We start from the raw sequence: 112,641 nt of genomic DNA, 5'->3' as shown, positions 1-112,641 counted from the left end.
CTTAAAATCTATTGTTGCAACGCCATTTCATTATGCTAGGTTATTGGTGAAAGCACTCAGTGCAGTCCTACCGTCTTCAACAAAAACAAGGTATCGACGATGTCCCGTACCCTTCTGCTGACAGGTCCGGCGCTGGCCGACGACGCGATGCGCCTGGCCGATCAACACGCCATCCGCGTCATCCCCACCACGCCCTATCTGCCCGAGCATGAGCTCGAAGCGATCATCCGCGCAGAGCAACCCGATGCCATCATCGTGCGACAAGGCAGCCTGACCCGCGCCATGATCGACGCATCCAACGCGTTGAAGGTGGTCGCCAAGCATGGGGTCGGCTACAACACCATCGACATCCAGGCCGCCGCCGACCGGGGTATTCCTGTCTCCATCGCCGTTGGGGCCAACGCCCAGTCAGTGGCCGAGCACGCCTTTGCGTTGATGTTCAGCGTTGCGCGCCAAACCGCCTTGCTTGATGCACGCATGCGCGAAGGCCACTGGGACAAGGCCACTGCCAACGGCATGGAGTTGGCGGGCAAGACACTGGGCCTGGTCGGCCTTGGCTCGATCGGCGCGATCCTGATGGACCTGGTGGCGCCGCTGCGCATGAAGGTCAAGGTTTACGACCCTTACTTGCAGCAGTTACCCGTGCGTGATCACCTCGAGCGCGAAGAGGATTTCGATCGCTTGCTGGCCGATAGCGATATCATCAGCCTGCATTGCCCCCTCACAGACACCAATCGCAATCTCATCGGCGCCCAGCAGCTTGAGCGCATGCGTTCAGGTGCCATCTTGATCAACACCGCACGTGGCGAGCTGATCGATACCGATGCCTTGGTGCTTGCGTTGAGCGAGCGGCGCATCGGGGGTGCCGGCCTGGACACTTTCCACCCCGAACCGCCTCCGGCCGACAGCCCGCTGTGGGGCCTGCCAACCCTGGTCGCCACACCTCACATCGGGGCCAACACCAGCGAAGCCCGGGACCGCGTAGGCCTGGTTGCCCTGCAGCAAATCCTCGATGCCTGGGACGGCAAGGCGCTGGACCCGCGCTGTGTGGTGAACCGTCACCTGATCGATAACTGATTGCCCTTGCGCCGGCTTGTCCGGCCGCACAGACCCCTGCGTAACTCCAGAAAAAAAACAATTGGAGAGCACCATGAAAGCAGCCTCAACCCCGCCTAGCGAGCTCGAACGCGCCACCATGCGCCGTGTTGCCTGGCGTCTACTGCCCTTTCTTATCATCTGCTACCTGATCGCGATCATCGATCGCGGCAACATCGGCATGGCATCGTTGCAGATGAACCAGGACCTGGAGTTGTCAGCCAAGGTCTTCGGTTTCGCCAGCAGCTTGTTCTTCTTCGCCTACTTCCTGGTGGAAGTCCCCAGCAACCTGGCCATGCAGCGTTACGGTGCGCGCATCTGGATCGCGCGCATCATGATCACCTGGGGGCTGATCTCCGCCGGTACCGCCTTCGTGCAAGGGGCCAACTCACTGTATGTGATGCGCTTTCTGCTGGGCGCTGCCGAGGCCGGGTTCTTCCCAGGGGTGTTGCTGTACCTCACCTACTGGCTGCCGTCGGCGTATCGCGCGCGCATGGTGGCGCTATTCATGGTCGCCATTCCCGCCGCCAACTTCATCGGCTCGCCGATTTCAGGGCTGCTGTTGAGCCTGGACGGCTGGTTGGGCATGCGTGGGTGGCATTGGCTGTTCATCCTCGAAGGCATCCCGGCGGTGCTGCTGGGGATCGCCTGTCTGTTCGTACTAACCGATCGGCCTGAGCAGGCCAAATGGCTGAATGACGATCAACGCGGCTGGCTCACCGGGCGGTTGGCCGAGGAACGAGCACAGAAAACCACCATCGGTCATATCTCGCTGTGGAAACTGCTGCGCCACAAGGACATCTGGGTGCTCGCGCTGATTTACTCGGGCGCCTCGGCGGCTGGCAGCACCATGAGCGTCTGGGCGCCACAACTGCTCAAGACCTTCGGCCTGAGCTCCATGGAGATCGGGCTGGTGAACGCGATTCCTTATGGCGTTGCCTCGATCCTGATGGTCATCTGGGGCCGCAGTTCCGACCGCACCGGTGAACGTCGCTGGCACACCGCAATGACCATGTTGCTGATTGCGGCCGGCCTGCTGATGACCCTGTTCACCTCGTCACTGCCGGCCACGGTGGTGATGCTGACCATGGTGCTGGTGGGGGCCTACTCCATGAAAGGCCCGTTCTGGGCATTGGTGTCGGGCTGGTTGTCCTCCTCCACTGCAGCAGCTGGGCTGGCTGCGGTTGGCGCCATGGCCAACCTGATCGGGGGTGGCTTGATGGTCAACGTGTACGGCGCCATCCATGACGCCACCGGCAGCTACGCACTGGCACTGATGCCACTGGCGGCGTTGTGCACGCTGGCTGGGGTCATGGTGCTGGTCATTGGCCGCAAGCGCCAGCTTGAACAGGCGCAGGCCGCAGGAACGCTGGCTGCCAAGTAGAATCCGCTTGGCGCTCGGTTGGCGTCCATGGCTCACAAGCGTGCCATGGAGCCGGCGAAGCCGGCGCCAAGTCAAACCACAACACTAAAAATCAGGCGGTGATGGCTTTACCACGTCGAAGGTTTATTCAAACGACCGGTAGCCTCAGACTTCGTACTTGGCGCCGCCGCTGCTCGGGCGACGGCGCCAGCGAACCTAGAGCGATTCGCCGTCGTCCTCGATGTCCATCTCAGCCTCCGCCGCCTCCGTGGCATCCGCGTCATTGAGCGCAGGGGAAGTCGGTTTTAACGGATCGTTGATATAAGGCACATCGCTTGGGCCTTTCTCTTCAGTGCCCGCGGTTTCTGGTTGCATGGCGTACTCTCCTCGACTTACAGGCTCGGCCCTTTAGGACCGGGCTCATGGATTGGGCACCCATTGTGCTGCCCACGAAAATTGGCCGACATTTCATAGGCCGGCTTGCGCACCCGCATCACGCCACCCAAGGGCCTGTGCGCCGCCAGACCGTGCCAGGGGCTGAACGCCATGCCGTCGTCGATACGGCGCACATTCTCTTCACTCCATGCCGCTTGAGGCTTGACCTCCAACGTGGCCACGGTCACATAGGGGCTGAGCGTCTCGGGCCACTGACTGGATGCATCTTCGATCGGCATTTGATCAAGGTCGGTGGCCAACTGGACCTGAAGCTCCCAGACGCCGCCCTCGCTTGCAAAAAACGCTTCCATGGCGTGACGTAGCCCGTCTGGATCGTCTTTGAGGTCAACAACCTGATCGGTCAGCGCAGTCAAGGCCGCCGACACGGGCACTACCGCAAGCTTTGCGTAGTAAGGGCCATAGAGTACAGGTACGACGGTGCTGAAGCTTTCGCCAAGAATGTGGGTTTGAGGGTGCCCACCAAGGCTTTTGAGCGTGCCGCTCTCACCGCCAAACGCTTCGACCACTTTTTCTGCACCGCGCAGCACGGCCGACACTACCTTTTTCGTACCCGGCGCTTTGTCAGTGGTTTTGGCAAGCAACTTCAACGTCTTGAGAAACGCCTTGGGGTCTGGCGCGGTGAAGGCTTTGGCATTTTGCATGACAAAGTCCTGCGTGACTTGCCCTTCACTGCCTGGCAACCGCGGGCCTTGTACGCCAACGATCTTGAGCGCCAGCCCCCGTGGGGTGGAAACCTTGTCATCGAGGATGTCACCCGGGTTGGTGGAAAACCGCAGGTAAGCATCGAACTCACCCGGTGTGGCGAACGCCCCCTGAGCGAGCTGCGCCGGCAACCCTGGCGCCACTTTCAGTGTGCCGCGCAACAATCCATGTGCTTTTGCATGAACGCTGCGGTTGGCATGGCCATTGTCCTTGAAGGTGGTCTCCATGATTTCGCGCAGCGTATCCTGCAACGCCTGGCTGGTCTGTGCTTCATCTTCGGGAATCTGTTCAAACCCATGCTCAAAAGGTAATGGCACTACCAAGGCGGGGGCATCGGGCAGCTTATTCATTACTACGCTCCTGTCGTCTCGAGACGAACAATGGGATGGTTACCAGCACACAGCCTTCACGATTCTGCATGGTCCAGCACCCCTCACGCTCAATTGATCTGATCGTGCGCAGGCACTGCCTTGCTGAGGTCGCTTGCACGGGGCTCGACCTTCTGCAGCGTCACCGGCACGCACTTGGCGGCAGGCACCTTGCTGCGTTCAGCGTGGTGCCACAGCGGGATCAGCGGATTGCACTCAGGGTAATAGGCGCCCGCACAGCCTTCGGGAATGTCATAGGCGATGATCTGCAAAGGACCGACTTCTCGCACGACCTGGGGCTCGACAGCAGTGCGTAGCAGCACCCAGTCCCCTGCAGCCAAACCCAACCGAACCACATCGCTGCGATTGAGGAACACGACGCTGCGGGTGCCTTTTACCCCACGAAAACGGTCGTCGTAGCCATAGACAGTAGTGTTGAACTGGTCATTGCTGCGCAGCGTCATCAATTGCAGCACATCATGCGCCAAGACAGCGGGCTGCAAGTCGTCGTCCTCATCAAGCCGCTGGGGCGCCACGAACTGGGCTTTGCCAGACGGGGTCTGCCACTCCCGTTTAGCCGCCGGCAGGGGCCTATGGAAACCGCCGTGCTCCCACATGCGTGTTTCCATGTTGTGAAATATCTCGGGGTAGACCTGGCTGATCGCTTCGCGGATCAATGCATAGTCGTGGCGCCAAGCATCCCAGTCGACAGTCGTTCGCTGATCCAGGGTCGCTTCGGCCAACCCGGCAATAATCGCCACTTCGGAGCGGAGGTGTTCACTGGCTGGCTCATTGCGGCCCTGCCAGGCGCGGATGCAGCCGGTACTGTCCTCGGTGGTATAGACCTGCTCTACACCCTCCTGACGATCAGCTTCTATGTGCCCAAGACAGGGCAACAACCAGCCATGTCGCCCCGGGAACAGATGCGTGCGATTAAGCTTGGTCGCCACCTGGACGTTCAGCGTAAGCGTCTGCCAGGCCGCCTCCATGCACTGGGTGTCGGGAATCGCCCGCAGGAAGTTGCCACCCAGGCCGATGAAAGCCTTGACCTTGCCCTCGACGAGCGCTTGGCAGCAGTCCACCGTGGCCATGCCCTTGTTCGGTGGAACCTGCACGCCAAACAGTGCTTGCAGTTTTTCACCCGGAACCTTTGCCGGGTCCTCCGTGATACCGACCGTGCGCTGGCCTTGCACATTGGAGTGCCCGCGCACGGGACAGATGCCTGCGCCGGGCTTGCCGATGTTGCCGCGCAATAGCAGCAGGTTGACCAGCATCTGCACGTTGTCGACACCGCGTCGGTGCTGGGTCATGCCCATCCCGTAGATGATCATGACCTTGCTGCTACGGGCATAGACGGTAGCTGCAGCTTCCATCGCAGCACGCTCGAGGCCGGACTGACGCTCCAGGGTCGCCCACTCATGGCGCTGAACTTCTTCTCGCAGCGCGTTCAACCCATCGGTATGTGCCTGGATGAACGCATGGTCGAGCACAGCCGGCTTGCCCTCGTCACTTGCCTGTTGTTCCATCGCAAGCAGGGCCTTGATGATCCCCATCACTGCTGCCAGGTCGCCCCCTACCTTGACCTGATGATACTGGGTACTGATCACAGTCGATTCAGGCCCCAGCATTTCACTGGGGGATTGAGGGTTGACGAAGCGCTCAAGCCCTCGCTCGCGCAGTGGATTGAAGGTGATGATGGGCACATTGCGCTTGCGCGCTTCCTGCAGCGGGTGAAGCATTCGCGGGCTGTTGCTGCCTACGTTCTGGCCGAAGAAGAAAATGCAGTCGGTGTGTTCAAAATCTTCCAGCGTGACGGTGCCGACGGGTACACCAATACTCTCCTGCAGTCCGACCGACGTGCTCTCATGACACATGTTCGAGCTGTCGGGGAGGTTGTTCGTGCCGTAGGCGCGGGCGAACAGCTGGTACATGAACGAGGCTTCCAGCGATGCCCTGCCCGAGGCATAGAACACCGTTTCGTCCGGGCTCAGGGCTTGCAACTGTTGGCCGATCTGCTGGTACGCCTCTGCCCAGGTGGTAACTTGGTAACGGTCGCTAGCCGGGTCGTAGCGCATGGGGTGGGTCAGCCGGCCTTGCTGCTCCAAGGCGTAATCGGTCCATGTGCGCAGCGCTGAGAGGGTATGGGTGGCAAAAAAATCCGGGCCGGTGCGGTGGCGGGTAAGTTCCCAGGCGGTGGCCTTGGCGCCGTTCTCGCAGAACTCTAGCGCGTGTGGGTTGCCTGGCTTGGCCCAGGCACAGCTGACGCAGGCGAAGCCTTTGGGTTTGTTTTGCCTGACCAGCGCCATGGGTGCTGTTGTAATGGCCTGTTCCCGCCAGAGTATGGTCATGACAGAGCGCGCCGACCCCCAACCGCCTGCTGCATCTTCATAGGGCTTGTATCGCGCTTGAGGGTAGATGAGCGACATGGCCGCCTCGCTGTAGTTATGTCTGAATATTTCGAGGTGGGATGGGAGAGGGAAGTTCAAGCGAGCATGGTGTTTGCTGGCTGAGTGGGCGTGGGGTGGGAGCGTCTTCTCAAAGGGGTCGCTGCAAATTGGTCTTTTCTGAGATCGATCCGATAACGCCAGGGGCCGCTGTGCGGCCCATCGCGGCACGCTCCCACATGGGGGATAAGGGTACCTAGGGGCGATATTCAATTCTTAGTTATTCGATATGGACACGCTTACAAACTACTTCCAACATAGTTGTCATCGTCGTCACCGCTGTCGCTGTGGATCTTGATCTTGATCTTGATCTTGATCTTGATCTTGATCTTGATCTTGATCTTGATCTTGATCTTGATCTTGATCTTGATCTTGATCTTGATCTTGATCTTGATCTTGATCTTGATCTTCGCGACTTCAGAAGGCCGAACGCAGGTCTTGCGGAGGGAGGTGACAGGCATGGATGCCTGTCAAGCGCTGGGCCCCAGGATGGGGCCTACAGCGCGGTCCTCCCGGGAGCAAGACCGGAGTGAGGGAACCCCGAAGCGCAGCGTAGGGGCCGTATGAACGGAGCGCAGCCTTTTTTGGTTACTTTTTGTGGCGTTTGACAAAAAGTAACTCGCCGTAAGGGCGAAAAGGTGATTAAGCGTCGCCATCGCAAATGGACTATGCGCTCTATCAATACCCACACCAACCCAATCAAACTTCAAACTTCAAACTTCAAAGCGTTGGCGCATATATCGAGTTGGTATTCATTGGCGCGAGTGGCGCACAGTCACCCTTCCGCCCTTACGGCGGCTCACTTTTTGTCTTGGCAAAAAGTAAGCAAAAACCGCCTGCTCCTATCATCCGGCCCCTACGCTACGCTCCGGGGTCCCCTCGCTCCGGGCTTGCTCCCGGGAGGACCGCGCTGCAGGCCCCATCCTGGGGCCCAGCGCTTGACAGGCATCCATGCCTGTCACCTCCCTCCGCAAGCCCTGCGCTCGGCCTCCTGAAGTCGCGATCTGCGGCGCCTGGGCTACCGCGCGCTTAGAAGCAAGAGCAAAAGCAAGAGCAACTGCAACTGCAACTGCAACTGCAACTGCAACTGCAACTGCAACTGCAAGCCGCGCGCCCTGCAAGATGTATTGCAACTGAAATTAGTCTTGTAGGGCCATAGAATATCACCCTAGCCAAGGCTCATCCCCAACAACCCTGGTGAATCATCGTGCTCGTTCGTTCATATAAAAAAGCGGCGGAATAACCCGCGATCACGCCTAGGACGAACGGACACGCCATGACACTTCGCACCCAATCACTTTCACGTACCCAGATATTGCGCCTAACCTTGCTAGCCGTTGCCCTCTCACCGCTTGACCACCTACCCGCCCTGGCAGCTGATCAGGTGAAGACCATCAGCCACGATATCGCCCCCGGCCCCCTCGACAGCGTACTGAACGCATACGCCCAGCGCGCCGCCCTTTCGGTGTCGTTCGATCGTAACGCCCTCGCCGACCTGCGCTCGAGCGGCCTGCAAGGACGCTACGGCGAATGGGAAGGGCTTAATCACCTGTTGCAAGGCACTGGCCTGCGCCTTAGTCGCGACACCAATGGTGGCTACCTAGTGCTCCCCCCCGCCCCGAGCAACAGCGGGGCGATGGAACTGACCGCCCTGAGCATTTCCGGCAAGGCCCCCGGCGCACTCACCGAAGGTTCAGGCGCCTACACGACCGAATCGTCCAGCAGCTCCACGCGCCTGAACCTGTCACTCAAGCAAACCCCACAATCGATCACGGTCCTGACGCGCCAGCGCCTGGACGACCAGAAGCTCGATACCCTCACCGACGCACTGGACGCAACCACCGGCATCACCGTCATTCGCGAAAGTCTGGGCGCCGACAGTACGGCGTACCTGTCACGGGGCTTTGCCATCCGCAACTTCGAGATCGACGGCGTCCCCACGTCGGCGAACATGGACAACTACACCCAGAACACGGCCATGTACGACCGCGTGGAAATCGTGCGCGGCGCCACGGGCCTGATCAGCGGCATGGGCAACCCATCGGCCACCATCAACCTGATTCGCAAACGCCCCACCGTTGATCCTCACGTGCAACTGAGCGCCGAGGCTGGTAGCTGGGATCGCTATGGCCTGGGTGTTGACGTGAGCGGCGCGCTCGATGAAAGCGGCAGGCTGCGCGGCCGCCTGGTGGCCGATCACAAGGACCAGCACGCCTGGATCGACCGCTTTAGCCAAGCAATCTCGACCCTATATGGCATTACCGAACTGGACCTGAGCGACACGACCCTGCTGACGTTGGGCCTCAGCCATCAGGTCACCCACAGTACCGCCCCCATTCGCACCGGCTTCCCGCTGTTCACCACGGACGGGGCACGCACACATTTCTCCCGCTCGTTCAATACCGCGCCAAACTGGAGCTACTATGATCGGCAGCAAAGTACTCTCTTCACCTCGCTTGAACATCAGTTCGCCAACGGGTGGAGCGGCAAGGTGGAGTACACCCACGCGCGCAACGACTACGACACCGTGATCGCCTACGTCGATGGCGAAATCGACCCAGCAACCGGTGCCGGTGCAACGATCAACCCGACACGCTGGAAGGCAGCGCCCATCCAGGACAGCCTGGACGCCTATCTCACCGGCACCTTCGACGCCCTGGGGCGCGAGCACGAATTGATCGGCGGCGTGACCCTGTCGCGGACCGAGGAAAGAGGCACCTCCAACTTCGGCGGCTGGCAGAGCGCTCGAACAGGCTACGACGACACCATCGACAACATCTTCAACTGGAACGGGTCGTCCCCCAAGCCAGTGTTCACCCAAATCGGTACCACCGACATGACCGAAACCCAGTACGCCGGCTACTTGACCTCGCGGCTGCACCTGAGCGACGCCGCCAGGCTGATCCTCGGGGCGCGCGTGGTCGACTGGAACAGAGTGAACAAGAGCGCGCTCTATAGTGGCTCGCGTCAACGCACCGAGCGCACCGAAAATGGTGTGGTCATCCCCTATGCTGGGCTGGTCTATGACCTGAACGATACTTGGGCTGCCTACGCCAGCTATACCCAAATCTTCAACCCGCAAGGTAACCAGATCCGCGACGTCAAGGGCTCGCCCCTCGACCCACAGGAAGGCACAGGCTACGAAGTAGGATTGAAAGCCGACCTGCTCGACGAACGCCTGACCGCGAGCCTGGCCCTGTTCCGAGTAGAGCAGGACAACCTGGCAATCGCCGATGGGCGCCTGCTCCAGCCCAACGGGTTTCAGGCGTATCGCGCCGAGAGCGGCACCACGAGCGAAGGTGTGGAGCTTGAGGTCAACGGTGAGCTGGCTGAAGGCTGGCAGGTCACGGCGGGCTATTCCTACAACGTCAGCTTCGATACCAACGACGAGCGCATCGTCACCGAGATTCCGCGCAACAGCGTGAAGCTGTTCACCACTTACCGCCTGCCGGGTGGGCTGGATAAATGGACTGTCGGCGGCGGGTTCAACTGGCAAAGTGAAACGGGCTACGCCTTGAGCTACGCCACCACCCAGAGCAGTTATGCGCTGGTCAACCTGATGACTCGCTACCAGGTCACTCCACAGCTTTCAGCCAGTGTGAACGTCAGTAACCTGTTCGACAGGCACTACCTGACGACCACGGCGGGTGGCATCTACGGCGCCCCACGCAACGTCATGACAACGCTGCGCTACAACTTCTGAGGCCCACACCCGCCAGCGGATAAGCGGGCCCATCAATGACGGGCCCGGTAGTCACGCCAGTTCTCCCTCCCAGGGATGCTCCAGCAGCAGCCGCAAGGTCAATGACAGGGTCAGCTGGCGCTCGGCCGCGCTGCGCTCATCGGCAAGTTTACCCACGGCCTCGATGATCTGCTGCTCGGTCATACCTTCCTGGCCCTGCAAAAGTGCCTCGAGCTGGACGTGGTAGGGCTGGTTCAATGTCTCGTATTCGTTTGCATACGAAGTGCGCACAAAATCCATCCAAAACGTGCGCTGCAGTAGCGAATCGGCAATCCGCGCGTTGCTTTCAGCCAGCAGAATACTGCGTGCGGCTTCACGCAGACGCACATCGTCGACGTCGGAAAATACCCGGTGATACATGTAGCGTGATTGAGCCGGCAGTCCCAACGGCCGGACCAACCCTGCCCGATATGCCAGGTGTATCTCCACTTCATCGATCAGGCCGTAGGGGTTGCTGGCCCGCTCGCTGGCAATGTGCTGGGCTGCGACACGATCCACCTCGTCCAGGCGATACAGCTCGCGGCCAATGCGCACGAGAGCAGGCGCCGTGTCTGCGGCGGCAAGCCCTGCGGTGCGGGTCGCGACCAAGGCACGCACCTCGAACAGGCTAAGCATCAGCAGCATCTGATCAGCACAGGTGCGCGGGCCCGCTGCCTGCTGGAAGACAGCTTCACGGACCTGCGAATGCTCGACACACACCTCGATCAACGCCCAGATGCGCCTGCGCAGATCGATGCCTTGAAAGTCATAGTCGTTCGAGCGCCCAAGGTCGTTGAAGAACCGCATCAGGTCATCGCTGCCAGGCTCGTCGGTCAGCGCCGCCCAATGCTCGGAGCGAATCCCACGCTCCTCAGGGCTGGAGTCCGCCAACCAGCGCTCAAGGGATTCTTGCCCGCCAGGGCCATGACGGCGCACAGGCAAGGCCGTTGCCCCGACTTCGCCCAGCGTGCTGCGTAGCGCGGTCTGGGTGGGTTCGGGCACAGGGTTATCGTGCAGGCTTAGCCCAGCCAGACGCCGGTGGGAGTGAGCAAGGGTCGGGCTCATGCCCGCGATATGGTTGTCGCGAAGGTCGATGTCTTCCAACGCGGGGTGCATGTATACCTCTATCGGCAACTCGTTCAAGCCCGTGCCACGCAAGTGCAGCCGTTGTAGATCCAGCAACCGTCCCAGCGGTGGCAGCCGATCGATAGGGTTATGCGACAGGTCAAGGATGCGCAACCTGGTCAATGCACTGAGCCTGGCCAGGCCTGCGTCGTCGATCACGATCTGGTTGCGCGTCAGGCGCAGCTCGGTGAGCTGGGTCAGTGCCTGCAAGCCTTCTGGAACACTGCTTAGCAAGTTGTGGCTCAAGTCCAGGGTGCGTACATTGGGGAATCGCTGGAGAAACCCCTCGGTGATGCCCGACAAGTAGGCGCGGCGAATTGTCAGGTGGGTGACGTGATCGAACGACGCTTGCTCAGGCAACAGCGGAAGACTTTCGATGCGCTCGCTGTCGATGACCAGGCGGTACTCGCCATCGGCATCGGGTCGCTTACGCCGCCAGCATTGGCGGATGCGACGAGCAATCTGTCGACGGCGCTCAGGCAAAGGCGCAGTGGTTGCTTCTCGGCGCCAGGCTGCCAGGTTTTCACCCAGATCGACAAGGCACTGCTGCAATTGGCGCAGGTGATCCCACGGTTGCTCGCCCTGCAACCGCACCCGCTCAAGATACACTTCGATTTCCATCTCGTTCAGCGTCGGGAAGATCTGCTGGTAGCCGCGAAGCATGGCTTGCCGCGACCCTTCCGGACGGCCACTCAGCCTATAGCCGATACGTCCATCGCCAAGGCGCATCGCGGGCCTTGGCTTGCCCACCGGCACCATGCCCAAGAGCCGCGCAGCCTGTGTCCGGTCAGCAAAAGCACGGTCTGCCAGCGCGCTGGCAAGATCGGCCGGGGCCCCCGAGGCCGCCCCCATGGCAACGCGCTGCTTGGGGTCAAGGGTGCGCAGCAATGCCTGGAAAAAATCATCACTGGCCACAGCACCGTGCAGGGGACGTCCTGCATGATCGGTTATCAGGTACCCCTGTGCCTTATGAATCAGGCAGCGGGTCTCGGGTGCCGTGTCAGCGCCTACGCTGGCTCGCATATCGCCCCCGAATTGCGCCTCGTGCACTTCTATCTTGACTGCCGCAGCCCAAGGCCAGTCGCGGTGCAGCAATGCCAAAGCCAACCGCTCGGTATCCCTGTTAACGGCGTTGGCCTGCTCGAAACCGGCACACGCACGATCCAGGCGTGCGTCATGCAACGCCCATCGTGCCCGCTCGGCCAGCGCAAGCGGCACTTTGCGTTGCTCCAGCAACTGCCTGAGCTCGGTATCGCCCGCGGCCGTGAGCAACTCCCGGCCAGCGCGCGTGGAAAGTGCTGGAAAATCGCGATGCAGCGGCTCGGCCGCCAGCGCGGGCACTTCCTGTGCCTCATGCCAATGCGCTTCGAAGGCTTGTCCACGCAGGCGGGGGAACGCTCGATGCAGCTCGTATCTGTGCACGGCATCACACAACCGCGCAGGTGCAGGTGCGTTTTCAAGATGCAAGCGACGCAACGCGGCTTCGTCCAGCCCTACACTGCGCAGCACCGCGCGCACCGCTGCTGGGCTAACCGAACTCAGGTTCGAGCCCAGACGCGCCACCAGCATGCCGACGTCGGACCACTCCTGAGGGCGCTCCAGTGCATGGCGCATCCCGCCCGCCTCATTGTCTTCCAGGCTAACTGCAGGGGCTTGGACACGCTGCGGATGCTCAATCGTCGCGCGATACTCACTAGGCCCCAACCTGTAGGCACTGCCCTCTACGGCCACGTGTAAACGCCCATTGAGCAAACCCCGCTGCCCGGCCATCAGGTGCGAGTCGGGAACCGCATAACCTGGCAGGTCGACCCGGGCCAGGCGCTGCTCGCCCGCAGGCGTCAGCACAGGTGCCAGTTCATCGATGACGCCCTCTCGCGCCAGCATCCGGCCCGTGGCTGCACCAACAGCGGCGCCTACCCCAATCATGACGACGTTTTGCGCCACCGACATCAGATGACCGAGCGCTGCCTCTCGATCGCCAAGCGCCCACTCGTGGTAGCCATCGATCACGTCATCGGTAACCTGGCGCGCCGCCAGTGCGAGCAAGGGCAACCCGAGCTCGGGTACGAAGAAACTGGCCAAGCCCAGCAGGTCCAGCCCAAGACCCTTGAGTAAGTGGTTACGCCGGTCGCGCGCTTGACTGTCCACCGCCGTGCTGGGCACAGCCAGGGACTGCGCGTCCTCGAGCAGGGTATCGACCTGGACGCTGCGCAGGTGCGCGATCAGTGCACCGTGGATGACTTGGTGGCGACCGTCCAGTTCGATGGGGTCCTCAGCCGCTGCGCTGCCCAGCGCATGCTGGAAGCGCTGGCTGAAATGCAGGCGATCATGCTCCTTGATGAAGCGCTGGAAGAACTGCCGGTACGCAGGGTCGCGCAAACGCGTGCCAAGGCTGCGAAACAACTGCGACCACGAAGGGTAAGCGCCAATGGCGCCATGGGGATCGTCAGGTATCCACACGATCAGGTTCTGTGGCGCGGATGAGCCGTGCTCAGACGCAGGTTCGAACACCGTAACACCGGTCACCACTCGGCCAAACAGCCGAATTTCGCTGAACGCGCCTGGCAGTGGCTCGACAGCGCCGGCTACAGCACTGACCAGGCGATCAAGCTCCGCACCCTTCACGACGCCCTGTAGCCGCGCGAGCTCTACAGCGGCCAGTAGGCTGCGGCGCCACCCCTCTTCAAGGTCCGCGTTGACTTCGCGTCGGCGCTTGTCGTCGGCAAACAGCACCTGCTTGAGGTGCTGCTGGTAAGCAGCGCCCAGGTCCAAGGACCGACAGACCCCCGCGAAAGCCCGCGGACGCAAGGGGAGCACCGTCCCATCCGCATCCAGCACGTTCGACTGTGGCAACCAGGCTACCTCGGCGGTCTCTCGCCGATCAAAATTGTGCAACGCACAGGCCAGCAAGGGTTGCTCCAGCGTCTTGGGAACCACGCGATCAGGAATGGCGGTTACACCGGACGGGTAACGTACATGCACCACGCGATGAAGCCTGGCAGCTCGGACGTCCACCGGCCGGTGCAAGAGCCTTTGCAATGCCGCCTCAAGTAATGTGCTGGCGAAGTCGTCCAGAGGCTGCACTTGGGCGAAAACGGCCTGAACCTGCTCACGCGCCCGTTGCTGGTCAAGCAGCGCCTGATGCAGGACTTGGAGCTGCTCGACCGTGGCATCAGTCAACCAGGGCGGCAGTCGGTCGGCGATGAATGCATCCACGGAATCATCGGAGAACGGCGAGTTTGTCATGAAGCACCTGTGAGTCGCAAAAGCGTCACTCAGCCAGCTTCGAGACCTGTCTTTGAGGTAGTTGTCTAACGCCACCCACATGCAGCGCGGTGCTTAGCCCGGCGTCACCAACCTCAGTCTCCCCACACGTGGCCAGTTGCGCTACAATCGCGCCCGGGTGCTAGCTGCTTGGGGCAGTGAAGCAGGTTAAACAAGCTACGCAGGTCGGGCCGCCATGCGAGAGTTATTGCGCCTATGCAAAACACGATAGTCCCCAAAGCACAGCAACTGGCCGAGCGCGCGCTGGCCAGCCTCGAACGTTTCCTGCACATCGAAGCCGTCAGTGGTGTGGTACTGCTGATCGCCGCCATCGCCGCCCTGATCTGGGCCAACTCCCCGGCCGCCGCCAGTTACGACGCCCTCTGGCATACGCCAATCACGCTGGGCATCGGCTCGCTGGTCTATTCCCAGTCCCTGCATTTCTGGATCAACGACGGCCTGATGACGATCTTCTTCCTCGTGGTCGGCATGGAGATTCGCCGCGAGATTCATGAAGGCGCCCTTTCCAGCCTGCGCCAGGCGTCCTTGCCCATGGTGGCAGCCATGGGCGGCGTCGCCGTGCCTGCCATGGTCTACCTGGGCTTCGGCCATGCGCCCAGCGAACAGCAAGGCTGGGCCGTGCCGACAGCCACCGATATCGCCTTTGCGGTCGGCGTATTGGCGTTGCTGGGCAAGTCGATCCCGTCGAATATTCGCGTCTTTCTGCTGGCCCTGGCGATCATCGACGACATCATCGCCGTGCTGATCATCGCCGTGTTCTATTCCGGTGGCCTGGACTACCTAGGCTTCGCTGTCGCGGCAGTGGGCGTGCTGCTGGTCCTGCTCATGCAGCGCATTGGCGTCGGCTCGGCCTTCGCCTACGTCATCCCAGGCGCGATCACATGGGTGGGTGTGCTGATGACCGGCGCCCACCCTACCCTGGCAGGCGTCGTACTCGGCCTGATGACCCCTGTCACCAGCCGACCCATGTGGGAGCGCCCCGTAGAAGCCGTGTCGCGCCTGAGCGATGAGGTAGTCGGCCGCGCCAAAGCCGCGGCCCAAGACGCAAGCGAACTGCTGACGCCCCTCAAGCAGCTGCGCGTGGCCCAACGTGAAGTGCTGCCGCCGGTGGTGCGTGTGCAAAGCGCGCTGCACCCTTGGGTGGCATTCGGGATCATGCCGCTGTTTGCCTTGGCGAATGCCGGGGTGAGCCTGTCGGGCGTCAACCTGGACAGCGAGACGCCGCGCTGGGTGATGGAGTCGGTGATGGCGGCGCTGGTCATCGGCAAACCAGTGGGCATCGTCGGCATCAGCTGGCTGATGGTGCGCCTGGGCGTGTGCTCGCTGCCGCCAGGGGTCAACTGGAGCGGCATCACCTTGATCGGGCTGCTGGCCGGCATTGGCTTCACCATGTCCATCTTCATCGCCAACCTGGCGTTCGCCAGCCCAGCGGCGCTGGGTGCGGCCAAGTTGGGCGTGCTGGCAGGCTCGGTGGTTGCGGCCACGCTGGGCCTGGCATGGGGCGCGTGGCGCGTGCGCGGTAAACACAGGTAGCGCCGACGCTGTTTCCCCATGCTCACGCGCATGGGGAAACACGCTTAAGGCTTGCCAACGGCCGCTCGTCGTCCCAATCATCGATCCGAGTCAACCCAGGGCAACGGGACCTTTCGAACAGGTACGAGCATTCTCAACTGCAGGAGCTTTTACCATGCGCGACTACCCTACCCCGCCCTTCCCCTCCCAACCCCAGACAGTGCCCGGCTCCCAGCCGAAAATGGACCCGATACCGGACTGCGGCGAGCAGACCTACGTCGGCCATGGCCGGCTCGAGGGCAAGAAAGCGCTGATTACTGGCGGCGACAGCGGCATTGGCCGCGCAGTGGCCATCGCCTATGCCCGTGAAGGCGCCGATGTCGCTATCTCCTACCTGGACGAACACGAAGACGCCAAGGAGACCGCGCGCTGGGTCGAGGCAGCCGGGCGCAAGTGCCTACTGCTGCCAGGCGATCTGGCGCAGAAGCAGCAATGCCATGCGATCGTGGAAAAAACCGTGTCCGAGTTCGGCCGCATCGACATCCTGGTCAACAACGCCGCCTTCCAGATGGCCCACGAAACGTTCGAGGAAATCGAAGACGACGAATGGGTGAAAACCTTCGACACCAACATCACGGCGATCTTCCGCATCTGCAAGGCCGCCTTGCCGTCCATGCCCAAAGGCAGCTCGATCATCAACACAAGCTCGGTCAACTCCGATGATCCGTCTTCCTCGCTGTTGGCCTATGCGGCGACCAAAGGCGCCATCGCCAACTTCTCCGCCGGGCTTGCGCAACTGCTGGCCAAAAAAGGGGTACGCGTCAACAGCGTAGCGCCAGGCCCGATCTGGACGCCGTTGATCCCCGCGACCATGCCCGACGAAGCAGTCAAGAATTTCGGCTCCAGCTACCCCATGGGCCGCCCGGGCCAACCGGTGGAAGTAGCCCCGATCTACGTGCTGCTGGGTTCGGACGAAGCGAGCTACATCAGCGGCTCGCGCTATGCAGTGACAGGCGGCAAGCCCATTCTCTGACTGACGCAGGGCTCTGCACCCGCAGAGCCCTCCACCACCTCACGGCATCAGAATCGCCTGAGCGTGGTCAATGCAAGGCACCGGCATGCTGTCCCTGCTCACCATGAGCCACTGGCGCATGCGAGCAGTGTCGAATATCTGGCCTTCTTCCATCATCGTCAGAATCAATGCCTGGGACATTCGGTAACACCCACACTGGGCGCACTGGCGCTGCTCCCACCCGCCGGCACATTCGACGGACTCTGCTTGTCCTGCGCATATCAGACAGCTCATGTAAGCCCCCTTGTTGTTCTTGTTCACCAACGCGTGGTCGCATGACCCACCCGACCCGGGCATGGCCAACTTCCATGAGATATCCGTGCCAACGCTTAAATTCCGTGAAATACGCTGCCCGATTGTCGGTCAGGTCAGCAGTTGACTGAGCACCGCGCGCAGTTTCCCGGGTTTTACCGGCTTGTTCAGTACCGGCATGCCCAGCGCCTGGAACGCCCGCCTGCCTTCGTCGCTGCGGTCTGCGGTAATGATGACCGCAGGGATCGTGCACCCGAATTGCTCACGCAACCGCTCAACCACGTCGCACCCCAAAACGCCATGATCCAGGTGATAGTCGGCCAAAATCAATTCTGGCGGCCGCCCCTGCAGCGCGATACAGGCCGCGTGCTGATCCAAAGCCGTGACGACCTCGCACCCCCATTGGCTCAACAAGGCGCCCATGCTGTGCAAGATACTCGACTCGTTATCCAGCACCAGCAGCCGCCGCCCCGGCAGTGGGTCCCCCATACTCGGCTGCAGGAGGACCACTGGGGTAGCAGCCGGCAGGCAACTTGCCATTGGCACCTCAATCGTGAACACCGACCCTCGTCCGGGCTGCGACCGCACCCGTACCGGATGCTCGAGTATCTTGGCGATGCGCTCGACGATCGCCAGGCCCAGGCCAACCCCCTTGCGCTCGGCTGCACGGCCCACATCCAACTGGTTGAACTCGAGGAAGATCGACTCCAGGCGATCTTCCGGGATACCGCGCCCGGTATCCCATACCTGCAGCGCCAGGTAATGGCCACGCCGCTGCGCCGCCAACAGCACGCCGCCCGTTGACGTGTAGCGGCAGGCATTGCTGAGAAAATTGCGCAGGATACGGGTCATCAGCCGCAGATCGGTGCCCACGGCAACGTCGGGAATGCGCGCCCTGAGCTTGAGCCCTGCGGCGTCGGCCACTGGTTCGAACTCCGACACCAGCGGCGCGAACACGGTGCTCAGGTGGTACACGCCCATGTCCGGCTTCACGGCGGCCTGATCAAGTCGCGAGATGTCCAACAGGTCAGTCAGCAGGTCTTCGGCCCCTTCCAAGGCCTGGTGAGTGCGCTCCACCAGCAGTTGTTCGGCCTGCGCAAGCGGCCGCTCGCGCAGGGTCGAGATCAGCAAGCGGGCGGCATTGAGCGGCTGCAGCAGGTCATGGCTGGCCGCCGCCAGGTACTTGTCTTTGCTGCGATTGGCCAGTTGTGCGGCGTCCCGGGCGTCGCGCAGGGCCCGGGCGATCTGCTTGCGTTCGGTGATCTGCTGGTGCAGGTTGCGATTGGCTTCGAGCAGTTGGTCGGTCCGGTCGGCCACCCGCTGCTCAAGCTCATCGTTGAGTTGCTGCAAGTGCTGCTGCGCCAGCTTGCGCTCGGTAATATCGGCCACGAACCCTTCCACCAAGCCCTCATGCCCGGGTTTGCGCAACAGGTTCATGAGCACGTCGATGTGGCTGCCATCACGGCGCCGCAGGCGGGTTTCGTAACCGTGCAGGCTATGCTCGCGCGCCAAGGTCGTGGTGATGGCGTGCAGTTCCTGAGCACCCCCGACGAAGAGGTTGGCGCCAAGGTCGGTCAACGAGAACAGTACGGCCTGAGGGTCGTCGTAGCCCAGCATCCGCGCCAGGGCCGGGTTGGCAGCACGCATGCCGTCCTGCAGGCTGGCCTGGAAGATGCCGTGAACGGCATTTTCGAACAACCACTTGTAGCGGTTGCGCTCAGCTTCCAGTTCCTCCAGCCGCGCGGCCAGCTCCGGGTAATGACTCTTGCGCGCGGACTGGTCGCCCAGCCCGAGCAGCCCGGCCAGTGCTCGCTGCTGCGCTTCAGAGGGCTTCGCCATAAACGACCTCGACGTCTCGCTGACTGGAGGCACGTGGGTTGGTCAGGATGCACGGATCGTCCATTGCGTGCTGCGACAGGAATGGAATATCGCTGGTGCGCACACCGTGCAGCCCGAGTGTTTCATGGAAGCCCATGGCGTATTTCAAGGCGATCAGGTGGTCGACCAGACGCGCGCAGATCTGCCGGTGGTTCAGGCCCCGGCAATCGATGCCCATCACCTCGGCAATCACCTTGAAACGCTCTGGCGCCGAGCTGTAGTTGAACGCCACCACATGCTCGACCAGCACCGCGTTGCACAGCCCGTGGGGCAGATCCAGGAAGCCGCCCAGGCTGTGGGACATCGCGTGCACGGCGCCGAGGATGGCATTGGAAAAGGCAAGCCCCGCCTGCATGCTGCCCAGCATGACTTTTTCGCGCAGGCCGATGTCGGTCGGATTGGCGATCATCTGCACCAGGTTGCCGTTGATCAGCCGCATGGCTTCAAGGGCATGGGGGTCGGTCAAGGGGCCGTGGCCGGTGGAGACGAACGCCTCGATCGCATGCACCAGGGCATCGATCCCGGTACAGGCCGACAGAAACGGGTCCATGCTCAGGGTGGTCTGCGGATCGATCAACGACACGTCGGGCACCACCGCCTTGCTGACGATGGAGAACTTCATGCGCTCCTGTTGGTTGGAGATGATCACGAACTGCGACACATCCGCCGAGGTGCCGGCCGTGGTCGGGATCAGGATCAGCGGGGGGCTGGGCACGCGGATCATATCCACACCCTCGAACTCGAGGATGCTGCGTCCGTGCGCCACCACGATGCCGATGGCCTTGCCGCAGTCCATCGGGCTGCCCCCGCCGACTGCGACGATGACATCGCAATGGTTTTGCCGGTAGATCTCGGCGCCGAGCATCACCTCCTCGACCCGGGGGTTGGGCGACACTGCGCTGTAGAGGCAATAGTCGATGCCCTGAGCTTGCAGGCTGGCCTCGACATCGGCCACCCACCCGGCAGCGATCACCCCGGGGTCGCTGACCACCAGCACCTTGCGGGCCCCGAAGGTCTTGGCGTAGTTGGCCACGTTATGCCGGCAGCCGGCACCGAAGATGATTTCAGGCGAAACGAATTTGCGTAGCGGGCTGAAACTCTGGCTCATGGGCAAGCCTGATCTTATTGTTCTGGAAGGTGAGTGCCAGCGTAATGCATCCATCCACGAAAGCAACCAGACCTAGGTGGCATCGTCGCTCACTCGACCCAGGCCCTGACCCTGGCGAGCTCGAGAAAGCCCAGCACATCCTCCTCAAGGCCTCGCACGTCCCCATAGCGCTGACGCAAGTGCTCGATCACAACGGCCACGCTGCGCTGCCCGTCCAGCAGTTCCAGCACCCAACCGGCACTGCTGGTCAGTTCGATGACCATGCCCGGGCATTGGAGCACATGCATGCCGGTACTCGGCTCCCAGCGCAAGCGTGCCCGCCGGTGCACTTGCAAGGCCTGCTGACGGCTGATCGGCTCCACGGCTCAACATGTTCCTGGCGGGTAGAAAGACGCCGGCCACCGCGAGGGTGGCCGGCGTGCGGATCAACGGTTAGCGAAGTACATCGTCACTTCAAAGCCAATGCGCAAGTCGGTGAAGGTGGGTTTGGTCCACATGGCGTGTCCTCTTCTTGGGCCGGACGATTCCGGTACAGCCATTAATGCACGGGCAGCCGCGGGGCCAAATGCTACTTTGGAACGAACTCACGGCGCCCATGGACGAGGGTGCCTGAGCCTTAGAAGAAGCCCAGTGGATTGATGTCATAACTCACCAGCAGGTTCTTGGTCTGCTGGTAGTGGTCGAGCATCATCTTGTGGGTTTCGCGGCCCACGCCCGACTTCTTGTAGCCCCCGAACGCAGCGTGCGCCGGGTACAAGTGGTAGCAGTTGGTCCAGACGCGCCCGGCCTTGATGCCGCGGCCCATGCGGTAGGCACGGTTGATATCGCGGGTCCACACGCCAGCGCCCAGGCCGAATTCACTGTCGTTGGCGATGGCCAGCGCCTCGGCTTCGTCCTTGAAGGTGGTCACACCCACCACGGGCCCGAAGATTTCCTCCTGAAACACGCGCATCTTGTTGTCGCCCTTGAGCAGCGTGGGCTGGATGTAATAGCCGCTGGCAAGGTCGCCCTGCAGGCGCTCGGCAGCGCCGCCGGTCAGCAATTGCGCGCCTTCGTCCTGGGCGATCTGCAGGTAGGACAGGATTTTGTCGTACTGCTGCTCGGAGGCTTGCGCGCCGACCATGGTGTCGGTATCGAGCGGGTTGCCACGGCTGATCTTGGCGATCTTCTTCATCACCTCGGCCATGAACGGCTCGTAGATCGATTCCTGGATCAGCGCCCGCGACGGGCAGGTGCACACCTCGCCCTGGTTGAAGAAGGCCAGGACCAGCCCTTCTGCCGCCTTCTCGATGAAGGCGGGCTCGGCCTGCATGATGTCCTCGAAGAACACGTTCGGCGATTTACCGCCCAGCTCTACCGTCGAGGGGATGATGTTGTCCGCAGCGCACTTCATGATGTGCGCGCCCACCGGCGTGGAACCTGTAAAGGCGATCTTGGCAATGCGCTTGCTGGTGGCCAGGGCCTCTCCGGCTTCACGGCCAAAGCCCTGGACGATATTGAGCACGCCAGCGGGCAGCAGGTCGGCGATGAGTTCGGCAAACACGGTAATCGACAGCGGCGTCTGCTCGGCGGGCTTGAGCACCACGCAGTTGCCAGCGGCCAGTGCCGGGGCAAGCTTCCAGGCGGCCATCAGCAAAGGGAAGTTCCAAGGGATGATCTGCCCCACCACACCCAGCGGTTCATGGAAATGGTACGCGACGGTGCCCTCGTTGATCTCGGCGGCGCCGCCCTCTTGGGCTCGGATGCAGCCGGCGAAATAGCGGAAATGATCCGCCGCCAGCGGCACGTCGGCATTGAGCGTTTCACGAACGGCCTTGCCGTTGTCCCAAGTTTCGGTGATCGCCAGCACCTCCAGGTTCTGCTCGATGCGATCGGCGATGCGCAGCAGCATCAGCGCGCGGTCCTGCACCGAGGTTCTGCCCCAGGCATCGGCCGCGGCGTGGGCGGCGTCCAGGGCCTTGTCCACATCCTGGGCGGTGGACCGCGGAAATTCGGCGATCGGCTGGCCGTTGACCGGCGAGCTGTTGGTGAAATATTGCCCCGCCACTGGCGGTACGAACTGGCCGTTGATGAAGTTGCCATAGCGTGGCTTGAAGGACACGACGGCGCCTGGGGTTCCGGGTTGTGCGTAGATCATGCTGAGCCTCTGCGGGTCGATGCCTGCCTGCGACAGGCGATACGACGATGGTAAAAAGCCTCGCTTGCCAGGCGAATGCATCGTTGGCAGCGGGGCGCTCGTCATTTGGTAGTAGGGTTCAGCGCTGCGCGGTTGCGCTGGCGCCCTGCAATTGCTTGGGCAGCTTGAAGGTCCAGAGCATGCCGCCCTGGTTGAAGTCCTTGACCCGCTTGGCCACCTCCCCGCCCCACAGCGGTACAGCCCCGCCCCAGCCGGAGACCACCGACACGTACTGCTCGCCATCCATTTCCCAGGTCACCGGTGAGCCAAGGACACCGGAGCCGGTCTGGAACTCCCACACTTTCTCGCCGGTCTTGGCATCGAAGGCCTGGAGGAACCCCTCGGGGGTGCCGGTGAAGACCAGGTTGCCCTTGGTGGTCAGCACCCCACCCCACAGCGGGGCGTAGTTCTTGTGGCGCCAGACTTCCTTGCCGCTGACCGGGTCGATGGCACGCAGTACGCCGATGTAGTCTTCGTTCAGGGGCTTGATGGTGAAGCCTGCGCCCAGAAACGCTGCGCCTTTCTTGTAGGCGATGCCCTCGTTCCAGATGTCCATGCCCCATTCGTTCGAAGGCACGTAGAACAGCCCGGTGTCACGGTTGTAGGCCATGGGCATCCAGTTCTTGGCGCCCAGGAAGGCCGGCGCGACGAACACCGAGCTGCCCTTGGCCTCGCTGCCCGGTGCGCCCGGGCGACTGGCGTCGTTGTAGAGCGGGCGACCGTCCTTGTCCAGGCCCGTGGCCCAGGTGATCTTGTCGACGAAGGGGAAGCCGCGGATGAACGTGCCGTTGGTGCGGTCTAGCACGTAGAAAAAGCCGTTGCGGTCAGCCGTGGCGGCGGCCTTCACCTCCTTGCCCCCGTCCTTGTAGTTGAACGCTATCAGCTCGTTGACGCCGTCGAAGTCCCAGCCGTCGTGGGGCGTGCTTTGGAAGTGCCACTTGATCGTTCCATCGTCCGGGTTCAATGCCAGACGCGAGGACGAATACAGGTTGTCGCCGGGACGCAGGTGCGAGTTCCAGGGGGCGGGGTTACCGGTGCCGAACAGGATCAGATTGGTTTCCGGGTCATAGTAGCCGCCCAGCCAGGGAGCCGCGCCGCCGGTCTTCCACAGATCGCCCGGCCAGGTCTTGCCGGCTTCACCGCCCGAGATGCCGTTCTCGATGGCTTTGCCGTCCTTGTAGACATAGCCCATGTGGCCCTCGACCGTGGGCCGCATCCAGAGCAACTCGCCATTCTCCGGGTTGTAGGCCTGGATCTTGCCCACCACCCCGAATTCGCCCCCGGCAACGCCGGTGATGAGCTTGCCGTTAACGATCATGGGCGCCGCGCTGATGGAGTAGCCTTCCTTGTGGTCGGCCACTTTTTTGCTCCAGACCACTTTGCCGGTGTCCTTGTTCAGGGCCACCAGTTTGGCATCCAGGGTGCCGAAGAAGACCAGGTTGCCGTACAGCGCAACCCCTCGGTTGATGACATCGCAGCAAGGGCGGATATCGTCGGGCAGGCGGGCATCGTACTGCCACAGCTTCTTGCCGGTGCGTGCGTCGACGGCGAATACCCGTGAGTAGGAACCTGTGAGGTACATGACCCCATCCTTGATCAACGGCTGCGCCTGCTGGCCGCGCTGCTTCTCGCCGCCAAACGAGAATGCCCAAACCGGCCGCAACTCCTTGACGTTGCGGGTGTTGAGCATGTCCAGCGGACTGTAGCGCTGGCCCTGCACACCCAGCCCGTTGGTCACGATCTGCTGGGGGTTCTTGGGGTCTTGCAGGATCTCGGCATCGGTGACGCCGGCGTGGGCTGCGCCGGCAAGCAGCAAGGCGCTGAACACAAGGCTCAAGGCAAACACGGGACGGCATGGAGTACGGGTCATGGCAGCTACCTTTGGCTTTTTGTTATGCCGGGAAATTTTCCCGGTGTGGCGGGAATTCTTGTTCCCGCCCTGGCTGCCAGCAATTGACCGCAATGCGCAAAACCCTAGTTCCTTGGTACAAGGGAACAGGGCCTGGCCGTTATCAGGGCCTCACATCCACCCGTTGCATCACCTGCTTTTCATAGCGTGGGTACAGGTGACTGACACTTCGAATCAGCTCATAGCGCGTCAGGCTGATCGCGGCAAACCGCTCGGGCACAGGGCTGCGGATCATCTCGACCATGTCGGCGCCCTGCTCGGCGCCTTCGCGCATCAGGCCATCCAGCCAACGCAGGTAATCGTGCATCTGGGCAAAGGGCCTGCTATCGCTTGCGACAGGGCCATGGCCCGGTACCAGTTGCTGCCAGGGCAAGGCCTGCAACGTGTCCAGGTCACGTTGCCAGACGTCAAGCCCCGGGCTGTTGGGCGTGGTCAGGGCACGCTCGTAGAACACCAGGTCGCCCGCGAACAGCACGCCGGTCGTTTCATCGAAAATGGCCAGGTCAGCGCCGGTATGCCCTGCCAAGCCCAACAGGCGCAGTCGATGCCCGCCCACTTCACGCCTGCCGGGTTGTACCACCTCGGTCGGCAAGACCACTTCGGTGCCTCGCATCCAGTCACCGACCAGACGGTACATGTTCTCGGCCATGGCATCGCCCTGCTGACGCAACAGCTCGGTCGTACCGGCCAGCGCAGCGATCGGCACCTCGGCGAATGCCTGGTTACCCAGCACATGATCCGGGTGGTGATGGGTCAACAGGACTTCGATGACGGGCTTGTCCGTGACCCCGGCGATTGCCTGGCGCATGGCCTCCCCATAGCGCTTGGACGGCCCACTGTCGATCACCACCACACCGGCGTCGGTCACGATGAACGCCGTGTTCACGACATTACCGCCGTTGGCCTTCTGGAAATTGTCGGTACTGCCTTCAATTACCCAGGTGCCCTGGGCGATCTGTCGCGGCCCCAGCCGGTAGTCGAAGTCGGCCAGCGCCGGCAGGCCCACGCCCAGCAGCAAGAGCATCATCCATCGCATCAGATACCTCCCATGGGCATGAAACCACGCCGGCCACGTTCAAGGCACGGCGGCTTCGAACCGATTGCCGCTGTTGTCCTGAAGCACCAGGCGGTTAGGCCCCGGTGCGCGTACATCGAACCCAAGGCTTGGGTTTTCACTGACCGCCGGATAAAGCACCAAGGTCGCGATCTGCTGCCCGTGTTCATCCAGCAACTCAGCTTGGTTGATGAAGAACTCGGGAATCCCGCTGACCAGGCCATTGTCCATGGGGTGAGCGATCTGCAGGCGCAAGCGGCTGCCATCCTGGCGCCGATAGCGCCCCCCGAGCACTTCACCCAAGTGCTCCTCCCATCCAGGCTGGGTGCGCACCACGCTGGGTGCGGTGCACCCCCCACCCGCTGCGTCGACCAGGGCCGATCCCACATGCCAGGTGCCGTCGCGGGTCAGCGCCGCTGCGCGTAACGGCGTAGCCTGCTCGACCCGGATGCGCACCGACAACCAGGGCATGACCTGTTCCCCAGGTTCGAAGTCGACGATGCGCGGCAACGGATTGAGCTCGGCCCAGGCCAGAATCCGCACCACGTCAGGCAAGGCCCGAGCATCGATCTCCAGCGGGACCAGGCGAGCATCCTCGGCAAAAGGCGGCGCCAGCACCTTGACCCGATCATCGAAGACGAACGGCGCCTGGTTCAAGATCTGCTTGTGGTAGAACGCCCACATCACCGAAGGGACAGGGTCGGCATTGCTGGCAGGTGTACCGCCCAGCCCATGAGCCGACCCGCTCAGGATGCACACCAGCCCCAATCCCGCTCGCCAGTTCATCGTCCGCTCCTATTGGTACATCTCCGGGACTTCGTAGCGCAGCCCGTAGTGCGCGTAGAGCGCCTGCATGCGCCCCTCGCGGATCATCGTTTCCAGGGTTTCTTCCAGGGCATAGGCCAGCTGCCGGTTGCTTTCGTGCACCGCCATTCCGATTTCCCAAACCTGCTTGCCCAGGCTGGGGTAGGCGTTTTCAGCCACCTGCAGGTGCCGATCCCGGGCCTGGTGCAGTTGCCAATCCACTTCACCGCGCATGGCCATCACCGCATCCACCTCGCCCTTGCCCATGGCCGCGAACGCTCGCTGCACGCTGGGGTAGTGGCGCGCGCTGGCACGCAGTAGCCCGTCGAACACCGATGTCAGGTAGAACGAAGGCACGCTGTCCACCTCGACCCCGACCGGGTGACCCTCTAGCGCCGCGATACTACTGACCGCAGGCAGGCGCCTGCGATCGAACGCCACCTGCCAGCGCTCCTGCTGGTAAGGGCCGAACATCACCACCTGGCCGTTTTCCAGCTCGCCCAATTCGTTGCGCTTCTGGGTATAGGCCTGGTCGTAGGGCACGCGCATCATCACATCGGCCAGCTGCTGGTGACGCAGCGGGCTTGCTCGCCAGATGTAATCGCGCAGGTCGTCGTCGAGCTTCTCGCCAGGCGGTGCCCAGATCAGTTGCAGGCGTACGCCCAACCCGTCGGCCAGCGCCTGCGCCAGCTCCACGTCCACCCCACGGGCCTGGCCATGGTCCTGGAAACTGTAGGGGGCAAAGTCCTTGTAGACCGCCACCTTGAGCTCGCCTGCGGCGATGATCGAATCGTAGTTGCGCACCTGCGCCTGCACCGCCGCCCCCCCTAGCAGCAGGCCGGCAATGGCGCAGAACATGGCCGCCCAGTGGCGCACGACGTTCATTCCTCCACGTGCACGCTGTCCAGGTAAGTGCGCACTGCCCAGAGCGCTTCCTGGCTCAGGTAGTCCGCCATCTTGGGCATGTATACGCGGCCATCGCGTACGGCACCGTGACGCACACGTTCGACGAACCACTCATCACCCGCTTCACCGACGTCGAGCATGCGCAGGTCAGGCGCGATGCCGCCGGACTTGGCTTCAAGACCATGACACGCCGCGCAGTTCTGGTTGTACGCCGACGCCCCGATTTCGATCGCCTTGTCGTGCTCGGGCGACTCGCGGTAAGGGTTGACCGCCGCCCAGCCATCGGCATCCAGGCTCACGCCAGCCTCCTTGATCGGGGTCAGCCCCTGGGTCTCCACCGCCTGCGGCACCACGTTGCCATGGGCCCAGGCCGACCCGGTCAACACGGCACCGGCCAACAGGCCGGCAGCCAGCACGACGTTGCGTTTGATTGTCATTGTTATGCCCTCACGGTTGCACGCAAGGCCTCAACCACAGAGGCCGTGCCGCCATCTTAGAAACCGCGGCGCCGGGGCCGTATGCTGCTTTGGTGGTCGGGTGCTCGTTCCTTGGTAGTAGGGCTTGCGACGACGTGCGAAAAGAGGTTGGCGGTGGGAAGTTTTCCCGGCCTCGGCGGGATTTTCTCCCTGTTGCGCAGCGTCCGGACGGACCACGCTGTGCGGGCCAAACTCCACAGGGAATTGCAACCATGACAACAAGATCGCTACCCGCCCCGTCTCCCCTGGCCCTGAGCGTGAAGGCCCTGCTGCTGGCCGCAAGCCTGGCCACCGGGACAGTGGCCACGGCGGCAACCACAAGCCCGGCACCTGCCAGCAAGAACGTGACCTGGGAAGACATCGCCAACGACCACCTCACGACTGGGGACGTCCTGCAATACGGCATGGGCACCAACGCCCAGCGCTGGAGCCCGCTGGCCCAGGTCAACGACAAGAACGTGTTCAAGCTGACCCCGGCCTGGTCTTACTCCTTTGGTGACGAAAAGCAACGTGGCCAGGAGTCTCAGGCTATTGTCAGCGACGGCGTGGTGTACGTCACCGGCTCCTACTCGCGGGTATTCGCCCTCGATGCCAAGACCGGCAAACGCCTGTGGACCTACAATCACCGCCTGCCGGACAACATTCGCCCGTGCTGCGACGTGGTAAACCGTGGCGCTGCCATTTACGGCGACAAGGTCTACTTTGGCACGCTGGACGCCCGGGTCATCGCGCTGAACAAACACACCGGCAAGGTGGTGTGGAACAAGAAATTCGGCGACCACAGCGCCGGCTACACCATGACCGGGGCGCCTGTGCTGGTCAAGGACAAGACCAGCGGCAAGGTGCTGCTGATCCACGGCAGCTCCGGCGACGAATTCGGCGTGGTAGGCCAGCTGTTCGCCCGTGACCCGGAAACCGGCGAGGAAGTGTGGATGCGCCCCTTCGTCGAGGGCCACATGGGCCGCCTCAATGGCAAGGACAGCACCCCTACTGGCAACGTCAAGGCACCGTCCTGGCCGGATGACCCGACCACCGAAACCGGCAAGGTGGAGGCCTGGAGCCACGGCGGCGGCGCACCCTGGCAGAGTGCAAGCTTCGATGCCCAAAGCAATACCATCATCGTTGGTGCCGGCAACCCAGGCCCCTGGAACACCTGGGCACGCACCGCCAAGGACGGCAACCCGCACGATTACGACAGCCTCTATACCTCCGGCCAGGTGGGCGTGGACCCCAGCACTGGCGAGGTCAAATGGTTCTACCAGCACACCCCCAACGACGCCTGGGACTTCTCTGGCAACAACGAGCTGGTGCTGTTCGACTACAAGGACAAGCAAGGCAAGGTGATCAAGGCCACGGGGCATGCCGACCGCAACGGTTTCTTCTACGTGGTCGATCGCAACGACGGCAAGCTGCAGAACGCCTTCCCCTTCGTCGACAACATCACCTGGGCCAGTCACATCGACCTCAAGACCGGCCGTCCCGTGGAAAATCCAGGGCAACGGCCCGCCAAGCCGCTGCCGGGAGAAACCAAGGGCAAGCCGGTGGAAGTGTCGCCACCCTTCCTGGGCGGCAAGAACTGGAACCCCATGGCCTACAGCCAGGACACCGGTCTTTTCTACATCCCGGGCAACCAGTGGAAAGAGGAATACTGGACCGAGGAAGTGAACTACAAGAAAGGCTCCGCTTACCTGGGCATGGGCTTTCGCATCAAGCGCATGTACGACGACCACGTAGGCACCCTGCGCGCCATGGACCCGACCACCGGCAAGCTGGTGTGGGAACACAAGGAGCACCTGCCGCTGTGGGCCGGGGTGCTGGCGACCAAGGGCAACCTGGTTTTCACCGGAACCGGTGACGGTTTCTTCAAGGCTTTCGACGCCAAGACCGGCAAAGAGCTTTGGAAATTCCAGACGGGCAGCGGCATCGTTTCCCCGCCCATTACCTGGGAGCAGGACGGGGAGCAATACATCGGTGTCACTGTCGGCTATGGCGGGGCGGTGCCGCTGTGGGGCGGCGACATGGCCGAACTGACCAAGCCAGTGGCCCAGGGCGGTTCTTTCTGGGTGTTCAAGATACCGAGTTGGGACACCACGACTGCTCAACGTTGACCGACAGCGGGGCGCGCTCCGGCTGCGCCCCGCCCTTTTGCGTCTGTCCAGGGAACTCGATCATGACCTTTCTACCACTGGCCTTGTTGCTGGCCATCACCCCCGCGTTGGCGCTGGCCACTGATAGCGATGACGGCGACACGCCGTTGAGCATCAACGGCTGCGTGATCGCCGAAGCCAGCCAATGCCCCGGCGCCAACCTGCGGGGCGCCAAGCTGGCCAATCAGGACCTGCGCAAGATGAACCTGGCCGGCGCCGACCTGCGCGATGCCGACCTGCGCCACGCCCGGCTGGACCTGGCCAATCTCGAAAAAGCCCGGTTGCAGGGCGCCAACCTGACCCGCGCCAGCCTGCAGCAAAGCAACCTGCGCCTGGCCGACCTGAGCAGTGCACGGCTGATGGCCATCCAGGGCTGGGGGCTGTTTGCCCAAGGCGCCCAGTTCACCAACGCCGACCTGAGCGCTGCCTACCTACAATTCGCCCGGCTCTCGGGCGCCAGGATGCAGCAGGCCAACTTGCAGGCTGCCGACCTGGAAATGGCCTGGCTGAACAAGACCGACTTGCGCGGCGCGCATCTGAACGATGCCAACCTCCAGGAAGCCAAGCTTGGGCAGAGCAACCTCGAACAAGCCAAGCTGGAAGGCGCGCGCCTTCACTACGGCAACTTCCAGGACGCCAACATGCAAGGCTGCAGCGGCTGCCCAGCCACCTGGGAACATTGACTTCGAGCACTCGGCTAACCCGCTACACGTACCAGACCCAGGTCGATGCCCACGTGCACCAGTTCAGCATGGGAGCCGACCTGCAGTTTGCTCTTGAGCATGGTCAGGTGATTGGAGACGGTCTTTGCACTGATACACAGCTGCTCGGCGATCGACCGGGCCGGTGTGCCGCGAACCAGCATCACGAAGATTTCCAGCTCCCGCTGGGTCAGGCGTTGCAGCCTGGGATCACAAGCATCGTGCGTCGAGCTGCAGGCCAGTTGGGTAGCCAGCCCCTGCTCGATGTACGCGTATCCGGCAAGCACGCGCTGTACGGCCTCGACCAGAACCTGCGGGGCCGAGCTCTTGGTCAGATAGCCGGCCGCGCCGGCGTCCAGCGCCTGGCGTACCAGTGGCAGCTCGTCATGCATGCTGAAGAACAGCACCCGCAACTGCGGCAGGCGCTGGCGCAGGCGTCGGGTGGTTTCCAGCCCACTGATGCCGGGCAGGCCGAAGTCCATGATCACCAGATTCGGTACCTGCTCCTGCACGCGAGCCAGGGCTTCTTCACCGCTGGCAGCCTCACGCACCTGCATCGATGGCAACACGGCGCGCAGCAGGCTGGCGTAGCCTTGGCGAACCACGGCGTGGTCGTCGACCAGCACGATATTCATGACACCTCCAGGGGAATCGTCAGGGCCAGTGCCCACCCGGCACCGGGACGGGTGAGAATGCGCAGTTCACCGCCCAGGCTGCGGGCGCGCTCGGCCATTGAATGCAAACCTACCCCGGGCCGCCCAGGCTGGCTGGCGCCGCAGCCGTCGTCGCGAACCAGAAGGCGCAGCCCGTTGGCGCCCCGTTGCAGGCGTATCCGCACCTGACGGGCGTGGGCATGGCGAGCGACGTTGGTCAGCGCTTCCTGCAACAACCGGTACAGATGCGTGCGTTGGGTAGATGACAGCGCCGGCAACTGGGCCCCGACCCGCAAATGACACTCGATGGCCTGGCTGGCACGCCATTGGCTCACCAACTGGTCGAGGGCTTCGGCCATGGGCAGGTGCTGCAGCGCAACCGGGTACAAGTCCCGTATCAAGGCTCGGAAACCGAACTGCAAGCCTGCACAGTTGCGCTCCAGCGTCTGGGTGGTTTGTCGCACCTGCTCAGGTTGGTGGGCACACAATTGCAACAGACACACCTGGGCGCGGATGCCGGCCACGTACTGGCCCAGGTCGTCGTGCAGCGCCTGAGCCAGCCGCGTGCGTTCCTGCTCCTGGACCGCCAGCAAAGCGCCAGTCAGTTGCTGGTTGTCGGCCTGGGCCTGCTCGATCGCCGCGGCCATCTGGTTGAAGTGCCCGGCCAATTGGCGCGCTTGCGGGCCACCGGTCACTTGCAGACGCACGTCCAACTGCCCTTGCGACACCTGGCGCAATGCACGCAGCAGCGCAGCCAGCAGGCGCAGCCCGCGCTGCACGGCCCAACTGATGGACAGCAGGCTCATGGCCAACGCGACAGCACATACCGCCAGCAGCTGTTGCAGCGAGTCCCAGACTTCATCGACCTCATCGCGTGCGTCCACGCTCAACGCGACGCGGCGGCCATCATCGAGTACCAGCATACGGGTGCTGTCGTAGTGCTCGCCTGCCAGCACCGTGCCCAACCAGCCATCGAGCCCGGCCTCGGACGGCACCGCCGTTTTTTCAGGCTCGCCAGGGTTCAGCCAATGCACGCGCACGTGGCGCAGGTGCTCGGTCAGCACAGGTTGCAGGCTCGCCGGGTCGTGGCTGGCGGCTTGGGCCATGTACGCCATCACCGCTTCGGCCGACTGCAACTCCCGCTTCACATCGGCTGATGCCTGGTGCAGCACGACCCCCGCGCAGGCCAGGGTCAACACCGCGAAACAGCCAGCGACCCACAGGTTGATACGCCAGAGGGCAGACAGATTGACAGCATGCATGACCGGGCTCCAGGGCAACTGCTGCCATCCTAGGGCGCCACGCCAGCGCACCCGCTACTACCTTGGTAGCGGCTGGGCGCTACTTTCTGCATATTCCCCCGGCCCCGGCAGGCTTTCTATGCTGGCGCCATCTGCCGTGGAGTGCGATATGCGCCAGCCTGCCCACCTTGTCCTGACTTGCCTGCTGACCTTGCTTGCGCCGACGGCCTGGGCTCAGAACGAAAGGGCCGACACACAGGCCGTGAGCCCCTTGCAGATCCGTATCGGCTACCTGAGCTATCGCCCTGACAGCGGCCCGCTGTTGTCCACTATCTGGCCTGAACCGAACGATGCCGGCCTGCAAGGGGCACAGTTAGCCGTTGCCGACAGCAATACCACCGGGCGGTTTCTCAAGCAGCAGTTCGCGCTGGTCAGCGCACGTGCCGACTCCGCCGAGCAACTGCTGCATGCCGCCCAGGCCCAGCATGGGGATGGCGTGCGGTTGTTCGTCATCAACGCGCCGGTCGCCAGCCTGCGGGCCTTGTCTGCGGCCCTGCCTGACAGCCTGCTGTTCAATGCCGGCAGCCCGGATGACGCCATACGCAGCGTGCAGTGCCTGGGCAATGTGCTCCACGCCCTGCCTGGGCGGGCGATGCTGGCCGATGCGCTGGTGCAGTTTCTGGTGCTGCGCAAATGGCAGCGCGGGTTGCTGATCGTCGGGCAGACCCCGGACGATGAAGCCTACGCCGCCGCGCTGCGCCGCGCGGCCAAGCGCTTTGGCCTGCAACTGGTGGCCGAGAAGCGCTGGACGTTCGACAACGACCAGCGCCGCAGCGCCCAGGCCGACATGCCGCTGTTCACTCAGGCGCGCGAATACGACGTGGTGCTGGTGGCTGATGAACGGGGCGACTTCGGCGAATACGTGCCCTACCAGACCTGGTTGCCACGCCCGGTCGCCGGCACTCAGGGCCTGACGCCCACCGGCTGGCACAAGACCGTAGAAACGTTTGGCGCCGCGCAATTGCAAAAACGCTTCGAAGCGCAGGCCGGCCGTTGGATGAACGACCGCGATTTCGCAGCGTGGATGGCCGTGCGCAGCATCGCCACGGCCGTCAGCAAGCTGCGCGAGGCCAAGCCCAGGGCCTTGCAGCAACTGCTTGTGAGCGAACAACTGCCACTCGACGGTTTCAAGGGGCGCAAGCTCAGCTACAGGCCCTGGAATGGCGAGCTGCGCCAACCCATCCCCCTGGTGCAGCCCAGAGCCCTGGTCAGCACCTCACCGCAGGAAGGCTTCCTGCACCCTTCCAACGAGATGGACAGCCTGGGATTCGACAAGGCCGATGTGACCTGCACTTACCCCTGACACGCCCACACAATAACAAGGAACCTGTCATGCGCCGCCGCCCCTCATCACGCTGCCTGCTGTGCGCCCGTCTTCTGCCGGTCGTGCTGGCCCTGGCCGGCGAGCCTGCTCTGGCCGCCACCGCCTGGGTGTCCAACGAGAAGGACAACACCCTGAGCCTGATCGACCTGCAGACCTTGACGGTGACCGACACCCTGCCCGTCGGCCAACGCCCGCGCGGCCTGCTGCTGTCGCACGACAACAAGCTGCTGTACATCTGCGCCAGCGATTCGGATCGGGTGCAGGTGATGGACGTGGCCAGCCGCACCCTCGTCAAGGAACTCCCGTCAGGCAAAGACCCCGAGCAATTCGCCCTGCATCCCAACGACCGTTGGTTGTACGTGTCAAACGAAGACGATGCCCTGGTCACGGTCATCGACACCGTTAGCGACACGGTGCTGGCCCAGGTGGATGTGGGCATCGAACCTGAGGGCATGGCCGTGAGCCCGGATGGCAAATGGGCGGTCAACACCAGCGAAACCACCAACATGCTGCACTGGATCGACACCCAGACCCAGACCTTGGCCGACAGCACCCCGGTGGACCAGCGCCCCCGTTTCGTGGAATTCAGCCAGCATGGCAAGCACCTGTGGGCGTCGGCAGAAATCGGCGGCACGGTCACCATCCTGGACGTGGCTTCGCGTAAGGTGCTCAAGACCCTGAACTTCGCCATCAAGGGCGTGCACCCTGACAAAGTCCAGCCAGTGGGCATCAAGCTCAGCGCCGATGGCAAGTACGCGTTCGTGGCACTGGGCCCGGCCAATCATGTGGCGGTGGTCGATGCCAGGACATTCGAAGTGCTGGACTACCTGCTGGTGGGGCGTCGCGTCTGGCAGCTGGCTTTCACCCCTGACCAGCAGCAACTGCTGGCCACCAATGGCGTGAGCGGCGACGTGTCGGTGATCGACGTGGCCAGCCTCAAGGTGCTCAAATCGATCAAGGTCGGCCGCTATCCATGGGGTGTGGTGGTCACGCCATGAACGCGCTGCACATTGATGGGGTCAGTTTCGCCTATGGTCAGCGCGCGGCACTCAGGGACGTGACCTTCAGCCTGACGCCCGGCCACTTCACCGCCTTGCTGGGGCCCAACGGCGCCGGCAAGTCGACCTTGATTGCCTTGATGACCTGCCTGTATGACGTGCAGCACGGCGATATCCAGGTCTTGGGTTATTCGCTGCGCCGTCAGCCTCGGGCAGCGCTAGGGCAGCTGGGCGTCGTGTTTCAGCAGAGCACGCTGGACCTGGACCTTAGCGTGGAACAGAACCTGCGCTATCACGCAGCGCTGCATGGGATGCCCCGGCGGGAGGCCCAGCGCCGCGTGGACGCCGAACTGGCCCGCCAAGGGCTGGGAGAGCGGCGCCGTGACCCCGTGCGCGAACTCAATGTTGGGCACAGGCGCCGCGTCGAAATCGCCCGGGCACTGCTGCACGGGCCCCGCCTTTTGCTACTCGACGAAGCCAGCGTTGGCCTGGATCCGCCCAGCCGGCAAGCACTCAACCAGCACGTGCGTAGCTTGTGCCACAGCGATCGGCGCTTGAGCGTGCTGTGGACCACTCACCTGCTCGATGAAGTGCAGGCGACCGATGACCTGGTCATCCTGCACCAGGGTCGGGTGGTGGCAAATGGGCCTGCCGAGGCCATGATGCAGCCCCACGGCGGCGATCTGGGCCGTACGTTCGCCTATCACACGTGTAACACGGCTGGAGCGCCCGCCTGATGAACGCCTATTGGTACTGCTTTAGCGGCATCCTCATGCGTGAAGCCCTGCGGTTCGTGCGCCAACGCACGCGTCTGATCAGCGCACTGGTGCGCCCCTTGTTGTGGCTGGTGGTGTTCGCTGCCGGGTTTCGTGCTGCACTGGGCATCGCCATCATCGAGCCATACGACAGCTACATTCCCTACGAGGTCTACATCGTGCCGGGCCTGGCCTGCATGATCCTGCTGTTCAATGGCATGCAAGGTTCGCTATCGATGGTCTACGACCGGGAGATGGGCAGCATGCGGGTGCTGCTGACCAGCCCGCTGCCCAGGGCCTTTCTGTTGTGCAGCAAGCTTTTGGCGACGTCGCTTATCTCTGTGCTACAGGTGTACATCTTCATCGCCATCGCTTGGCTTTACGGCATTCAGCCCCCGGTCGGCGGCCTGGGGCTGGCCCTGCCCGCGGTACTGCTCGTGGGGTTCATGCTCAGCGCACTGGGGCTGTTGCTGTCCAATGCCATCCGCCAACTGGAGAATTTTGCCGGGGTGATGAATTTCGTGATCTTCCCCTTGTTCTTTCTGTCGTCGGCGCTCTATCCGCTTTGGAAAATGCAGGAGGCCAGCCAGTGGCTTTACTGGCTGTGTGCGGTCAACCCGTTCACCCACGCCGTCGAGCTGGTGCGCTTTGCGCTCTACGAGCGGCTGAGCCTGCTGGCGCTGGCGGTATGCCTGACGCTGAGCATGCTGTTCACGCTGCTGGCTATCGTCACCTTCAACCCGCAGCACGCCGCCCTGCGCAAACCACGGTGAGGTGCCCCGGTGGACCGTGCGCTGCAGGGGAGGCTCGCCTCTACTACTTTGGTACTGCCCAGGGTGTCTATGGTCGCATTCACAAAGCCGTGGCACTGGCATGTAATGCGCCTATAACAAGAAGGAACAGACCATGCCACGTGCCCTCCAAAGGCTGCCCCTGTGCTTGCTGGCCGCCGCCTCGCTGAGCCTTTTGCTGGGCCATGCCCAGGCCGCCGCCCCACCGACGTTCACGCCAGATGGCTACCGCGCCACGCTGTACCGCAGCCCGACCCCGCCGCAGGTCGAAGGTGGCAAGGTGATAGACACTGCCGCGCTGCAATCGATGATGCGGGGGCATCCGGCCCCTGTCCTGATCGACGTCTACCGCCGCCAGTGGCTGCATGAACGCTTCATCGAAGACGAGCCCCACGCCAACCTGCCTGGCAGCCTGTGGCTGCCCAACACCGGCGACGGCGTGCTCAGCCCTGCCTGGCAAGGTTACTTCGAGCATCACCTGCGTCAGGCCACAGGGGGGCAGCCTCATTACCCTGTCGTCTTCTATTGCCGGTCCGATTGCTGGTTGAGCTGGAACGCGGTAAAACGCGCAGCACACCTGGGCTACACCAACCTCTACTGGTACCGCGACGGGCTAGACGCCTGGCAGCAGGCCGACCTGCCCGTGCAGACGGCCCAGCCAGCAGCGTTTCCCTGACAGCTTGCTTGCCCCTGCGCGCTTAATTATTCAAACAAGAACAAGGTGAAAAGGCCATGTACAAAATCTTGATTGCCGACGATCACCCGCTGTTTCGCGAAGCGATCCACAACGTCATCAGTGACGGGTTTCAGGGCAGTGAAATCATGGAAACCGCCGACCTGGACAGTGCGCTGACGCTGACCCAGGACCATGACGACCTCGACCTGATCCTGCTCGACCTGAACATGCCGGGCATGCATGGCCTGAACGGGCTGATCACCTTGCGCAACGAGGCACCTACCACCCCGGTGGTGATCGTCTCGGCCGAGCAAGAGAAGCAGGTGGTGCTGCAAGCCATCACCTACGGTGCGGTGGGCTTCATCACCAAGTCCTCGCCGCGCGCGCAGATGATCGAGGCGATCGAGCAGATCCTCAACGGCAACGTGTACCTGCCGCCGGATATCATCCGCGCGCAGAAAAGCAGCAGCCGCCGCCTGAGCGATGCCCCAAGCTTCCCGCCGGAAATGCTCCAGGCCCTGACGCGCAAGCAGTTGCTGGTGCTCGAACGCATGACCAAGGGCGAATCGAACAAACAGATCGCCTATGCCTTGGACATCGCCGAAACCACCGTCAAGGCCCACGTCTCGGCCATCCTGCGCAAGCTGAACGTGCACAACCGGGTGCAGGCCATCCTCAGCGCCGGCGACATCGACTTCGCTGACTATCTACGGCGCTGACCCCCAAGGGGCCCGGGAGGCCAGCAAGTGGCTCATGGCGGTCTTGAGTTTCATGGGCCGTACGGGCTTGTGCATCAGCGTATGGCCTCGCTCACGGATCTGTTGCTTGAGTTCATTGCTGTAGTTGGCGGTGATCATCAGCGCAGGCAGCGGCCGGGCACGGCGGGCATTGATACGTGCCACGGCGTCGACGCCAGTGCAGTCGTCATCAAGGTGATAGTCGGCAATCAGCAGGTCGGCATCGGCGTGGTAGTTCTCCACCTGACGGGCCAGGTCCTGCTCCGACAGTGCCGTGATCACGCAACAGCCCCAGCCTTCGAGCAGTGTGCGCATGCCGGCACAGATGGCAGCGTCGTTGTCCAGCACCCACACCCGGGCCCCACGCAGGCACTCGAGCATCGGCTGGCATACGGCATGCTCGGGCCGTGCAATCGGGACGGCGGTGCTCAGCGGCACTTCCACGGCGAATACTGACCCCTTGCCGGGCCAGGAGCGCACGGCAATACGGTGACCGAGGATGCCGGCAATCTTCTCGACGATGGCAAGCCCCAGGCCCAGGCCGCGATCCTGATCCGGCCGCTGCACGGCGCCACGCTTGAATTCCTGGAACATTTCCTCAAGATGCTCCTCGGCAATGCCGATACCGGTGTCCCACACCTCGATGCGCACGCAACCTGCCTGGCGGCGACAGCCCAGCGCCACGCGCCCGCTGGGGGTATAGCGGATGGCGTTGCTGAGCAAGTTGCGCAGGATCCGCGCCAGCAGCTGAATATCGCTGCGCACCACGACCGAGCAGCTTACGAAGTGCAGGGCCAGCCCCTCGCTGCGGGCGACGTGGGCATACTCTGCCGCCAGGTTGTCCATCAGTTCCGCCAGGGCGAAGGGTGCCACGTCGGCAGTGATGACGCCGGCATCGAGCTTGGAGATGTCCACCAGCGTTCCCAGCAGGTTCTCGACGTCTTCCAGGGAGTTGCTGACATTACGCACCAGCTGTGCACTGGCCAGCGGATCGCGGCGCTCGAGCAAGGCGCTGGTGAACAAGCGCGCCGCGTTCAGTGGCTGCAGCAGGTCATGGCTGACCGCGGCAAGGAACTTGGTCTTGGACAGGTTGGCCTGGTCAGCCTCGTGCTTGGCCTCGCGCAAACGCGCCTCGGCACGTCGCCGTTCTTCGATCTCCCGTAACAACTGTTCGTTGAGGCTGGTCAACTCGGCCGTACGCTCACGGACCCGCAGCTCCAGGTGCTGATAAGCCTGGTGCAGCGCCTGGGCGGTGTTGCGCCGTTCGGTAATGTCACGGATCAACACGAAGATACCGACCACCTCGCCAGAGGCCAGCCGATTGGGTACATAGGAGCGCAGCATGTGGCGCTCCTGGCCGTTGATGTTGGTTTCCGGAAATTCGAACGTGACGCTCTCCCCTGCCAGCGCCCGCGCCACATAGGCTTCAAGGCGCTGATAATGCTGCTCGCTATGGGCCTGGCGCAGGCTCTGGCCCAGCATCAGCCCACTGGGCCAGCAATACCATTGCTCATAGACCTTGTTGGTGAACTCATACACCAGGTCGGCGTTGAGGTAGGCGATCAGTGCCGGCACATGGTCAGTGATCAGCCGGATCCAGCGCTCGCTTTCGCTGAGGGCCTCGGCATGCAGGTAGCGTTCGGTGATATCGGTAAACGTGTTGACGAATCCGCCAGTGGGCAGTGGATGCGTGCGGATCTCCAGCATGCGCCCGTCGAACAGGCGTTGCTCGCACTCGTGCACGATACGCCCGTTGTCGTCGCGGCTTTCGGGCGTGAGCAAACGCAGCTCGCTGTCGGCAATCACGTCGGCGAAGGGACGGTGCGCAGCGACCGGGGCCAGCCCGCTCAGCTCCAGGAACCGGCGGTTCCACAACTCCAGGACACCGTCCGCGTTGACCATGGCCACGCCTTGGGACAGGTTGTCCACCGCCCGCTGCAACAGGTGCGATTTCTGCGCCACCGCCTGTTCCCTGCGCAGGGTTTCGCTGAGTTTGACCTCGGTGATGTCGGTGAACAGGATCACCCGGCCACCCTCGCAGGTGGGGCGCTCGTTGACCTGCAGCCAGCGGCCATTGTGCTGTCGGTACAACAGATGTTCGTCGGCAGGGCCGCGCGGATCCTCGCTGAACAGGCCGCTGCTGGTCATCAGCTTGCGCACGTCGACCAGGCGCATGCCGGGAATGATGCGCACGCGGCGGTTCTCCCAGAAAGCCTTGAAGCGGCTGTTGCACAGCACCATGCGCAGGTTTCGGTCGAACAGGATGAACGCGTCGGAAATGCTTTCGATGGCATCGATCAGGTGCTGATGCGCGGTTTCAGCGCGCAGACGCGCTTCGCTGAGCAGTTGGTTGCCCGCCTTGAGTTCGGCCATGGCCTGGTTCAACGCATCAGTGCGCTCGCGCACCTGCTCGGCCAGCACCACCGAATGCTGGAACGCCGCATAGGGATCGCTGCCGCGCGTGACACCCGACTCGATGCGCTCGATCAGCGCGGCGTTGATCCGTTGCAGCTTGCGGTTTTCATAGCGAAGCTGCGCCAGTTCGGCCTGCACGTCATTGCCCGGGGCGGGTTCGGTTGCGGGCAATGGCAACCCCGGTGAAGGTCTGGTTGATGTGCATGCCATTGAACTGTTCTCCATAGGTGTTGAAGCCCATCACCCGCTGCTCGCGCAGAAAATCACCCACCGCCGCCAGGCCTTGCTGGGTCTCCAGCTCCAAGCGCCGCAAAAAACAGTCGCAGCCGATGGTGAGCATCAGCGGACCCAGGCGTTGCTGCAGGCCATCGAACAGCTGCTGCAGGTTCGGCAGCAACGGGCCGGGTGTCATGGGCGTGAGCACAATGCCGTTCTCTACCGCACAGTAGAAGCTCAGGCTCAGATCGGCATGCACCTGCTGGATGGCCCGCACGTAGTACCGGTTGTGCATGCGCACGGCCAGCGGGTGGGCGGCAAACAGCCTGTGGTCCAGGGCGCTGACGGGCACCCCGATATGGCGTGCATATTCTTCGGCCGCAGGCTCGGCATTGAGCTCATACACCCGTCGCTGGGCGCTGTCGGCGCCGGTGACCACCAGTTTTTCCTGCCGTGGCTCAAGGTGGTGGGTGGTGAACACTTCGAAGTCCAGCCAGGTATTGACCAGCACCACCACGGCAGCACCGTGGTGAAACGCCCCGCCATAGAAGACGTGGGTCCGTGTCAGGTAGTTGTCGTCCCCGGCCGAGCCGCCAAAATGCGGGATATCGCCCAACGCTGCGCTCAGGGCCGCCAGCACCGTCTCTTCACGGCTGGACAAGCCATCGAGCAAGGTCAAGGCGAAGCTGTGCCCTTTGATCTGGGCCAAGGCGTTGCCGCGACAGCTGCCGACCAACCGCTCGACCATCTGCTGGGCGTCGATCAGGCTGAAACGCTCCATTTCGTCGATCAGTTCGGTGGCGATGGAAAAATGCCGGTGATCAAAACCTACGGCCGTCACGCAACTGCGCCCATAACCCAGCGGCGTGATTTCCCCCGCACTGGTGCACCCGACCAGCGGGATGCCGCCAAAGCCTTGTTCAAGGGCCTGGCCCAAGGCCTGCAGGTCGTACTCGGCGGTGCAGAAGAACAGCACGAAGCCCAAGTGCGGATGCAGCAGTTGCCGCGCCAGTTCCTGAGCCGCCACGCGTGCATCGCTGGCCTGGGACATGGCGCTGACCACGCCCTCGTTATGTGCCTGCTGCATCGGGGTCTCCGGCAAGGGCTGGCTGAGCGGTGAGTGTACGAAGCATGGGCCAGGGTTCGAATGCTACTTGCGTAGCGGGTGCACGCGTCGATGGGCGTAGTGGTGAGCTACTGACGCACGCTATTGCTGGAGGAGGCGAATGCCCTGGGTGGCCCAGAACGTCCGGTAGCAGCACTGCCCGAGCCTCCATGCACTGGCGAAACGATCCCCGCACCATCGCAAGATCATCCAGGCAGTCGTCAGAGCGCCTCTCGCACGCTCAGCTACCGCCCTTTCACTGTCCGTCGTCGCGTGACGGAAATTTGGGCGTTTCCTGCTTGGATCCTCCCCGTTTTGCCTTAGCTGCCGCAGGGCTTCTTCCTCGTTTCGGTTCAGCCTGTGCGGGTGTATCGGTCAACGACACCGGGTTAATTCCCCCCCGGGGATTGAGCACAATACCCATCCGCAGCCCAAAAAGACGCAGCACAGCCTCCAGGGTGCCGAGTTTGGGGTTGGATTTCCCACTTTCGAGTTCATACAAGCTTTTCGTGGACATCTTGCACATCGTTGCAAAGGTCTCTTGATCCAGACCGGTGACTTCGAGCCGCAAGCGGCGGATGGATGCGCCGATCGAATCAAGCCCCAAGGCGTTGCGCTGGGCGATCTCCTCCACAAGCTGAGCACGCTGTTCGGGCTGTAATTTTTTCATCTCAACCCCCACTGTGCGAGTCGCTTGTCCAGGTCATTGACCGGCAAAGAGGCTGCATTGCGTACCGACTCGGGGACACCCGTCAGCAGATCGGGCAACGCCCTGAAGCCATCAGCCGCATTCATCAACCGTTGCAGCAGCACATCGGGATCGGTGTAACCGGCCAGTTCAGCGCAATTGTCCCTCCAGTTGGAGGAACCCTTGCGCTCGGCCACCCACTTCGTCGTCCGTGTGACGCCCTCTTCGTCAAGGATCATTGGCGCAAGGTCATAGATCGGGGCCAAACGAAACTTTCCATTTTCACGGATGATGGAGATGTTTCGTCCGTGGTTATCGGTATTGCCCAGAATGCGATTGAGCAGATCGCGCCGTACGTACTCGAACACCAAGTCCTCTATCTCATCCTGCTGGCCGTTGTGGGTCCACAGCTCCACCAATCGGTGAACGACTTCAGCATGGGCCATCACCTGCCCATAACCGGTAATGCCGCAGATTGAATACACCGACTCCAGTGGCACCCGCTCCACTACGCCATTCACGACTCGGCGATCAAAGCGCGGCATCCACAGGCTGGGCTTGACTGCCTCCTCGAGCATCAAGCCCTCAGTGGGAACCGTATCAAGTCCCAGGGCCGCCACCGCGTTGTAGTAATGGAACTCGGTGCGCAGGATATCGTTATCGCGCTCACTCCCTTTATTGCGCGCGAACTTGATCAGCCAGTGTTGACGCGCTTGGTTATCGGCAAGCATTGCATCAGCGTATAGCGCACCGTCGTGGGCTTGGGTCATAAGCAGTTTGGGGGCTTGCCCGTTGGCACCGGTAGCGCCACCCAACGCCGCACCGGTTTCAAAGGCGCACTCCAGAAACTCATTCGTCCTGTTCACGACTTCAAGGCGCGCGAATGCCTCTTGTCGACCCGGCTGCAGATCCTCTACCGACTCCTTGATCCGCAAATGCCCGACGGGGGCCGGTGTGAAACGCTTCAAAAGGTACAGCCCCATTTCCATACCTTCGGGTTTGGATCGCGCGTAACGCGATTCAAGGGACTCTTTGGCAGCGCCAGAAGGAATGAGGTCGTATAGAAATGCCGGATAGCCTTTCCCGCGGTGGTGATCCCAATTCAAGGGCAGGCCAACGCTCAGCGCCCGTTCGCAACGATCTTCCATGCAATCAAAGTTTGCGATGATGTAGTCGTCGTCATAGGCCACCAGGCACGCACCCTCAGCAACACGCTCAGGGTTCTCAAACGTAAGCGTGGCCGCGTCGGCCCATGTGCCCTCAAAAAAAGCTTGAATGACGAGCTTGAGCGGCATGTCAATCTCCTAATCAGTACTGCAATGCTGATTAGAATAGTCCCCGGGTCAATAACCGGCAATAAAATGCTGACTAACAGCCTGAACTTTGAAAAACCGGCACTAAACTGCTGGTTTTAATTGCTTGCCGCATGTATTGGGTGCTGTCCTGACGGCTGGGAAGCGTCCGGCGGGCAAGTGAGCGTCAACAGCGTTGTGCGTGCAAGCATCATTCGGGCTGCAGCGCTGCACCGCCATCAGGCGCCTGACCCTGAAGGTCTGGAATACCACGCAAGCCCCGTTGAACACTGCGCCTGCGCCACATCGTTACCACGTCAGCACCGCACCCACGGCAAACGTATCGGTGTCTTCGTTCTGCTCGCGAGTCTCATGGCCCTCAATGGAAAACTGGTTGTACTCGGCCACCAGCTTGAGGTTGTCGTTGATGTCATGGAACAGCGCCACCCCGCGGGTTTGATAATCGGCACCGCTGCCTACCGCGCCGTTGCCGTCGTCCTTGGTCTTGCCGTAGGAAAGCGCAACCCGGTTCTTGCCGACCTTGTAAGAGGCTTGCAGCAGGTAGCCGTCGCTGTCCACGTTGCGCAACACCGGTTCGCCGGCATTGTTGGTGAAGAACGGGTTGATGCCCTTGGCCTGGAAGCCGGACCCGGTCAGGGACAGCCCGCCCAGCTTGGCCTGCACGCCATAGCCAAGCCCTTTTGAGGTGACAGACCGCACCGCGTCGTCAGTGTTGTCGGAGGTCTGGTAGCTGCCGTTTAGCCAGCTGTAGATGTGTGCGCCTGCCAGGTCGAACTGGTACGTGATCTCGGACTCGGTGCGGGGGTTCTTCTGGTAGGCCTTGCCCGTGGGGCTGCTGTCATTGGTGTCGACCGGGTCCATGATCCCCACGGCGATACGCAGGCCCTCCATGACCGGGGTACGGTAGGTGATTTGCGAAGTCGGGAACGGATACGGGTAGCCGCTGCCGATGTTGCCGAACGACACACCCCCGCCATCGACAAGGCCCAGCGTGTCACTGACCTGACCGTAACCGGCGAGCAGCTCGTCGAGCAGGATGTTCGAGCGGGCGAACAGCCCGAAATCCTTGCCGATGAGCACCTCGCCCCATTCAGGGTTGGCCACAGTACCGTAGAACTGCCGGACATCGATGGCCGTGTCGGTACCCGTGCTTTCGCTGTCGTTGATGGTGACCCAGAACGAGGCACGGGCACCGAGCTTCAGGTCATTGACCTGCTTGCCCATGTTGAACCCCAGGTAATTGGGCAGAAAGCCCATCTTCACCCGAGACTGGCGGCGGTCGAACTGCTCACCTTCACGGTCGACCTTGCTGTTGACGTAGAACGCGTTGATATAGCCGTCGGTGGAAAAGGTGGTCTGGTTCTGGTCGTACAGCATGATCTCGGCTTGCGCCAGGGAACTCAGGCTGACAGCCGCAAGGCTGGCGATGGCAACTGCCAGGTAACGAGGCCGCAGAGACTTGTTTTTATTGTTGTGCATGGCGCGCTCCAAACGGGGGACAGAGGGTCGGAGGCGATTATCGAAAGGTGGGTAGCGGTCAGAAACGCTGCTTTGGCGCAGCATCGAGCCTGCTTGCGAAGGGCGTGCAAGGCCCGGTGGTTTGGGACCACTACGGGCTAGGCCGGGTCGTGCGACCTAGGGCTTACGCATCAATGATGGACACCGAAGATCGGCACGAAAGTGGCCGAGCGTATGAACGGGACAGCTGACCAGACAGGGCCTGCCTGGCCTCTGGCGGGTCAGGAAGCGAGCATCGATCCCCGCTGCGCACGTGCTGTGGTAAAGCGATGAGGTTGCTGCCAGGCCAGCGTGGCCTGAACATCGGTAGCCGCCTGCTTGACCTTCTGCGTCCATTGGTCGTCTTTGGGGCAGACCACTACCACGCGAAAACCATGCTCGAGCCCCTCGAGCCGTACACCTTCGGAGTCGTCCACATGCAGGTCGATGTCAAACGCCGAGGGCAGCTTGGAGGGCGAGTTGACCAGCCCCCGCTGGCCCAGCATGTGCTGGTGGCGGTCGCTGTTGACCACGCCATCGACGCGGATACCGTACAGCAGCAACCATCGGCGGATGTAGGCCGGCGTGCGTCCGGACGATGTGTAGATCCACACGCTGCAACCCTGGCGGCGCAGGTCGCTGATCAATTCGCGGGTACCGCTGCGCAGTGGCTCGCCCAACCAGCGGTGGACGAAGCTCGGCAGCCGGTCCGGCTCGGCTTCGGCGTGCTCGGGCAGGCAGGCCAAGGTATCGTCGATGTCGAACGAGATGCGCACTCGCGCTTGACGTACAGTGCTTTCGAGCACCGCTCGGCAGCGCTGCCAGGCTAATCCGCGACTCATCGAAGGCTCCTCTCGCGCAGGGGGGTTGGCAGGAAAAACGTCTCGGGCGCCGGGGCATGGGCTTCCAGGAAGGCGGCGTACTTTTTCTTGATCTTGGGCAGCTCGTACAGCGCCTTGACGCCATGCTTGGCCGAGTTGCGGATGACTGACGAGGGATTGAAGTAGCCTTCGGCGTTCTCGAGCGACAGCACGAATGGCGGCAAGCCTGCGCGCATCAGCAGATAACTGACGATCAGCGAGCCGGTACGGTTGTTGCCTTCGATGAACAGCTGCGGCTTGCTGAGGATGCGCACGTACACGCCAGCTGCGCGCTTCCATATCGAATCGCTGCCATAACCGCAGTACCAGTTGTACAAGTCCTTGATGCCGCCTTCGACGTTGTTGAAAAAATGGGTTTCGGTAGCCGCCAGGTGCGCAGCGAACTCCTGGCGGCGGGCGGCGTCGGTGCCACAGAGCACCGTGGCGTTGATTTCCAGCATCAGGTTCACCTGCTGCAGGTGAAACAGGTCGATACCGCGCGCCACGTAGTGATCGACCAACGCGTAGCCCTCCAGCACGTTGCACAGCACCTCGTCGGTGAACGGGTCGCGAGGTTCGGTGAAGTGGCGGCTGAGCTCGGCGAAATGCGCCTGCACTTGGCGCAGGGCGTGCTCGACGGCGTTGAGATCCAGGCGGGGCGTCGCTGGCATCGGTTATCCCTGATTGCGGTATTGGGGTAAAGACAACCGCGGGCCTTGGCCGTCCTGGCACTGGCGCGCGGGCGTTCTCAAGCGAGGCTCAGCTGAACTTGCCACTGATGTAGTCGGCAGTCAGCTGTTCACGAGGGTCCTGGAATATCTGGGTGGTGGGCCCCATCTCTACCAGGTAGCCCGTGCGCGTGCCTTGGGAAATGTCGACCGAAAAGAACGCCGTGGTGTCAGCCACGCGAATGGCCTGCTGCATGTTGTGGGTCACCAGCGCAATGGTGTAGTCCTTTTTCAACTCCACCATCAGCTCCTCCACCCGCCGGGTCGCAATCGGGTCCAGCGCCGAACAGGGTTCATCGAGCAACAGCACCTCGGGTTCGGTGGCGATGGCCCGGGCAATACACAAGCGCTGCTGCTGGCCACCGGACAGGGACAGGCCACTGACCTTGAGCTTGTCTTTCACTTCATCCCACAACGCAGCGCCTTGCAAGGCATGCTTGACCCGGTCACCGATATCGCCCTTGTAGCGGTTCAGCCGAAGGCCGAAGGCCACGTTGTCGAAAATGCTCATCGAGAACGGGTTGGGCTGCTGGAACACCATGCCGATGTAGCGGCGCACCACGACTGGATCGACCCCCTTGCCGTAGACGTCCTGCCCCAGAAAGTGCACATGCCCTTCGAAGCGAAAGCCCTTGACCAGGTCGTTCATGCGGTTGAGGCTGCGCAGCACGGTGCTTTTGCCACAACCGGACGGGCCGATGAAACCGGTGATCTCGTTCTTGCGGATCGGCACGTGGCTGTCGCGCACGGCCATGAAGTTGCCGTAGAAGATCTTGTCCAGCTTGCAATCCATGACGATGGGGGTTTCGCTGGCCAGGGGAGCGACTCTTTGGGCGGTGGATACGTTCACGTCGAATGCTCCCTTATCAGTACTTGGGCTTGCCGAATACACGGCTCAGGATGTTGATGACCAGCACGATCATTACCAGAACCAGCGACGCCGCCCAGGCGAGCTCCAACTGGTTGTCGAACGGCATGCCGGAGAAGTTGTAGATCAGCACCGCCAGCGAAGCGGTGGGGTTCATCACCGCCAGGCTGCCATCGTGGTAGATCCAGTAGTTGCTGAACAACGCGGTGAACAGCAGCGGCGCCGTTTCACCCGCCGCCCGGGCCACGGCCAGCATGACGCCGGTCAGGATGGCGGGCAGGCCGGTGGGCAGCACGATCTTCCAGATCACCTGGGCCTGGGTGCAGCCCATGCCGTAGGCGGCGTCCTTCATGATCTTGGGCACCATCTTCATGGCTTCCTCGGCGGTCAGGACCACGATTGGTAGCATCAAAACGGCCAGCGCCACGCCGCCCGCCGGCGCCGAGTAGGTCCCAGTGGTCATCACCACCAGCGCATAGGCAAACACGCCAGCCAGGATGGACGGCAAGCCGGTCAGCATCCTGGCGGCGAAGCGTGCGGCGTTGGCCAGCTTGCTGTCAGGCCCGAGCTCGGCCAAAAACACGGCCGCCAGGATGCCCACCGGCACAGCAATGGCCGCTGCAATGCCGACCATGACCAGGGTACCGACCATGGCGTTGCCGAAGCCGCCGCCCATTTCGAAGCCGGTTGGCGGCAGCTCGGTGAACACTTCCAGGTTCAGCCGTGCGCCACCACGGGTGATGAGCATGTACAGCACCGAAATCAGCGGCACGCTGGCCACCAGGGCGGCGAGCCAGGCCAGTGTGGTCAGCAGTACGCTGCGCAGCGCCCGGCCCTCGAGCTTGCGCTGCAGGCTTGGCAGCGCGGCCACTGGTGTAGAGAGATCGGTCATCAGCGGTTACCTCGTTGCGCGTAGAGCATGATCATCGAGCCCAGCACGTTCACCAGCAGCGTGATGAACATCAGCACCAGGGCGGCGTACATCAGCACTTCCACCTCGTTTGGTCCGGCTTCGGGGAAGTTCAGGGCCAGCAACGCTGCCAGGGTATTGGCCGGCGCGAACAGTGACACAGAGAGGGTGTTGGCGTTGCCCACCAGCATGGCCAGTGCCATGGTCTCGCCCAGGGCGCGGCCCAGGCCCAGCACCAGCGAGCCAAAGATGCCGGTCGCAGCCGAGGGCACCATGACTTTGAGAATCGCCTCCCAGTGCGTCGTGCCCATGCCATAGGCGGCTTGCTTGGTTTTCATCGGCACACTGGTCAACGCGTCCTGGGAGACCGCGGCGATGGTCGGCAGAATCATGATCGCCAGCACCAAGGCTGCAGGCAGCAACCCCGGCCCGCTCAGGGACGTGCCGAAGAACGGGATCCAGCCCAGCTCGCTGTTGAGCCAGGTGGTCAGTGGCCGTATGGCCGGAATCACCACATAGATGCCCCACAGCCCGTACACCACGCTGGGGATGGCGGCCAGCAGCTCGACGATGGTGCGAAACACCGCCGCGAGTCTGGCCGGCAGAAAATCCTGGGTCAGGAAGATGGCCATGCTGACGCCGAAGAAACCGGCGATCAGCAAGGCGATGAATGCGCTGTACAGCGTGCCCCAGATGGCAGGAAGAATGCCGTACTGGCCTTGGTTGACGTCCCAGACACTGCCCAGCAGCACGTCGAAGCCATGCTTCTCGATGCCGGGCAAAGCCTTGCGGCCTACCTCGTAAACCAGTGCGAAGACCAGTGCCAGGACCAGCACAACCCCAATGCGGGCCAGCGCACGGAAGGTGCGGTCCACCAGCACGTCCCTGGCAGACGGCGGCCGGCAGGCGGAGTCGGGGTTATCCGGTAGGTCGAAGGGTGTGTTCATTGGCAGGTTCCGGGACAGGGTGCTGACACCCCCGGCGTATCAGGCGCACGCCGGGGACGCCGGTATCACTTGATGTTGGCGGAGGCTTTGCGCACTTGCTCGACCACCGAAGGCGGCAGCGGGATGTAGCCCATCGAGTCGGCGATCTTCTGCCCTTCGGTCAGGCTGTACTCGACCATGTCGCGCATGGCCTTGGCCTTGGCGGGGTTGCCATTGTCCTTGCGGAAGATCATCCAGGTGTAGGAGGTAATGGGATAGGACTTGGCGCCGTCCGGATCAGGCAGCCAGGCCACCAGGTTTTCCGGCATGTTCACGGCGGCCAGGGCCTCGGCGCCACTTTCGGCATTGGGCACCACGTACTGCCCGGCCTTGTTCTGCAGTTGGGCGAAGTCCACCTTGGCCAACTTGGCAAAACCGTACTCAATGTAGCCAATGGCGCCTGGGGTCTGGCGTACGGTGGCGGTCACACCATCGTTTTTAGGTGACTTGATGAACTTGTCGGTAGCCGGCCAGTTGACCGTGTTGCCCTCACCCAGCTTTTGCTTGAAGTCGCCATTGATAGCCGAGAGGTGCTTGGTGAACACCGCTGTCGTGCCACTGGAGTCGGCACGCACCACGACGGTGATGGGGGTATCGGGCAGCTTGAGCTCCGGGTTGGCGGCCGCGATCTGCGGGTCGTTCCAGCGGGTGATGTTGCCAAGGAAAATATTGGAGTACACCTCGCGCGGCAGCTTGAGCCCTTTCGGGTTGCCAGGCAGGTTGTAGGCCAGCACGATCTCGCCGGCGGTCATGGGCAGCAGTTGTACGCCCTCGCCCACCTTGGCCATGTCAGCTTCGCTCATGGCCGAGTCGCTGGCGGCAAAGTCCACGGTCCTGTTCAGAAAATCCTGCACCCCGGCGCCGCTGCCCTTGGACTGGTAGTCGACGGTCACGCCGTCGGACTTCTTGCTGAAGTCCTTGAACCAGGTCAGGTAGATGGGTGCGGGGAAGCTGGCCCCGGAACCGGTCAGGCGAATGTTTTCTGCGGCGATCGAAGCCGATGTGGCGCAAAGGGAGACCGCAACGGCGAGTGCAGCAGACTTCATCAGGCGTATCATTGAAAGCGCTCCGTGTGATGGCCGGCACACTTTGCATCAGCTGTGTTACAGCTTTGTGACCACCGCGTGGCACCGCGCTCCTCTCCACGCCACGCCCTGCCCTGCGCCCCATTGAGCTGCGGCATTTTTTCAATGCCTTACGCTCACGTCCATGGAACACTCACCGTTTACCGCACTCCCACCCTTATCAGGGCAGCGGCCCTGCACAACCTGAGCTGGAGGACAAACCTGCATGAAGAAGATCCTGATGGTGTTGACGTCCCACGACCAACTGGGTGACACCGGCAAGAAAACCGGGTTCTGGCTGGAAGAGTTCGCGGCACCTTATTACGCATTCGTGGATGCCGGCGCCGACGTCACGCTCGCTTCGCCCAAGGGCGGGCAGCCGCCGCTGGACCCGAAAAGTGACGAAGACGATGCACATACCGAGGCCACTCAACGCTTCGCCAAAGACACCGAGGGCCAGGCTGCCCTGGCCGATACCGTCCCCCTTGGCGAAGTCGACCCTTATGATTTCGACGCCGTTTTTTATCCAGGCGGCCACGGCCCACTGTGGGATCTGGCCGAAAGCCAGGACTCGATCGTTCTGCTGCAGGCCTTTTATGCCGCCAACAAGCCCATCGCAGCGGTATGCCATGCACCGGGCGTGTTGAAAAACGTCAAGGCGCCTGACGGTCACCCTGTCGTCAAGGGCAAAAAAGTCACGGGCTTCACCAACAGTGAAGAGCAAGCCGTGGGTCTGACCGACGTCGTCCCGTTTCTGGTGGAGGACATGCTGCGGGGCCATGGCGCACACTATGCCAAGGCCGAAGACTGGGCGAGCCATGTGGTCGAGGATGGGCATCTGATTACAGGTCAGAACCCGGCATCCTCAGCAGCAACTGCCAAGGCATTGCTTAAACGGTTAGCCCAGGAACCCGGCGCCTGAGCATTGGTTTGTGCATCGCAAAGCAGCAAACGCTACGCAAAGGAATTTTTTGCTACAGCCCGAGGTCACAACGGTAGCGCACAGCTATCGCTTGCACCTCTGGCTGCAAGTCTACATCGGATGTTCCCTTTATTCAGCGTGCGCAGAGCCAGAGTATTGCCATGAAAACGTGCGAATTCCCAAGCTGTCCGACCGTTCTGCTGGTTGAGGACGAACCTATCATCCGTGAGCTGATCGCCATTGCCCTTGAGGACCTGGGCGCAGCGGTAACCAGCGTGGAAACAGCACAGGAAGGCCTGGAAATAACCTCGCGCTCGGCATTTTCGATGCTCCTCACCGATGTCCGCACCCCTGGTGCGGTGAACGGACTGGAGCTGGCCTACCAGGTGGGCCAGTCGCAGCCTGACACTCGCATCGTGGTCATGAGTGGTTATCACGACCCGTCAAGCTGTGCCCTCCCCTCTGGCGCTATATTCCTGCCCAAGCCCTGGACCCTGGATCATTTCATCGGCGTGATCAGTGATCAGCTCGCGCGTTCAGCTTCGCTTCGCGCTCAGCCTGCGGCTTGATCCAGGTTCAGCCAGTTCGGATCGACCGCATGCTACCGATCCTTGGAAGTGAGTCTGCATCGATTGCGGTCGAGCCGTTTCAGCGGGCGCCTTCCAGTGCCTGCTGCAACGATTGGTCAGCCAGTTGTCGAAGGTCCCGCCACTGCTGCCTAGCGATCAGCCCGAGCCGCTTCATCTCGTCCGCCTGACGCAGCAGTTCCTGGTGGGAGGCACGGGGGCAGGCGCAGCGTGCCACGTCATCATCGAAGGTAGAAAACCAACGGTTGATTGCCTCCAAGTACATCAGGTCAGTAGAAGGCTGCTCAATGAATGCCGTCATGCCGGTCTCCCTGGTGCTCGCTTTTTCAATCGAACCCAAGGAGTGACCGATGGTTCACTCCGGTTGGTAATCGAGCGAGCCGGCCTCACACGATACCCGTATGACCATCCAGTACCTGTCGCACGCGCCGTGCCAGATCATGGGGCTGGCAGGGCTTGGAGATCACATCGAATTCAGAGCCACCGATGTCGGTGCGTTCGATCGAGTTCTCCGCGTAGCCGGTGGTGAGCAGCACCTTGATCTGCGGCTGCAGGCGACGCACCTCGCGCGCCAGCATCACCCCATTCATGCCACCGGGCATGATCAAGTCGGTGAACAACAAGTCATAGCGCTCACCCGCTTCGATAAGCTTCAGCGCTTCGCGTGCGTTGAGCACCATGTCGGCGTCGTAGCCATAGTTTTCCAGCACCATCTTGGCCAGCTCCGCAACGTCTGGACGGTCTTCGACGATAAGAATCCTCTCGGTACCGGAACTGCGCTCGACCAGCTTCACGGGCTTTTCCTGAATCGGGCTGGCTTCGTCCACCGGGAAATACAAGCGCAGCGTGGTCCCCTCACCCTCTTCGGTGTAGATCCTGGCAGCGCCGCCGGACTGACGCGCGAAGCCATACACCATGGACAGACCCAGCCCCGAGCCCTTGCCCTCCTCCTTGGTCGTGAAGAAAGGGTCCATGACGCGATCACGAATGCTGGCAGGCATGCCGATGCCGTTGTCGGTAATGGAAATGCTCACGTAACTGCCCGGCAATAGGCCGTCGAAGGACAGATTGATGTCGCTTACGTGCACGTTTCGCGTTTCGATGAATACGTGGGGGCGCTTGCGACCGATCAGAGCGTCGCGAGCGTTCATGAAGATGTTCAGCAGTGCCACTTCGGCCTGGGTCGGGTCGATGCGACAGTTGCGCAAGTGCTCTTCCAAGTCGTATTCGACCGTCACCTGGGCGCCGAAGGTGCGCTCGATGATAGGGCTCACGTCATCGAGCAGATGATTGAGGTTGAGCACGCGGCCGTGCAGTTTCTGCTTGCGGGCAAAGGCCAGCAACTGCTTGGTGAGGGTACTGGCACGATCGACCGCCGTTTGCGCATGCCCGACGCTTCGGCGAATGCGGCTCAGGTCCGGCTGCGCCTTGTCGGTCTCGCTGGCCACCAGCCCCATGTAACCGCCCATCACTTGCAGCAAGTTGTTGAAGTCGTGAGCAATGCCGCCCGTCAACTGACCCAGAGCTTCCATCTTCTGCGCCTGACGCAATGCATCCTCGGCATCGCGCCGACGGCTGACGTCCAACTGCGAGGCGAAGAAGTAGATCAGGTCGCCACGCTCGTTGAAAATCGGCGAGATGAACAGCGCATTCCAGAAACTGGAGCCGTCCTTGCGGTAATTGAGCACTTCGGTGGCGATATCCACGCGCTTCTCGATCGCCTCACGGATAGCGTCGACCACCGACCGCTCAGTCTCGGGGCCCTGCAGGAAGCGGCAATTTCGCCCCATGATCTCACCGGATTCATAACCGGTCATTTCCAGAAACGCGCGGTTGGCAAAGATGATAGGATTGTCGTCGCGGCTGGGATCGGTCACGATCATGGGCATGCGCGTCGTTTGCACGGCAGCGAAGAACATGTCGTGCGGCAGGTTGGATATGTCTCCGGTCGCCTGATTGCTGACGCGGGCCTTCTTTTCCGTCACGTGACTCTCCTGGTTGGGCAATGGTGCAACTCGTCACTTCTTGACAACGCCAAGCGGTAAATTGCTCCGCCAATAGCGGCTGCTTACGAAACTATTGTTCGATGGCCAATGTCGATTCGTCATCTCCGGCCTACGCTTGCTTGTAAGCGGTAGATTCAACAGCCAGCGTTGCCCAAGCCATGCCCCACCCACCCTGCCACGGATGCTGCACACCCTCTTGGAAAGCCATGACCTTATCTACGCGTAACCACGTGCGCATCACCGGTGCTGGCCCTGTCACGTTGATCTTTTCCCACGGTTTTGGCTGCGATCAATCGATGTGGAAGTACCTGTTGCCGCATTTTCAAGCGCGCTTTCGCATCGTGACCTACGACTTGGTTGGTGCTGGGCAATCGGACTTATCGGCGTACGATCGCGTCCGTTACGACTCCTTGGCGGGTTATGCAGCGGATCTGAACGAGATAATCACAGAATACGGCCAAGGCCCCGTGATTCTGGTCGGTCATTCGGTCAGCGCCATGATTGGTGCACTGGCGGATCGACAGCAACCTGGTCGCATTGCAGCTCATGTAATGGTCGGCCCATCGCCATGCTATATCGACGACGGCGACTACATCGGCGGTTTCAAGCAGGAGGATATCCACGAACTGCTCGAAACACTGGACAGCAACTACCTGGGCTGGTCGAGTACCATGGCGCCGGTGATCATGGGCGCGCCGGGCCAGCCTATGCTGAGCGAGGAGCTGACCAACAGTTTCTGCCGCACCGATCCTGACATCGCTCGGCAGTTCGCGCGTGTCACGTTCCTGTCTGACAACCGGCTGGATGTGCAGGGCCTGCCTACGCCCGTGTTGATTCTTCAGTCCATCGACGATCTTATCGCGCCAGTTTCCGTGGGCCAGTACCTCCATGCCGTGCTGCCCAACAGCACGCTGTGCCTGATCGACAACATCGGCCATTGCCCGCACATGAGTGCCCCTACAGCCTGCTCCCAGGCCATGGACGCCTTCCTGCAACCCTGGGCACCGGGGCCATGACCGGCGCGGGTGAGATACCGGCTGTCGACGCGTTGTTCGAAGGGGCACCCTGCGGCCTGGTGGTCACCACCGAGACGGGCGTGATCGTGAGGGCAAACCGGACCTTCTGCAAGTGGTTGGGCTACGCGCCCGAGGACCTGACGCAGTGCAGGTTTCAGGAGCTGTTGACCATGGGCGGACGAATTTTCCATCAGACCCATTGGGCGCCGCTGATGAAAATGCAGGGTTCGGTCGCCGAGGTTAAGCTCGAAGTACGGCACCGCACCGGTCACGTCATCACCATGTTGCTCAATGGCGTGCGCCGTCAATATGCCCACGGCGTGTTCCACGAGCTGGCGCTGTTCGGCACCATCGAGCGGGATCGCTACGAGCGTGAATTGCTCACCGCCCGGCGCCGCGCCGAGCAATTGCTGGCGCAGACCACTGAGGCCGAGGCTGCGTTGCAGCAAGCCAAGGCCGAGCTGGCCGACGCCTACCAGAGCGCCCAGCGACGCGCAGCCTTTGCCGAACAGATGGTCGCCATCGCCAGTCATGACCTGAAAAACCCGCTGACTGCGATCAAGATGGCGACGCAGTTGCTCGAACGCGGTGAGCACAGGGATAAGGAACGGCGTCTGCTGGGCAGTATCAGCCATTCTTCGGAGCGCGCCAGGCGCATGATCGCTGATCTGCTCGACTTTGCCTCGGTCAGGATTGGCCAAGGCATCACCATCTGCCGTCAACCGATAGACCTGTGCTCGACGGTCGATCAAAGCGTCAACGAATTGAGAGTCGCCTTCGCCCAGGCGCGCATTCGTCACCTATGCAAAGGCAAGGGTCAACGTGCGCTGGACCCAGACCGCGTGCAACAAATGATTGGCAATCTGGTGGCCAACAGTGTGGCCTATGGTGACCTCACCCATCCCGTCACCGTTACCACTGATCTTCATGAGCATGGCGCCGTCATCAGCGTGCACAACCATGGCCCCTGCATTCCTGATACCTTGCTTACATCCTTGTTTGCACCTATGACTCGGGGCACGGACCGTGCCGACTCGGTGCGCTCTGTCGGGTTAGGGCTGTTCATCGTCAGCGAAATCACTTTGGCCCATGGCGGCGATGTCACCGTCGCTTCGGATGCGGCGCTCGGTACCACTTTCACGATACGCCTACCGTTACTGGCAGACTGAGCACGACGGCACGGGTATGCGCGTGTCCGCATGCCCGCCGAGCTTTTGACCTGAACTTTTGTTTGTCCTGTGGTTTCCCCTGCATAACACACTCGCCTTCGCAGGAGTTGAACCATGAGAGCATTGACGTACCACGGCGCACAGGATGTAAGAGTCGACACGGTTCCGGACCCTATCCTGCAAGACGCTGACGACATCATTCTGAGGGTTACCGCCACTGCCATCTGCGGATCTGACCTGCACCTGTATCACGGCAAGATTCCACAAACCGAACAGGGTGATATTTTTGGCCACGAGTTCATGGGCGTCGTCGAGGATGTCGGCCGCGGGGTGACCAATGTGCAAGTTGGTGACCGCGTCGTGATTCCCTTCGTGATCGCTTGCGGCAGCTGCTTCTTCTGCCAGCACGACTTGTTTGCCGCCTGCGAGACGACTAACACAGGCCGCGGCGCCATCATCAACAAGAAAATCATTCCACCAGGTGCAGCGCTGTTCGGCTACAGCCATTTGTATGGTGGGATCCCGGGCGGTCAGGCGGACTATGTACGGGTACCTAAGGCCAACGTAGGCCCCTTCAAGGTGCCCACTTCGCTGTCAGACGACAAGGTGCTGTTCCTGTCGGATATTCTGCCCACCGCTTGGCAGGCAGTGACCAACGCGCAAGTGGGCCAGGGTTCGACAGTAGCCATCTACGGTGCGGGCCCCGTCGGCTTGTTGAGCGCAGCCTGCGCTCGCATGCTGGGCGCTCACACCATTTTCCTGGTCGACGACAACGACTACCGCCTGACGTTTGCCCGCGACGCTTATGGGGTAGTACCGATTAATTTCGAGCAGGACGATGACCCTGCCGACAGCATCATTCGGCTAACCCCGGGCATGCGCGGCGTTGATGCCGTCATCGATGCAGTAGGCTTCGAGGCCAAGGGCAGCACCACCGAAACCGTCATGACAGCCCTGAAGATCGAAGGCAGCAGCGGCAAGGCGCTGCGTCAATGCATTGCTGCCGTACGGCGCGGCGGCGTGGTAAGCGTCCCTGGTGTGTACGCCGGGTTCATCCATGGCTTCCTGTTCGGCGACGCGTTCGACAAGGGCCTGACGTTCAAGATGGGTCAGACCCACGTTCAGAAGTTCTTGCCAGAATTACTCGAGCATATCGAGGCTGGCCGGCTGCAACCTGAATTGATCGTGACGCATCGATTGGCGCTTGAGGAAGCGGCGATGGGCTACAAGATGTTCGACCAGAAAAAGGATGACTGCCGCAAGGTGATTCTGGTGCCTGGTGCGGCGGCGGGTACGCTGGCTCCCGAGGTACCGATTTAAGGGCATTCCACGCTGTCTGTGGCCTGGCCCGCGGTTAGCGGGCCGAGCCCGGCTTCACGCGTGCATCAGGGTGCTCAAGGCCCCGACCAACGTGTCATGATCGAATGGCTTGCTCAGTACCATCCCGCCATGGGTGGGCCAGGTCTGCTGCTCAGGGGTGGGCGGTGCATAGCCAGTGATGAACAGCACTGGCAGCCGCGGCCTGATCCCCCTTGCAACGTCGACCATCTTTCTGCCATCCAACCCGCCAGGCAGTCCGACATCGGTGATCAGCAGGTCGATACGCGTGTCCGAGCGCAGCAATTGCAAACCCGCCAGGCTGTCGGCTGCTTCGATGACGACGTAGCCCATTCCACTGAGCGTTTCACTGACATACAGGCGCACCGACGCTTCATCGTCCACCACCAATACCGTTTCACCCGGCCGCGCCCGGTGATTCACTGCAGGGGCAACGCTGTCGCTGACCACACGGGCAGGCCCACCGTGACTCGGTAATTGCACAAAGACCCGAGTGCCTTGCCCCGGCGCCGACTCGATGTGCACATGTCCGCCGGTCTGGCGGGCAAAACCGTACACCATCGACAGACCCAGCCCCGTACCTGCACCTAGCGGCTTGGTGGTGAAAAATGGCTCGAACGCCCGCGAGAGGGTTGCGGCGTCCATACCAATGCCCTCATCCGTGACGCAGATGCTCAGGTAATCGCCCGAAGCGATCTCAGGGTCTGCATCCCCATCGATGCGCTTGTCTGCCGTGCGAATGCAAATCCGGCCGTTACCGTCCATGGCATCGCGCGCATTGATGCAAAGGTTCAGCAATGCGTTCTCAAGCTGGACGGGATCGACCAGACACGTGTGCAACGAAGCGGACAACTGGACCTCCAGCTTCACGGAAGGGCCTACCGTGCGGCGCACGAGCTCAGCCATACCATCGATCAGCGCATGGACATCCGTCTGCACGGGCACCAGGGTCTGGCGCCTGGCGAACGCCAACAGTCGGTGCGTCAGCGCGGCGGCCTTGCGTGTAGCACCGTAAGCCACGGTCATGTAGCGTTCAACGTCCTCATGACGGCCCTGGGCCAGGCGAGACCTGATCAGGTCAAGACTGCCCGAAATGCCCGCCAACAAGTTGTTGAAGTCATGGGCAATGCCCCCAGTCAATTGTCCAACCGCTTCCATTTTCTGGGCCTGACGCAAAGCGGCTTCGGCCTCCTCCCGCTCGGCTACCGCCTGGGCAACACGCGCCTCGAGCGTTCGGTTGAGCTCAAGAAGTTGCTCCTCTACCTGCCTGCGGGCCGTGACGTCGATGGAGGATCCTACCAAGCCGATCACCTCCCCGTCGTCACTGAGCAGCGGTGCCTTGACCGAGAGCCAATACGTGGCCGACCCGTCTGGCATGTCCACCCGCTCTTCGACCTGCACGGCCGTCCCGCCAGCCATCACACGCTGATCGGTTTCCATCACCTGCCTGGCCTGCTCCTTATCCTCGAGGAACTCAAGGTCGGTCTTGCCCAGGTAGAATTCCGGCGGCTTGCCAATCAGCTGCGTGGCGCCATGATTGGCCACCAGCATGCGCCCCTCCAGGTCCTTGGCGTACACCACGCCGGGAACCGCGGCAGTGAAGGTACGCAGCAACGTGGACATGCGGTCGCGCTCGGCCTGGGCCTTGCGACGTGACTCGATGTTCATCAGCACACCAGGAAAGCGCACCGCAATGCCCTGCTCATCGAGCTCGACTCGACCGTTGGCTTCAACCCACCGATAACAGCCATCGTCCTGGCGGACCCGGTATTCACAGCGAAACGGGCCGCCCAGGGCCGTGGCCGCCTGAATGGCTTGCGCGACGCGTTCGCGGTCATCGGGATAGATGGAGGCAAACGCTTCTGCCAGAGGCATCCCTGTCAGGCATTTGGACAGCGGCAAGCCAAACGAATGCGAAAAACGCTCATCGGCCGTAACCCTGTCATTGGGTATATCCCATACCCACGTGCCGATGATCGCGCCCGCGTCCAGCGCAAGCTGCAACCGTTCTGCGGTTAACGCGGCATCATCCTGGCCACTGGCATCGATACCAGCGGTACGTTGATTCATCGATCGACCTCGAACTTCCTGAGTACAAGCACGGGCACCGGGCACCGGGCACGTCGCGCTGCGCAAAAGGCGCCTATCATGGGCCCCGCGGCCAAGAGTTGAAAGGCCTGGTCTTTATGCCAACTGAATAAAGATGGCGTATGACCCCAGCAAGACCCAGCACACGAGGAAAATCCAGGGTGTACGCAGCGAGAACAGCAAGGACTTGCGATGACCGGCCTGGGAGGTTTCGGTCTCGCTGAACAAGGGCGACTCGTCATAAGCCAGGCCCATCATGGGTTCGCTTCGCAGCAGATGGCTCTGTTTGAGCTGCCAATGCTCGATGATCTTGTAGGCGGCGTGAATACCTGGCCAGGCGTTCAGTGAACTGAGCACGCCAAGCAGCGCCAGAAACGGCGGCACCACCAACGTGAACATTTCACCCCAACTCTGATTGGTGTTGCCCATGGCAGATGCGTAGGCAATCACTAGAAATGACTGGGCAGCCAGATAAGCATCCGTACGATTGGCAAGGATGCTGGTCTCGTACTGGATTTCCTGTCGGTAGAAGTCCAGCCGCTCCTTGGGCGAGCCGAACATGCGGGCATTATGCTCCTGGATTTCGTGCTCCGGGGTGGCTGGGGTGATGATACGTGGCACAGTACGGCTCCTAGAAAGTATTCACGGGCAGGGACAATGCCCACGCGCCAGTCAACAGCGCTTGACTGCCGTTGACGTCGCGCGATGTAGCGAAGCTGGCTGAACACTGCTTTACGGCTTGTGCGCAGGCACATCCCTGGCGGTCTTCTGCGCCGTAGTGTCCTGTTCGGTGCCCGTAGACCCGTCTGGACGGTGAGCGTCATTGTCTCGCTCTTCTTCACCTGTGGTACGCGCTTGCTCAACGCGGTTGGCGTCCTGCTCATTCGATGTGCTCATGAAGACACCTCAGCCTTTGCTATGTTCAGGGGAAGAAGGTCCAGTGCCGCGCTTGATGCCACGCGGCCCCCAAATACCCCAGATCGCCAGACCCACAACAGGCAGCGCCAGGAGCAACAGCGCCCAGGCCGCCTTTGTGGCATCGGTCTTGTCACTACGAAACACGCTGACGATCGCCCACAAGTCCACCAGTAGAATGAGGACCGCCACGGCAATCCAGAAGTACGTCACAGGCTCGTTCATAACCGCTCTCCAGGTTTGATCGGTTTTTCAACCTCTTTAAAGAGGAAGCATGAAAGTCCTGCTAAGTTCAGCTCGATTATTGCGCGATGGACGGGCGGGCACACGTGCACTGAACCAAAAGCCTTGCGCTCGCGTCCACTGCAAAATGCTGCGCGAGTTACAGGTATGGTCACTGACCCGATTGAGTCCGTTTTCGAGTATTTGAAAAAACATGACCTTGTTCTGACCACTGCCGAGTCCTGCACTGCAGGCGCCATGGTAGCGGCACTGGCCGCCCTGCCAGGAACAGCCGAGGTGCTCGAGAGCGGCTACGTCGTCTACTCCCCCGCTGCCAAGCAGCGTCTGCTAGGCGTTAGCCCCACGACCATCGAGCGCTATGGCCTGACCAGCGAAGCGGTGGCCTGGGAAATGGCATTGGGCGCATTGAAAGACAGCAACGCTACCGTCGCCATCGCCACCACGGGCGTAGCGGGGCCTGCCGCGCAAGGCAAAATTCCGCCAGGTACGCTGTGTTTTGCCTGGGCATTCGCGGGTGAGCCGCTTGCCGTTTTTACCGGCACCCAACGTTTTTTTGCCGAGCGTGAAGAGGTGATGCGCCAGGGGGCAGTCTATGGGTTGTCGCAACTTGCGCATTATCACCAACGCTGGCTACGCGGCGAACGAGCCTGATCACATCTCGATGAATGAGCACCCGATGATTTCCAAGCATTATCCAGCGCCCGAAAGCGCTAATGCGCACCACCCTTTTTGGCCCGCCGGACGCATTAAGTGGTGTGCACTTTTGCTGCCCCTGGGTGTGGTAATGGCCGCAATGCCGGCCAGTACCTGGCTGATCGATACCCAGGCGAGCAGCGCCGATGGCAAGGTGCAGGTGCAATACAAACGACTCACTCGCAGCGCAAGCCCTGCCGATCTTACGATTGAAGTAAGGGGAGCGCCGAGCAAGCCGCTTTGGGTTCAGCTCGGCGGCAGCATGCTTCAGGAGGCGAGCATCGAAACCGTGCAACCGCAACCGCTGCGCATTCAAACCCAAGGGAAGGCAATGCTCGTTGAAGTGGCGACAGACGAAGCAGGGCTGGCCACGTTGCACCTCACCGTGCGCCATGAAGCACTTGGTCAGGTCACAGGTCACGTACGGGCCGGCGCCAACAGCGCCGTGCGACTATCGACACTCCTGTACCCGTAGCCCTGAACGGCTGAACACACACGCCTGAACACGAACACGCCGGGGCCCGTGCCACCGGCGTGTCGCCAATCTAATTCAGGACTTCTCAGTGGCAACCGCGAATTTCGTCATGTCCACCGCCGGCGCGACGAACTCCGGGCCTTTGCCCGAGACCCGCCACCGCACGTTGGTCAACCCATAGCGCTCAGCCATGGGTCGGCTGACTTTCTTGATCTTGTGCTGACCGAACCGCGGGATGATACCGACGCCTGCATCGCAACTCGCCCAGTGCCAGGCCTCGGCGTTGTCCATGCGTTCCAGTCGAATGATGAAAGTCCTGAATTCTCCGTGTAGCTCGTACTCGATTACATACAGTTGTTGTCCTGCCATTGGACTCTCCTCCATCAAACTCAGCCTAATGGAGCCAAAGGCGTAACAAAAAATTCCATTTATTTTGACCCGACAGTCATCGTCTTGCCGTTGCCCATTTGTGCCGAACTGTTGTCGCTTCGCTTCAGTCACACCTGTACAAAAGGTGCAGGAGCTGCAATGTGGAAGACGTATCTGAAAGCCCGCGGCAATGTGCCGAGCCCCAACGAGATACCGGTGGCTGGCTGGCGCTGGAGCAGTATGCGGCCCTTGGGGATGGGCGCTCGGTAGCACTGGTGGGCCTGGACGGTTCCATCGACTGGTGGTGCGTGCCCCACATGGACTCCCCCCCTCTGTTCGATCGACTGCTCTCGCCCAGGACCGGCGGTTACTTTGCCATCACCCCAACCCAGCCCTATCAGGCAAAGCGTCGCTATCGCCCCGGCAGCAATGTGATGGAAACCGAGTACATCACCTCTACCGGCAGCGTGCGATTGACCGAATCGCTAAACAGCGGGCCTGCCGGGCGCTTACCCTGGGCGGAACTGGCTCGCCGTATCGAGGGCATCGAAGGGTCGGTCACGCTTGAGATCGCCATCGATTTTGGTACCCAGGCCGACACGGTTAGCCCGTACCTCACGCCCAACGACAACGGCTGCGTTTTTCACGCAGGCCATATTCTCGGGATGTTCCTGCATGATCAACAGATCAGCGTGCGGCGCAAGGACGACATAGGCGTGCGCGCCACACTCGACACCTCGCCGGGGCAACGCACCGTGGTGGCCCTGATCGCGGGGCGTGACGAGCCCTTGGTGGTGCCGCCACTGAGCCTGATCGATGAACGCATCGACGGCTCTGATCGTGAATGGCGGCAGTGGTCGAAAAGCCTCATCTATAAAGGCCCCTATCAGTCAGTGGTGATACGCAACGCGCTGGCGCTCAAGTTGTTGCTGTCATCACCCAGCGGTTCGATCATGGCGGCTGCCACCACGTCGTTGCCAGAGCGCATAGGCGGCACCAAGAACTATGACTATCGGTTCGCATGGATACGCGATGCCGGGTATACCATCGAAGCCTTCCTCGGCATTGGCGCTCAGCCTGAAGCCAAGGCTGCGTTTACCTGGTTGCTGCGCAGGCTGGCCGAGCACGGCGCGCAGGTCTTCTACACCCTGGACGGGGCCATCGGTGACTGCACACGCACCATCGACCTGCCGGGCTACAAGCAATCCCCGCCCGTAGTGGGCAACGACGCCCGCGACCAGTTGCAGCACGGCGTGTTCGGCGACATTTTCGAAACTGCCCGTTGTTTCATCGACACCGGCAACATCCTGGACGGCAGCAGTGCAGTGCTGCTGTCACGGCTGGCCGATCAATGCGCAGACCAGTGGCGCCAGCCCGATGCCGGTATCTGGGAGTTACCAGAAACGCGGCACTACACCCTGTCGAAGATCAGCTGCTGGCAGGCCCTGAGCCGGGCCATCGAACTGGCCGACGGCGGCCATCTACCCACAACCTGCCGGCAGCGCTGGGCGCGCGAGCGTGACCGTGTTTTCGAGTGGATCGAAACCCATTGCTGGCATGAGGGCCGCCAGGCGTATGTGTTCTACCCAGGCAGCGATCGGCTGGACGCAGGTATCGCCCTGGCGGTGCGCTTCGGCTATCCGGCGCCTGAGAGGCTGCAAAGCACCCTGGAGGCTGTGCAGCAAAGCTTGTCGGCAGGCCCCTTCCACTACCGCTACAGCGGTGCGGTCGAGGAGGAAGGCTGCTTCCTGGCGTGCACGTTCTGGCTGGTAGAGGCTTGGGTACTGCTCGGCCAACACGAACGCGCGCAGCACGCCTATGAAGCTGCCTTGCAAGGCCTTGCCCATGGCGCAGGCATCTATTCGGAGATGGTCGACCCTGGCACGGGAGAGTACCTGGGCAACCTGCCGCAAGGCCTCACGCACCTGGCGGCGCTGCGCGCAGCGTTGGCACTGGGTGGCCGCGCACCGTGTAGATGAGGGTACACGCCAGGCACGTCATCTGCGCAGCGGAACTGATGGCCTGGCGCTCGACTCAACCCATGGCAACCGTGATTACAACAACCTGCAGAGGTGATCCATGAACGCCATCGAATTGCTGACCCAGGACCACCAGTTGGTCAAGAAACTGCTCGAAGAGTTGTCTTCGACAACGGAGCGCGCGGTGAAAAAGCGTGCCGAACTGCTGGAACGCATCAAGCAGGAAGTCACTATCCATACCGCGCTGGAGGAGGAAATCCTGTACCCGGCCATTAAAGAGGCTGGCGGCAAGGAAGAGGAAAAGATGTACTACGAGGCCAAGGAAGAGCACCGTACCGTCGATTCACTGGTGCTGCCTGACCTTGAAGGCACAGACACCGGCACGGTCGAGTTTGCAGGCCGGGTCAAGGTGATGAAAGAGTTGCTGGAGCATCATATCGAGGAAGAAGAAAGCGAGCTGTTCCCTACGGCACGCAAGCTGCTGGGTAAGCAGCAACTCGAGGAGATGGGCAAGACGATGATGGCGCAGAAGAAACTGCTCAAGGGCAAGTCGGAGCAGCGAGCCGCGTGATCAAGCCTGCGCGCCCCCTCAAGGGAGCGCGCAGCTCACCCGCTATTCTGCCGGCGATTCGGCATCGACCATCGGCGGTACTGGGGCCAGGGCAAAGGCCCTGCGTTGTTCGGATCGCCGCGCGAACGGGCGAGCGGGCAGCGGTTCCAGCTGTTGTGGCGTACCGGTTTCAAGCGCTCGCTTGATCGCCTCGACTACCCGTACATCGCGCCACCCCTCCTCCCCGTCGGGTTCGGGCGCTACGTTGTTGAGGATGCAGTCGGAGAAATAAGCAGTTTCCCCAGCAAATTGATCCACCACAGGGTTAACGTGCACACGCGTCTCGCCATCGATGGTGGCCCTGTAGCTGATCGCCACCCCTTCCCCATAACCAAAGCACGGTGAAGCCTCGATCTCGCCCTTGGTGCCCAATAGCTGGAACCGCTCGGTAGACGGCAAGGTATAGCTGACGGTGAACTGGGCCAGTCGTTCGTCTTCGAAGCGCAGGCTCACGGTGACCGTGTCCCAGGTGTCCATGGTGCTGCCAGGCGAGCGAACTCCCATGGCCGAGACTTCGATGGGTTCGGCGTTGAACAACTGGCGAACCATGTTCAGGGGATAGGGGCCCATGTCGGGCACCGGCCCGGCCTCGAAACCATTCTGGGCACGGTGGTTATTGGGCTTGACCCGCTGCGTGAAGATAGAGGTGAACAACCTGGGATCACCGAAATCGCCCTTGTGCACCCGCTCGATCATGTCCAGCGTGCCAGGCTCGCAGTGTAGACGGTAGGCAACCATCAGCTTCGCCCCAGTGCGTTTCGAGGCCTCGATCATGGCCTTGCAGTCGGCTTCGCTGATGCCCATGGGCTTTTCGAGCAATACATGAATACCGGCTTCGAGCGCCGGCACCACGAATTCACGGTGACGGAAATTAGGCGTTGCGATGTAGAGCGCATCCGCCTCCCGCGCAGCAAGCATCTGAGCATACTGGTCGTAATGGTAGGTGCGCAGGGCATAACGCTCGCCCAACTGTCGGGCTTTTTCCTCATCCCCGGTGACCAGGACGGTAATTTCCGAGTTGTCGGTCTGCCCGATACCAGGCATGAACGCACCCTGGGAAATCGAGCCCCCGGCCACTACACCATAACGGACCTTGCGTGCTGTACTGGGCATGACATCCCTCCTCTTGATCACGATTCAAAGCAGTACCTCTCAAGTGGGCAAGCCAAGGCTGGGTGAGGTTCAAAAAAACGTGTGTGCCCGCGCTGTCATGGCCATGCGTATCCGGGTAGAGGATCGATCTGAACCCGTCTTCAGCTGGCCTGTCCCACGAACAAACCAAGACCGAGGACAGCGCGATGGAGGATTGGATCGATTGGCTGGAATGGCCGGCCATGGTGCTGACGGTAGTGGCAGCATGGTGCATAGGGTCGCGGCGACCCGCCCGCCGCAAAGTCGGCTTCTGCTGTTTCATTGCAAGCAATCTGTTATGGGCGGCCTGGGGCTGGCACGCCGAGGCCTGGGCGCTGATCATTCTGCAGTTCACGCTGTGCGTCATGAATCTGCGAGGATGGAAGAAGAATACGAGGATGGAGCCGGGTTGACGTGGATCTAGGTGTAAGTGCCTTTGCCGGAGCGCCGGGCCGGCCCCGGTAGCTGAAGGTGTCAAGTTGAATGTCAGGCGCCCAGCTCAAATCGTGGGGCCGCTTTGCGGCCCATTGCAGCACTAAGCCGCTGGCTTCAATTTCGGGAAAGCCCAGCGCATGCAGCAAAACGACCCCATCGCTTAGCGATCCAGGCGCTTTTCGACGTTTTCAGTCTGCTGCTCGATCGCCCGCGTCTGCTCTTCCAGTTCCTTGATGGATGTCGGGGTGATCGCCTTGTCTACGGCCTCAGTGGCCGGATCAGGGCGTTCCAACACCGGATCAGGTGACTGCTCGCCTTTTTGCGCTTCCTCAGAGGAGATCGGACGCGGGACTTTGTCGCCGGTGTGGGTATGAGTGTCTTTCATGGGCATCTCCAACTTCAACAGGGTGTCTTTATGAGCAGAGCGCAACGCCGGGGAAAAGTTTGATCCGCTTCGCTTAGCCCAGGTGACTGCGAACCGTCAACGCATCACCCACGGCGGCGCCACTGGCTGTGTTGTCAAAGATGCACCAGGTGATCGCCCCCTGAACATGGGTACGTGTCACCTGCGCGCCAAGCTGCCGTAAGCATGGATCGGAATAAGCGCTGTGATACAAAACCGGTACGCCGTGCAACCGCCAATACGCTATGCCTGGCCATCCTGAGGGCTGGCCATCTAGCGCGAATCTAGGCGGACTTGCCGCCACCTGTCCCACCTGAAGGTCAATCAGCAGCGTTTGCGCTGAACGCCATGTCGCATGCCTAGGTTCGACGACGACCGGCTTGTCGGACCGGCGGCGCAGCGCTTCGAAAAAACGCCTGGCTACCGCTTCGTCAAAGCTTAGCGACGGTGGTAGCTGGACCAGCAAGCAGCCCAGTTTCTCCCCCAACTCCCCGCATTGGGCCAGAAAGCTGTCCAACGCCGTTTCACACCCTTGCAGACGCATCTCATGGGTAATGGCCTTGGGTACCTTGACCGAGAAGCGAAAGCCCTCAGGTGTCGATGCGGCCCAGCGCGCGTAGGTTTTCGGCCAATGGGGCCGGTAGAACGAACTGTTGATTTCCACAGCGCTCAGGCGCGCAGCGTAGCGCTCCAGATGGCTGCCTGCCTCGGGAAAAGCCGGGGCATGCTCCTTGGGCAGACTCCAGCCTGCACAGCCTAAGTAGATCATCTCAGTAGTCCGTTGAACTCACTCAATGATGGAGCCGCTTCAGTGTCAGGACGTTCCACTGGGCAGATCGATGGAACACCCGGCAACGGGCTGGGCACTAACGCAGCACATCCCAGAGGAATCCAACATGACTGACCCCAATCATCCAGACCCTTATGTGGACGACGTACCCCACAATCCGGGTGACACCATTGGTACACCTGAACAGGCGCCCACAGAGCCGGCTCCGGAATGGCCGGAAGGCCAGGTGCCACCTGAAGAACAATCTGACGGCTGATCGTTTCACACCTGGCGGCGTACGCTGCGCCGCCGCAAACCACTGCAATCACCAGGAGGGATCCGATGAAGTTCGCGCAGTTCTGTCAGTGGCTATCCAACCAGGCTGGCCGCCCCAGCACATTCCTGATGGCCATCGTGCTCATCATCATGTGGGCGGTTTCCGGCCCATGGTTCCACTACAACGATACCTGGCAACTGATCATCAACACCTCGACCACCATCATCACATTCCTGATGGTGTTTCTGATCCAAAACACCCAGAACCGGGACAACGACATCATTCACGTCAAGCTCGATGAGCTGATCCGCGCCACTCAATCGGCGCAACGTTCGGTGCTGGACCTGGAGGCCATGGACAGCAAGACCCTGCGCGAGCTGCGCAAGGAATACCGTGCGCTGGCTGCGCGTACCGGCGCAACGCTTGAAGACGATGTGCCGCATCCATGAGGAGCCCTCTCAGCGCATCGCTGGACGGGGCCCCACCTGTTGTCAATCGTGGGCCAATCAATGGCCTACGGGCGCACGGTCCCTTACCCGGTCTGCACTGTTCATCTTCTTATGATCGATGTGCACCCACCCTCTGATAACCACTCGCAGGGCAATTGTTTTGCTCGACGCCTGACACCTCGAAATCTTTGCTAGAGGAGGCAAGCCTTCATGAGCGATCGCATCATTACACTCTTCACCGATACCACGTTCTTCGGTATTTCCATTCTGAACCTGTTACTCGCCGTCACTGTGGCCGTCCTGACGTTCCTGGTGGCCAGGGCCGCCATAAGCTTCGTACAGCGGCGCGTCAAGCACTGGTCATCTCACTCCGGTGCCTTGAGCCATGTGGTTGAGAAAGTACTGTCAGGCACCAGCAACTCGCTACTGTTCCTGGCTTCACTGTTGGTGGGGTTGAGCATGCTCGACCTGCCGGAGCGTTGGTTGAGCCGGGTCGGCAGCCTCTGGTTCGTCGTCGCCGCGTTGCAGATCGGCCTGTGGGTCAACCGTGCCATCGGTCTGGGCCTGGACCGCTACTTCACCCGCCATAATCCGGACGGTTCCCAGCAGAGCAGTGCCCTTGCCACGTTGTCGGCCTGGGGTGCGCGGGTATTGTTATGGTCGATCGTGCTACTGGCCATGCTGTCGAACCTGGGCGTGAACATCACCGCCTTCGTCGCCAGCTTGGGTGTGGGCGGTATTGCGGTCGCCCTGGCTGTGCAGAACATTCTGGGTGACCTGTTCGCCTCGCTGTCCATCGCCGTGGACAAGCCGTTCGAGGTGGGCGACTTCATCGTCATTGGCCCATTGGCCGGTACCGTCGAACATGTGGGCCTGAAAACCACGCGCATCCGCAGCCTGGGCGGCGAGCAGATCGTCATGGCCAATGCCAGCATGATCAGCAGCACCATCCAGAACTACAAGCGCCTGCAAGAACGACGCATCGTGTTCGAATTTGGTCTTTCCTATGACACGCCTACCGAGGCGGTGAAGAAGGCACCCGGGATCGTAGAGGAAGCGATCAAGGCGCAAACGCAAGCACGCTTCGACCGCGCCCATCTGCGGGGCTTCGGCAAGGAAGCGCTTGAGTTCGAATGTGTCTATATCGTGCAGGACCCAGGCTACAACCTGTACATGGACATTCAACAGGCCATCAACTTCAAGCTGCTTGAGCGGTTCTCGAAAATCGGCGCCAAGTTCGCCGTACCGGTGCGGGCCATCAAGGTCACGGCGCTGCCGCAGGAGGCGAACGTGCATGCGCAAGGGCGAGATAACCTGGGTATGCGGGGGGCTTGAGAGCGTCACCTGTGACGCTTGAACGTGGCAGCGGACCCGGCGGTCCGCTGCCCTGCCGTCTCACATAGGCTCATCACCATTGACCTTGCCCAGTTCGGCACCGGTCATCGGTTGCAGGTCGGGATCGGACATGGTCCTTAGCTTCATGGCCTCCACTGCGTCCGCACTGGCTCCATCCAACGCCACCGAAGCCATACCGTTACCGCCATCCACAGCCGGCTGCGGCTGATCTACATAGACCCAATCCTGACCTTCGTTCCACGATCCGCGCACCTCACCGCCGTGGGACATGTTGAAGTAAGTGCGGTTGAACTCGGGATCACCCGGCATTTTGCCTTGCGGGAAGTTGGGCTGAATGGAATGCAGCGCCTTCTCGAAAGACATCTGATGGGCGATTTCTCGGCTCATCAGAAAACCGAGCGCATCTTTGATGCCGGGATCATCGGTCACGTTGATCAGACGCTCGTACACGATCTTGGCGCGGGCCTCGGCGGCAATGTTCGAACGCAGGTCTGCCGTAGGCTCTCCAATGGTGTCGATGTAGGCAGCCGTCCAGGGAATGCCTCCAGAGTTCACCAGCGCAGCGCCACCACCATACAAAAGGCTGGTGACATGCGAGTCGTTACCCGCGCCCGTGAGTGATCGATACAGTTCACCCTCGGCTTCCACACCCTCGGCCAAACGGCCTTTGGCACCTTTGTTGAGCATCACCACAATCGACCCAATGATCTCGAGGTGGCTGAGTTCTTCGGTGGCGATATCGAACAACATGTCCTTGCGCCCTGGATCATCCTCGGTCACGGCCTGGGTGAAATAACGCATCGCGGCGGCAAGTTCACCCTGGGGCCCGCCAAACTGTTCGAGCAACAGGTTCGCAAGGCCGGGGTCGGGCCGGGAGACACGGACGGTGTACTGCAATCGTTTGTTGTGCATGAACATCGGTAAATCCTCATCATCGTGCCGACGCAGCGGGCGCCACACCGGTCGTTTCAACGTTGATCAACGATTCTCATCGCTAGGTCGGCCAGCCGTTTGGCCTGGTCGTTTGCCCCTCTCGGGGTCACACAAGTGAGCCCTGTGTTCTCAAGGGACCGACGCCCCACGGCCTATCGCGCAAGTAATTCACATCAGGCTGACGAAACGCGCCAAGCAATGGCGTGCAAGTAGTGGATGGGGAAAAGTCCATGGCGGCAATAACCCAAGGCACGTTCAATGGCGCGCGAACGTGCCGGGCGCAAGTTGTCCAAGATATGGCTTACTGGCGAGACTCTCGGCAGGTGGCCCTCGAATGTGCCGCTAAGCCGGTGAGCTGCACTGCCCACCGATTTCCTTTCAAAGCGTTTGCGAGGCACGACAGAGTGACTCAATGGCGCCTACCAGCTCGTCGTAGTGCACGGGCTTGGTCAGTTGCAGGTCGAAGTGCGCGACCCGACCCTCCCGGCTTGGCGGGCTGACCCCATAGCCACTCAACGCGATTGCAGGCGTCGCCTGATACTGAGCTTGTTCACGAATCGCCGTGATGAATGCGTGCCCGTCCATTTCAGGCATGCCGATATCGGTCAGTATCACATCGAACCGGTGCCCTCCCACATTCTCCAGCGCCTCAACCGGATTGAGGAACGTAGTAACGTGGGCGTCTTCCATTTCCAGCAGCATCCGCATGACGTCCACAACGTCCGCAGAATCGTCTACCAGCAAGACATGAACGCCCTTGAGCCTGCCTTCACTGGGCCCAGCGTCTGGGTTGGCTGCGCCCTTCCCAAGGGTGCGCTGCGACAGCGGCAGCTGAACACTGAATGTTGAACCAAGCCCCAGCCCCGCCGAGTGTGCGCTCACAGTACCGCCATGGGCCTGCACCAGTTGCTTGACCAGTGACAACCCGATGCCCAGGCCGTCACCGTGATGACGGGTGTGGTGGGGCTGCCGAAACAGCTCGAAGATGTCTGTCACATCATCTGCAGACAGGCCAGGGCCGTTGTCGCTGACAGCCAAACGCACGTTTTTTTCGGTAAGTGAGAGCTCGACCGTGACCCATGCCTGCGGGCCGCTGAACTTCAGGGCATTGTTGATCAGGTTCCAGATGATCTGCTCAAGCCGCCTCGCATCACCATGAACCACCATCGGACCGCGCGGTTCGGGCAGTACGAGGAGGATCCGGGCCGTGGGGTATTCCTCAATGGCCATGGCATGTATCGACTTGAGCATATCGGCCAGATCCAGAAGCTCTTTCTTGAGCATGAGCTTTCCGGTCCGCAGGCGAGCGACGTCTAGCAAATCATCGATGATGCGGGTCTGGCTGGTCACTGCGTCGTTGATCACGGCAAGCGCCTTGCCACCCTTGGCCGTGTACTGCACGGCAGGCAGTCGGCGCAATATCTCGGCATTGAGCTGAATGAGGTTCAGCGGATGCTTGAGCTCGTGCGACATGAAGGCGAAGAACTCATCCTTGAGCAAGCTGCTGGTACGTGTCTCAGCCAGGCGCTTGCCCTGTTCATCCTGCAGGTGCTTCTGCCCCGTCATATCACGGGCAATCTTCACGTACCCCGGGGTATCACCACGCAAGCGCGCCGTTTCCCCGCTGCAGTACAAGCGGCTCCCGTCGCGACGCAAATGCCAGCGCTCGTCTTCGGCACGCCCATTTACCTGGGCTTTGCGCAATTCGGCTTCAGGTACACCAGCAGCTCGATCCTGGTCCGTGAACAGCACGTCGAAATGGCTGCCGGCAATCTGCTCGGCACTGTGGCCGAAGATAGACTCCGCACCGCGATTCCACTCACAGATGACGCCGTTGCCGTCCAGGATGATGATGGCAAAGTCCTGGGTGCTTTCCGCTACCAGTCGCATGCGCTCCTGTCCCAGGCGCAGGTCCTGTTCAGCTTCACGCCGTTTGGTGATGTCGATGAACGTGAGCACCGTACCGTCGATGTGGTCCTCGCTCGAGCGATAAGGCAACAGACGAGCGATGTACCAGCGTCGGTCACTGCTACTGACCTCTCGTTCCCTGACGGTCAGCGATTGATGAACCGCAGCAGCGTCCTCGGTCATTTTCGGATAATCGAGCCGATGGGTGATATCCAGCAGCGAACGGCCCGTGTCCGTCTGGCGCATGCTGAAGATGTCCTGCGCTCGCGGCGTGAACCAGCGGATATGCATATTGCGATCCACGAACACTGTGGCGATGTCGGTAGAAGCGATCAGGTTGGCCAGGTAGTCGTTGATCTTGTCGGTTTCTTCGACCTTGCTCTTGAGCTCGAAATTGACCGTGAGCAATTCTTCGTTGATCGACTGAAGCTCTTCCTTGCTGGTTTCCAGCTCTTCGGTAGCCAAGCGCAGCTCTTGGTTGATGGCTTGCATTTCTTCGTTGGAAGCTTCTAGCTCTTCGCTGGAGACTTCCGACTTTTCGATGGTTTCCTGCAGGTGCAGCTTGGTGCGATGCAGCTCGCTCTCCAGGCTCGTCATCACCTGATTTTGATTTTGCTCGACGGGGATGTTGGCGGCGACATTGGCGCGGAAAATCCGGTTGCGTTTATCGACCGCCTTGAACAGCTCCGGGCACAGGTCAGCAGACTCCGAGGAGCCCATGAACAGGTAGCCGCCAGGGCGTAGCGCGAAATAGAACATCTGCAGCATTTGTTTCTGGATCTCGCGATCCAGATAGATGAGCACGTTGCGACACACGATCAGGTCTACCTGTGAGAAAGGCGGGTCGCAAAGCAAGCTGTGCCTGGCGAACAGAACCTTCTCACGAATTTCCTTCCTTACCCGGTAGTGATCGTTCTCCTTGGCGAAGTACTGGCGCAGGCGCGTGGTCGATACATCGGTGATGATCGCCTCCGGGTAGATCCCCGCCCGACCTATGGCAATCGCGCGCTCGTCGATGTCGGTGGCAAATACCTGCAGCTTGAGCAGAGCAGGCTCAAGTTTGCGGTGTTCGGCACACAGTATCGCCAGGCTGTAGGCCTCTTCTCCCGTTGAGCAGCCAGCGGACCAGATTCGCACGTCTTCACGCTTGTCCTCAGGGCCACCTGGGTTCAAGACAACGCTCAATACCAAGCGCTCGAGCGCCTCGAAGGCTTCCCGGTCGCGAAAATAGTTCGTCACACCGATCAGCAGGTCTTCGAGCAGGTTCTTTGCCTCATCAGGGTGCTGCTCAAGATGACGCAGGTAGCTCGGCAGGTCGGCCCGGCCAGTGATCTGCAAGCGGCGTTCGATGCGCCGTATGACCGTCGCGCGCTTGTAGTGCTGAAAATCGTAACCGGTACAGTTGCGCAGGGTCATGAGAATGTCCTGCAGCGCCTGCTCGCTATCCTCTCCCGCTTGCGCAGCCTTGGCTTGGATTCCGGCCTCTGCATCGGCGACACGGATGCTGCGCATGCCCATCCAGAAACCGAGCAGTTTTTGCGGTATGTCGGCTACCGGCAGTATCGCATCGACCAGTCCGGTGGCAATGGCAGCCAGCGGCATCCCGTCGAATTCGGCATCGGCCGGGCTCTGCACCAAGGTGATGCCACCTTGCTCCTTGATACGCGACAAGCCCACTGCACCATCACTGCCTGCACCGGAAAGCACTACACAGTAACTTCGCTGCTTGTGCACATCGGCCAGATCACGGAAGAACAAATCGATGGCGACATGCTTTCCCAAAGGCCGCGAAGAGGGAACGACCTTGAGGTGGCCGTCAGTCATGATCGGTTGCCAGGCAGGTGAAATGACATAGACGTGATCGGGCTCGATGGGCACGCAGCTGTTTACCTGTACGACCGGCATGGAAGTCGCGGCCCGAATGATCCCGTCCGCGACGCGCTGATGATCGGGCGAGAGGTGCAGCACGATGACGAATGCCATGCCGCTCTCAACCGGCATGTGTTCGAAGAAAACCTTGAGCGCGGCGATACCGCCTGCCGAGGCACCAATGCCTACCACCGGAAACCCAAGCTGGCTGGGTACGGTTCGATCTGTGTTGGCGGCGGTGCTGGACGGGCTGTTCATCGTTGGTTCCTGTCTGAAAACATCCACGAAGTGACGTGGTTTTCCTGTATGACCCCCGTCAAGCGCCGGAACACCCGGAAAAAACCGCATGCCCTGCCAGGCGGTCGGTTGGCACTTCATCGCCCTAGGGAAAGGCCCGTTCGTCGCCTACAGGGCACGCCGTGGTAGTGCAGCCTGACGAACACTACGAGGACACCTCATAAAAGGAGCTTCATCATGACAATGCTAAAACCTTCTTCCTTGCTGCTTGCACTCTGCCTGGGTGCGTCCGCGCCAATGGTCATGGCAGCTACCAACATGAACGATCAGCACACCCCCAGCATGCAGTCGGGTGATCACGGGACCATGAATGGCACCGGCGGCGCTACCGGTTCCGGCACCCCAGGGGACGGCATGGGTACCGGCAGTGGCACCGGAAGCAATGGTACGGACGCCACGGGTGGCGATGGCACAACCTCAGGCTCGGGTACCGGTAGTGGGGCGAACACGGGTCCCGGCGGCACCGGGAGTGGCTCAGGCATGGGCGGTACCGGGAGCGGCGACATGGGCGGTAGAGGCGACATGGGCGGCAGCGGAGGTACCGGTATGGGCAGTGGGACCGGGAGCGGCGGTACAGGTGGCGGTACGGGCGGCGCAGGCGGCTCGGGTGGTGGTAGCTGATCATCAGGGGTACTTGATCATCGCAAAGGCTCACCGAGCCTGATACCTGGAATCTAAGGGCTGCTTCGCAGCCCTTCCTGTAAACGGCAGCGATAGAGGCTCGAGGCTGGCGTGACGACTAAACCTAGACACGGCACACATGCCAGCAGCCCCGATCAGCGGCTCTACAGCACGGATATTCCTGCCCGCCTTGATCGACTGCCATGGACCCGGTTTCACACGTTGCTGGTGGTGGCGCTTGGCATCACGTGGCTACTGGACGGCCTGGAAGTCACCCTTGCCGGGTCACTGGCCGGCGCCCTGAAGGACAGCCCTGCTCTGGCCATGAGCAACCGCGACGTTGGTCTGGCTGGCGCCATCTACATCGCAGGGGCGGTGCTCGGCGCACTCTTTTTCGGATGGCTGACCGACCGCCTGGGCCGGCGCAAACTGTTCTTCATCACCCTGGCGCTCTACATCGGGGCCACCGCAGCCACGGCATTTTCCTGGAACCTGTGGAGCTTTCTGGCATTTCGCTTTCTCACAGGCGCGGGCATTGGTGGGGAATATACGGCCATCAATTCGACCATCCAGGAGTTCACCCCAGCGCGCTACAGGGGCTGGGTCGATCTGACCATCAACGGCACATTCTGGCTCGGCGCTGCGCTGGGTGCAGTGGGCGCCATCGTGCTTCTGGACCCGTCGATCGCGAACGGCGACCTCGGATGGCGCCTCTGTTTCGGCACCGGCGCCGCGTTGGGATTGCTGATCATGCTGATGCGGCTGTGGGTGCCGGAGAGCCCGCGGTGGCTGATGATTCACGATCAGCCCGAAGCTGCTGAGCGTATAGTGGCCGATATCGAGCGCAAGTGCCGCGCTCAAGGCTTGAGACTGCCTGCGGTAGATGTTCCGCCCCTGCAATTGCGTGCCAGGCATCACACGCCTTTGCCCGAGATATTTCACAGCCTGTTCGTGGTCCACAGACGCCGGGCCATGGTAGGCCTGACGCTGCTCACGGCGCAGGCGTTTTTCTACAATGCCATCTTCTTCACCTATGCCCTGGTGCTGACCGATTTCTACGATGTGCCCTCCTCCAGCGTTGGCTGGTATGTCCTGCCGTTCGCGCTCGGCAACTTCTGTGGCCCGCTGTTGCTCGGGCGGCTGTTCGATGTGCTGGGGCGGCGCATCATGATCAGCGCCACGTATGCCCTGTCGGGCATACTGCTGACCCTGAGCGGCTACCTGTTCGAACAGGGGATGATCGATGCCATCGAGCAAACGATCGCCTGGATGGTGATCTTTTTCTTCGCATCGGCTGCGGCCAGCTCTGCCTACCTTACCGTCGCAGAAACCTTCCCGCTGGAGATCCGCGCTCTGGCCATTGCCGTGTTCTATGCATTCGGCACAGGGCTCGGTGGCATGGTGGGGCCGACGTTGTTCGGTGCCTTGATCGAATCGGGCGAGCGCACCCAGGTCTGGTATGGGTATCTGCTCGGCGCCGCGCTCATGCTGGTAGCGGCATTCGTTCAGGCCGTTTACGGCGTAGCCGCAGAGCGCCGGTCACTGGAGCACGTTGCCCGTCCCCTTTCTCAGGTGGAGTTCGCCGATTAAAAGGGCCACCGCCCGTCCGCCAACCGGCACTTGAGCGCGTGCTGGCCTTCAACCCTATATCCATCAGAGAAGAGCGGCGACCATGGCACGCGGCGACAAGGACAAGTACACCCAAGAGCAAAAGCGCAAAGCCGAGCACATCGAGCAAAGTTACGAGGACAAAGGGCTCTCCAAGGACAAAGCCGAGGCGCGCGCCTGGGCTACGGTGAACAAGCAATCCGGTGGGGGCGACAAGCAAGGTGGCTCTGGCAGCAAGACCAGCAGTACAGACAAGGAAAGCGCACGTTCGGACTCTGCCAAACGAGCTGCCAAGACCCGTGAGGGGCACGCGCGCAACAGCTCGGCTTCCCTCGAATCGCAGACCAAGGAAAGTCTGCTCAAGGAGGCACGCAGCAAGGACATCAAGGGCCGCTCGACCATGACCAAGGCCGAGTTGATCGAAGCGCTGCGCAAGCACGGTTGATTTGCACGAACGGGTTATTCCGGTCGGCTGAACCGCTTCAAGTCCGTTGAAACTTTAGTATTCCCTGTCAAGTCCAGAACTTATCCGAGACGCGGCAGGAGAAGACAATGAGCGGCACTGTAGGCGATTTTCTGGTCGAGCGGCTGTACCAATGGGGCGTACGCCGCATCTTTGGTTACCCAGGCGACGGGATCAACGGTGTGTTCGGCGCCCTGAACCGCGCGGGCGGCAAGATCGAATTCATCCAGGCCCGGCACGAAGAGATGGCTGCCTTCATGGCCAGTGCCCACGCCAAGTTCACTGGCGAGCTGGGCGTCTGCATCGCGACGTCCGGCCCGGGTGCTTCGCATCTGCTGACCGGTTTGTACGACGCGCGCATGGACCATCAGCCGGTGCTGGCCATCGTGGGCCAGCAGGCGCGCGCAGCCTTGGGCGGTCACTATCAGCAGGAGCTGGACCTGGTCTCGATGTTCAAGGACGTCGCTGGCGCGTTCGTGCAACAGGCATCCACGCCTGAACAGGTACGTCATCTGGTAGACCGCGCCGTGCGCACGGCCGTTGGAGAGCGACGTGTGACTGCCGTGATTCTGCCCAACGATCTGCAGGACCTGCCCTACGAAGACCCGCCCCGCGCCCATGGCACCGTTCATTCGGGCGTTGGTTACAGTAAACCCAAGGTGGTCCCCTTCGATGCCGACCTGCAACGCGCCGCCGATGTGCTCAACGCCGGACGCAAGGTCGCCATCCTGGTCGGGGCCGGCGCGCTGGGTGCCAGTGACGAGGTAGCAGCAGTGGCCGAGCAACTGGGTGCTGGCGTTGCCAAGGCCTTACTGGGCAAGGGCGTGCTCCCCGATGAGCTGCCGTGGGTGACTGGCGCCATCGGCCTGCTCGGGACGGAGCCGAGTTACAAGTTGATGGCCGAATGTGACACGCTGCTGATGATTGGTTCTGGCTTCCCGTATTCCGAATTCCTACCCAAGGAAGGTCAGGCGCGCGGCGTGCAAATCGACCTGCAACCCGACATGCTCAGCCTGCGTTATCCCATGGAGGTGAACCTGGTCGGTGACGCGGCGCAGACCTTGCAGGCATTACTACCTTTGCTGCACCCGCGCCCTGATCACAGCTGGCGCAAGAAAATCGAGAAGTGGCGCGCCAGCTGGGACAAGACATTGACCAAACGCGCTTTGGTCAAGGCCGACCCGATCAACCCGCAGCGAGTGGTGCATGAGCTGTCCCCGCGCCTGCCGGACCAAGCGATCATATCCAGTGATTCAGGTTCGTGCGCCAACTGGTACGCCCGCGATCTGATGATCCGCGAAGGGATGCAATGTTCCTTGTCGGGGGGCCTGGCCTGCATGGGTGCGGCCGTACCTTACGCCATTGCTGCCAAGTTCGCCCATCCGACCCGGCCGGTGATCGCCCTGGTGGGCGACGGCGCCATGCAGATGAACAACCTCGCCGAACTGATCACAGTGGCCAAATACTGGCAGCAGTGGGAAAACCCCACGTGGATCTGCGCGGTGTTCAACAACGAAGACCTCAACCAGGTGACCTGGGAGCAGCGCGTGATGGAGGGCGATCCGAAGTTCGAAGCCTCTCAGTCGATCCCTGATGTGCCTTATCACTTGTTCGCCATCTCGATTGGTCTTGAGGGTATCTACGTCGAGCGTGAAGAAGATGTCGCTCCCGCTTGGGAGCGTGCCTTGGCGGCCGATCGCCCGGTCCTGATCGAGTTCAAGACGGACCCCAACGTAGCGCCACTGCCGCCGCACCTGAAACTTGAGCAGGCCAGGAAGTTTGCGACCACCTTGCTCAAGGGTGACCCGGATGAAGCCGGCGTGATCGTGCAGACCGCCAAGCAAGTGCTGAGCGCGGTGCTTCCAGGCAAGAAATGACAAGGGCCTGGCGCTTGGGATGAACGTTCCGGGCGCCTGACCAGTCGCACTCCATAGACACAGCCTACTGTGCGCAATCGAACCGTGAGGACCTACCATGACTGCACTCCCTGAACAGGGCGCTGCACAGCAGACCCTGAACTTCACCCTCAATGGCCAACCCCAGGCCCTGACAGTACAACCCTGGACCACCCTGCTCGACCTGTTGCGTGAGCAGCTGGACCTGGTGGGCACCAAGAAAGGTTGCGACCATGGCCAATGCGGCGCCTGCACCGTGCTGCGCGACGGCCGCCGGGTGAACGCTTGCCTGACCCTGGCCGTGATGTGCGAAGGTGCCGACCTCGTCACCATCGAAGGCCTGGCCGAGGGTGACCAACTGCACCCCATGCAGCAGGCATTCATCAGTCAGGACGCCTTCCAGTGCGGTTACTGCACCCCTGGCCAGATCTGCTCGGCCGTGGGCCTCGCCAATGAAGGTCACGCCCATACCCGTGCCGACATCCGCGAGCAGATGAGCGGCAACCTTTGCCGCTGCGGCGCTTACAGCAACATCGTGGCCGCCGTCGAACAGGCCCTGCCGCTGATCAAGAGGGCCCGCACATGACCCCTTTCAGCTACCACAAGCCTGCCTCGCTGGACGAGGCACTGCGCCTGACAGATGCGTCCTCGCGTTTTATTGCAGGCGGGACCAACCTGGTCGACCTGATGAAGGAAAATGTCGAACGGCCCGAGCGACTGATCGATATCACAGGACTGGAACTTGACCGTATCGAGTCCTCCAACGCGGGCGGTGTAATGATCGGCGCGTTGGTCAGCAACGCGGACCTGGCCTGGGACCCGCTCATCCGCCAGCGTTACCCACTGCTGTCGCAAGCGATCCTGGCCGGTGCATCGCCTCAGTTGCGCAACATGGCAAGCACCGGCGGCAACCTGCTGCAACGTACGCGCTGCTACTACTTCTACGACACCGGTACGCCTTGCAACAAACGCGAACCCGGCAGCGGTTGCCCGGCACGCAGCGGCTTGAATCGCATTCATGCGATTCTCGGCGCCAGCGAGGCTTGCGTGGCGACTCATCCTTCGGACATGTGCGTGGCATTGGCTGCCCTGAAGGCCGTGGTGCATGTGCAAGGGCCCGCCGCCAAACGCCAGATTCCGTTCGCCGAGTTCCATCGCCTGCCCGGCGATACGCCGCAGCAGGACAACCACCTGGCGCCTGATGAGCTGATTACCGCCATCGAGCTGCCTGATCAAGGCTTCGCCGAGCATTTCCGCTACGTGAAAGTACGTGATCGTGCCTCCTATGCCTTCGCGCTGGTCTCGGTCGCCGCTGCCCTGCACATCGAAGGCGGGATTATTCAGGAGGCCCGCATCGCCTTGGGTGGCGTGGCCCACAAGCCATGGCGCAACGAAGCTGTCGAAGCGATGTTGCAAGCAAAGGCGCCCAGCACCGAGCTCTTCACGCAAGTGGCCACTGCCCTGCTGCAAGGGGCACAACCCCTGAGCCAGAACGGCTTCAAGGTGCAACTGGCACAACAAGCCATCATTCGGGCATTGAACGAGGCCGCCGCCGGCGGCAGCCTCGAGGGGGACGCGCAATGAGCAAGGTAGTAGGAACCCCAGCGGACCGCGTCGACGGCGCAGCGAAGGTCACCGGCCAGGCACGTTATGCCGCCGATTACCCGGAAGAAGGCCTGCTGCACGGCAGCGTCGTTTCCAGCACCATCGCCCGCGGCCGGGTGGTCAAGGTCAACAGCGACAAAGCGCTACAGGTGCCAGGCGTGGTGGCAGTACTGGACCACATCAACCGTCCGCGCATTTCCAGCTACGACGATGACTACAGTGACGATGATGCAGCCGAGGGCTCACCCTTCAGGCCGTTGTTCAATGACCGCGTGTTCTACAGCGGTCAGCCCGTCGCACTGGTCGTCGCACAGACGCTGGAAATCGCTCGGCATGCGGGCTCGCTGGTCGAGATCGATTACAGCCAGGAAAGCCATGAATCCGACCTGGAGAAGGTACTGGGTCAAGCACACGAGGCGCCGGCTGAAACACCTGAGCCCCGTGGTGACTTCCCAGGCCGGTATGCCAGCGCCCCTACCCGCGTGGACGCCACCTACTGGACGGCCAACGAACACCACAACCCGATGGAGCCCCACGCCTCCACCGTGTGCTACCAGCTCGATGGTAGCCTGGTCATCCACGACAAGACCCAAGGCACGCAGAATTGCCAGGAATACGTGCACAACGTATTCGGACTGCCCAAGGAAAAATTGCGCGTCAAGGCAGCCTTCGTCGGTGGCGCCTTCGGTTCCGGCCTGCGTCCCCAGTACCAGCTGCCCCTGGCGGTCATGGCTGCCCTGCACCTGATGCGCTCGGTGCGCGTGACCTTGACCCGCCAGCAGATGTTCACCTTTGGCTACCGTCCACGCACACAGCAACGCCTGCGCCTGGCGGCCGATGAGCAAGGCCGCCTGTCTGCCATTGGGCATGACGCCATCGGCCAGACGTCACGGTTTGAAGACTTTGCCGAGCACGTCGTCGAGTGGAGCGGCATGCTGTACCAATGCGACAACGTCGCGTTGAGCTACCGCTTGGCCCCACTGGACGTCTACACCCCATTGGACATGCGCGCGCCGGGTGCAGGTTCGGGCATGGTGGCGCTGGAGTGCGCCATGGACGAACTGGCCTGCGCAACAGGGCTGGACCCGGTCGAGTTGCGGCGACGAAACTTCGCCAGCCACAATGGCAATGAGGGTAAGCCTTACTCGAGCAAGGAATTGCTAGCCTGTTACGCACAAGGGGCCGAGCGTTTTGGTTGGGCCAAGCGCCAGGCTGCGCCCGGCTCGATGCGGGACGGCAATCAACGCATAGGCTGGGGCATGGCCGGCGGTGTATGGGAAGCCATGCAGATGCAAGCCAGCGCCAAGGCGCGTCTGGGCTGTGACGGGCACTTGACCGTCAGCAGCGCCACCACGGACATCGGCACCGGCACCTATACCGTCATGACGCAGATCGCTGCCGATGCCGCGGGCCTCGACATGGCCGATGTCACGTTCCTGCTTGGCGACTCCTCCTTGCCAAAGGCGCCGTTGCAAGGTGGGTCGTTCACCGTGTCCTCCGTCGGTTCTGCCGTGCGCAAAGCGTGCCTGGAGCTGCGCAAGCAGGTTGTCGAGCAAGCCAGGCAACAGCACCAGAGCCTGGCCAGCCTGGACGATTCCGACTTCTTGATCGCAGGTGGCCAGGTGAGCGCCGGTGAGCATTCGTTCGCCCTCGCCGACCTGCTGCCCAGTGCCCAGCAGGCCTGCTTCGAGGTGCAGGTCGAGGCGGGCCCTGACGACAAGCGCAAGCCCTACTCCACTGCCACCCATTCGGCGGTCTTCGTCGAGGTATCGGTGGACGAAGACCTGGGGACCGTGCGCGTCAAGCGCGTGGTCAGTGCGGTGGCTGCAGGCCGGGTCGTCAACCCCAAGACAGCGCGCAGCCAGATCCTGGGGGGCGTGGTGTGGGGCATCGGCATGGCGCTACACGAAGAAACCCAGACCGACCATGCGCTGGGCCGCATCCTCAACCACAACCTGGCCGAGTACCACGTGCCGGTGAATGCCGACATTGATGATATCGAGGTGATCTTTGTGGAAGAGCACGATGATGTGGTCAACGAGCTGGGCTCCAAGGGCGTGGGCGAGATCGGCGTGGTAGGTGTCGCTGCGGCCGTGGCCAATGCCATTTATCACGCCACCGGCAAGCGGGTCCGTGAGTTCCCGATCACCTTGGACAAGCTGTTGTAAACGGGCCCTGCCCTCTGGAGTAATCGCATGCCACGCCTGGGTTTCGCCTGCATGTACCGACACCCGCACCGCAGCTTGTCGGTCAAGGAGCTGGAGACCATCGAGCGTACGTTCAACCCGCGCAGCACGACGCTGCGTTGGGTTTCGGGCGCCTCCCGCGAGGCGGCTCGGAACAAGTTGCTTGAACTGGTGGAACACAACCTCCAGGCCCAGCTGCGCTTGCTCGACTATGTGGCCCAGCTGCCCCAGGCGCTGCGCATGCTGCGCCTGAGCAGCGACCTGCTGCCGCTGTACAGCCACCCTAGCGTGGCCCACGTGTACCGCGAGGCCGACTTTCAAGCGCTGATGGCCGAACGTTTCGCCGCCATCGGTGCTTTCGCGCGCGCCAGGCACATACGCCTGTCATTTCACCCTGGACAGTACTGCGTGTTGGGCTCGGACCGCCCCGAGGTGGTGGAGAACAGCCTGGCCGAATTCGAATACCATGCCGACATGATCCGCATGATGGGTTACGGGCAGGTCTTCCAGGACTTCAAATGCAATGTGCACATTGCCGGCCGGCTGGGCGGTGCGGGGATTCGCACCGTATGGCCACGCCTGTCCGAGGTGGCCCGCAATGTGATCACCTTCGAGAATGACGAGAAGACCTATGGGCTCGACGACTGCCTGGCGTTGGCTGACCTGGCGCCGGTGGTGCTGGATATCCACCATTGCTGGATTCATGAGGGTGACTACATCGACCCGGGCGATACGCGAGTTGAGCGGGTGATCGAGAGCTGGCGCGGCGTACGCCCCACCATGCACTACTCTCAGCCCCCGGAGCACCTGCAGGCGCTGGGGTTCGGGCCTGATCGCAAGCTGGTGATCGGTGAGTTGCTGGAACAGGTGAACAAACGCGATCTGTACGCCCACAGCGCTCGCATGTGGAACCGCTGGACGAACCGCTACGCACTTCAGTTTCTCGACAGGTTCGACATCATGTTCGAGTCCAAGGACAAGAACCTGGCCACGCTTGACTACTTCAACGACTACCTGGCTTGATCGGGCCGGGCAGGCCCTCAGCCGCTTCCGGTCAGGTCACCGGCCACTTCGCAGCCGTTGCGACAGCTGCACTCGTACTCGGCCTGTGCGCGAGTAGGCAGGTTCAGGCTCAGCCTGACCTTGTCCTGCGTGTCGTACAGGTCGTAGCCCTCCCCCAGTGATGATGGAAAGCCGAGTCGCCGTGGCAGCCATTCTTTTGTTTGCGGTACAGCTGGAACCACAACGAATCGCATCTGCATGATCATCCCTCACCGGCCGTTCCTTAGTATTAGTCACGCTAAGAGAAAGCATCAAGTAGACTCATGCATGTTTATGACGTTCATTAAGTCGTACGCGCAGGTAACTGGCTGTAAGCGCAGCTTTGACGCCTGGCCAGCGCTCCCCCTGTGGGAGCGGCCTTGCCGGGGCATCGGACCGCTCCCATAGGGGAACTCAAGAGATGATGGATGGGGTACAGGGCAGCTGGAAAGATGCGTATAGGATCGTGCAATCAGGCGCTTGAGCTCCTGACCTTATTAGCTGACTCCAGCCGACTTGCGGCTGCGCCGACTCCCCAACTCGATCCAGGTCGGGGCATGGTCACTGGCCTTGGGCTCATTGCGCACCCAGGCATCGACGCCCGCTCGCTTGAGGTACGGCGCCAGGTCCCGGTTGAGCAGCAGGTGATCGATGCGCAGACCCGCATTGCGCGCCCAATGGTTGCGGAAGTAGTCCCAGAACGTGAACACCTACTCTTGCGGATGCAGGTGCCGGATAGCATCGATCCAGCCGCTGGCCAGTAAACGCTCGAAGCAATCGCGCGATTCGGGTTGCAGCAGCGCATCCTTTTGCCAGGACTTGGGGTCGTAGATATCCAGGTCCGTGGGCACGACATTGAAGTCACCGGCCAGGACGGTGGGGTGACCACTGCCCTGCAACTGCCGGGCATGCTCGATCAGGCATTCGAACCAACGCAGCTTGTAGTCGAACTTCGGCCCTGGTTGCGGGTTGCCGTTGGGGAGGTACAAACACCCTATCAACACCCCATGCACCGCTGCCTCCAGATAGCGGCTCTGGGTGTCGTCCTCCATGCCCGGCAAGCCTCGCCGTACCTCGAGCGGCTCGCTGCCGCGCGCCAGGATCGCCACTCCGTTCCAGGCAGGTTGGCCCAGGTGCAGATACCCGTAGCCAGCGGCTTCCAGAGCCTCACCCGGGAACTGATGGTCGGGTGCCTTGAGCTCCTGAAGGCAGACTACATCGGGCTTTTCACGTTCGAGCCAGGCCAGCAGTGCAGGCAGCCGGCTGCGAATGCCGTTGATGTTGAATGTGGCAATCCTGAGCGCTTTCATGTGTCAGGGTCGATTACATGGGCGCGCACGGCATCTTCGAGGGCATGCACATGCGCCTGGTCGGCCAAGGCCTTGAGCGCCAGCCAATCGTCCCAATCGATGATGCCATCGTCACGCAACGCTTCGGCGGTACGCACCAGTTCATGGTGGTAGGCATCGGGTGACTCACGGCGGTAGCTGATGTCGTCGTACTGCGCGTACCAGGCCGCGAGTTCAGGGATACTGCGTTCGATACTCATCGCACTGCTCCTGTGAAACCCTTTGGGGTTGTGAGCCTGCCTTGAGCGCATCGTTCAACTCAGACGCTTCGCGTCACGCCACCGTCGACCCGGATATTCTGCCCGGTGATGTAGGCGGCGCCGTCACTTGCCAGAAACGCGACCGTGGCGGCAATTTCGTCGCTGCTGCCATAGCGCTTGAGCGGCACGCTGTCGCGACGCTGCTCAAGGGCCGGCAAGCTGTCTATCCACCCCGGCAGCACGTTGTTCATGCGCACATTGTCACGTGCATACGTATCGGCGAAAAGTTTGCTGAACGCAGCGAGCCCGGCACGCATCACGGCGGAAGTGGGAAACAGATCACTGGGTTCGAAGGCCCAGGCACTGGAAATATTCACGATGACCCCGCCGCCCTGGCGCTGCATCACCGGCGTGACCAGGCGTGTCGGCCGGATGACGTTGAGCAGGTAGGTCTCCATGCCGGCATGCCAGTCGGCGTCGCTCAGTTCCAGCACAGGCCCCCGAGGCCCGTGGCCAGCACTGTTGACCAGGACGTCGATGCGGCCCCACCGCTGCATGACTGCCTCGACCAGCCGCTCGAGGTCCTCCATGCACTGGTTGCTCCCCGTCACGCCCAGCCCGCCCAGCGTCATGGCCAAGGCCTCTCCCTTGCCAGAGGACGAAAGAATCGCGACCTTGTAGCCATCGGCGGCCAGGCGCCTGGCCGCCGCCGCGCCCATACCGCTGCCACCTGCGGTAATGATTGCAACCTTTTCGTTTGTCATGCTGCCTCCTGTGATGGGCATCGAGTGGGTACAGGAACCAGGCTACCAAGGGGCAGAGAAGCGAGGGAGATAGCTCCCAACGCGTCAGCCAGTAGTTTTTCTATCGCCTGCGTCTGACCTGAGCCAGTCGATGACCCACTGCAGCTGCTGCGCGTCTCGAGCTTTGCGTGGCCACACCAGGTAGAACGCCTTGTCTGGGCGCAGATGCGATTCGGCAACCTGGACCAGGCGCCCTGCGTCGATCTCCTGAGCCACGAAGGCGCGTTCTGCCAGCGCAATGCCCTGCCCGCCAATGGCCGCGTCAATGGCCAGTGATGTCTGGTTGAACTGGACTGACCTTGCACCAACGGCGGGGTGACCGGGATAGACCTGCGCGCGATAAGACGGCCACAAGTCGTGGGCATCACACAGAGCTACATAGCGCTCCAGTGTTGCGAAGTCTTCAGGCGGGCCAAGCGCCGCTACCAGGGTGGGGCTCGCCACCGCGATGATCTCCGAACCCATCAACAGTGCCTGCTCAAGCCCTGGCCCGAAAGGTGGCCGCCCGTAACGCACGGCAAGGTCGACGCCGTCGGTATGAAAATGCGACAGACGATCGGTGGCCAGTACTCGCACATCCAATGTCGGGTAGCGCTCGGCCAGTCCACCGAGCCTGGGGATCAGCCACTTGGCGGCGAAAGTGGGTGTCACGCTGACGGTGATATGGGAAGGCGCAGGGCGCAGCCGGCGCGTTGCCTCATCGAGCATGGCCATTGCCGTACGCACGGTCTCGCTATACCCGCGGCCAGCGTCGGTCAATGCCAGGCCTCGAGGCAGGCGTTCGAACAGGCGTACCTCCAAGGCACGTTCCAACCCCCGAATCTGCTGGGCCACGGCGGGCTGGGTGACACCCAGCTCTTCGGCGGCCAGGCCAAAATTGAGATGCCGCGCCACGACCTCGAACACCCGCAGGGCGCCAAGGGACGGCAACTCGGAAAAAACGGCAGGCATAGGGGGTAGGCGATCCAGGCTGGGCAGGTTGGCACGAGGCTAGCCCCATCCGTGCAGGAAGTCGATGAGCGTCCAGGACTGGGTACTCGCCTGGTGATATGGAATCGATCAGCAACTCTCCGGCTGCACGCTCAAGCAGGCACGAATACACTCCTTTGCAATTGCCAGAAAGAAGCGCTGGTACTATTAGCTCACCGCTTGCCCACACGGACCGTCAGCATGCAAATACGCACCCTCTATCGCCATGAACTCGATCAGGCCAATGCTCTGTGCATGGCTTCGTTCATGCATTCGGTAGCGCCACTTTTGCCTGCGCAGGCCATCACGACATTCACCGAAGTGGCGAGCGTGAGCGCCTTTGCAGAGCGATTGCAAGGTGACAACCTCATGCTGGTGTGCGAGGTCCAAGGAAGGCTTGCGGGGCTGGTCGAACTCAAGCAAGGCTGTCATGTGGCAATGCTCTTCGTATGCCCCGCTCGTCAGCGCCAGGGTATCGGCCGCCGCTTGATCGAGGCCGCTCTCGGCCATGCCCGCAGCCAGACGGTTACGGTAAGCGCGTCGCTGCCATCGGTGGCGGCCTATCAGCGTTATGGCTTCAGCCAGGCAGGTGAAGTTGGGGAGCACGCGGGGCTGATTTACCAGCCAATGCAAAAGGTCTTGAGCATGTGAAGCCTTACGCAGGCCCATGGCGCTGAAGTTTTTGATCAGATGGACACTCATTGTGTCTATGTAAAGGCGGGCACTGCTGGTGAAGTACCAGGGCAGCCACGCCATTCGTTTTTCCGGAGACACTGCATGCTTCGTATCTTTGAGCGTAGGCTCGACCCTTTCCCTCCCGATGAGGTGCCGCCGCCCCCCGTTGGCCTCATGCCTTTCCTGTGGGCGTGCACCCGTGGGGCGCGCGGCTACATTCTTGCGCTGGCCCTGCTCAGCGCTAGCGTGTCCCTCTACGAAGCCTGGCTGTTCAGCTTCCTCGGCCAGGTGGTGGACCTGCTGTCAGCCTGGCAGGCCGGCGACACCGCTGCCGCCCAGGAAAGCCACGTGTTGTGGGGCATTGGCATCGTGCTGGTGATCAGCATCGGCCTGGTGGCGCTACGCACCATGGTCCAGCACCAGGTGCTGGCCATCAACCTGCCGCTGCGACTGCGCTGGGATTTTCACCGGCTGATGCTGCGCCAGAGCCTGTCGTTCTTCTCCGACGAGTTTTCAGGGCGCGTCACCACCAAGGTCATGCAGACTGCACTGGCCGTGCGCGAGGTGCTGTTCACGGTCATCGAGATCCTGCCCGGCATTGGCGTTTATTTCATCGCCATCATCGCCCTGGCCGGCGGCTTTGCCTTGAAACTCATGCTGCCGTTCATTGCCTGGCTGGTGCTATTCGGGCTGGCGATGGTTTATTTCGTTCCACGCCTGGGCGCAGTAGGCGAAGAGCAGGCCCACGCGCGGTCGTCGATGACCGGGCGCATTTCCGACGCCTACACCAACATCACTACAGTCAAGTTGTTCTCGCACTCCAAGCGCGAAGCCCATTTCGCCCGAGCGGCCATGGAGGACTTCAAGCAGACCGGTTTCCGGCAGATGCGTCTGGTGAGCCAGTTCGAGATCGTCAACCAGGCGTTGGTGGTAGGGCTTATCCTTGGTGCAGGCGGTTATGCGCTGTGGCTGTGGCACCAGGGCCAAGTGGGCACCGGCGCTGTGGCGGCCATCACTGCCATGGCCCTGCGCATCAATGGCATGTCGCACTGGATCATGTGGCAGATGACCTCACTGTTCGAAAATATCGGCACACTGCAGGACGGCATGGCCACCCTGACGCGCGGTCCGAAAGTGCAGGACGCCCCGGACGCCACCGCTCTGGTGACCCGTGGTGGCGCAGTGACATTCGACAAGGTCAGTTTCAACTACAACGGTGAGCGCCAGGTACTGACCGACCTCAGCCTGGACATCAAGCCGGGTGAGAAAGTGGGCCTGGTCGGCCGCTCCGGTGCTGGCAAGTCGACGCTGATCAACCTGCTGCTGCGCTTTTACGACGTGGACAGTGGCCAGATCCGTATCGATGGCCAGGATGTAGCCAAGGTCACCCAGGACAGCCTGCGCAGCGCCATCGGCATGGTGACACAGGATACGTCACTGCTGCATCGCACCATACGCGAGAACATCGCCTATGGACGGCCGGACGCCACCGACGCGCAAATCCAGGCCGCCGCCCGCGATGCGCAAGCCGACGGGTTCATCAGCCAGCTCAGCGACCAACAGGGCCGCACCGGTTACGACACCATGGTCGGTGAGCGCGGTATCAAGCTGTCCGGTGGGCAACGTCAGCGCATCGCCATCGCCCGGGTGATGCTCAAGAACGCACCTATCCTGCTGCTTGACGAGGCAACCAGTGCACTGGATTCGGAGGTAGAGGTCGCCATCCAGGAAAGCCTGGACGAGATGATGGAGGGCAAGACTGTAATTGCGATTGCCCATCGCCTGTCTACGATCGCCGCCATGGATCGTCTGATCGTGATGGATGAAGGGCGCATCATCGAGCAAGGCACCCACGCCCAGCTGCTCGAGAAAAACGGCACCTACGCGCGCCTGTGGCAGCACCAGAGCGGTGGTTTCCTTGGCGAAGACCAGGGTATGGCGCACGCGCTCAACTGAGTGGGCGCACGCTGACCCGTTGCCTGGACGGATGATGTTCGAGCGTTAACCCATCGCCCCTGTGTCGTTGATCGGGGGCGATGGCGTTGCAAGTACGAAGACACCGTTTGCGCTCGTCGCTTGCCTCACGGGTATGAATGACTTGGTTCAAAACCTGCGAAACGGTATCCTCCGGTAGCTTAAAGCCACCAGTTAGGCATTCATTGTCTGCCCCTCAAGGAAGAGCCTTTGCCCAGTCAGTCATCGCGTCACACCATCGCCCGCCAGTGGGAACTCCTCAAGCTCCTTCCGGGCCGCGATCCCGGCATGAGCTGCACGCAGTTACAGGCGGCACTGTCGAGCGCGGGCCATGCCACGACCAAGCGTACGGTCGAGCGTGACCTGGTGGAGCTGGCAGGGCTGTTCCCGTTGCAGTGCAACAGCGCGTGCATGCCGTATAGCTGGCACTGGCAGCCCGGACGCAAATTGCGCGATGGGGCACCGCCCGCGCCAGGAGATGCGCCCGCTCAAGTGGAATTGCACGCCTGGGTGGACGAGTCGCTCTACCATCATCTGGAGATGCATCCGCTGGGCACAGGTATGCGCCTCACATGCCTGCCCAACGGCGGTGCCATCCTGGTCACAACGGTAGCGGATGATCGAGCGTTGATGGGCTGGCTGCTGTCCCAGGCCGGAGCGATCCGCGTTCAGGGGCCGCAATCGGTGCGCCTGGCCTTGCTGGAGCACTTGCGTCAGAGCCTGGCACTGCACGACACCGGCGCTTGAGCAATGCCTAGGCCGACCGCCGGCGGGACAGGCAGGCGTAACCCAGTGCCAACACGCTCAACCCCATTACAATCAACAGCCCCATCAGCTCTGTGCTGTAGCGGGCAGCCCAGGCCGGGAAGCCGGCGACCGACTGATACACCTGCACATCCGCCGTCCCCTCGGCATAGCTGATGCCTACCCCACTCTGGCGAATCTGCGAATAGTCAGCATCGAAATACACCCAGACCTTGCTGGAGCCGCCGGCCTCGATCGCCGGGATCTCGAGCTGAGCGGTGGCCGCCTCGAGCAAGGTGTCATTGCCGGCCGAATCCCGGATCTGCACCAGGCCTTTGGAGGGCAAGCGGATCCTTACCTGATCCACGGGGGCATTGCCGGTGTTCTGCAACTCGATGAGCAAGCCGGTCCGGTGGTCTACCAGGCCGGCCTCGAAAGGTTTTGCAAACAGCTGGGCATAAGGCGCCTGTGCCATCTCCACCAGCCGGTCGACCTGGTCGCGGCTCAGTTGACCTTGGCCGATCGTGTTTATGCGTGCACTCAACTGCTCGTACTTGAGCTGCTCGCTGGCTTTGCTGATACGCTCGCTGAACTGTCCCGGATAGGTCAGGTACGCGTAGGTCAGCGACGCTTCCAGGCGCGGGTTGCCCATCACTGCCTTGTAGACGAACAACAGGGCCGCCAGCCCGATCAGAACGGCTACGAGGAGTTTCCCCACCTTGTCCCAGCTCAATGCACTCTTCCTTTTGTCGAGTTACAGGCGATACGCGCCGCCAAGGGTGCCAAGTTCGCGGCCCCCAAGCAAGCGCCTGACCGCTATCGTTCGACATCGTCCTCACGAACATGGCGCAACGCCTGTAATTGCCCGTCGATGAGGGCCTTGGCCATTGCGGCCAGGTAGCAGGTGGCGAGCATTGCGTTCTTGCGGTCTGCAGGCTTGTCGATGGCCTTGCGGGTAAGCTCGGTGATGCAACCCATGATGACGGATGCTTCCACTAAGGCAGTACGCAAGGGCAACGCTGGCTTCATCTGGACCAGGTCGGTACCGGCGCTCGCGAATCGACGGGTTGCGTTGACCACGGTGGGGCCTTGGGGGGGTCTGGTGATGTCATTGTCCATGCTGTTTGCTCCCTGTCTGGAGAGCCGAGACTAGGCAGGTGCTTCCCTGAGCACAACGAGCAGCAAGTACCTGCGCGCAATTTCAGAAAGGGCCTACACGATCGCTACCTCTTGACCGTTTGCCGTCGGTCACCGAGGATCGAAGCTCCGCCTACAAGGATGTCAACATGCTGCGCATACTGGGCAAAGCCTCATCGATCAACGTACGCAAGGTACTGTGGGCGTGCGCGGAGTTCCAGGTCCCATTCGTGCGGGAGGACTGGGGAACGGGCTTCCAGGCTACCGACAGCGAAGCGTTTCTGGCGCTCAACCCCAATGCCATGGTGCCGGTCATCCAGGACGGCGACTTCACCTTGTGGGAGTCCAACAGCATCATTCGCTACCTGGCCAATTGCTATGGCCCAGCAGCCTTCTACCCGGGGGAGGCCCGTACTCGGGCCAGGATCGACCAATGGATCGACTGGCAGGCTTCGGACCTGAACGCATCCTGGCGCTACGCGTTCCTGTCGCTGGTCAGACACTCCCCCGCCCATCAAGACCCGCATGCCCTGGCCAACGCCTGTGCCGACTGGGGGCGCAATATGCTCATTCTCGAGCGCCAGTTGGCACGCACCGGCGCCTATGTAGCCGGGCGTGACTTCACCCTGGCCGACATTCCCATAGGCCTGTCGGTCAACCGCTGGTTCGAAACGCCGCTCGAACACCCTCACCTGCCTGCCCTACGCGATTATTACGAGCGCCTGAGCGAGCGCCCGGCCTATCACGAACATGGGCGTAACGGCACGCCTTGACAGCTAGCACAGCCTTCGCGAAGGCGCATGCCTCAGGCCGCGACCTGGGTAACCTGGTGACGACCACGCCAGGCGAACGTCAGCACCATTATCAAGCCCAGCGCTGCGGTGCCTGCGCCCGCCAACGCGATGGCCGAGTAACCGAGGCCGCCATTGATCACGGCGCCCCCCAATGCAGCGCCGATGGCGTTGCCCAGGTTGAAAGCACCGATGTTCACGGCCGAGGCCAGGTTCGGTGCATCCTTGGCCGCCTCCATCACGCGCATCTGCAGGGGCGGAACCAGGGCGAAACTGGCTGCGCCCCAGACCAGGATAGCGCCGGCAGTAAGCAGGGATGAGCCCATTACGAGTGGGAACACCAGCAGTACCGCGATCAATATGGCGAGCGAGACAATCAGGGTTCGATCCACGGAACGGTCCGCCGCTTTGCCGCCCCAGACGTTACCCAGGGTCAGGCCAACACCAAACAGCACCAGCATGGAGGTGACGAATGCGGTAGACGCGCCGGCTTCGTTTTGCAGGATGGGCGCAATGTAGGTGAACACCGTGAACATCGCGCTGGAGCCCACCACGGTCAGGAGCAAGGCTGCCAACACAGGCCCACGTGTCAGCACGCGTATCTCGGCCAGCGCACCGTCGCCCTTGGGCGATGGCACATTGGGCAAGGCATACCACAGCGTGGTCATCGCCACCAGGCCGAGCCCGGCTATGCCCCAGAACGCCGTGCGCCAGCCGAGCAACTCGCCGAACCAGGTTGCCAGGGGGACACCGCCGATGGTGGCCAGCGTCAGGCCCATGAACATCGCGGCCACGGCGCCGGCACGTTTCTCGGCGGGCACCACGCTGGCCGCGACGATGGCACCTATACCGAAGAAGGCGCCGTGGTTGAGGGAGGTCACTACCCGTGCGACCAACAGGCTGGCGTAATCGCTGGCCAGGGCCGACATAAGGTTGCCTAAGGTGAAGATGGCCATCAGCCCGATCAGCAGGTATCGGCGCGGTACGCGTACGGTTGCCAGGGTCATGAGCGGGGCGCCGATCAGCACACCCAGTGCATAGGCGCTGACCAGCAGACCAGCGGCCGGAATGGACACACCCAGGTCAGTGGCAATGCTGGGCAGCATGCCCATGGGAGCAAACTCGGTAACCCCGATACCGAACGCGCCCATGGCGAGTGCTACAAGGGGTGGATTGATACGCATGGCTAACTCCTTATCTGTGCCGTGAATGCTACGATCTGTTTCACCAAGGCACTAGATAGCGATTGTGCGAACCACCTTTGCGTACGAGGCACAAATGGATCTGACAGGACGATCAGGTGAGATGGAGGTGTTCACCCAGGTGGCGCAAGCAGGCAGCCTGTCGGCAGCCGCCCGTGCATTGGGCCTGACACCCTCTGCCGTCAGCCGCATACTGGCGCGCACCGAGCAGCGTCTTGGAACACGGCTGATGCTGCGTACCACGCGCGCGATTACCCTCACACCCGAAGGCGAGACTTATCTACGCGGGGCACGCCGCGTGCTGACCGACCTTCAGGAGGTGGAGCAGGCCATTACGGACCAGGGCGTGCCCCGTGGTCGAGTTCGCGTCAGCGCTGCACTTGGGCACGGCCGACTGCGCATCGTCCCCTTGGTGGCGGCGTTCAGCGTGCAGTACCCGCAGGTATTGGTCGACCTGACCCTGAGTGACGAAGTCGTTGATGTGCTCGGTGGCCAGGCCGATGTGGCTGTGCGCTTCGGCACGCTGCCAGACAGCTCTCTGAATGCTCGGCAAATCGATGAAACGGGCCAGGTGGTCGTGGCCTCGCCAGACTATCTGAGCCGGTGGGGCACCCCTTTGCTACCCGAGGACCTGGCAAAGCACAACTGCCTGCGATTCAACTTCAGGCGAGCCACGTCGGACTGGCCGTTCGTGCGTGACGGTCGCGAGTTCGCACTGAAGGTAAGCGGCAACATCGAGTGCAGCAGTGGCGAAGCCCTGGCCCAGTTGGCCAGGCTGGGCGCAGGCATCGCGCGGATAGGCACCTTCACCGTCGCCGATGACCTGGCCAGCGGCCGCCTGGTGTCACTGTTCGAGGCCTTCAATCCAGGTGACCGAGAGCCCATCCACGCCGTTTTCGCCGGTGGACCGAACATGCCCGCACGCGTGCGGGTGTTCGTGGACTTTCTAGTCGCTAACCATCAGGGGATGTGCACACGTCCCTCGTGACCGCTCTCGCGATAGCGCGCTTGCAGAACGCCGGCCAGGCACTGCTTGGCCTCAGGCTCTCCGTGTATCAGGCGGATATGCGACGGCCAAACCTGCATTCGCGTGACGAAACCGACCAGATCCGCCTGGTCGGCATGGGCTGAGTAGCCCTCCACACGCTCGATCCCGGCACGAATGTCTATGCGTTCGCCGTCCAGCATGACGTACCCGCCTTCCGGGCCGTGGGTCAGGATGTCCCGGCCAGGTGTGCCATGGGCCTGGTAACCGACGAAGACCACATCGTGCCGGGCATCACCTAGCATCGCCTTGAGGTAGTTGACGATACGCCCGCCCGAGCACATGCCATTGCCCGCGATGACGATCGCCGGCCGAGCCGTTTCGGCCAGGTGCTGAACGATGCGTTGGTGCTCCTCATGGCTGTCGATGGTGATCAGTTGCTTGAAGGACAGGGGTTTGCGCCCTTCCTTGATACGGTCCTGGGCCGATTCGTCCCAATACCCTTGCAAGCCCTTGTAGACCTGCGTGAAGCGGCTAGCCAGCGGTGAATCGAGAATAATCGGCAAGTGTGGCCAATCCACTTCCGGGCCGCTGTTGGCCTGATCGTTTCCCGCCAATTCGTGCTCGTGGAGGATTTCTTCTAGCTCGTAGAGCAAGTCCTGGGTGCGGCCGATGCAGAAAGAAGGGATCAGCACCGTACCCTGGTCTTTCAGCGCCCGCTCGATGACGGCCTGCAAGCGTTCACGCCGGTGCTTCCGGTCGGTATGCCGACGGTCACCGTAGGTGCTTTCCAGAATCAGCAGGTCAGCCCGCTCGGGAGGCGTCAGGTCTGGCAACAGTGGCGAGTGCGGCGCCCCCAGATCACCACTGAAGACCACCCGTTTGGCAGTCGCGCCTGGCCTTTGCATGTCGAGTTCCACATACGCCGAACCCAGCACATGGCCGGCCGGTTGCAGCCTGACCTTGCAGTGGGCAGCCTCGGTTTCGTGGAGCGTGAACCAGTTGCCGTAGGGCAATGCGATGGTGCGCTGCTCCACAACCTTGAGATAGCGTTCCAGTTGCTCGGGATCGTCACTGATACCGAGCCGGAACGCGTCTTCGAGTACGATGGGCAACAACTGAGCTGACGGTTCGCTACACAGGATCGGTCCCTCGAAACCCGCAGCCAGCAGATGAGGGATTCGCCCAACGTGATCCAGGTGTACATGCGTCACGATCAGGGCCTTGACGCCATCGATGGCGAAGTCGAGGGCCAAGCCCTCCCCGCCTTGATCTTCGTCCTCGCCTTGAAAGGCGCCGCAGTCGATCAGCAAGCTGGCCGTCTGGTCCATCCAGACTTGATGGCAGGAGCCGGTCACGCCCTCACGGGCGCCGTGGTGAATGATTTCTGGGTGGTCCATGATGGCTAGCCTGCTTGAGCCTGGAGTAACGTTGGGCACTGCCCGATTGACGAGGGTTCAGAAAAGCTCGGGCGTCAGGGTTCGCGGGCCTACCCAGGCGCAAGGCTCAGGCATTCAGAGCCCGCGCCAGTACCTCGTAGATTTTCCCGTCGGCTGACTGCGCAACATTGAAACGCACATAATCGCCTGCCGTCTGGGACTGGCTGAACGCGTTCCCAGGCGCCAGCACCACGCCATTGTTCAAGCACACCTTGGCCAACGCGGCCGCGTCCTTGCCCTGCGGCAGACGGCACCACAGGTATAGCCCTGCCTGTGGCATCAGCCAGGGAATGATGCCGAGCGCTTTGAGCTTTTCAGCCGTTCTGTCCCTTTCGATGGCAAGGCGCATCCTCACGGTCTCCATGTGCTTGCGGTAGCCGCTGCTGGTGATCGCATGGTGAACGATGTCCGCTGCCAGACGACCGCCTCCGAAGGTGGTGGCGATCTTCAGGTCGACCAGGCTCTGGATCCAGTCATGACGTGCGGCGATATACCCACACCTGACCGAAGCGGAGACGGTCTTGGAGAAACTGCCAATCTGGATGACCCGGGCCAGACCATCGAAGGCTGCGAGCCTGGGCGCTGGCGTATGCTCGAAATCGGCGAAAACGTCGTCCTCGACGATCAACAGGCCCGAGGCCTCAGCGAGCTTGAGCAGCCGGTGCGCAGTGCCCGGTGACAGGGAGGCACCTGTTGGGTTGTGAATGCCGGAATTGGTGATGTAGAGCCGTGGCGAATGCGCCGCCAGGGCAGCACCGAATGCATCGATATCCGGGCCGGTAGGGGTCTGACGCACACCGACGATGTTGACACTGTGGGCCCTGAGCAAGGCATGGAAGTTGAAATAACAGGGATCGTCGAGCAGTACGGTGTCACCGGGTTGGAGCAGAAAACGGCAGATCAGGTCGATGGCGTGCGTGCCGGACTCGGTGAGCATGACCTGCTCCGCCGGTGCGTCGATGCCAAAGCCGGCCAGTCGCCGCGACAGAAAATCGCGCAGCGGCCGATGGCCCTGCGGCGATGCGTACTCAACCACCTGCTCGGCTTGCGAGCGCGCCGTAGCCCGGAGCGCCTTGCGCACTCCAGCCTCGAACATCCAGTGCGCAGGAAGCCAGCCGCAGCCAGGTTTCAACAGGGCGCCAGCGGGTTCGAGCGCCTGGCGAGAGATCCACAGTGGATCGACCTCATGCTCAAGCTTGGGTCCCAGCTCGGTCAGCACCAAGGGCGCCGCGCCCCCTGCCACATAAAACCCGGCGCCACGGCGGGCATGGAGTACCCCTCCGGCCACCAGTCGTTCGTAGGCTTCGACCACGGTCGACACCGAGATCTGCATGCTCTGCGCCATTGCCCGTACTGAAGGTATCCGCGCACCGGGCAAATAGGTACGGGCCGCGATGCGGGCATGGATTTCAGCCATGACCTTTGCAATGCGCGTGCTGTGCTCTTTCACCGGATTCCTCCCACCTGTACTGCCCATCAATACCTAACAGTTCCGCCAAACTGTACTGGATTGTACATGGCATCTGCGCGCACATCGGTGTTGTACTGGCTTCATTGACGACAAGGAGTGCGAGATGCAGAGAACAGCAAGCGGCTGGATCAACGGTTTTATCGGCGTGGTCATTTTCGCAGGCTCCTTGCCCGCAACGCGCGTGGCAGTGGCAGCGTTCGAACCCACCTTTCTGACCTGCGCAAGGGCAACCATTGCCGCGTTGGTGGGTGCTTGTTGCCTGATCTTGCTGCGTCAGCCCCAGCCTCGACGAGGCGATTGGCCATCCCTGGCCGTGACAGCGCTCGGCGTCGTGGTCGGGTTTCCGCTACTGACTGCATTGGCCTTGCAGCACGTCAGCTCCGCCCACTCCATCGTATTTGTGGGGCTATTGCCGCTGTGCACCGCCGGCTTTGCCGTGCTGCGCGGCGGCGAGCGTCCTAGGCCGCTGTTCTGGGCATTTTCGTTGGCTGGTGCCGGGTTGGTGGCGGGCTATGCATCGGCCTATGCAGGGCAGGCTTCGATAGTGGGTGATGGGTTGATGGTCGCGGCAGTCGTGGTATGCGGATTGGGGTATGCAGAAGGTGCACGACTGTCTCGCACATTGGGCGGCTGGCAGGTCATCAGCTGGTCGTTGTTGCTCGCGCTGCCCGCGATGCTGGTGTTGGCGGTCATCACCATGCCCACGATGGCGAACCTGACGCAAGTCGGCGCCTCTGCCTGGTTCAGCTTCGGTTATGTCTCGTTGTTCAGCATGTTCATCGGATTCGTGTTCTGGTACCGCGGGCTCGTCCAGGGCGGGATTGCGGCGGTCGGCCAATTGCAGTTGGTACAGCCCTTAATTGGGCTGGGTTTGGCAGCAGTTTTGCTGCACGAGCAGGTGAGCTGGGCCATGGTGTCGGTGACGGTGGGTGCGGTGCTGTGTGTTGCCGGGGCCAAGCGGTTCGCCCATTGACGCTCAATCCTGCGGTGGAACTGGAACCAGGCCACTGATTGCTGAACCAGTGGCCACCCGCTTTGGTTTAACCTGCCGCTGTCAGCGCAGCAGGGTCTGGATCTTGTCATGCAATGTGTCGAGGTCGAACGGCTTGGCCAGGATGGGCGCCTTGCGGGTGATCGGGCTACCGGACTCCAGGATCTCCGCTGGATAGCCGCTGATGAAGATCACCTTGAGGTCTGGCCGCAACTTGACTGCGGGTTCAGCGATTTCCACGCCTGAGATGCCACCGGGCAAGCGGAAGTCGGTCACCATCAGGTCCAGGTGCGGCTTGCTGGCCAGGATGGCAAACGCCTGCTCGCCATCTTCGGCTACCAGCACGTGGTACCCCTCCCCGGCCAGGTAGTCCCGCAAAATCATGCGAATAGCCGGTTCATCCTCGACGACCAGCACCACATCTTGTGCATCTTCACTCATATCGAAACCTTGGAAATTCTTGCAGTTTGCCATCAGACCCCGGGCTCACGCAGAGGTTGCCCGCGCCTGATCGTTTTGTTGTTCGCACACGCCCAACGGCAATTGCAGGGTGAACGTGGCACCTTGGCCCTCCTCGCTTTCGACCAGAATACGCCCGCGGTGGGCCTGTACGATCTGCTCGGAGATATAGAGCCCAAGCCCCAGGCCACCCGTCGCCTTATGATTCGAGACCCGCTCGAACTGCTGGAAGATACGCTGCTGGTTGGCCGCACCAATGCCAATGCCATTGTCTTGCACCTGCACGCATGCCATGCCGTCCAGCTCGAACACCCGTACGTGTACAGGCTTGCGCTCCCCATAGCGCAGGGCGTTGGACAGCAGGTTCGCCAGCACTTGCTCGATGCGAAATTCGTCCCACTCGCCAGCCAGGCACCCGTCACAGTGCAGGTCGATTCGGGTATCCAGCGCGATCGCTTGCGCCGTGAAGTTCTCCACCAGCCCCCGTACCAGTTGGCTGAGGTCAAACAGCTTCGGGCGCAGTGAGAGTTTACCGGTGCGGATGCGTGACACGTCGAGCATGTCTTCGATCAGCCGTATCAGGCTGTTGATCTGACGTTCGTCGCGCTCGACCATGGCCTTGAGCTTTTCCTCACTGAAAGCCTCCAGATTGCCCCTGGCCAGGTTCAGCTTGCGCAGTTGCGTTTCCAGGATCAAACCGTTCAGAGGCGTTCTCACCTCATGGGAAACGATGGACATGAAATCGTCACGCATCCGCACGGCGTGCTCCAGCTCGCAGCGCGCGCTTTGCAGCTTATCCAGCAAGGCCTCCTGCTCCTGCCGGCTGCGCTCGAGCGCTTGCAGTTGCTGGTCGAGCACTTTGCGTTGTCGGTAGAGATCCACGAAAACCGACACTTTGCTTTTGACCGCCATGGTATCGAGCGGTTTGTAGAGAAAATCCACGGCGCCGCTTTCGTAGCCCTTGAAGGCATAGTTCATTTCGCGCCCAGCCGCGGTCACGAACACGATAGGGATGTTGCGGGTTTTTTCGGTACCGCGCATCAGCTCGGCCAGCTCGAAACCGTTCATGCCAGGCATCTGCACATCCAGGATGGCCAAGGCGAATTCGTGCTCAAGCAGCAGTGACAACGCCGCTTCGGCGGACTGGGCTTGATGCACCTCGCGATCGTCACCCTGTATGAGGGCATCGAGGGCCAGGAGATTTTCTGGAAGATCGTCGACGATCAGCAGTTTGGCGATGGTCTGGCTTAACATGCGCTGGATTCCAGAGTACCAAGCAACTGCTCGATACCACTCAAAGGAAGAATATGGTCGGGACGATGCAGGGCCAAAGCGGCCTCCGGCATCAGCGCGACCTGTGCATCGCGAGGGTCCTGGACAATGGTCCGGCCGCCGCTGTTCTTGATGTACGCAAGGCCTTGGGCGCCATCTTCATTTGCGCCAGTGAGCAGTATGCCCAGCAGTGCCGCGCCATAGGCATCGGCTGCCGACATGAACAGGTAGTCGATCGAAGGCCTGGAAAAGTGCTGCGCCGGCTCCTGGCTCAGAGAAAGGGTGAAGTCGCATTCTACCGAGAGGTGGTAACCAGGGCCCGCCACGAAGATACCGCCGTCTTGCAAAGGCTGCTTGTCGCGTGCCTCGAGCACTGGTCGACCCAAGCGACGTTGCAGCACTTCAGCCAGATGACTATGCCGGTCCTCGGGCAGATGCAACAGGCACACCACAGGCACCTTGCACGCCCCTGGCAACCCGCCGAGCACCTTGAACAAGGCAGTCACACCGCCCGCCGAGGCGCCGATCACGACAGCTTGTATGCCCTTCATGACTTGCGGTAGATCCGTTCAGGCTTGACCCAGGGCTCGAAGCGCTGGCTGTAGGCCGAGAAATCAACCGACTCCTTGCTGCCCAGCACCAGAAAACCCCGGTGGCAAAGGGACTCATGGAACAGGCCCAGGGCGCGGTCCTGCAGGACCTTGTCGAAATAGATGAGCACGTTGCGGCACGAGACGAGCTGGGTTTCCGAGAACACACTGTCGGTGGCCAGGCTGTGATCGGCGAAGGTCACCTGCTCACGCAAGGTGCTGTCCATGATGGCGTTGCCGTAAGCAGCAGTGTAGTAGTCGGAGAAGTCGCGTCGCCCACCGGCCAACCTGTAGTTTTCTTCATACTCGCGCATGCTTGGCATGGAATAGATGCCTTGCTTGGCTTTTTCCAGCGAGTGCGGGTTGATGTCGGTGGCGTAGATGATGGTGCGCTCCAGCAGACCCTCCTCGCGCAGCAAGATGGCCATCGAATACACCTCCTCGCCTGTGCTGCAGCCGGCGATCCAGATCTTTATCGACGGCCATGTGCGCAACAGCGGAACCACTTCGTTGCGCAGGGCAAGGAAGTGGCCAGGGTCGCGAAACATCTCGCTGACTGGAATCGTCAGGTACTGCAACAACTGCATGAACATGCCAGGGTCATGCAGTACCCGCTCCTGAAGCGCAGACACGGTCTGGCAGTCGAACTGGCGCAGGGCATGCAGGATCCGGCGCTTGATCGAAGCGCCAGAATAATTGCGGAAATCGTAGCTGTACTTGAGGTAGATGGCCTCGATGAGCAAGCGGATCTCGATGTCGGTATTGCGTTCGCTAATCAAATTCGCTCCAGTTGCGGCAACCACACACGTATCAGCGAGAACAGGCGGTCCAGGTCGATGGGCTTTGCCAGGTAATCATTGGCGCCGGCCTGCAGGCAGCGGTGCTGGTCGTCCTTCATCGCCTTGGCAGTCACGGCGATGATCGGCAGCTTGCGCCAGCGAGGCTGCTGGCGGATCAGCCGGGTCGCTTCGAACCCATCCATTTCCGGCATCATGACGTCCATCAATACCAAGTCGATATCCTCATGCTGTTCGAGGCGTTCGATGGCTTCGCGGCCGTTGCGGCCGATTTCGACGATGGCCCCCTTGTGCTCCAGGGCACTGGTCAGGGCAAAGATGTTGCGCACATCGTCGTCCACCAGCAGGATCTTGCGCCCTTCGAATACCTTGTCGCGGCTTCGCGCCGTCTTGAGCATACGCTGACGCTCATGGGACAGCTGCGATTCCACCTTATGCAGGAACAGGGTGACCTCATCGAGCAGACGCTCGGGCGAGCGTGCGCCCTTGATGATGATCGAGCGCGAATACTTGAGCAGGTCGGCCTCCTCTTCACGCGTCAGGTTACGACCTGTGTAGACGATCACAGGTGGGAACGCGCGGATATCTTCAGCCGTCATGCGCTTGAGCAACTCGTTACCGAGCATGTCAGGCAGCTTGAGGTCGATGATCATGCAGTCGTAGACGTTTTCGCGCAGCAGTGCCAAGGCTTCCTGGGCCAGGCCCACAGCGGTGATCTCGACGTCTTCGTCGCCGATCAGCCGGGCAATGCTCTCTCGCTGCAGGTCATCGTCCTCTACCAGCAGGATACGCTTGAGCTTCTGGGTCAGCTTGGCTTCCAGGCGCGCGAAGACTTCCTTGAGCTCTTCGCGGCTGGTGGGTTTGACCGCATAACCGACTGCGCCCATGTGCATGGCTGCTTCGACGCGGTCCTCGACCGAAATGATATGCACCGGGATGTGCCGCGTCTCGGCTTGTTCCTTCAGGCGCTGCAGTACGGTCAGGCCGGAATGGTCCGGCAGTCGCATGTCCAGCAGTACGGCATCGGGCAGGAACCGAGCAGCCAGCTCGAAGCCCTCGTCGGCGCCATGGGCCACCAGGCAGCTGTAGCCCAGTTCATGGGCCAGATCGAAGAGAATACGGGCAAAGTTTGGCTCGTCCTCAATGACCAGAATGCAGCGGTTGGTGAACGGCGCCCGCTCGCGGTCATCGGTGAAGGCCAGGATCGGCGGTTTGGCCGCCGCTGCTGGCGGCTGGATGACCGATGGCAACGCAGTCACCGCAGGGCGTAGGGTAAGCGGCGCGACGGGCTGTTCGTCGACATCATGGCGCTCTGGCAGTACCAGGCTGAATACGCTGCCTTGGCCCGGCGTGCTCTGTACGGTGATCTGCCCGCCCAACAGGCGGGCCAGGTCGCGGGAGATGGACAGGCCCAGCCCGGTGCCCCCATAGCGGCGGTTACTGGTGCCATCGACCTGGTGGAATGCACCGAAAATGGCTTGCTGCTGATCGGGCGCGATGCCAATCCCGGTGTCGCGCACCGCGAACACGATGCCGGCCTCGGGCTGGTAGCCGATATTCAGGCTGACCTGACCACGCTCGGTGAACTTGATGGCGTTGGACAACAGGTTCTTGAGGATCTGTTCCAGGCGCTGGCGATCGGTGAACAAGGTCGCAGGCACGTGCTCGGCCGCTGTAACCTCGAAGCCCAGCCCCTTCTGAGAGGCCAGTGGCGTAAACATGTCACGCAAGCCCTCGACCAGCCGATCGACGTGGGTCGTTTCGGGGCGCACCTCAAGCTTGCCGGCTTCGACCTTGGCAATGTCCAGAATGTCATTGATGAGGTTAAGGAGGTCATTGCCCGCCGAGTAGATGGACTCGGCGAATTTGACCTGCTCCTGGCTCAGGTTGCCTTCGCCGTTCTCGGCAAGCAGCTTGGCCAGGATCAGCGAGCTGTTGAGCGGCGTGCGCAGCTCATGGGACATGTTGGCAAGGAATTCGGACTTGTACTTGCTCGAACGCTGCAGCTCATCGGCACGAGCCTGAAGCTCGGCCTGTGCACGGCTAAGCTCCTCGTTCTTGAGGTCCAGTGCATCGGTGCGCTCGGACAATTGCTCGTTGGTCTGCTCAAGCTCCGCCTGTTGGGTCTCAAGGTAAGCCTGGGACTCCTTGAGCACCCGGGACTGCTCTTCGAGTTCTTCGTTGGCGGTTTTCAGCTCTTCCTGCTGGACCTGTAGCTCTTCGTTGAGCTGCTGGGTTTCGGCCAGCACTTCCTGCAGGCGTTGACGGTAGCGGGCGCTTTCGATGGACATGCCCAGGTTGCCCGCCACACGCTCGAGCATCTCCGCGTCGCGGTCCTGCAAGGGGCGCAGCAGGCCCAGCTCGATGACACCGTTAACTTGACCGTCCTCGGTGGCCGGCACGATCAGGCCGCTGCGAGGCAGGCCCTTGCCCAGGCCCGACGCCAACCGGTAATAGTCTTCCGGCAAGGCATCGAGGCGGATCAACCGTTCTTCACGCACCGCTTGTGCCAGCAAGCCGTGATGATCACCCAGCACCTGCTCGCGGGCCTGTTCCTGGGCTTCGAGCCCATAACTAGCCACCCGCACCAGGCGGCCATGTTCATCACGCACATACACGGCGCCAACCACGCTGCCCAGGTAGGCAGCGAAGAACCGCAGGACTTTGTCACCCAGCATGGGCAAGGACAATTGACCCAGCACCTGCTGGGCCAGTTGGGTCTGGCCGTTACGCAGCCAGGCCTGATGCTCCAGTCGCTCTGCAGCGCGCTGCTGGGCCTGCAAGTTCTTGGTGTAGCTGTCGGACAAGGCCAGCAGGTCTCGGCGTCCGAGGTAGGCGAGCAATGCGCTGAGCCCGACCAGCAACACAATGAACGTGATGATGCCCGCGACGGTGACAGTGCTGACCGTCTCGTTACGGGTCATGCGCAGCTGTTGCTCGGCGCCGATCAGGTCCTCGAATTCCTTGCGGATTTCGTCGGTCAGGCGTTTGCCACGGCCGTTACCGATCAGTTCTCGGTATCCCCCTTCGGCGCGGCGCAGGTCGATCATCTGGCTGCCGAAGTCGTTCCACGCGCCCTGCAGCGCGATCAGCCGATCGATGCGCTCGACCTGCTGGGGATTGTCCTCGACCATGCTTCTCAGGCTTTGCAGGCTGTTGAAGATCCTGGGCTTGGCCACCTCGTACGGGTCCAGGAAACGCTCATCGCCTGTGATCAGAAAACCGCGCATCCCGGTTTCCATGTCGATCGAGAGCTTGAGCGTTTCGTTGGCGTTACCGATCACCTGGTCGGTATGTTCCACCCACTGCATGGCAGACAGCAGGTAGTTGATAACGGCGACGAACGCCACGGCACCGAGCAGGCCGAGCCCCAGGGGCAGGCCGATGTTGCGGCTCAACAGCTTGCGAAAGCTACGTTGATCCATCGAGGCAGCTTGTATCATCTGAAAACGCCCGAGCAAATGAGGTCCATGAACAGCATGGTCAATCTTTCCTTATAGTAAGGGGCAGCCCCTGGCCTGGCGCACGCCCTGATCAGCGTGCCCGGCATTTAGCCAGCATTTGAAACATACCTGCTCCAATCGTTCCATCGGATCGATCAGATAGGTATTCTTCGGGAACTTCTGGGCCCTGGCGACGCACAGAACAAAAGACATTCAACAAGACAGGATCTGAACCATGTCCCTTCTGGTAGTCGAGGACGACGACATCGTACGCATGCTCATGGTCGAGGTCCTCGACGAATTGAAATATGACGTGATCGAGGCGCAAGACGCCACGACCGCAAAGAAAGTACTCGAAAATCCTGACCAAACGCTCGAACTCATGATAACCGATGTTGGCTTGCCGGACATGGATGGCCATGACCTGGCCAAGCGTGCACGCGCACTGCGTCCAGGGCTTCCTGTGCTGTTCGCCAGTGGCTATGGCGACAACGTCGAAGTGCCTGAAGGCATGTACAGAATTGGCAAGCCTTACTCCATTGACCAATTGCGAGACAAGGTGGCCTCTATCCTTGATGCCCATCAAGCGGGGTAGTTGGTTCGGCTTGATAATCCGTTGTCGGGCGTGCTTCACGGCGCAGCAGGTAGATGTCCATTATCCAGCCCTTGCGCCTGCGTAGAGTTGACCGGGCCTCCACAATACGTGCCTTGACCGCGTCAAGTGGCCCGGCGATCACCATCTCGTCTGCGGTTCCCAGGTAGGCCCCCCAGAAGATCGTGAGCGCCGGATCGGACAGCTCAGCAAAGACGCAGGCACTGTCGAGCATCACCACAACATTGTCGACTTGCTCGAGATCCGCCAGCCGCCGTCCTGGCAGCACGATCAATGGCTCACCGGCACGTGTGAGCGCGATCTGGTGACGGGCGGCCAACAGCTGCATGCTGCTTATTCCTGGTACAACCTTCAAAGCAAGCGACACGCCCTGCTCGCGGACCAATTCCATCACACGTAGCGTGCTGTCGTACAAGCCTGGTTCACCCCACAGTAAAAATGCGCCGGTCTGCCCTGGGTGCAGTTGCGCCTGCAGCAGCGAGGCATACGCCATGGCCCTCTGACGGTGCCAGACATCGACCGACTCGGCATACCCTGGAGCCTGCCTGGCGCGTGGCGGGTCGGTAATCTGCACGATGCGATAGCTGTCGTCGGGTCGGTAGCGCTGCAGGATCGCCTTGCGCACCTCCAGAAGGTCCTGGACCTCGGGACCTTTGTCCATGACGAAAAACACGTCTACGCAGCTTAACGCCTCGACCGCTTCGTAGGTCAACTGACGAGGATCGCCAGCACCAATGCCGATCAGCAGTACCTGTATCATTTCCCCTCCCGTGCCATTTCGCCCACTCGCTAAAAGGCGACTGGCCATGAATGTGCTCGCGTTGGCGCAATGATGAAACCTCAACACTTGCTTCACACTTTTTTCACAGCGCCATAGGCATCATCAACACAGCTAACGGACTAGCGACCCCATCACGCGCCCGCACACGCGGGCCTCTAATTCCAGCGCCCTGCCTTCAGCAGGGCGCTTTCATTTGCGCAATCGTTTCACTGCCGTATCATGAGCAGCCTGTCTGTTTCGCCGGGTCCTTGCACCCGGCCCCGTCTCAGGAGTTTCCATGAGCTTGCACGATCTGCAAACCGTTCCGGGCGTCACCGCACAGCCTGACGCCGCCACTGCCCAATTCGTCTTCAACCACACCATGCTGCGGGTCAAGGACATCCAGAAGTCGCTGGATTTCTATACCCGCGTATTGGGTTTCCGCCTGGTGGACAAGCGTGATTTCCCGGAAGCTGCTTTCAGCCTGTACTTCCTGGCCCTGGTCGACCCTGCCCAGATCCCAGAGGACGACCATGCCCGCCACCAGTGGATGAAGTCGATCCCGGGCGTGCTCGAACTCACACACAACCATGGCACCGAACAGGATACCGACTTCGCCTACCACGATGGCAATACCGATCCACGCGGCTTCGGCCACATCTGTGTCTCGGTGCCGGACGTACGTGAAGCCTGCGCCCGCTTCGAAGCCCTGGGCGTGCCGTTCCAGAAACGCCTGCAAGACGGACGCATGAACCACCTGGCCTTCATCAAGGATCCGGATGGTTACTGGGTCGAGGTCATCCAGCCTGGCGAGGTGAAAGCCTAAGGCTCACAGGCCACGCTTGTCGGGTGACCGCCCGCATACCCTTTGCTGTGGTATATGAAGTAGAGGCTTCATTGCCACAGCGAGGTACCGATCATGCAATCGCTCCAGTGTGAATACCGCAAGCACGTCATCACCGCCAGCGTCATGCCTCATCCTGACTCGCCGCTCCCCTTTGCGGCAGGCTGCCTGATCACAGCGCCCGACGGCCATGTCAGCCGCCGGCTATCGATGCCCATGAAGTTCTTCAGCGACTTGGACAATGCCCAGCATGTGTCGCTGGCGTATGGCCGTGCGCTGGTTGACAAGCAGTTGGATCAAGTCACCCAGGTGCGCTGATCGCTGCAGCGACCCGGCTTTGCTTGCTGGTCGCTGCATGTCGCAGGCTCTGCAGCTGGCTCAGCCTTGACGCGCGTAGGTCACGGCAGCTTGTACCTGTTCAGCCGTTGGCCTGATCCCGGTGTACAGGACAAATTGCTCCAACGCTTGCAGTGCGATGACTTCAAGCCCGGTGATCACCTGCTTGCCGAGCTGCTCTGCGAGCTTGATCAGCGGTGTTTGCGCGGGCATGGCCACCACATCGAATACGCGCTCGGACGCAGCAATTGCCATCTCGCTGAACGCCAACTGCTGCGCCTCCGGCCCACCTGCCATGCCCACCGGGGTGACGTTGATCAGCATCGGCGGGCAAAGGTCGCCAAGCTCGGGCAGCCAGCGGTAGCCGCACACATCGGCCAGTTCCCGCCCGGCCTGCTCGTTACGGGCGACAATCATGCCTTCGCCAAAACCTGCGTCACGCAACGCACTGGCCACCGCCTTGGCCATGCCACCGCTGCCGCGCAAGGCGAACGCCGTGGCCGGGTCCACCTTGTGCTGCGTCAGCAACTGCCGGACTGCCAGGTAGTCAGTGTTATAGGCTTTGAGGTGGCCCTCGGTATTGACCAAGGTGTTGACGGAGTCGATTGCCGCAGCCGAGGGGTCAATTTCATCGACCAACGCCATGCACGCTTCCTTGTACGGCATCGAGACACCACAACCACGAATGCCAAGCGCCCGGATGCCCGCTACAGCAGCCGGCAAGTCATCGGTGCGCATGGCCTTGTAATAGAAATCCAGGCCAAGCTGCTCATAGAGGTGGTTGTGGAAGCGGACACCGAAGGTCCCTGGACGGCCTGCCAGGGAAATGCACAGCACGGTATCCCGGCTGGGTATAAGGGACATACACGATCCTTTTGCGGTGTACAGACGGTGAGTGAGCCTAGCAGAGCGGATGCCCCACGCATACCGACTCGAGGCTGCTCGCAACGTCCTACGAATCGACCATGCACAATGACGCCAGCACATTAGGCAAAACTGATAAGCACTATTGAGCACATTGATTTCAGTCCCGCCCAAGGCGTCGGTACAGTAACGCCATGTCTTAGCGGAGGGCTGTAGATGGCCACTATCGAGATCATGTCCGTGATCGGCTCGGCAGTACCGGCCTCCTTGCGCAATCAGGGCCTGCTGGCTTGCTGGTACCTGGTCAGTAATGGCGAGCCGGTCAGCGGGCCGATGCCGAGCCTGGCCAGTGCGCGCGCCTTGATCGAACAGCTGCAACCCCTCAGCCTACTCGCCTGACACGAACATTTAGTGCTGCTCCCTGTTGCCCGCCATCGTGCGGGCTTTTTTTTAAGTGCCCTGTCACTCGCCAGGCTGCGCGCATCCGCGAAACGCTGTAACCTTGCCGTTTTAAAACACCGAGACACTTCGTCCAAGGAGACGTCGTTGCCATTCCCTGCAAGGCTTCCTGGCTCATGACGGCACTGGTCGACAGCTTTCGGGACGAGGCCATCGAGATCATGGCCAACGGTGAATCCATCCTCCCTTTGCTGAGCGCCTTCGTCACTGCACTGGCTGCGCAACTGCCGGGTAGTCACGTCGGCATCAATATCCTGGACCATCCAGGCAAAACCTTCAGGCACTCTGTCTTTCCGAGCCTGCCTGAAGCATTCAGCAGCAAGCTCACTGGCAACCCCATTTCGACAAACCGCGGCTCATGCGGTTTGGCCATTCTCAGCGGCGCGGCCATTGATGTGCCTGACGTGGCTACCGATCCACGTTTCGCAGCAGCGTGGAAGGGCCTGTTTCGTGAGCATGGGCTCAAAGCATTGACGTCGTTTCCGGCCCAGGACAAGGACGGCGCCGTACAAGGCACGATCGCCCTGATTTACGACCCGCAACGCCCGATTACCGAGGCTTTTCGCGCACAGATGCCCAGCGCCTTGCGTTTGTGCGCGCAGCTCTGCGCCTACAGCCGTACCCAGGAAGCGGCGGCGATACTCGTGACCGAACTTGATCATCGTATGCGCAACCTGTTCAGTACCCTTGGCGCTGTTGCCATCCTGACGGCGAAGCATCATCCAGAAATCACCGAGTTCCGCAGTGTTCTGCAAAACCGCCTGGTGACGATGCAGAAGGCTCATACGCTGGCGCTCGCGAAGGTCCCGATCAGCTTGCACAGCCTGGTGACTGAAACCTTGGCCCCCTATGTGACGGACATGCACGACGACAAAGGCGGGCCGCACATAATCCTGGCGCCCGAGGCGGCTTCTGCATTGGCGTTGGTCCTGCACGAACTGGCGACCAATGCCGCGAAATATGGAGCCTTTTCCCAATGCGGCGGCGTTGTGGCCTTCAGCTGGCAGCTTGAAGAGCAAATGGACTCACCGCCACATTTCACCTTCAACTGGCATGAAACCGGCGGTCCAGCGGTTGCGCCGCCCACCAGGCGAGGCTATGGCACTCTGATGATGCAAGGCAGCTTACGCAACGCGTTCAACGGCAAGGTGACGTTCAACTACGAGCCTGCTGGATTCAGTTGCCAGATCACCGCCCCGTTTACCCAAAAGCTAGGCAAACGCATCTATTGAGCGACCTGGACGAGCAGCTGAAACCGGTGATGGCATGCATGCCACTGTTGTACAGCCGTCGAGTTTCATGCCAATAGCTGTACAAATTGCACCGCTTATCCATTCGAAGCAACGCGGTGCTGACCACGCCCTCGGAAGCACATGATGGAAACGATGGTCTGCGCTCATGAAGGGAAAACGGATCTTAGTGGTCGAGGACGAGCCTGCCCTTCGGGAATTCTTGGCCATGATCATAGAAGATACAGGCGCGACGGTCGTCTCTGTGGATACCGCCGAAGAGGGTATTCGCCAACTCGATAAGCAGCCCTGGGCGGCGGTGGTGACCGACGTGCGCACACCGGGGCTTTCCGATGGCTGGGATCTGGCCTGGACGGCTTACGAAAAATGGCCGCGCTTGCCTGTGATCGTGACCAGTGGCGGGCACAGCAGGCTCGACGTGCCATTACCACCCACCGCTGCATTCATTGCCAAGCCGTGGTCGATCGAGGCGATGATCATGCTGCTGGTGGGGTGCACCGGTACGGACCACTCATCCGACAACTAGGCCGCAGGGCGCTACCAACCTGGTAATTGCCAGTGGGCAGGCAACGCTTTATCTTTGCGTTCTTAGGTACCGCTGACAGACATTTCTCGGCAAGGCATTCGGTATAAATGCCTGCCCAAGGATTCGTCATGTCTAAAAACACCCTCTGGTCGATTTCGCTTCTGGCTGTCACCGCGGTATGGGGCTGGAGCTTCGTGGCCAAGCACGACACGCTGAGCATCATGGCTGCCTCCACCTTGAATGCGTGGATGTTCAGCCTGGCCGCATTGGCGTTGCTCCCCTTCTCGATTCGCTCGTTTCGACTGATGGGCCCACGCACTTGGTTGAGTGCTGGCTTGGCCGGAGTCGTGCTGTTTTTGGCTTTTTCGCTGCAGACCTCCGGTACTGCCCTGACAACGCCCTCCAATGCCGGTTTCATCACGGGCCTGTGTACTGTGTTCACGCCGGTGCTGATCTACCTCATGGGCAAGGGTCGCCCCAGCCTGAAGCAAGGGGTCGGAACCGGTATCGCGGTAGTCGGGCTCGGCCTGCTGAGCCTGGATGGATTTACCCTGCACTACGGCGATTTGCTGGTGCTGGGGTGTGCCGTGTGCTTCGCGTTGCATATCGTGATGGTATCGACGTTCACCACGCCTGCGCTCGCTTTGGCATCGGCTTCGATTCAATTAAGCGTCGTCGGCGTGCTTTCGCTGATATGGAGTTGGTCGAACAACGAGTTCTTCGTACCCACCACGCTACCTGTCACCACCACCCTTCTGGTATTGGCGCTGCTGGCAACAGCCTTGGCTTACGCCATCCAGAACCGTGCCCAAGCGGTGCTGCCCCCGGAAAAGGTTGCATTGATACTCATATGCGAGCCAATTTTCGGCGGTCTGTTCGGCTACTTCCTTGCCGGTGATCGTTTGCCTGCCGAGCGTCTGGCCGGCGCAGGCTTGATATTGGTCGGGTTGGCCATCACCGAGCTGCGACTGACGCGCATCGCCTCGCGTGCCTGGCGCAGGGCATAGGTATTTTACGACCCGAAAGTGCCAGCAGGCCCGTGGGGGCTGGGCCCGCTACGAGGCTTCATTTGCTTCCCATCACTCTGGCTTGGGGGCCGTTTCATCTTCATAGGTAAGGTCTACGACGAGCTTCACTGCATCTTCATCATCTTCGAGCAATTGCACACTCCCCTCCTGGTCCTCGACCTCGTAGAGTTCATCGAGATCGTCACGCTGGTACCACTCCGGGATGTCATCTCCGCGATACGTTCTCAATTTCACAACCATGCCTGGATCCTCCGTATGTTCAAAGGTGACAGGGCCGAGTCACACGGAGTTCACCTCGAATCAGTAAATCAGCCCAAGCGGTTCAGTGAGAGGGGACGACCAAAGGATGGGGAGTTGGCCTACTCAACGCGCTGAAGCCGTACCCGCAGGATTAAATTTCCTTCACCTTGCGCCCATTGGTGATAAGGCAATCGACACGGCTTGAGCCATACTCCAGAATGCGCCGGCTTGGGGAAAACCCTCGCAATGCCAACGACATAGCCCTCTTTAGTGAGCCTCAACGTGAAAACGATCCTGTCCACCCTCAGCCTTGTGTTGTTGCTCACAGGTACCCT

At 61.5% G+C, this 112,641-nt stretch carries 106 protein-coding genes and 1 pseudogene (1 of these 107 running past the window's edge); 48 read left to right on the top strand and 59 right to left on the bottom strand.

Annotated elements, in window-relative coordinates:
- Nucleotides 1-99 precede the first annotated feature (99 nt).
- Both MOP87_RS08850 and MOP87_RS08845 read left to right on the top strand, forming a co-directional pair.
- The gene (locus MOP87_RS08850) at nt 100-1,077 is read left to right on the top strand and encodes a hydroxyacid dehydrogenase (RefSeq protein WP_242810416.1); all 978 of its coding nucleotides are present in this window, start codon (nt 100-102) and stop codon (nt 1,075-1,077) included.
- A 73-nt stretch (nt 1,078-1,150) separates the two neighbouring features.
- Complete coding sequence (locus MOP87_RS08845) at nt 1,151-2,479, top strand: MFS transporter (RefSeq protein ID WP_023533529.1); 1,329 nt, start codon at nt 1,151-1,153, stop codon at nt 2,477-2,479.
- A gap of 195 nt (nt 2,480-2,674) precedes the next feature.
- On the opposite strand, the gene MOP87_RS08840 is transcribed toward MOP87_RS08845, so the two are convergent.
- From MOP87_RS08840 to MOP87_RS08825, 4 genes are all read right to left on the bottom strand, one after another.
- Entirely contained in the window at nt 2,675-2,833 is a 159-nt protein-coding gene (locus tag MOP87_RS08840) for a hypothetical protein (RefSeq protein ID WP_165919269.1), read from the bottom strand.
- Nucleotides 2,834-2,850: 17 nt separating this feature from the next.
- On the bottom strand, nt 2,851-3,966 hold the full coding sequence (locus tag MOP87_RS08835; protein ID WP_242810415.1) for a catalase family protein: 1,116 nt from the start codon (nt 3,964-3,966) through the stop codon (nt 2,851-2,853).
- Nucleotides 3,967-4,055: 89 nt separating this feature from the next.
- On the bottom strand, nt 4,056-6,410 hold the full coding sequence (locus MOP87_RS08830) for an FdhF/YdeP family oxidoreductase (protein WP_242810414.1): 2,355 nt from the start codon (nt 6,408-6,410) through the stop codon (nt 4,056-4,058).
- A 257-nt stretch (nt 6,411-6,667) separates the two neighbouring features.
- Complete coding sequence (locus MOP87_RS08825; protein ID WP_242810413.1) at nt 6,668-6,889, bottom strand: hypothetical protein; 222 nt, start codon at nt 6,887-6,889, stop codon at nt 6,668-6,670.
- 815 nt (nt 6,890-7,704) lie between these two features.
- Between MOP87_RS08825 and MOP87_RS08820 the strand changes: the two genes are divergently transcribed.
- Entirely contained in the window at nt 7,705-10,131 is a 2,427-nt protein-coding gene (locus MOP87_RS08820) for a TonB-dependent receptor (RefSeq protein WP_242810412.1), read from the top strand.
- A gap of 51 nt (nt 10,132-10,182) precedes the next feature.
- Here the strand turns inward: MOP87_RS08820 and MOP87_RS08815 are convergent, their stop codons facing one another.
- On the bottom strand, nt 10,183-14,520 hold the full coding sequence (locus MOP87_RS08815) for an NEL-type E3 ubiquitin ligase domain-containing protein (protein ID WP_242810411.1): 4,338 nt from the start codon (nt 14,518-14,520) through the stop codon (nt 10,183-10,185).
- Nucleotides 14,521-14,754: 234 nt separating this feature from the next.
- On the opposite strand from MOP87_RS08815, the gene nhaA reads away from it, so the two are divergent.
- Both nhaA and MOP87_RS08805 read left to right on the top strand, forming a co-directional pair.
- Nucleotides 14,755-16,092: a Na+/H+ antiporter NhaA gene (nhaA, locus tag MOP87_RS08810; RefSeq protein WP_027914788.1), complete on the top strand. Its 1,338-nt coding sequence runs from the start codon at nt 14,755-14,757 to the stop codon at nt 16,090-16,092.
- Nucleotides 16,093-16,246: 154 nt separating this feature from the next.
- The gene (locus MOP87_RS08805) at nt 16,247-17,104 is read left to right on the top strand and encodes an SDR family oxidoreductase (RefSeq protein ID WP_242810410.1); all 858 of its coding nucleotides are present in this window, start codon (nt 16,247-16,249) and stop codon (nt 17,102-17,104) included.
- Nucleotides 17,105-17,143: 39 nt separating this feature from the next.
- Here MOP87_RS08805 and MOP87_RS08800 read toward each other — a convergent pair whose 3' ends face one another.
- The 11 genes from MOP87_RS08800 to pedF form a co-directional block, all read right to left on the bottom strand.
- A complete protein-coding gene (locus MOP87_RS08800; RefSeq protein WP_165919249.1) occupies nt 17,144-17,284 on the bottom strand; it encodes a hypothetical protein in 141 nt (46 codons plus the stop codon).
- 222 nt (nt 17,285-17,506) lie between these two features.
- Entirely contained in the window at nt 17,507-19,234 is a 1,728-nt protein-coding gene (locus tag MOP87_RS08795; protein WP_242810409.1) for a NahK/ErcS family hybrid sensor histidine kinase/response regulator, read from the bottom strand.
- Nucleotides 19,218-20,381, bottom strand: coding sequence for an alcohol dehydrogenase-like regulatory protein ErcA (ercA, locus tag MOP87_RS08790; RefSeq protein WP_027914785.1), 1,164 nt, complete (start codon nt 20,379-20,381; stop codon nt 19,218-19,220). Before ercA ends, MOP87_RS08795 begins: the two co-directional genes overlap by 17 nt.
- An 89-nt stretch (nt 20,382-20,470) precedes the next feature.
- Nucleotides 20,471-20,743, bottom strand: a complete 273-nt coding sequence (gene pqqD, locus MOP87_RS08785; RefSeq protein WP_128610560.1) for a pyrroloquinoline quinone biosynthesis peptide chaperone PqqD — start codon at nt 20,741-20,743, stop codon at nt 20,471-20,473.
- A gap of 63 nt (nt 20,744-20,806) precedes the next feature.
- On the bottom strand, nt 20,807-20,878 hold the full coding sequence (pqqA, locus tag MOP87_RS08780) for a pyrroloquinoline quinone precursor peptide PqqA (RefSeq protein ID WP_080672057.1): 72 nt from the start codon (nt 20,876-20,878) through the stop codon (nt 20,807-20,809).
- Nucleotides 20,879-20,997: 119 nt separating this feature from the next.
- Nucleotides 20,998-22,518: an aldehyde dehydrogenase family protein gene (locus MOP87_RS08775; RefSeq protein WP_242810408.1), complete on the bottom strand. Its 1,521-nt coding sequence runs from the start codon at nt 22,516-22,518 to the stop codon at nt 20,998-21,000.
- Between the two features lie 118 nt (nt 22,519-22,636).
- Complete coding sequence (pedH, locus tag MOP87_RS08770) at nt 22,637-24,427, bottom strand: PQQ-dependent alcohol dehydrogenase PedH (RefSeq protein WP_027914782.1); 1,791 nt, start codon at nt 24,425-24,427, stop codon at nt 22,637-22,639.
- Between the two features lie 142 nt (nt 24,428-24,569).
- Nucleotides 24,570-25,502: a quinoprotein relay system zinc metallohydrolase 1 gene (locus MOP87_RS08765; protein ID WP_110606771.1), complete on the bottom strand. Its 933-nt coding sequence runs from the start codon at nt 25,500-25,502 to the stop codon at nt 24,570-24,572.
- A 39-nt stretch (nt 25,503-25,541) separates the two neighbouring features.
- Complete coding sequence (locus MOP87_RS08760) at nt 25,542-26,306, bottom strand: quinoprotein dehydrogenase-associated SoxYZ-like carrier (protein WP_110606772.1); 765 nt, start codon at nt 26,304-26,306, stop codon at nt 25,542-25,544.
- A gap of 9 nt (nt 26,307-26,315) precedes the next feature.
- Nucleotides 26,316-27,209 (bottom strand): transporter substrate-binding domain-containing protein, encoded by an 894-nt coding sequence (locus MOP87_RS08755; RefSeq protein ID WP_242810407.1) that lies wholly within the window; start codon nt 27,207-27,209, stop codon nt 26,316-26,318.
- Nucleotides 27,206-27,667, bottom strand: coding sequence for a cytochrome c-550 PedF (gene pedF, locus MOP87_RS08750; RefSeq protein WP_110606774.1), 462 nt, complete (start codon nt 27,665-27,667; stop codon nt 27,206-27,208). The genes MOP87_RS08755 and pedF overlap by 4 nt, the downstream gene beginning before the upstream one ends.
- A 251-nt stretch (nt 27,668-27,918) precedes the next feature.
- On the opposite strand from pedF, the gene exaA reads away from it, so the two are divergent.
- Together exaA and MOP87_RS08740 are read left to right on the top strand one after the other, a co-directional pair.
- Nucleotides 27,919-29,814: a quinoprotein ethanol dehydrogenase gene (gene exaA / locus MOP87_RS08745; protein WP_027914777.1), complete on the top strand. Its 1,896-nt coding sequence runs from the start codon at nt 27,919-27,921 to the stop codon at nt 29,812-29,814.
- Between the two features lie 62 nt (nt 29,815-29,876).
- The gene (locus MOP87_RS08740; RefSeq protein ID WP_027914776.1) at nt 29,877-30,536 is read left to right on the top strand and encodes a pentapeptide repeat-containing protein; all 660 of its coding nucleotides are present in this window, start codon (nt 29,877-29,879) and stop codon (nt 30,534-30,536) included.
- 14 nt (nt 30,537-30,550) lie between these two features.
- On the opposite strand, the gene MOP87_RS08735 is transcribed toward MOP87_RS08740, so the two are convergent.
- Nucleotides 30,551-31,189: a response regulator transcription factor gene (locus MOP87_RS08735; RefSeq protein ID WP_027914775.1), complete on the bottom strand. Its 639-nt coding sequence runs from the start codon at nt 31,187-31,189 to the stop codon at nt 30,551-30,553.
- The gene (locus MOP87_RS08730; protein WP_059183105.1) at nt 31,186-32,469 is read right to left on the bottom strand and encodes a histidine kinase; all 1,284 of its coding nucleotides are present in this window, start codon (nt 32,467-32,469) and stop codon (nt 31,186-31,188) included. The genes MOP87_RS08735 and MOP87_RS08730 overlap by 4 nt, the downstream gene beginning before the upstream one ends.
- 148 nt (nt 32,470-32,617) lie before the next feature.
- Between MOP87_RS08730 and MOP87_RS08725 the strand changes: the two genes are divergently transcribed.
- From MOP87_RS08725 to MOP87_RS08700, 6 genes are all read left to right on the top strand, one after another.
- Nucleotides 32,618-33,811, top strand: coding sequence for an ABC transporter substrate-binding protein (locus tag MOP87_RS08725; protein WP_027914773.1), 1,194 nt, complete (start codon nt 32,618-32,620; stop codon nt 33,809-33,811).
- A 56-nt stretch (nt 33,812-33,867) separates the two neighbouring features.
- On the top strand, nt 33,868-34,830 hold the full coding sequence (locus MOP87_RS08720; RefSeq protein WP_347402998.1) for a YVTN family beta-propeller repeat protein: 963 nt from the start codon (nt 33,868-33,870) through the stop codon (nt 34,828-34,830).
- A complete protein-coding gene (locus tag MOP87_RS08715) occupies nt 34,827-35,567 on the top strand; it encodes an ABC transporter ATP-binding protein (RefSeq protein WP_027914771.1) in 741 nt (246 codons plus the stop codon). Before MOP87_RS08720 ends, MOP87_RS08715 begins: the two co-directional genes overlap by 4 nt.
- A complete protein-coding gene (locus tag MOP87_RS08710; RefSeq protein ID WP_027914770.1) occupies nt 35,567-36,358 on the top strand; it encodes an ABC transporter permease in 792 nt (263 codons plus the stop codon). The genes MOP87_RS08715 and MOP87_RS08710 overlap by 1 nt, the downstream gene beginning before the upstream one ends.
- Nucleotides 36,359-36,491: 133 nt before the next feature.
- The gene (locus tag MOP87_RS08705; RefSeq protein ID WP_027914769.1) at nt 36,492-37,052 is read left to right on the top strand and encodes a PQQ-dependent catabolism-associated CXXCW motif protein; all 561 of its coding nucleotides are present in this window, start codon (nt 36,492-36,494) and stop codon (nt 37,050-37,052) included.
- 56 nt (nt 37,053-37,108) lie between these two features.
- The gene (locus MOP87_RS08700; protein WP_027914768.1) at nt 37,109-37,771 is read left to right on the top strand and encodes a response regulator transcription factor; all 663 of its coding nucleotides are present in this window, start codon (nt 37,109-37,111) and stop codon (nt 37,769-37,771) included.
- Here the strand turns inward: MOP87_RS08700 and nahK are convergent.
- The 11 genes from nahK to pstS form a co-directional block, all read right to left on the bottom strand.
- Complete coding sequence (gene nahK, locus MOP87_RS08695) at nt 37,760-40,414, bottom strand: hybrid sensor histidine kinase/response regulator NahK/ErcS' (RefSeq protein ID WP_242810405.1); 2,655 nt, start codon at nt 40,412-40,414, stop codon at nt 37,760-37,762. The genes MOP87_RS08700 and nahK overlap by 12 nt on opposite strands.
- Nucleotides 40,344-41,507, bottom strand: a complete 1,164-nt coding sequence (gene nosP / locus MOP87_RS08690) for a nitric oxide-sensing protein NosP (RefSeq protein ID WP_028687015.1) — start codon at nt 41,505-41,507, stop codon at nt 40,344-40,346. The genes nahK and nosP overlap by 71 nt, the downstream gene beginning before the upstream one ends.
- A gap of 274 nt (nt 41,508-41,781) precedes the next feature.
- Entirely contained in the window at nt 41,782-42,195 is a 414-nt protein-coding gene (locus MOP87_RS08685) for a helix-turn-helix transcriptional regulator (protein ID WP_028687014.1), read from the bottom strand.
- Entirely contained in the window at nt 42,192-43,508 is a 1,317-nt protein-coding gene (locus tag MOP87_RS08680; RefSeq protein WP_242810404.1) for a HipA domain-containing protein, read from the bottom strand. Before MOP87_RS08680 ends, MOP87_RS08685 begins: the two co-directional genes overlap by 4 nt.
- A gap of 306 nt (nt 43,509-43,814) precedes the next feature.
- On the bottom strand, nt 43,815-45,005 hold the full coding sequence (locus MOP87_RS08675; protein WP_027914764.1) for a porin: 1,191 nt from the start codon (nt 45,003-45,005) through the stop codon (nt 43,815-43,817).
- Between the two features lie 260 nt (nt 45,006-45,265).
- Entirely contained in the window at nt 45,266-45,865 is a 600-nt protein-coding gene (locus MOP87_RS08670) for a hypothetical protein (protein ID WP_042139284.1), read from the bottom strand.
- Complete coding sequence (locus MOP87_RS08665; protein WP_027914763.1) at nt 45,862-46,554, bottom strand: hypothetical protein; 693 nt, start codon at nt 46,552-46,554, stop codon at nt 45,862-45,864. Before MOP87_RS08665 ends, MOP87_RS08670 begins: the two co-directional genes overlap by 4 nt.
- 88 nt (nt 46,555-46,642) lie before the next feature.
- Nucleotides 46,643-47,404, bottom strand: coding sequence for a phosphate ABC transporter ATP-binding protein PstB (gene pstB, locus MOP87_RS08660; RefSeq protein ID WP_042139286.1), 762 nt, complete (start codon nt 47,402-47,404; stop codon nt 46,643-46,645).
- 73 nt (nt 47,405-47,477) lie between these two features.
- Nucleotides 47,478-48,371, bottom strand: coding sequence for a phosphate ABC transporter permease PstA (gene pstA, locus MOP87_RS08655; protein WP_027914761.1), 894 nt, complete (start codon nt 48,369-48,371; stop codon nt 47,478-47,480).
- Nucleotides 48,371-49,336, bottom strand: a complete 966-nt coding sequence (pstC, locus tag MOP87_RS08650; protein WP_028687012.1) for a phosphate ABC transporter permease subunit PstC — start codon at nt 49,334-49,336, stop codon at nt 48,371-48,373. Before pstC ends, pstA begins: the two co-directional genes overlap by 1 nt.
- 65 nt (nt 49,337-49,401) lie before the next feature.
- Nucleotides 49,402-50,433 carry a phosphate ABC transporter substrate-binding protein PstS gene (gene pstS, locus MOP87_RS08645; protein ID WP_242810403.1) on the bottom strand — a complete coding sequence of 344 codons (1,032 nt, stop codon included), beginning with the start codon at nt 50,431-50,433 and terminating at the stop codon, nt 49,402-49,404.
- 232 nt (nt 50,434-50,665) lie between these two features.
- On the opposite strand from pstS, the gene MOP87_RS08640 reads away from it, so the two are divergent.
- Together MOP87_RS08640 and MOP87_RS08635 are read left to right on the top strand one after the other, a co-directional pair.
- Complete coding sequence (locus MOP87_RS08640; protein ID WP_027914758.1) at nt 50,666-51,361, top strand: type 1 glutamine amidotransferase domain-containing protein; 696 nt, start codon at nt 50,666-50,668, stop codon at nt 51,359-51,361.
- A 161-nt stretch (nt 51,362-51,522) separates the two neighbouring features.
- Nucleotides 51,523-51,930: a response regulator gene (locus tag MOP87_RS08635; protein ID WP_027914757.1), complete on the top strand. Its 408-nt coding sequence runs from the start codon at nt 51,523-51,525 to the stop codon at nt 51,928-51,930.
- A 79-nt stretch (nt 51,931-52,009) separates the two neighbouring features.
- On the opposite strand, the gene MOP87_RS08630 is transcribed toward MOP87_RS08635, so the two are convergent.
- Both MOP87_RS08630 and MOP87_RS08625 read right to left on the bottom strand, forming a co-directional pair.
- The gene (locus tag MOP87_RS08630) at nt 52,010-52,249 is read right to left on the bottom strand and encodes a hypothetical protein (protein ID WP_088522954.1); all 240 of its coding nucleotides are present in this window, start codon (nt 52,247-52,249) and stop codon (nt 52,010-52,012) included.
- Between the two features lie 85 nt (nt 52,250-52,334).
- Nucleotides 52,335-53,933, bottom strand: coding sequence for a histidine kinase famiy protein (locus MOP87_RS08625; RefSeq protein ID WP_028687009.1), 1,599 nt, complete (start codon nt 53,931-53,933; stop codon nt 52,335-52,337).
- A gap of 227 nt (nt 53,934-54,160) precedes the next feature.
- On the opposite strand from MOP87_RS08625, the gene MOP87_RS08620 reads away from it, so the two are divergent.
- The 3 genes from MOP87_RS08620 (at nt 54,161) to MOP87_RS08610 (ending at nt 57,459) form a co-directional block, all read left to right on the top strand.
- A complete protein-coding gene (locus MOP87_RS08620; protein ID WP_242810402.1) occupies nt 54,161-54,970 on the top strand; it encodes an alpha/beta hydrolase in 810 nt (269 codons plus the stop codon).
- Nucleotides 54,967-56,139: a PAS domain-containing sensor histidine kinase gene (locus MOP87_RS08615; RefSeq protein ID WP_242810401.1), complete on the top strand. Its 1,173-nt coding sequence runs from the start codon at nt 54,967-54,969 to the stop codon at nt 56,137-56,139. The genes MOP87_RS08620 and MOP87_RS08615 overlap by 4 nt, the downstream gene beginning before the upstream one ends.
- Before the next feature lie 114 nt (nt 56,140-56,253).
- Complete coding sequence (locus MOP87_RS08610) at nt 56,254-57,459, top strand: zinc-dependent alcohol dehydrogenase (RefSeq protein ID WP_027914752.1); 1,206 nt, start codon at nt 56,254-56,256, stop codon at nt 57,457-57,459.
- Nucleotides 57,460-57,513: 54 nt separating this feature from the next.
- On the opposite strand, the gene MOP87_RS08605 is transcribed toward MOP87_RS08610, so the two are convergent.
- From MOP87_RS08605 to MOP87_RS08590, 4 genes are all read right to left on the bottom strand, one after another.
- Complete coding sequence (locus MOP87_RS08605) at nt 57,514-59,547, bottom strand: PAS domain-containing sensor histidine kinase (RefSeq protein ID WP_145279192.1); 2,034 nt, start codon at nt 59,545-59,547, stop codon at nt 57,514-57,516.
- 114 nt (nt 59,548-59,661) lie between these two features.
- On the bottom strand, nt 59,662-60,186 hold the full coding sequence (locus MOP87_RS08600) for a hypothetical protein (protein WP_023536033.1): 525 nt from the start codon (nt 60,184-60,186) through the stop codon (nt 59,662-59,664).
- 111 nt (nt 60,187-60,297) lie between these two features.
- Nucleotides 60,298-60,462, bottom strand: coding sequence for a hypothetical protein (locus MOP87_RS08595; protein ID WP_165919250.1), 165 nt, complete (start codon nt 60,460-60,462; stop codon nt 60,298-60,300).
- A gap of 9 nt (nt 60,463-60,471) precedes the next feature.
- Nucleotides 60,472-60,705 (bottom strand): PLDc N-terminal domain-containing protein, encoded by a 234-nt coding sequence (locus MOP87_RS08590; protein ID WP_197874696.1) that lies wholly within the window; start codon nt 60,703-60,705, stop codon nt 60,472-60,474.
- Between the two features lie 165 nt (nt 60,706-60,870).
- On the opposite strand from MOP87_RS08590, the gene MOP87_RS08585 reads away from it, so the two are divergent.
- Both MOP87_RS08585 and MOP87_RS08580 read left to right on the top strand, forming a co-directional pair.
- The gene (locus tag MOP87_RS08585) at nt 60,871-61,374 is read left to right on the top strand and encodes a CinA family protein (protein ID WP_028687005.1); all 504 of its coding nucleotides are present in this window, start codon (nt 60,871-60,873) and stop codon (nt 61,372-61,374) included.
- Complete coding sequence (locus MOP87_RS08580) at nt 61,331-61,891, top strand: hypothetical protein (RefSeq protein WP_128610570.1); 561 nt, start codon at nt 61,331-61,333, stop codon at nt 61,889-61,891. The genes MOP87_RS08585 and MOP87_RS08580 overlap by 44 nt, the downstream gene beginning before the upstream one ends.
- A gap of 75 nt (nt 61,892-61,966) precedes the next feature.
- Here the strand turns inward: MOP87_RS08580 and MOP87_RS08575 are convergent, their stop codons facing one another.
- The gene (locus MOP87_RS08575; RefSeq protein ID WP_027914747.1) at nt 61,967-62,260 is read right to left on the bottom strand and encodes a DUF6555 family protein; all 294 of its coding nucleotides are present in this window, start codon (nt 62,258-62,260) and stop codon (nt 61,967-61,969) included.
- Between the two features lie 224 nt (nt 62,261-62,484).
- Between MOP87_RS08575 and MOP87_RS08570 the strand changes: the two genes are divergently transcribed.
- A complete protein-coding gene (locus tag MOP87_RS08570) occupies nt 62,485-64,239 on the top strand; it encodes a glycoside hydrolase family 15 protein (RefSeq protein ID WP_082693216.1) in 1,755 nt (584 codons plus the stop codon).
- Between the two features lie 100 nt (nt 64,240-64,339).
- Nucleotides 64,340-64,810, top strand: coding sequence for a hemerythrin domain-containing protein (locus tag MOP87_RS08565; protein ID WP_027914745.1), 471 nt, complete (start codon nt 64,340-64,342; stop codon nt 64,808-64,810).
- 42 nt (nt 64,811-64,852) lie between these two features.
- Here MOP87_RS08565 and MOP87_RS08560 read toward each other — a convergent pair whose 3' ends face one another.
- Nucleotides 64,853-65,962: a Gfo/Idh/MocA family oxidoreductase gene (locus MOP87_RS08560; protein WP_242810400.1), complete on the bottom strand. Its 1,110-nt coding sequence runs from the start codon at nt 65,960-65,962 to the stop codon at nt 64,853-64,855.
- Nucleotides 65,963-66,147: 185 nt separating this feature from the next.
- On the opposite strand from MOP87_RS08560, the gene MOP87_RS08555 reads away from it, so the two are divergent.
- The gene (locus MOP87_RS08555) at nt 66,148-66,393 is read left to right on the top strand and encodes a hypothetical protein (protein WP_027914743.1); all 246 of its coding nucleotides are present in this window, start codon (nt 66,148-66,150) and stop codon (nt 66,391-66,393) included.
- Between the two features lie 182 nt (nt 66,394-66,575).
- On the opposite strand, the gene MOP87_RS08550 is transcribed toward MOP87_RS08555, so the two are convergent.
- The gene (locus MOP87_RS08550) at nt 66,576-66,800 is read right to left on the bottom strand and encodes a hypothetical protein (protein ID WP_027914742.1); all 225 of its coding nucleotides are present in this window, start codon (nt 66,798-66,800) and stop codon (nt 66,576-66,578) included.
- Between the two features lie 73 nt (nt 66,801-66,873).
- Entirely contained in the window at nt 66,874-67,587 is a 714-nt protein-coding gene (locus tag MOP87_RS08545; protein ID WP_242810399.1) for a DUF72 domain-containing protein, read from the bottom strand.
- Nucleotides 67,588-67,714: 127 nt separating this feature from the next.
- Here MOP87_RS08545 and MOP87_RS08540 point away from each other — a divergent pair, with 127 nt between their 5' ends.
- The 3 genes from MOP87_RS08540 to MOP87_RS08530 all read left to right on the top strand — a co-directional run bounded on the left by MOP87_RS08540 (nt 67,715) and on the right by MOP87_RS08530 (nt 69,648).
- Nucleotides 67,715-67,864, top strand: coding sequence for a hypothetical protein (locus MOP87_RS08540; RefSeq protein WP_154665190.1), 150 nt, complete (start codon nt 67,715-67,717; stop codon nt 67,862-67,864).
- Nucleotides 67,865-67,929: 65 nt separating this feature from the next.
- Entirely contained in the window at nt 67,930-68,313 is a 384-nt protein-coding gene (locus MOP87_RS08535) for a low affinity iron permease family protein (RefSeq protein ID WP_042139293.1), read from the top strand.
- Nucleotides 68,314-68,523: 210 nt separating this feature from the next.
- The gene (locus MOP87_RS08530; protein WP_028687000.1) at nt 68,524-69,648 is read left to right on the top strand and encodes a mechanosensitive ion channel family protein; all 1,125 of its coding nucleotides are present in this window, start codon (nt 68,524-68,526) and stop codon (nt 69,646-69,648) included.
- Between the two features lie 60 nt (nt 69,649-69,708).
- Here the strand turns inward: MOP87_RS08530 and MOP87_RS08525 are convergent, their stop codons facing one another.
- Nucleotides 69,709-70,587: a manganese catalase family protein gene (locus MOP87_RS08525; protein ID WP_128610571.1), complete on the bottom strand. Its 879-nt coding sequence runs from the start codon at nt 70,585-70,587 to the stop codon at nt 69,709-69,711.
- Nucleotides 70,588-70,980: 393 nt separating this feature from the next.
- Nucleotides 70,981-74,637 (bottom strand): CheR family methyltransferase, encoded by a 3,657-nt coding sequence (locus MOP87_RS08520; protein ID WP_242810398.1) that lies wholly within the window; start codon nt 74,635-74,637, stop codon nt 70,981-70,983.
- A gap of 216 nt (nt 74,638-74,853) precedes the next feature.
- Between MOP87_RS08520 and MOP87_RS08515 the strand changes: the two genes are divergently transcribed.
- From MOP87_RS08515 to MOP87_RS08480, 8 genes are all read left to right on the top strand, one after another.
- Nucleotides 74,854-75,297, top strand: coding sequence for a hypothetical protein (locus MOP87_RS08515; protein ID WP_027914738.1), 444 nt, complete (start codon nt 74,854-74,856; stop codon nt 75,295-75,297).
- Between the two features lie 111 nt (nt 75,298-75,408).
- Nucleotides 75,409-76,887 (top strand): MFS transporter, encoded by a 1,479-nt coding sequence (locus MOP87_RS08510; protein WP_242810397.1) that lies wholly within the window; start codon nt 75,409-75,411, stop codon nt 76,885-76,887.
- An 82-nt stretch (nt 76,888-76,969) separates the two neighbouring features.
- On the top strand, nt 76,970-77,350 hold the full coding sequence (locus tag MOP87_RS08505; RefSeq protein WP_027914736.1) for a hypothetical protein: 381 nt from the start codon (nt 76,970-76,972) through the stop codon (nt 77,348-77,350).
- Between the two features lie 107 nt (nt 77,351-77,457).
- Nucleotides 77,458-79,245, top strand: coding sequence for a thiamine pyrophosphate-requiring protein (locus tag MOP87_RS08500; protein WP_132578774.1), 1,788 nt, complete (start codon nt 77,458-77,460; stop codon nt 79,243-79,245).
- Between the two features lie 97 nt (nt 79,246-79,342).
- Nucleotides 79,343-79,849 carry a (2Fe-2S)-binding protein gene (locus MOP87_RS08495; protein WP_023536023.1) on the top strand — a complete coding sequence of 169 codons (507 nt, stop codon included), beginning with the start codon at nt 79,343-79,345 and terminating at the stop codon, nt 79,847-79,849.
- The gene (locus MOP87_RS08490; RefSeq protein ID WP_242810396.1) at nt 79,846-80,847 is read left to right on the top strand and encodes a xanthine dehydrogenase family protein subunit M; all 1,002 of its coding nucleotides are present in this window, start codon (nt 79,846-79,848) and stop codon (nt 80,845-80,847) included. The genes MOP87_RS08495 and MOP87_RS08490 overlap by 4 nt, the downstream gene beginning before the upstream one ends.
- On the top strand, nt 80,844-83,036 hold the full coding sequence (locus MOP87_RS08485) for a xanthine dehydrogenase family protein molybdopterin-binding subunit (protein ID WP_242810395.1): 2,193 nt from the start codon (nt 80,844-80,846) through the stop codon (nt 83,034-83,036). Before MOP87_RS08490 ends, MOP87_RS08485 begins: the two co-directional genes overlap by 4 nt.
- Before the next feature lie 27 nt (nt 83,037-83,063).
- Nucleotides 83,064-84,077 (top strand): UV damage endonuclease UvsE, encoded by a 1,014-nt coding sequence (locus MOP87_RS08480; RefSeq protein ID WP_242810394.1) that lies wholly within the window; start codon nt 83,064-83,066, stop codon nt 84,075-84,077.
- Between the two features lie 17 nt (nt 84,078-84,094).
- On the opposite strand, the gene MOP87_RS08475 is transcribed toward MOP87_RS08480, so the two are convergent.
- The 5 genes and pseudogenes from MOP87_RS08475 to MOP87_RS08455 all read right to left on the bottom strand — a co-directional run bounded on the left by MOP87_RS08475 (nt 84,095) and on the right by MOP87_RS08455 (nt 87,398).
- Nucleotides 84,095-84,322 carry a hypothetical protein gene (locus MOP87_RS08475; protein ID WP_049696160.1) on the bottom strand — a complete coding sequence of 76 codons (228 nt, stop codon included), beginning with the start codon at nt 84,320-84,322 and terminating at the stop codon, nt 84,095-84,097.
- A gap of 270 nt (nt 84,323-84,592) precedes the next feature.
- Nucleotides 84,593-85,405, bottom strand: a pseudogene (gene xth / locus MOP87_RS08470) (exodeoxyribonuclease III).
- Nucleotides 85,402-85,644 carry a hypothetical protein gene (locus tag MOP87_RS08465; protein ID WP_023536082.1) on the bottom strand — a complete coding sequence of 81 codons (243 nt, stop codon included), beginning with the start codon at nt 85,642-85,644 and terminating at the stop codon, nt 85,402-85,404. The pseudogene xth and the gene MOP87_RS08465 overlap by 4 nt, the downstream one beginning before the upstream one ends.
- A 59-nt stretch (nt 85,645-85,703) precedes the next feature.
- On the bottom strand, nt 85,704-86,408 hold the full coding sequence (locus MOP87_RS08460; RefSeq protein WP_027914729.1) for an SDR family oxidoreductase: 705 nt from the start codon (nt 86,406-86,408) through the stop codon (nt 85,704-85,706).
- Between the two features lie 84 nt (nt 86,409-86,492).
- Nucleotides 86,493-87,398 carry a LysR substrate-binding domain-containing protein gene (locus MOP87_RS08455; protein ID WP_027914728.1) on the bottom strand — a complete coding sequence of 302 codons (906 nt, stop codon included), beginning with the start codon at nt 87,396-87,398 and terminating at the stop codon, nt 86,493-86,495.
- A 219-nt stretch (nt 87,399-87,617) separates the two neighbouring features.
- On the opposite strand from MOP87_RS08455, the gene MOP87_RS08450 reads away from it, so the two are divergent.
- From MOP87_RS08450 to MOP87_RS08440, 3 genes are all read left to right on the top strand, one after another.
- A complete protein-coding gene (locus MOP87_RS08450; protein WP_242810393.1) occupies nt 87,618-88,067 on the top strand; it encodes a GNAT family N-acetyltransferase in 450 nt (149 codons plus the stop codon).
- Between the two features lie 126 nt (nt 88,068-88,193).
- Entirely contained in the window at nt 88,194-90,047 is a 1,854-nt protein-coding gene (locus MOP87_RS08445; protein ID WP_027914726.1) for an ABC transporter ATP-binding protein, read from the top strand.
- Nucleotides 90,048-90,275: 228 nt separating this feature from the next.
- Nucleotides 90,276-90,812 carry a WYL domain-containing protein gene (locus MOP87_RS08440; protein WP_027914725.1) on the top strand — a complete coding sequence of 179 codons (537 nt, stop codon included), beginning with the start codon at nt 90,276-90,278 and terminating at the stop codon, nt 90,810-90,812.
- A 7-nt stretch (nt 90,813-90,819) separates the two neighbouring features.
- Here the strand turns inward: MOP87_RS08440 and MOP87_RS08435 are convergent, their stop codons facing one another.
- Entirely contained in the window at nt 90,820-91,542 is a 723-nt protein-coding gene (locus MOP87_RS08435) for a hypothetical protein (protein WP_027914724.1), read from the bottom strand.
- Nucleotides 91,543-91,625: 83 nt separating this feature from the next.
- Nucleotides 91,626-91,928, bottom strand: a complete 303-nt coding sequence (locus tag MOP87_RS08430; RefSeq protein WP_027914723.1) for a DUF3077 domain-containing protein — start codon at nt 91,926-91,928, stop codon at nt 91,626-91,628.
- Between the two features lie 167 nt (nt 91,929-92,095).
- Between MOP87_RS08430 and MOP87_RS08425 the strand changes: the two genes are divergently transcribed.
- Nucleotides 92,096-92,719 carry a glutathione S-transferase gene (locus MOP87_RS08425; RefSeq protein ID WP_110606792.1) on the top strand — a complete coding sequence of 208 codons (624 nt, stop codon included), beginning with the start codon at nt 92,096-92,098 and terminating at the stop codon, nt 92,717-92,719.
- A 32-nt stretch (nt 92,720-92,751) separates the two neighbouring features.
- Here MOP87_RS08425 and MOP87_RS08420 read toward each other — a convergent pair whose 3' ends face one another.
- The gene (locus MOP87_RS08420) at nt 92,752-93,921 is read right to left on the bottom strand and encodes an MFS transporter (RefSeq protein ID WP_059183111.1); all 1,170 of its coding nucleotides are present in this window, start codon (nt 93,919-93,921) and stop codon (nt 92,752-92,754) included.
- 94 nt (nt 93,922-94,015) lie between these two features.
- On the opposite strand from MOP87_RS08420, the gene MOP87_RS08415 reads away from it, so the two are divergent.
- Complete coding sequence (locus MOP87_RS08415; protein ID WP_027914720.1) at nt 94,016-94,927, top strand: LysR family transcriptional regulator; 912 nt, start codon at nt 94,016-94,018, stop codon at nt 94,925-94,927.
- Here the strand turns inward: MOP87_RS08415 and MOP87_RS08410 are convergent.
- Together MOP87_RS08410 and MOP87_RS08405 are read right to left on the bottom strand one after the other, a co-directional pair.
- Nucleotides 94,900-96,324 (bottom strand): MBL fold metallo-hydrolase, encoded by a 1,425-nt coding sequence (locus MOP87_RS08410; RefSeq protein WP_242810392.1) that lies wholly within the window; start codon nt 96,322-96,324, stop codon nt 94,900-94,902. The genes MOP87_RS08415 and MOP87_RS08410 overlap by 28 nt on opposite strands.
- Before the next feature lie 106 nt (nt 96,325-96,430).
- Complete coding sequence (locus MOP87_RS08405; RefSeq protein WP_088522967.1) at nt 96,431-97,813, bottom strand: PLP-dependent aminotransferase family protein; 1,383 nt, start codon at nt 97,811-97,813, stop codon at nt 96,431-96,433.
- A 124-nt stretch (nt 97,814-97,937) separates the two neighbouring features.
- Here MOP87_RS08405 and MOP87_RS08400 point away from each other — a divergent pair, with 124 nt between their 5' ends.
- Nucleotides 97,938-98,807 (top strand): DMT family transporter, encoded by an 870-nt coding sequence (locus tag MOP87_RS08400; RefSeq protein ID WP_242810391.1) that lies wholly within the window; start codon nt 97,938-97,940, stop codon nt 98,805-98,807.
- 81 nt (nt 98,808-98,888) lie between these two features.
- Here the strand turns inward: MOP87_RS08400 and MOP87_RS08395 are convergent, their stop codons facing one another.
- From MOP87_RS08395 to MOP87_RS08375, 5 genes are read right to left on the bottom strand one after another with little or no spacing between them, the layout of a single operon-like run.
- The gene (locus tag MOP87_RS08395; protein ID WP_027914716.1) at nt 98,889-99,266 is read right to left on the bottom strand and encodes a response regulator; all 378 of its coding nucleotides are present in this window, start codon (nt 99,264-99,266) and stop codon (nt 98,889-98,891) included.
- A 45-nt stretch (nt 99,267-99,311) separates the two neighbouring features.
- Nucleotides 99,312-100,538: a hybrid sensor histidine kinase/response regulator gene (locus MOP87_RS08390; protein ID WP_110606793.1), complete on the bottom strand. Its 1,227-nt coding sequence runs from the start codon at nt 100,536-100,538 to the stop codon at nt 99,312-99,314.
- Nucleotides 100,532-101,107, bottom strand: a complete 576-nt coding sequence (locus tag MOP87_RS08385; RefSeq protein ID WP_027914714.1) for a chemotaxis protein CheB — start codon at nt 101,105-101,107, stop codon at nt 100,532-100,534. Before MOP87_RS08385 ends, MOP87_RS08390 begins: the two co-directional genes overlap by 7 nt.
- Nucleotides 101,104-101,925, bottom strand: coding sequence for a protein-glutamate O-methyltransferase CheR (locus MOP87_RS08380; RefSeq protein WP_027914713.1), 822 nt, complete (start codon nt 101,923-101,925; stop codon nt 101,104-101,106). Before MOP87_RS08380 ends, MOP87_RS08385 begins: the two co-directional genes overlap by 4 nt.
- Nucleotides 101,922-105,386, bottom strand: coding sequence for a response regulator (locus MOP87_RS08375; protein ID WP_104926700.1), 3,465 nt, complete (start codon nt 105,384-105,386; stop codon nt 101,922-101,924). Before MOP87_RS08375 ends, MOP87_RS08380 begins: the two co-directional genes overlap by 4 nt.
- 235 nt (nt 105,387-105,621) lie before the next feature.
- Between MOP87_RS08375 and MOP87_RS08370 the strand changes: the two genes are divergently transcribed.
- Nucleotides 105,622-105,981 (top strand): response regulator, encoded by a 360-nt coding sequence (locus tag MOP87_RS08370; RefSeq protein WP_110606795.1) that lies wholly within the window; start codon nt 105,622-105,624, stop codon nt 105,979-105,981.
- On the opposite strand, the gene cobF is transcribed toward MOP87_RS08370, so the two are convergent.
- On the bottom strand, nt 105,953-106,759 hold the full coding sequence (cobF, locus tag MOP87_RS08365) for a precorrin-6A synthase (deacetylating) (protein ID WP_242810536.1): 807 nt from the start codon (nt 106,757-106,759) through the stop codon (nt 105,953-105,955). The two genes, MOP87_RS08370 and cobF, sit on opposite strands and share 29 nt — an antisense overlap.
- Before the next feature lie 298 nt (nt 106,760-107,057).
- Here cobF and gloA point away from each other — a divergent pair, with 298 nt between their 5' ends.
- Complete coding sequence (gloA, locus tag MOP87_RS08360; RefSeq protein ID WP_242810390.1) at nt 107,058-107,585, top strand: lactoylglutathione lyase; 528 nt, start codon at nt 107,058-107,060, stop codon at nt 107,583-107,585.
- Between the two features lie 93 nt (nt 107,586-107,678).
- Complete coding sequence (locus MOP87_RS08355) at nt 107,679-107,921, top strand: hypothetical protein (RefSeq protein ID WP_027914709.1); 243 nt, start codon at nt 107,679-107,681, stop codon at nt 107,919-107,921.
- 60 nt (nt 107,922-107,981) lie between these two features.
- Here MOP87_RS08355 and MOP87_RS08350 read toward each other — a convergent pair whose 3' ends face one another.
- Nucleotides 107,982-108,803, bottom strand: a complete 822-nt coding sequence (locus MOP87_RS08350) for a shikimate 5-dehydrogenase (protein ID WP_027914708.1) — start codon at nt 108,801-108,803, stop codon at nt 107,982-107,984.
- A gap of 216 nt (nt 108,804-109,019) precedes the next feature.
- Here MOP87_RS08350 and MOP87_RS08345 point away from each other — a divergent pair, with 216 nt between their 5' ends.
- The 4 genes from MOP87_RS08345 to MOP87_RS08330 all read left to right on the top strand — a co-directional run bounded on the left by MOP87_RS08345 (nt 109,020) and on the right by MOP87_RS08330 (nt 112,045).
- Nucleotides 109,020-109,202, top strand: a complete 183-nt coding sequence (locus tag MOP87_RS08345) for a hypothetical protein (RefSeq protein ID WP_027914707.1) — start codon at nt 109,020-109,022, stop codon at nt 109,200-109,202.
- A 176-nt stretch (nt 109,203-109,378) separates the two neighbouring features.
- Nucleotides 109,379-110,494, top strand: a complete 1,116-nt coding sequence (locus MOP87_RS08340; RefSeq protein ID WP_347402994.1) for an HWE histidine kinase domain-containing protein — start codon at nt 109,379-109,381, stop codon at nt 110,492-110,494.
- Between the two features lie 226 nt (nt 110,495-110,720).
- Nucleotides 110,721-111,038 carry a response regulator gene (locus MOP87_RS08335; RefSeq protein WP_231977316.1) on the top strand — a complete coding sequence of 106 codons (318 nt, stop codon included), beginning with the start codon at nt 110,721-110,723 and terminating at the stop codon, nt 111,036-111,038.
- 128 nt (nt 111,039-111,166) lie between these two features.
- Entirely contained in the window at nt 111,167-112,045 is an 879-nt protein-coding gene (locus tag MOP87_RS08330) for a DMT family transporter (protein ID WP_028686983.1), read from the top strand.
- 72 nt (nt 112,046-112,117) lie between these two features.
- Here MOP87_RS08330 and MOP87_RS08325 read toward each other — a convergent pair whose 3' ends face one another.
- Nucleotides 112,118-112,300 (bottom strand): hypothetical protein, encoded by a 183-nt coding sequence (locus MOP87_RS08325; protein WP_134325423.1) that lies wholly within the window; start codon nt 112,298-112,300, stop codon nt 112,118-112,120.
- Nucleotides 112,301-112,588: 288 nt separating this feature from the next.
- Here MOP87_RS08325 and pbpG point away from each other — a divergent pair, with 288 nt between their 5' ends.
- A protein-coding gene (pbpG, locus tag MOP87_RS08320) for a D-alanyl-D-alanine endopeptidase (protein ID WP_242810388.1) crosses the window boundary here: on the top strand, nt 112,589-112,641 show its 5' portion. The gene runs 877 nt beyond the window's last position; only the first 53 of its 930 coding nucleotides appear in the window; its start codon is at nt 112,589-112,591; its stop codon lies off the right edge, out of view.

The organism is Pseudomonas sp. I3-I5 (genome assembly GCF_022699445.1).
Lineage (GTDB): Bacteria > Pseudomonadota > Gammaproteobacteria > Pseudomonadales > Pseudomonadaceae > Aquipseudomonas > Aquipseudomonas fulva.
The sequence above is the reverse complement of the archived record's forward strand: the minus strand, read 5'-3'. Positions and strand labels throughout refer to the sequence as shown.

What these genes read in the sequence shown, in the direction of transcription:
- MOP87_RS08850 (WP_242810416.1), top strand. Translation starts at nt 100, where the DNA reads ATGTCCCGTACCCTTCTGCTGACAGGTCCGGCGCTGGCCGACGACGCG.
- MOP87_RS08845 (WP_023533529.1), top strand. Translation starts at nt 1,151, where the DNA reads ATGAAAGCAGCCTCAACCCCGCCTAGCGAGCTCGAACGCGCCACCATG.
- MOP87_RS08840 (WP_165919269.1), bottom strand. Translation starts at nt 2,833, where the DNA reads ATGCAACCAGAAACCGCGGGCACTGAAGAGAAAGGCCCAAGCGATGTG.
- MOP87_RS08835 (WP_242810415.1), bottom strand. Translation starts at nt 3,966, where the DNA reads ATGAATAAGCTGCCCGATGCCCCCGCCTTGGTAGTGCCATTACCTTTT.
- MOP87_RS08830 (WP_242810414.1), bottom strand. Translation starts at nt 6,410, where the DNA reads ATGTCGCTCATCTACCCTCAAGCGCGATACAAGCCCTATGAAGATGCA.
- MOP87_RS08825 (WP_242810413.1), bottom strand. Translation starts at nt 6,889, where the DNA reads ATGCCTGTCACCTCCCTCCGCAAGACCTGCGTTCGGCCTTCTGAAGTC.
- MOP87_RS08820 (WP_242810412.1), top strand. Translation starts at nt 7,705, where the DNA reads ATGACACTTCGCACCCAATCACTTTCACGTACCCAGATATTGCGCCTA.
- MOP87_RS08815 (WP_242810411.1), bottom strand. Translation starts at nt 14,520, where the DNA reads ATGACAAACTCGCCGTTCTCCGATGATTCCGTGGATGCATTCATCGCC.
- nhaA (WP_027914788.1), top strand. Translation starts at nt 14,755, where the DNA reads ATGCAAAACACGATAGTCCCCAAAGCACAGCAACTGGCCGAGCGCGCG.
- MOP87_RS08805 (WP_242810410.1), top strand. Translation starts at nt 16,247, where the DNA reads ATGCGCGACTACCCTACCCCGCCCTTCCCCTCCCAACCCCAGACAGTG.
- MOP87_RS08800 (WP_165919249.1), bottom strand. Translation starts at nt 17,284, where the DNA reads ATGTCCCAGGCATTGATTCTGACGATGATGGAAGAAGGCCAGATATTC.
- MOP87_RS08795 (WP_242810409.1), bottom strand. Translation starts at nt 19,234, where the DNA reads ATGGCGAAGCCCTCTGAAGCGCAGCAGCGAGCACTGGCCGGGCTGCTC.
- ercA (WP_027914785.1), bottom strand. Translation starts at nt 20,381, where the DNA reads ATGAGCCAGAGTTTCAGCCCGCTACGCAAATTCGTTTCGCCTGAAATC.
- MOP87_RS08775 (WP_242810408.1), bottom strand. Translation starts at nt 22,518, where the DNA reads ATGATCTACGCACAACCCGGAACCCCAGGCGCCGTCGTGTCCTTCAAG.
- pedH (WP_027914782.1), bottom strand. Translation starts at nt 24,427, where the DNA reads ATGACCCGTACTCCATGCCGTCCCGTGTTTGCCTTGAGCCTTGTGTTC.
- MOP87_RS08765 (WP_110606771.1), bottom strand. Translation starts at nt 25,502, where the DNA reads ATGCGATGGATGATGCTCTTGCTGCTGGGCGTGGGCCTGCCGGCGCTG.
- MOP87_RS08760 (WP_110606772.1), bottom strand. Translation starts at nt 26,306, where the DNA reads ATGAACTGGCGAGCGGGATTGGGGCTGGTGTGCATCCTGAGCGGGTCG.
- MOP87_RS08755 (WP_242810407.1), bottom strand. Translation starts at nt 27,209, where the DNA reads ATGAACGTCGTGCGCCACTGGGCGGCCATGTTCTGCGCCATTGCCGGC.
- pedF (WP_110606774.1), bottom strand. Translation starts at nt 27,667, where the DNA reads ATGACAATCAAACGCAACGTCGTGCTGGCTGCCGGCCTGTTGGCCGGT.
- exaA (WP_027914777.1), top strand. Translation starts at nt 27,919, where the DNA reads ATGACAACAAGATCGCTACCCGCCCCGTCTCCCCTGGCCCTGAGCGTG.
- MOP87_RS08740 (WP_027914776.1), top strand. Translation starts at nt 29,877, where the DNA reads ATGACCTTTCTACCACTGGCCTTGTTGCTGGCCATCACCCCCGCGTTG.
- MOP87_RS08735 (WP_027914775.1), bottom strand. Translation starts at nt 31,189, where the DNA reads ATGAATATCGTGCTGGTCGACGACCACGCCGTGGTTCGCCAAGGCTAC.
- MOP87_RS08730 (WP_059183105.1), bottom strand. Translation starts at nt 32,469, where the DNA reads ATGCATGCTGTCAATCTGTCTGCCCTCTGGCGTATCAACCTGTGGGTC.
- MOP87_RS08725 (WP_027914773.1), top strand. Translation starts at nt 32,618, where the DNA reads ATGCGCCAGCCTGCCCACCTTGTCCTGACTTGCCTGCTGACCTTGCTT.
- MOP87_RS08715 (WP_027914771.1), top strand. Translation starts at nt 34,827, where the DNA reads ATGAACGCGCTGCACATTGATGGGGTCAGTTTCGCCTATGGTCAGCGC.
- MOP87_RS08710 (WP_027914770.1), top strand. Translation starts at nt 35,567, where the DNA reads ATGAACGCCTATTGGTACTGCTTTAGCGGCATCCTCATGCGTGAAGCC.
- MOP87_RS08705 (WP_027914769.1), top strand. Translation starts at nt 36,492, where the DNA reads ATGCCACGTGCCCTCCAAAGGCTGCCCCTGTGCTTGCTGGCCGCCGCC.
- MOP87_RS08700 (WP_027914768.1), top strand. Translation starts at nt 37,109, where the DNA reads ATGTACAAAATCTTGATTGCCGACGATCACCCGCTGTTTCGCGAAGCG.
- nahK (WP_242810405.1), bottom strand. Translation starts at nt 40,414, where the DNA reads ATGGCATGCACATCAACCAGACCTTCACCGGGGTTGCCATTGCCCGCA.
- nosP (WP_028687015.1), bottom strand. Translation starts at nt 41,507, where the DNA reads ATGCAGCAGGCACATAACGAGGGCGTGGTCAGCGCCATGTCCCAGGCC.
- MOP87_RS08685 (WP_028687014.1), bottom strand. Translation starts at nt 42,195, where the DNA reads ATGAAAAAATTACAGCCCGAACAGCGTGCTCAGCTTGTGGAGGAGATC.
- MOP87_RS08680 (WP_242810404.1), bottom strand. Translation starts at nt 43,508, where the DNA reads ATGCCGCTCAAGCTCGTCATTCAAGCTTTTTTTGAGGGCACATGGGCC.
- MOP87_RS08675 (WP_027914764.1), bottom strand. Translation starts at nt 45,005, where the DNA reads ATGCACAACAATAAAAACAAGTCTCTGCGGCCTCGTTACCTGGCAGTT.
- MOP87_RS08670 (WP_042139284.1), bottom strand. Translation starts at nt 45,865, where the DNA reads ATGAGTCGCGGATTAGCCTGGCAGCGCTGCCGAGCGGTGCTCGAAAGC.
- MOP87_RS08665 (WP_027914763.1), bottom strand. Translation starts at nt 46,554, where the DNA reads ATGCCAGCGACGCCCCGCCTGGATCTCAACGCCGTCGAGCACGCCCTG.
- pstB (WP_042139286.1), bottom strand. Translation starts at nt 47,404, where the DNA reads ATGGATTGCAAGCTGGACAAGATCTTCTACGGCAACTTCATGGCCGTG.
- pstA (WP_027914761.1), bottom strand. Translation starts at nt 48,371, where the DNA reads ATGACCGATCTCTCTACACCAGTGGCCGCGCTGCCAAGCCTGCAGCGC.
- pstC (WP_028687012.1), bottom strand. Translation starts at nt 49,336, where the DNA reads ATGAACACACCCTTCGACCTACCGGATAACCCCGACTCCGCCTGCCGG.
- pstS (WP_242810403.1), bottom strand. Translation starts at nt 50,433, where the DNA reads ATGATACGCCTGATGAAGTCTGCTGCACTCGCCGTTGCGGTCTCCCTT.
- MOP87_RS08640 (WP_027914758.1), top strand. Translation starts at nt 50,666, where the DNA reads ATGAAGAAGATCCTGATGGTGTTGACGTCCCACGACCAACTGGGTGAC.
- MOP87_RS08635 (WP_027914757.1), top strand. Translation starts at nt 51,523, where the DNA reads ATGAAAACGTGCGAATTCCCAAGCTGTCCGACCGTTCTGCTGGTTGAG.
- MOP87_RS08630 (WP_088522954.1), bottom strand. Translation starts at nt 52,249, where the DNA reads ATGACGGCATTCATTGAGCAGCCTTCTACTGACCTGATGTACTTGGAG.
- MOP87_RS08620 (WP_242810402.1), top strand. Translation starts at nt 54,161, where the DNA reads ATGACCTTATCTACGCGTAACCACGTGCGCATCACCGGTGCTGGCCCT.
- MOP87_RS08615 (WP_242810401.1), top strand. Translation starts at nt 54,967, where the DNA reads ATGACCGGCGCGGGTGAGATACCGGCTGTCGACGCGTTGTTCGAAGGG.
- MOP87_RS08610 (WP_027914752.1), top strand. Translation starts at nt 56,254, where the DNA reads ATGAGAGCATTGACGTACCACGGCGCACAGGATGTAAGAGTCGACACG.
- MOP87_RS08605 (WP_145279192.1), bottom strand. Translation starts at nt 59,547, where the DNA reads ATGAATCAACGTACCGCTGGTATCGATGCCAGTGGCCAGGATGATGCC.
- MOP87_RS08595 (WP_165919250.1), bottom strand. Translation starts at nt 60,462, where the DNA reads ATGAGCACATCGAATGAGCAGGACGCCAACCGCGTTGAGCAAGCGCGT.
- MOP87_RS08590 (WP_197874696.1), bottom strand. Translation starts at nt 60,705, where the DNA reads ATGAACGAGCCTGTGACGTACTTCTGGATTGCCGTGGCGGTCCTCATT.
- MOP87_RS08585 (WP_028687005.1), top strand. Translation starts at nt 60,871, where the DNA reads ATGGTCACTGACCCGATTGAGTCCGTTTTCGAGTATTTGAAAAAACAT.
- MOP87_RS08575 (WP_027914747.1), bottom strand. Translation starts at nt 62,260, where the DNA reads ATGGCAGGACAACAACTGTATGTAATCGAGTACGAGCTACACGGAGAA.
- MOP87_RS08565 (WP_027914745.1), top strand. Translation starts at nt 64,340, where the DNA reads ATGAACGCCATCGAATTGCTGACCCAGGACCACCAGTTGGTCAAGAAA.
- MOP87_RS08560 (WP_242810400.1), bottom strand. Translation starts at nt 65,962, where the DNA reads ATGCCCAGTACAGCACGCAAGGTCCGTTATGGTGTAGTGGCCGGGGGC.
- MOP87_RS08555 (WP_027914743.1), top strand. Translation starts at nt 66,148, where the DNA reads ATGGAGGATTGGATCGATTGGCTGGAATGGCCGGCCATGGTGCTGACG.
- MOP87_RS08550 (WP_027914742.1), bottom strand. Translation starts at nt 66,800, where the DNA reads ATGAAAGACACTCATACCCACACCGGCGACAAAGTCCCGCGTCCGATC.
- MOP87_RS08545 (WP_242810399.1), bottom strand. Translation starts at nt 67,587, where the DNA reads ATGATCTACTTAGGCTGTGCAGGCTGGAGTCTGCCCAAGGAGCATGCC.
- MOP87_RS08540 (WP_154665190.1), top strand. Translation starts at nt 67,715, where the DNA reads ATGACTGACCCCAATCATCCAGACCCTTATGTGGACGACGTACCCCAC.
- MOP87_RS08535 (WP_042139293.1), top strand. Translation starts at nt 67,930, where the DNA reads ATGAAGTTCGCGCAGTTCTGTCAGTGGCTATCCAACCAGGCTGGCCGC.
- MOP87_RS08530 (WP_028687000.1), top strand. Translation starts at nt 68,524, where the DNA reads ATGAGCGATCGCATCATTACACTCTTCACCGATACCACGTTCTTCGGT.
- MOP87_RS08525 (WP_128610571.1), bottom strand. Translation starts at nt 70,587, where the DNA reads ATGTTCATGCACAACAAACGATTGCAGTACACCGTCCGTGTCTCCCGG.
- MOP87_RS08520 (WP_242810398.1), bottom strand. Translation starts at nt 74,637, where the DNA reads ATGAACAGCCCGTCCAGCACCGCCGCCAACACAGATCGAACCGTACCC.
- MOP87_RS08515 (WP_027914738.1), top strand. Translation starts at nt 74,854, where the DNA reads ATGACAATGCTAAAACCTTCTTCCTTGCTGCTTGCACTCTGCCTGGGT.
- MOP87_RS08505 (WP_027914736.1), top strand. Translation starts at nt 76,970, where the DNA reads ATGGCACGCGGCGACAAGGACAAGTACACCCAAGAGCAAAAGCGCAAA.
- MOP87_RS08500 (WP_132578774.1), top strand. Translation starts at nt 77,458, where the DNA reads ATGAGCGGCACTGTAGGCGATTTTCTGGTCGAGCGGCTGTACCAATGG.
- MOP87_RS08495 (WP_023536023.1), top strand. Translation starts at nt 79,343, where the DNA reads ATGACTGCACTCCCTGAACAGGGCGCTGCACAGCAGACCCTGAACTTC.
- MOP87_RS08490 (WP_242810396.1), top strand. Translation starts at nt 79,846, where the DNA reads ATGACCCCTTTCAGCTACCACAAGCCTGCCTCGCTGGACGAGGCACTG.
- MOP87_RS08485 (WP_242810395.1), top strand. Translation starts at nt 80,844, where the DNA reads ATGAGCAAGGTAGTAGGAACCCCAGCGGACCGCGTCGACGGCGCAGCG.
- MOP87_RS08480 (WP_242810394.1), top strand. Translation starts at nt 83,064, where the DNA reads ATGCCACGCCTGGGTTTCGCCTGCATGTACCGACACCCGCACCGCAGC.
- MOP87_RS08475 (WP_049696160.1), bottom strand. Translation starts at nt 84,322, where the DNA reads ATGATCATGCAGATGCGATTCGTTGTGGTTCCAGCTGTACCGCAAACA.
- MOP87_RS08465 (WP_023536082.1), bottom strand. Translation starts at nt 85,644, where the DNA reads ATGAGTATCGAACGCAGTATCCCTGAACTCGCGGCCTGGTACGCGCAG.
- MOP87_RS08460 (WP_027914729.1), bottom strand. Translation starts at nt 86,408, where the DNA reads ATGACAAACGAAAAGGTTGCAATCATTACCGCAGGTGGCAGCGGTATG.
- MOP87_RS08455 (WP_027914728.1), bottom strand. Translation starts at nt 87,398, where the DNA reads ATGCCTGCCGTTTTTTCCGAGTTGCCGTCCCTTGGCGCCCTGCGGGTG.
- MOP87_RS08450 (WP_242810393.1), top strand. Translation starts at nt 87,618, where the DNA reads ATGCAAATACGCACCCTCTATCGCCATGAACTCGATCAGGCCAATGCT.
- MOP87_RS08445 (WP_027914726.1), top strand. Translation starts at nt 88,194, where the DNA reads ATGCTTCGTATCTTTGAGCGTAGGCTCGACCCTTTCCCTCCCGATGAG.
- MOP87_RS08430 (WP_027914723.1), bottom strand. Translation starts at nt 91,928, where the DNA reads ATGGACAATGACATCACCAGACCCCCCCAAGGCCCCACCGTGGTCAAC.
- MOP87_RS08425 (WP_110606792.1), top strand. Translation starts at nt 92,096, where the DNA reads ATGCTGCGCATACTGGGCAAAGCCTCATCGATCAACGTACGCAAGGTA.
- MOP87_RS08420 (WP_059183111.1), bottom strand. Translation starts at nt 93,921, where the DNA reads ATGCGTATCAATCCACCCCTTGTAGCACTCGCCATGGGCGCGTTCGGT.
- MOP87_RS08415 (WP_027914720.1), top strand. Translation starts at nt 94,016, where the DNA reads ATGGATCTGACAGGACGATCAGGTGAGATGGAGGTGTTCACCCAGGTG.
- MOP87_RS08410 (WP_242810392.1), bottom strand. Translation starts at nt 96,324, where the DNA reads ATGGACCACCCAGAAATCATTCACCACGGCGCCCGTGAGGGCGTGACC.
- MOP87_RS08400 (WP_242810391.1), top strand. Translation starts at nt 97,938, where the DNA reads ATGCAGAGAACAGCAAGCGGCTGGATCAACGGTTTTATCGGCGTGGTC.
- MOP87_RS08395 (WP_027914716.1), bottom strand. Translation starts at nt 99,266, where the DNA reads ATGAGTGAAGATGCACAAGATGTGGTGCTGGTCGTCGAGGATGAACCG.
- MOP87_RS08390 (WP_110606793.1), bottom strand. Translation starts at nt 100,538, where the DNA reads ATGTTAAGCCAGACCATCGCCAAACTGCTGATCGTCGACGATCTTCCA.
- MOP87_RS08385 (WP_027914714.1), bottom strand. Translation starts at nt 101,107, where the DNA reads ATGAAGGGCATACAAGCTGTCGTGATCGGCGCCTCGGCGGGCGGTGTG.
- MOP87_RS08375 (WP_104926700.1), bottom strand. Translation starts at nt 105,386, where the DNA reads ATGATACAAGCTGCCTCGATGGATCAACGTAGCTTTCGCAAGCTGTTG.
- MOP87_RS08370 (WP_110606795.1), top strand. Translation starts at nt 105,622, where the DNA reads ATGTCCCTTCTGGTAGTCGAGGACGACGACATCGTACGCATGCTCATG.
- cobF (WP_242810536.1), bottom strand. Translation starts at nt 106,759, where the DNA reads ATGATACAGGTACTGCTGATCGGCATTGGTGCTGGCGATCCTCGTCAG.
- gloA (WP_242810390.1), top strand. Translation starts at nt 107,058, where the DNA reads ATGAGCTTGCACGATCTGCAAACCGTTCCGGGCGTCACCGCACAGCCT.
- MOP87_RS08355 (WP_027914709.1), top strand. Translation starts at nt 107,679, where the DNA reads ATGCAATCGCTCCAGTGTGAATACCGCAAGCACGTCATCACCGCCAGC.
- MOP87_RS08350 (WP_027914708.1), bottom strand. Translation starts at nt 108,803, where the DNA reads ATGTCCCTTATACCCAGCCGGGATACCGTGCTGTGCATTTCCCTGGCA.
- MOP87_RS08345 (WP_027914707.1), top strand. Translation starts at nt 109,020, where the DNA reads ATGGCCACTATCGAGATCATGTCCGTGATCGGCTCGGCAGTACCGGCC.
- MOP87_RS08340 (WP_347402994.1), top strand. Translation starts at nt 109,379, where the DNA reads ATGACGGCACTGGTCGACAGCTTTCGGGACGAGGCCATCGAGATCATG.
- MOP87_RS08335 (WP_231977316.1), top strand. Translation starts at nt 110,721, where the DNA reads ATGATCATAGAAGATACAGGCGCGACGGTCGTCTCTGTGGATACCGCC.
- MOP87_RS08330 (WP_028686983.1), top strand. Translation starts at nt 111,167, where the DNA reads ATGTCTAAAAACACCCTCTGGTCGATTTCGCTTCTGGCTGTCACCGCG.